This is a genomic window from Hymenobacter glacieicola, assembly GCF_014640315.1.
Lineage (GTDB): Bacteria > Bacteroidota > Bacteroidia > Cytophagales > Hymenobacteraceae > Hymenobacter > Hymenobacter glacieicola.
Genome location: NZ_BMGS01000005.1, coordinates 115,344 through 230,082, shown reverse-complemented (window position 1 = coordinate 230,082; position 114,739 = coordinate 115,344). Strand labels below are relative to the sequence as shown.

Here is a 114,739-nt window from a genome sequence, read left to right as displayed (position 1 = left end):
CCGTTCAGTTTTAATTAGAGGCTGGGGCCTTAGGAGCTTGGGGGTTGGTTGCTGTACTGGCAGGATTACGCCGGACAAAACCAAGGTTCCAAGGTCTTAAGGCCCTAAGACCCTATCATCTCATGACCAATCCTCTCACCCCCGAGCAGGAAGCCGCCCTGGTAGCTGCCATCCGGCAGGCGGAGCTGCGCACCTCCGGCGAAATCCGGGTGCACCTGGAAGACACCTGCCCTACCCCTGAGCCTCTGGACCGAGCCGCGCAGGTTTTTGCCGAACTGGGCATGCATCGCACGGCCCAACGCAATGGCGTGCTGTTTTACCTGGCCTGGCAGAGCCGGCAGTTTGCCATCATTGGCGACGCGGGCATTAACGCGGCCGTTCCCGACGACTTCTGGGAAATGGCCAAGGAAAATGTGTTGCAACACTTCCGATCCGAGAAATATGTGACGGGACTTGAGCAGGGCATTCAGCTGGTAGGAGAACAACTCCGCCGCTACTTTCCCTACAATGCCGCCACCGACCAAAATGAACTCGACGACTCCATCTCGTTTGGCGGCACTCCGCCCCCGCGCGCATGAGGTCGATGCTACCTTCTTTCTCTTACCCCATGCCTACGCTCCGCCTTTGGCTGCTTAGCCTGCTGCTGGCGCTGACACACCTAACCGGCCTGGCGCAAAACATTCCGCCCCGCCCTACCCCTCCCCGCCTTGTGAATGATTTGGCGGGTATGATGCGCCCCGAGGAAGTGCAACGCCTGGAGCAAAAGCTGGTAGCCTATAACGATTCTACCTCCTCGCAAATTGCCGTAGTCACGGTGCCTACCCTCGGCGACTACGACATCTTCGATTACGCCCAGCAGCTGTACCAAACCTGGGGCATTGGCCAGAAAAGCAACAACAACGGCATTCTGGTACTAATTGCCCAGCAGGAGCACAAGGCCCGCATTCATACCGGCTACGGGCTGGAAGGGGCCATTCCCGATGCCCTGGCCAAGCGCATCATCTCCAATACCATTGTCCCGGCCTTCAAGGAAGAGCAGTACTACGCGGGCCTGGACCGGGCCACCGATCAGCTGATTGCCCTGGCCAAAGGCGAATACAAAGCCGACCAAACCACCCAGCCGCGCCCGCGCCGCGCCGATGACTCCAGCGGCTCAGGCTGGACGTTCTGGTTGGTTATTGGCGCGCTTATCCTGTTTATCCTGCTTCGTAACCGCGGTGGCGGTAGCGGCGGACGCCGGAGTGGCGGCTTTGGCGGCGCCATGATTCCCCCCATTATCTTCGGTGACTTCAGCGGCGGCCGTGGCGTGTTTGGCGGCGGTGGCGGCTTCGGCGGCGGTGGGGGTGGTGGCGGTTTCGGCGGTTTCGGCGGCGGTAGCTCCGGCGGCGGCGGTGCCTCCGGCGACTGGTAAGCGGTGAAATGGCGAGTTGGTGAGGTGGTCGTGCTCAAGTCCCTACTCAGTTATCCTGGCGAGGAGGCATGATGACACCAGCCTTTCCCGAACTAACAAGCTACGCCTTCTCATATAACAAGCCCTTATTCTCAGCACGAGGATAAGGGCTTGTTATATTATTAAGCTTTAGAAAAAGAGAGAAAGGATGGCGGCTTGCCTTCTTGCCAGGACAGAACAACTCATCAAGGCACTCAATCATTGAATCATTTTGTACACTGGTAACTCATAGAATGGGCGTAGCAGCTGCACCACGTCCAGGGCGTCGGCCAAGGCCTCGTGGGCCACGGTGTCGTCCTCGAAGCCGGCGCGGGCTTTGCAGATTTGCATGGTGGGCAGGCGGGTATCCTTGCGCCAGTTGAGGTAGAAAGCGGCCGGGTCCAGCATGGCCGGCTCCGCCCGCACCAGGGTGACATAGCCGGGTAACTCGCGCAGAAAACCCAGGTCAAAGGAGGCAATGTTCTTGCCGGCCATGGTCACGGTGACGCAGTCCTGTTTATCTGGCTTGAAGCCTTGGGTCAGCAGAAACTCCCGCAGCTGGGGTAGTAGCTCCTCCGGGGTGCACAGCTCGGGGTTGGGTTCCTTGCGGGCTAGTTCTTCCAGCAAACGAGCATTCAGGGCCAGCGCCCCAGCCGTGCCTACGTACTCCGGGTGGCGCACTACCCGCCGGAAGGCCGGCAGTTCCGCCAAGGGTAGCAGCTTCTTACTATCTTCTACCACGGCCGCCAGCTCCAGAATCTGGTGGCGCTGGGGCTTGCCGCCGGTGGTTTCCAGGTCGAGGGAGAGGTAGCGCATAGGCTAGGGTGTACGCGGCCAAGCGGTAGGGCGTTGAATTACATACTGCCCAGGCACACCGGGAACTATGCTAACGGCCACCTTATGCACTGCAGAACCTTCCAGTTACCGACCTAGCGCCAACTCCACTACCGGCGTGAAGCAGCTGGTGGGGCAATAGGCCAAGCGTCAGACAGTTAATGGTCGCTCATGACGCCCGCCTGAACGGCTATCTGCAGACGATTTTCGGCGGGCGGTACAGGACAAGAGTATTGCCCTCCATACGCACAGTAGGGATTGTAGGCCTGGTTGAAGTCCAGCACAATTTTCCCCTGCCGAATCTGGCCCCGTCGCAGGTCCAGGTAGCGGCCACCGCCGTAGCTGCCGTGCCCATTGGTGCGGTCAGTGAAGGGCACGAACAGGTAGTCGCGGTACTCCGGGTTGCGCTGCAGGTCCAGGCTCTGGTACACCACCAGCTGCTGCGGTTTGCCCTCGAAAGCGAAGTGCAGCACGCCATATTTGCGGTACTGGGGCCGGCGGGCGGTGCTGGTCACCATCTGGAAAGGCGCCCCCAACGAATCGGCTTCAAACCGAGCTTCTACGCAGGCTGCGTAGTTGACGGGGTAAAATGGCAGTCCCGTGAAGCTTTTCTGCGCTTCCGCCGGTAGCGGCGACTCCGCGGGGTTCCGGTACTCGGCGTTCAGCTTCTGCTGGAAGGCAAAGACCTGCTGGCTGTGCTCCGCCACAGACGGCCGCCCGGCCGGGGTAGTCGATTGGGCTGCTCCCATAGCAGCGCCCAGAGCCAGCGGAAGAGCCAGCAGCCAATGGGTAGTGTTCATGCCCGAAGATAATGCCCGTTGGCTAACCATTGGGGCCTCCACCTGAACATGACGCGCCCCTGCCCGTTTACATACTTCGCCCTGCCTACCGCTCGTATCTTCGCCCCACTATGACTCCTGACACTGCCGCCGCCCAGCCCCACAAGCTTTTCCTGCTCGACGCCTTTGCCCTGATTTACCGCGCCCACTTTGCCTTCAGCAAAAACCCGCGCGTCAACTCCAAGGGCCTGAACACCGGCGCCATTCTGGGTTTTACCAACACCCTGGTGGAAGTGCTCCAGAAGGAGAAGCCCACCCACATTGGGGTAGCTTTTGATGCCCAGAAAAAAACTTTCCGCCACGAGCAGTTTGCCGAGTATAAGGCCCAGCGCCAGGCCATGCCCGAGGACATCGGGCTGGCCATTCCTTACATCAAGAAAATCATTCAGGCCTTCAACATTCCCATTCTGATGGTGGATGGTTTCGAGGCCGATGACGTAATTGGCACCCTGGCTCAGCGCGCCGAGCAGCAGGGCTTCGGGGAGGTGTTTATGATGACGCCCGACAAGGACTACTGCCAGCTCGTGACGGACTGCGTCAAAATCTACCGGCCCGCCTTCATGGGCAATGCCGCCGAGGTGCTCGACGTAAAGCACGTGCTGGAACGCTTCGAAATTGAGCGGCCCGAGCAGGTTATCGACATTCTGGGTTTGCAGGGCGACGCCTCCGACAATATTCCGGGCATTCCGGGTATCGGGGAGAAAACGGCTAAAGCCCTGATTCAGAAGTATGGCTCGGTGGAAAACCTGATTGCCAACGTGCATGAGCTCAAGGGCAAGCAGCAGGAAAACGTGCGCACCTATGCCGAGCAGGGCCTGCTGAGCAAGGAGCTGGCCACTATTCACCTGGATGTACCCATTGAGTTTCACGAGGAAAATTTGCGCCTGGAGCAGCCCAACGTGGAGCAGCTGCGCCAACTGTTCGAGGAGCTGGAGTTCCGGCAGCTGGCGGCCCGGGTGCTGGGCGGGGGTAGCGCCGCCGGCACCGCGGCCACACCCGACCGGGCCAACCCCCGCGCCGGTTCGCGCCGCCCGCGCGTGGCCGAAGGGCAGGGCAGCCTGTTTGCTTCCTCGGCCGATGCGGCTGTAGGCATTGCCGCCGAAGAAGGCGAAACCGGCTCCTTCGGGGCGCCGGCCGGGCCGCGCCTGACGTTGCAGGACGTGCCCCACCAGTACCACCTCATCGACACGCCCGAGCTGCGCCAGAGCCTGCTCAAGTTCCTGCTCCAGCAAACCGAAGTCAGCTTCGACACCGAAACCACCGGCCTCGACACCATGACGGCCCGGCTGGTAGGCCTCTCCTTCTGCTGGCTGCCCGGTGAGGCCTATTACGTGCCCGTGCCCCACGACGACCAAGCCGCGGCCCAGGCTTTGGTGGATGAGTTCCGGCCGTTTTTCGATGCCGAGCATATTGTGAAGGTGGGGCAGAATATCAAGTACGACCTTACTATTCTGCGGCACTATGGCGTGCGGATGCGCGGCCGGCTTTTCGATACTATGCTGGCCCACTACCTGCTGGAGCCCGACATGCGCCACAACATGGATGTGCTGGCCGAAACCTACCTGCACTACACGCCCGTGAGCATTCTGGAGCTGATCGGCCCCAAAGGCAAAAACCAGAAAACCATGGCCGACCTACCCCCCGCCGAGGTGTCGGACTATGCTTGTGAGGATGCCGACGTGACCCTGCAACTCAAGCACGTGTTCGAGCCCCTGCTGAAGGAAGTGGGTTTGCTGGACTTGCTCAACGAGGTAGAAAACCCCTTGGTGCCCGTGCTGGCCGACATTGAGTACGAGGGCGTAAAGATTGACTCCTCGGCTATGGGCGAATACTCGGCTGAGCTGCAGGGCTATATTCAGGACATTGAAAAGCAGATTTTCTCAGAAGCCGGGCAGGAGTTTAACATTGGCTCCCCGAAGCAGTTGGGCGAAGTCTTGTTTGACAAAATGGGCCTGGGCGGCGGCAAAATCAAGAAAACCAAAACCGGCCAGTACGCCACCGGCGAAGAAATCCTGAGCCAGCTCGCGGCCGATGCCCCCATTGCCGGCCTGATTCTGGAACACCGCCAGCTTACCAAGCTCCGCTCCACCTACGTTGAGGCCCTACCCCAGCTGGTGTGCGAAGCCGACGGCCGCGTGCATACCTCCTTCAACCAGGCCGTAACCGCCACCGGCCGCCTCAGCTCTACCAACCCCAACCTCCAGAACATCCCGATCCGGACGGAAAAAGGCCGGGAAATCCGCAAGGCCTTCGTGCCGCGCGACGAGCAGCACGTACTGCTGGCCGCCGACTACTCCCAGGTGGAGCTGCGCATCATGGCCGACTTTTCGGGCGACCAGACCATGATTGAGGCCTTCCGCCAGGGTCTCGACATTCATACCAGCACCGCCAGCAAGGTATTTCACGTGCCCCTGGACCAGGTGGATGGGGAGATGCGCCGCAAGGCCAAGACCGTCAATTTTGGCATCATCTACGGCATTTCGGCCTTTGGGCTGGCCCAGCGCATCGGCATTTCCCGCAAGGAAGCCACCGACATTATCGAGACCTACTTCCAGGAGTTTTCGTCGGTGAAGCAGTTCATGGACGACAGCATCAACAAAGCCCGGGAGCTGGAGTACGCCACCACCCTGCTGGGCCGCCGCCGCTACCTGCGCGACATCAACTCGCGCAACGCTACCCTGCGCGGCTACACCGAGCGCAACGCCATTAACGCCCCCATCCAGGGCACCGCTGCCGACATCATCAAGAAGGCCATGATCAACATTCATGAGTGGCTGGTGCAGGAAAAGCTCGGCACCAAGATGATTCTACAGGTACACGACGAACTGGTATTTGACGCCGTGCAGGAGGAGGTTGAATTCATCACGCCTAAAATCAAGGAACTAATGTCCAACGCTCTGCTTCTACCCCACGGCGTGCCGCTGGAAGTAGAGGTTGGCACTGGCCGCAATTGGCTGCAGGCCCACTAAGCTGTTCCTCAGCACCAACAGCAAAAAGCGCCGTTCCCAACCGGGAACGGCGCTTTTTGCTGTTAATTGGGTTTGATTACTGCGCTGTAAAAGTCTGGCGGGTAACGATAGTGGGCGTGCCGCTGGCATCCGTCATTTTTACCACCAGCTTGGTTTCCGTCAGCTCTTCAATATCGCCTTTCTGCGTGCTCGACAGCAAGCCCGTGCCGAAGAAGCCCGCCTGATATACTACTTTTTTGTCGTTGTCGGACAGGGCCCAGACGCCCGTGGTGCTGGCTGGGTCAGAGGAACTGTAGCGGGTAGCACCTTCTTCTGAAACGAAGACGTTGTTGGCCTGAAACTTATAAATATTGTCTTTCTCGTACGATTCGTAATCATCGTAGGTATTAACCGGGGCGGCGGTGCCAGTAGCTTCAGTTTCAGCCGTGAGCTTCCAACTTTTAGCCATCAGCAGTTGACTGGCCGATTTACTCGGCGAGGGATTGTTTTCCTTGTCATCACTGCCGCAGCTTGCGAAGAAAGTGCTGGCGGCCAGCGACAAAGCCAAAAGAGAAATACGCTTCATAAATAACAGTAAAACGAGAATGGATTAGTTGATGTGAAGCAAAGATATAGTTTACCCTTAGTATACCCAATCTATGATTTGTCTGTAAACCTTGCTTCCAGCGCAGCGTCGGACCGTAACCATCGTAAGCAGTTGACGCTCAACTACGTCTTAGGGCCATTTTTAGGTTACAATTTTTCTACTGGACTGCTTAAAACTGAAAGCCACCTTTCTTGGTACTACATACCATGTCTGAAACAACTGCTTTTGACGTCGTCGTTATTGGGGCCGGACCGGTGGGGCTGGCCTGCGCCATTGAGGTGCAGCGGCGCGGGCTCACGGCCGCCGTGCTCGATAAGGGCGCACTGGTAAATTCCATTATTGGGTACCCTACCAACATGGAGTTTTTCTCCACCCCGGAGCTACTGGAAATTGGGGGCCACCCCTTCCCAACCAGCCATTACAAGCCCCTGCGGGAAGATGGTCTCGACTACTACCGGCGGGTAGCATTTGCTGAAAATCTGCACTTGCGCCTCTATGAGCGAGTAGTAGGGCTGGAAGGCGAGCCGGGACGCTACGAGGTAGTCACGGAGAAAGGCCGCATCAACTGCCGCTACGTTATTATTGCTACCGGCTTCTACGACGTGCCCAACTACCTGCACGTGCCCGGCGAAGACCTGCCCCACGTGACTCATTACTACAAGGAACCCTACGCCCACACCGGCCAGGATGTGGTAATAATCGGGGCTAAAAACTCCTCGGCTAAAGCGGCCTTGCAGTTGCTGCGGGCCGGAGCCCGCCCGGTAATGGTCGTGCGCGGCGAGGCCATTAGCGAGTCGGTGAAATACTGGATTCGGCCCGACCTGCTTAACCGCATCAAGGAAGGCCGCATCAAGGTCTACTTCAACGCCAGCGTGCAGCGCATTACGCCCGAGACAGTAGAAATCCAGACGCCGGAGGGCCCCCAGACGCTGCCCGCGTCTTATGTGTACGCCCTGACGGGCTACCACCCCGACTTCCGTTTTCTGGCCGCGCTCGGCATTACTTGCCAAACCGACGCGGCTCTAACTCCCACCCACGACGCCGACACCCTGGAAACCAACCGGCCGGGCGTGTACCTGGCCGGCACCGTGTGCGGGGGCCTAAACACCAGTCGCTGGTTTATCGAGAATGGCCGCTACCACGCCCAGGTTATTGCTGCGCGCTTAGCTGGTGAGGCCGCGCCCGAGCTGCCGGAAGTACTGCAGCCCGTCCAGTTTTCCTGATCCAACCGACCAAACACAAAAAAGCCCTTTCCTGAAACAGAAAAGGGCTTTTTTAGTGTTCTATTTTTGGAAATTACTGCGGGAAACGGACGCCGCGGTAGTCATTGGGGTTAACAGTAGGCACGCTGGCGTTGTACTTCGAGTTGATAGCCCGAATCATTTCGTTGGCAATTACAGCATAACCCCGGGGCGTGGGATGCACACCATCCAGCGAGAACAGGTTGCCGGAGATGAAGGAGGCAGTGTTCGTCACGCCGTTGGTGGTAATACCCGAAGTTGCTACCCGCGCGAAGAAGGCATTGGAATCGAAAATGGCCAAGCCTTTTTCGTTTGCTTTGTTCGTAATGGCGGTATTGAAGGCAGTAGTAGCGGTTCGCACGTTCGTCTGCTCCGTAGCGTCCAGTACAAACTGATTAGGCACTGGGTTCGACTGTCCTACGCCGGTACCCACTCCGGCGCCTACTGGGAACGGACTGCCTGTAGTGGCAGTTCCGATAACGGCTGAGGAAGGTAGCGTCAACAGATCAGCATCCGTAGCCAAGCGCACTACCTGCGCCCCAGCCGTACCGGTGGTCTGAATGTACACGTCCAAGGCAGGGTTAGCGGCCTTGAAGCGGGCCCGAATATCAGCCACACGCACCGTCGTGAAGAACGGAATGTTGGTCACATCTGGAATGGTGGCCACAATACCCTTCGCACCGTTGGTCGTCAGCACGTTGACAATGCGGTTGTTCTTCAGCGTGAACGTATCGGTGCGGGTGATAATACCACCTACCCCACCGGTAGTAGCATATCCCAGGATATCGTTATTACCCAGCCAATTAGAAAAGAAGGTGGCCGTAGCGGCCTCCGCTTTCACGCGCTGGAAGTAGGTTTGGGTAGCTGTAGTAGCGGGCGTAATACGCTCAAAGTAGGCGTTACCCTGGGTGCTGCCGTAGCCGGCGGTATGGATGTCAGACAGCCGGATGCCTGGCACCCCTAAGTTGTCTACCCGGCCCTCATAGCGAGTATACAGGGTGGGGTTTAGGCTGCGGACTGCCAAGTTGGTAGTTACGTTGGCCGTGGTAGGCGTACCAGCCGATGTGAAGCCTGTTAGGCTCAGGTAGCCCGAACCGTTGCGCTGGGCTTCCGTGAACAAAGGCTGATTGAACTCGCCCCCGCCGGCAGTGCGGAATTGGGTAGCCAGAATGTTGGGGTAAGAATTCACTTGCCCTTCCAAGTACAGACCACCGTCGGAGAAGCCCGCCGTAAGTGAGTTGCCCACAGCAATGTAGCGGGAGAAATCAGCGGAGCCCTTGTTGGGCTTGAAGTCATCTTCTAAATCAGGCTGGCAAGCGGTGATGCCCAGCCCGAGTAGCGCTGCCAGGGGCGTAAACTTGCGAAACAGAAACGTATTCATGGGTCAGAGAGCGAGTCGCGGTTAGAAAGCGTAGTTCAGGCCAATGCCCGGAATGACGATGTTGGTTTTGTAGGTACCAGCAATGCGGTCCGTGGTGGCATTGTTGATCAACTCATTTTGCGTTTGGGTGCGCTTCTGAATTCCCACGTACTGGGCCGACAGATCCACCCCAAACTTGCCGAAAGAGTAGGAAGCGCCCACCGTACCACTGATTCGGTCGTTATCGGGCGTTTCGGGAGTCACGAATCCATCCTGCACAGGCGTCTGGTCATAAGCGCCACCGGCACGCACCGTCAGGCCCTCGGTTAGCTTGTACTGCCCACCCAGGCGGAAGGTGAGGGCGTCTTGGTAGGCGCGCTTCGACTCACTAACGGTTGAGCCATTGACCTGCTGGTCAAAGTCGAAGCGCAGCACGCGGTACTTGCTCCACTGGGCCAGGCTGGCGTCAAAGCCAATCGTTAGCTTTTCATTAGGCATAATGCCCAGGCCAACGCTGGTGGTAGCAATCAGGGGTAGCGTAGCGTTGAACTTGGTAGCCTGAAAGCGCGAGCTGAACGAAGCCGGAATACCCGAGAAGGTGACATCGCCATCCTTTACGACGGCATCAATTTTCGAGCGGTAGTTGATACCCAGCGACAGTTTATCGGAGGGCTTGAAGAAGATGCCAGCGTTGAAGCCAAACTTCGTATCGGCTTTGCCATCCAGTTCAACGTGCCCGTAGGAGTCCGGCAGTGCAATGTCGCGCTGCAGGTTTACGGCTCCGTAAGCCAGTACTACTAAGCCGGCGCCCACACTAAGCTGATCCGTAATGGCGTAGCTAACGGTGGGCTGCACGAATACAGATTTCAGGTCAATGTCCGTCAGTGAGGTGCGGCCTTCCCACCCGTTGGCGTACTGCAGCTTGCTACCAAACGGCGTGTACACGGCAATACCCGCCCGGAACTTACCCTCGGCCGGACCAAAGCCCGCGTAGAAATTCAAAGGAGTGGTGTAGCTGTTGCGCAGCTCGCGCTGCTGGTTGCTGCCTTCCGCCACGAAAGCGTTGCGGGCCAGGGTCAGGTTTACACCTACCTGCACGCCACGGTCCTTTACCATGGCCAGCGCGCCGGGGTTGTAGAACATAGCGGCCTGATCCAGCGACAAGCCCACGCCTACGCCGCCCATACCATTGTTCTTCTGGCCAGCCAAGGTTACCTGGTAGCCACCCGCCGAAGCCGCCGTACCCGAAAGCAGCGCCCCTCCCGCGAGGAGTAGAGATTTTAGATTCATACGAAGAGATGAGTGAGAATTTGGGGGTTTATGGCCTAAATGTAGCGAGAAAAACGAAGTTTAGTCGGCACGCCGACTAAGTTTAAACTAGTCTTTTCACGCCTGTGGCTGCTTTTTCGCTGGCGCGGTAGTTACTCCCCGGCTGGCCCAGGCTGCGGCCGACCGGTTTTCTGGCAGAGCCGGGCAGTAAGTAGTTACTTACGTCTTAGCCAGCTACTACTTCGCGCGAGGCCAAATCCAGGTGTTGACCCGCTACCAGCAGATGCACCCGGAGGTTTTGTCCGCTTACGGGCTCACCGCGCCTCACTTGGCTCAGGTTGCTACCCTGTAGGTCGCGGCCGTCGACCACGGTCACTACCCCATCTCCGAAAACCTCCGCGTAGCGTCCGCCCCGGATGATAACGCCGGTTTCCTCAGCCAAGCCGACGCCCAGGCAGGTAGGATGCGTGAGCAGCGCATGGGCCAGGCGGCCAAAACGGCCCCGTTCGACAAAGTGCTGGTCAATGATGAGGTGGGCTATCAGGCCCAGGCCGGCACTGGTTTGCGTACCGCCCTTGCGCAGGGCGCGCCAGCCGTAGCCCTGCACCACCATATACTCGGGCATAACGGCCGCGCCAGCACTGGTACCGGCAATAATAAAGGTGGCTTCCTGCTGGTACCGCTCGCGCAACACGCCCAAGAACTCCGTTTCCTGCAAGAAATCCGTAATACGTTCCTGGTCGCCGCCGGTGAAGAAAACAAGGCCGGCCCGGCGCAACCGGCGTAGCGTGTCGGGGGCATCGGCGGGGTGCTGCTCACTGATGCGCAGGTGACGGGCACCGGTGCAGCCTAGTTCGCGCAGGGCCCGCTCGTAGGCCCGCCCCGAGCGGGTATCGTCGCGGGAGGCCGCCGTAATAATTTCAACCGGGGAGCCCACCTCCGGCAGCAGGTCGCGGAGCAGGGCCAGCATGGCATCGTCGTCGCCGCCGCCGAGGGCAACGAGCGTACCGAGAGGCGGAGCAGCGGAGAGGTGAGCCATAGGAAAGCAGGGAGAAGTAGGCTAAAAAGTAGACGGAAACCCGCAGCAAGGAACTGCCTAACGCCGGGCAAGGTTACGGTCGGGCTTGGCGGGTGCCGCTTTTCCGGGGCTGGGTAGGCGGCATAGCCCCCGCCGGATGCGCTGCGTACACGGCTGCAACCGCCCGCAGAAATATCCCTACCCGGCTACCAAGCGGGCCCGGAAAAGGCTACTTTTGCGCGCCGGTTCGGCCTTGTTCACCAATTCCCTCCTGCCTAGCGAAAAACACCCCTCTTGCAGTTCATGAATCAGCACCCGACTACCGACCACATCACGTCCCTGATTCAGGAGGGCGAGTTTTTCAAACTCAAGGAAGTACTCAAGCGGTTTGAGCCGCATGAGGTAGTAGAGCTGCTTGAACAGGAAGAAGAACGGGAGCAGCTCATTATTTTCCGCCTGCTACCGCTGAGCTTGGCCACTGAGGTGTTTGAATACCTCGACCTGGATATTCAGAAGCACTTTCTGGCCAACCTCTCCCAGGATAAAATAGCCGACATTCTTAACGAAATGTCGCCCGACGACCGGACGGCCCTGCTGGAGTTCCTGCCCGACGAGCTGGTGCGGGAGCTGATTCAGACCCTCTCGGAGCCGGAGCGGCGCGTAACGCTGGAGCTGCTGGGCTACCCCGAGTACTCGGTGGGCCGCCTGATGACGCCCGACTACATTGCTATTCGGGAAAGCTGGACGGTGCAGCAGGTGCTGGACTACATCCGCCGCCACGGCGGGCAGTCGGAGACGCTGAGCGTGATGTACGTGACTGACGAGCGGGGCGTGCTCATTGATGACATCCGCATTCGGGAGTTTCTGCTTTCCCCGCCCGAGCGGCGCGTGAGCGAGCTGATGGACCACCGCTTCGTGAAGCTTAACACGATGCAGGACCAGGAAGAAGCCATTGAAGTATTCCGTAAAAACGACCGAGTAGCCTTGCCCGTCGTCAACGATGAGGGCGTGCTGTTCGGCATTGTGACCATCGACGACATTCTGGATATCCGGGAGGAAGAGGACACCGAGGACATCCAGAAGCTGGGCGGCTCGGAGGCCCTGGATGAGCCCTACCTGGCTACCTCCATCTGGAGCATGGTGAAAAAGCGGGCGGGCTGGCTCGTGATTCTGCTCATCGGCGAAATGCTGACCACTTCGGCCATGCACCACTTCGAGGACGACTTGCAGAAAGCGGCCGTGCTGGGCTTGTTCATTCCCCTGATTATTTCGGCGGGCGGCAATGCCGGTTCCCAGGCTACCTCGCTGATTATCCGAGCCATGAGCCTGGGCGAGTTTACCCTCTCCGACTGGTGGCTGGTGCTGCGGCGCGAAATTATATCGGGTCTGCTGCTGGGCGGTATTCTGGGGGTAGTGGGGTCGTTGCGCATTGTGCTGTGGGCTACCACCATCGACCCCGGCTACTTCGGGCCGTACTGGCAGCTGATTGCCGTGACGGTGGGTTTCTCCCTGCTGGGCATTGTGCTATGGGGGGCGCTTTCGGGGGCCATGCTGCCCATGCTGCTCAAGCGCCTGGGCCTGGACCCGGCCACGGCCTCGGCCCCGTTCGTGGCGACGCTGGTGGACGTGACGGGCCTGATTATTTACTTTTCCGTGGCTACGTTCGTACTGAGTGGCACGCTGCTGTAAGCGCGGCTTTAAGCTGTTCCTATGCGCCTTTCTGCCTTCTGTGCTCTTGCTGGAACCGGGCTGCTGACCGGGTGCGCGGCCGTGGGGCGCCTTCCCGACCTGGAGCCCGGCGACTACCAGCTGTTTCGCACCAACGACCCCGCCCTGACCGCGGCCGCCGGCCCGGAGCGCGCCTTTTACGTGGAGCAGGCCCATGATTCGCTGACGTTTGTCTCGCAGCCGACTGCCGATGGGGCGCCGCGCCGCTTTAGCTACGGCCTGCGCCGGGGCCACCACGTCATCCTGCTCGACCGTAAGTTCGACCTCGACGTTTTCACGATTCCCTTCAAGGCCCGGCCGCCCCAGGGCCCGGTGCCGGTGCAGCTCAACACCAACTTCAACGCGGCCCTGTACTTTGGCCGCCGGCTCGATTTTTACCACGTGAACAGCCGGGCGTTGCTGGCGGGCCGGCAGGAGCCGCAAATCCGGACGGTGGGGCTGGGCTACGGCCTGTTCACGGGCCTGGGCTCTACCTTCATCAACCCCGATGTGACGGGCCAGCGCAGCCAGGTAGCCGAGTACGAAGGCTTTGTGGTGCACGCCGGGGCCGCCGCCATCTACGACGCCCGCATCTTTAACCTGGGCCTGGCCATTGGGGCCGACCAGCTGCTGGGCCCCGACGGCCGCTACTGGATTTACCAGCGCAAGCCCTGGTTTGGGGTGCTGTTCGGGCTGGATTTGAACTGAGGAGTGGTTACCCCTGGCGGTTGTGCTGGTACCACCGCCGAAAGCCAACGCGGGCGAATAGCAGGGCTCCGAGCATAGATGGCAGCCACCAAAAGCAGCATACCAAACCATTTTCTACCAGGGCATCTACCACTTGATTTGCGCGTGGCCGTACTGCCAGACCCAGGCCGGTCATTTCCACTATCATCAATCCGTATGCCCCGGTCACCCACCAGTCCAGGGCAGTTCGGTAGGGCCCGGGCCGCAGATCAGCCAGCTTCACCAGCGCCCAACGCACAATCAGGGGCAAGAGTAAAAACACGGCGGCTAGCGCAACCACTGCTACCCCACGCGCCAGAAATAATCCACCATAAAAGAGCACGAGGGCTACCAAGTAGCCCAGAGAAGGAAATATAAAACACAGTGGTATCAGAGCCAGCACCAGCAGGCCTAGCATCCAGGCCACTTTATACACTAGTATTCTTACTACTTTATACATAAGCCTTACTGGGTAGAATTACTACCTAAGTATATCCTTAAAAATCAACCCGGCCGCGGTTGGCTTTCTTGTCGCCGTGCTTTTTCTTGGATTCCAGGCGCTGGCGTACGGCACCTTTGCTAGGCTTGGTGGCTTTGCGCGCTTTGGGCTTGTGCAGGGCCTTTTGTAGGGTTTCGTAAAACTTGCGGAGGGCAATTTCCTTGTTGCGCAGCTGGCTGCGGTCTTCCTGGGCGGCAATGAGTAGTTCGCCTTCAGTAGTGAGTTTGGAGGCCAGCTTCTGCAGGAGGGTTTGCTTTTGCTCCTCAGTGAGCAGCTCAGAATCTGCCAGGCGGAAGCGCAGCTCCACCCGTGATTCTACTTTGTTTACGTTCTGGCCACCTGGGCCACTGCTGCGGCTGGTTTGAAACTGCAGTTCGGGCAGGAAAGCGTCGGCGGGAGGAAGCATGATAACCTATCGAGAATAAAGAAAAGCGGGCAGACACAGGAAGCTGCATACGGCTTACCCGACTTTATCGGCCGCAAAATGCAGCATTTTCCAGAGCAGCCAGCCGAGTACGCCCGCCCGAACGGTCCAGGCCAGGGTGCGGGGCCAGTTGGTGCGCACCAGCCCATCAATGGCCACGTAGTCGTAGCCCTGAGCCAGGCGATTATGGAATGGCACGCTGATAAAGAAGGTGGCTACCCAAGCCAGCACCACCAAGACTAGCTGCCACCACCGGGCCGCCCCCAAGTCGTGGCCCTGCCAGGCCAGGGCCAGGGCCAGCAGCAGTTCCAGCACCATAGGGGCCATAACCACCCAGCTGATGCGGCGGGAATGCTGCTGGTGAAAAGCCGGAAAGGTTTCCTGGTTAGCCTGCGCGAAACAGGGGTAGTGCGCCAGCTGTACCGTCCAGATGACGCCCGTGAGGTAGGTGGCCAGCAGAAAATTCAGCAGCAGGAGTTGGGGCAGATTCATGGGCAGGCAACGCAAAAGACGAACGGCAGTCTTTCACGCCTACGTGAACCGCCGGGTTCGCGCTACATTCGCCTACCATATCGTTCATTTCTGCTCTTTATGAACCTCTCCCTTTCCCTGCGTCCCTGGCTGCTGGCCGCCCCCTTGCTGGGGCTGGCGGTAACCGCCTGCCAGCCCGGCAGTAACTCCGCCGGCAACCAGCCCGACCTAATCCGGGCCAACATTGACACGACCGTGCGGCCCGGCGACGACTTTTACAATTACGCCAACGGCACCTGGTTTAAGCAGCACCCCATTCCGGCGTCGGAAAGCAACTGGGGCATTGGCAAGGAAGTGCAGAACGAGGTGTACGCCCGCCTGCGCAAGCTCAACGAGGAAGCCGCCAAAACCAAGGCCGCGCCCGGCTCGGTACAGCAGAAAATCGGCGACTTTTGGGCCACGGGCATGGACAGCGTGACCATCAACAAGCAAGGCATTGCGCCGCTGAAAGGCGAGCTGGACCGCATCCAGGCCATAAAGTCGGTGGCCGATGTGCAGGCCGTTATGGCCCACTTGCAGCCCCTGGGCGTGAACACCATTGTGGGTGGCTACGTGGGCCAGGATGCTAAGAACAGCGAGAAAATGGCCTTGCAGCTGTGGCAGTCGGGCCTGGGCCTGCCCAACCGCGACTATTACTTCAACAAGGACGCCCGCACCAAGAACATCCGCCAGGAGTACACGAACCACTTGGTCAAGATGTTTAGCCTGCTGGGCCAGGATGCGGCTACTGCCCAGGTCAGTGCCAAGCGGGTAGTGGAGCTGGAAACCAAGTTGGCCGGGGCTTCGCGCAAACTCGAAGCCCTGCGCGACCCCTACGCCAACTACAACAAAATGGCCGTTTCGGGCCTGGATAAGCTCACGCCCGGCCTGAGCTGGAAGCCCTGGCTAGCCCAAATGGAGCTAGGCAAGGCCGACACCGTCATCGTGGGTCAGCCGGAGTTCTACCGCGAAGCCGGCCGCCTGCTCCAGTCGGCCCCGCTCGACGACTGGAAAGCCTACCTGCAGTGGCAGTTGGTGCACGCCTTCGCCCCTACCCTGAGCCAGGACTTCGACAATGAAAACTTCCGCTTCTACGGTACCGTGCTGCAGGGCGCCAAGGAGCAGCGGGCCCGCTGGAAGCGCGTGCTCGATGCCGAAGAAAATGCCATTGGTGAGGCCCTGGGTCAGCTGTTCGTGCAGGAGTACTTCCCGCCCGCTACCAAGAAGCGCTACGAGGAGCTGACGGCCAACGTGGTGGCGTCCTTCCGGGAGCATATCAACGCCCTGGACTGGATGAGCGACTCCACCAAGCAAAAGGCCCTGGTGAAGCTCACCAAAATCACCCGCAAAGTGGGCTACCCCGAGAAGTGGAAGGACTACTCCAGCCTGCAGATTGACCGCAGCTCCTACGCCCAGAACGTGATGCGGGCCAACCAGTGGGCCTACCGCTACAACATTAATAAGCTGGGCAAGCCCGTAGACCGCACCGAGTGGGGCATGACCCCGCAGACCTACAACGCCTACTACAACCCCAGCAACAACGAAATTGTGCTGCCGGCCGCCATCTTTGCCATTCCCGGCCTGATTGACGCCAACGCCGACGATGCCATCATTTACGGCTATGCCGGGGCCAGCACCATCGGCCACGAGCTCACCCACGGCTTCGATGACGAAGGCAGCCAGTTTGATGACAAAGGCAACCTGCGCAACTGGTGGACCAAAAAAGACCGGCAGCTGTTCCAGCAGCGCGTCAATGGCATCGTGCGCCAGTTCAACGGTTACACCGTGCTCGACTCCCTGCACATCAATGGCAAGGCCACGGCCGGTGAAAACATTGCCGATTTGGGCGGCATCGTCATTGCCCTGGATGCTTTCAAGAAGACAGAGCAGTACAAAAAAGGCGAGAAGATTAACGGCCTCACACCCGTGCAGCGCTACTTCCTGGGCTACGCCTTGGGTTGGCAAACCCACCAGCGCGACGAGCGCCTGGCCCAATCCATCCTTACCGATGTGCACTCGCCGGCCCAGTTCCGCATCAACGGCCCCTTCGCCGATGTGCCCGAGTTTTACGAGGCCTTCAACGTGAAGCCCGGCGACAAGCTTTACCTGCCCGATTCGGCGCGGGTGAAAATCTGGTAGGCGGCCCGTAACTGCCTTGTGAAGAAAACGCCTTCTTGTGCTTTGTGCAGGAAGGCGTTTCTGCGTCTGGCTGCAGCCAGTCTCTCATTTTTCAGGAAGCTGTCTAGCGGTTCGGGTTCAGGTCTATATAGCTCAGGCACAATTCTTTTACCCTGCAGGCAACGGTTTAGCAGCCAGTAACATCTATTTCCTAGACGTCCAACTTCAACCCTACCTTGTTATGAAAAGCCTCCGTACTCTATTGCCTGGCCTGCTGGTAGCCCTGCTGCTGTTTTCGGCTTTCCGCTGGGCCGATACCCGCGAAACGCGCCCCGTGGGCGCTTTTACTTCCGTCGGGCTGGGGGGCTCGATGAAGGTAATCCTGCGCCAGGGTAGCCCCCAAAAGGTGGAAGTAACCGGCGACGCGGAGGACCTGGCGCACCTGGAAACTGTGGTGAGCAACGGGCGGCTACGCATTGGCACCAAGAAGGAGGGCTACTTCAGCTCCTACAGTTACAAAGGCAACGTGACGGTCTACGTGACCATGCCGACCATCAGGGGGCTGGCTGTAAGTGGTTCGGGCAACATCCAGGCCGCTGACCCCATCAAAGCCGATAACCTGGACCTGGCCGTGAGTGGCTCGGGCGGCATGCAGCTCAGCAACGTAACGGCCAGCAAAATCAGCTCCTCGCTGTCAGGTTCCGGCACCATTGAGGCGGCCGGCGTTGCTCCTGACCATGATATTAGCGTGAGTGGCTCCGGGGGCGTGAAAGCGGGCAAGCTGCAAAGCAAAACCTGCAGCGTAAGCATCAGCGGCTCCGGCGACTGCCGGGTGCAGGCCAGCCAGACGCTGTCGGCCAGCATTGTAGGCTCCGGCGACGTGTACGTGACCGGCAACCCCCAAGTGAAAAGCTCCGTGGTGGGCAGCGGCCGGGTTCATCGGGAATAGCCTTCGGTACTACCTACAACGCACAAGGTCCCGGCTGCAGCAGCCGGGACCTTGTGCGTTATAAGCAGGCAAGTTACCTGCCCTGGCAAAAACTTACTGGACTTGTATCCGCTGGGTCACGGTGCCCTGGGCCGAGGTTACGCGCACCACATACACTCCGGCGCGCAGCTGACGGGTAGAGAAAGTATGCTCCGTGGCGCTGGTAGCGGGCAGCTGGTGGCTGTACACCGTACGGCCGGTCAGGTCCAGGACTTGCAGCTGGGTAGCGGCGGCCGTGGCTTGCTCCAGGCGCACGGTGCAGGTACCGGTGGCCGTGGGGTTAGGGAACAGAGTGAGCTGCAGGCCGCTTGCCGCCGCGTTCCACTGCGTGCTTACTACCCCCGAGAGGTGGGCCGTGCCGTCCTTGTCCAGCTGGCGCAGGCGGTAATAGTTCTGCCCGGCAAACGGGGCGCGGTCAGTGAAGCTATAGACTTGGCGCTGCTGGGTAGTGCCCGCCGCGGCCACCCGGCCAATCGACTCGAATACCTGGCCGTTGGCCGAGCGCTCCACTACAAACGTGGCGCTGTTGAGTTCCTGCGCCGTTTCCCAGCTGGCTACTACCCCCATTTTGTTGGGCTGTACCCCGAAGCGAAGCAAGGTAACGGGCAGCGGCGCGTTGGAGAGCGTGGTGCAGAGGCTGCCCGCCGACACGAGTTGGCGCGGCACGTTGGCATCGGCACTTTCGTACTCCAGGCGCAGCACGTTGGGCCCCACGGCCTCGCCGTACAGAATCAGAATGTCATGTAGGCCGGCCGTGAGATTTACTACCCCCGATTTGGTAATGGCCTCGTGGATGCCGCTATTGCTAATAAGGGCCGTGCCCGTGGTGGGCGACGAAGCCAGGGCCGCGTTATCCAGCCAGAGGTAGGCGGCATCATCGGAGGTCAGATGCAGGGTGTAGGTACCGGTGGTGGGCACCAAAATCCGCCCCCGGAACCGGGCACTGAACCCATCAGGGTCCTGCTGCCCCGTAATTTCGCTCCAGCTCGCGGCGCTGCTGAAATCAATGGCCTGCGTGCGGTTGGTGCGCGTGGCAGCCGTGGAAGAGAAGAAGGTCAGATCATCATTGAAGTAGCCCGGGAAATATTCCACAAACAGGCCGGAAGTAGCCACGGCGCTGTTAGCATCTATGCCGGCGCAGCCTACCGGGGCGGCAGCCACTACCTGTACGGTAAGTACCTGGGCAAACACGGCCGTTCCGCCGGAGTTGCGGGCGGCCACGCTCACGGCGTAGCTGCCTTCGGCTACCCCCGCACTAACTGAAAGCTGGCCCGTAGCTGCATTAATAGTAATTCCGGCCGGCAAATCGGCCGCGTTGCTTATCAGATACTCCACCACGGCCGAGGCACTGGTGGCCGTAGGCGCTACGGAGGTGCCGCTGCGGCCAGTAGCCACGCGCAACGTCGCGGGCGAATAGGTAAGCGCTACCGCCAGGGGTAGCAGAGGCTGCACCGACGTGCAGAACAAGTTGCTGGGCACTACCATCCGGGCCAGGCCCAGGTCGGCGCTTTCGTATTCCAGCTGCAAGGTGTTGCCCACGCCTTTGTCGCCGTAGAGCAGGGCAAGGTTGTGCAGGCCCGCGCTGAGCTTCAAGGTAACGGCTACGGTTTTAGCGGAGTGAATTCCGCCGTTGTTGATGGTGGCGTTTGCCAGCACCAGCGGCGAGGCCAGGGCCGCGTTGTCGAGCCAGAGGTAGGCGGCGTCATCGGCGGTTAGGTAAAAGGTATAGGTGCCGGTTGCGGCCAGGTAAAGGCTACCCCGCTGGCGCAGGCTGAAGTTGTCGGGAGCCGTTTGGGAGCCGGTGGCCACGGGCAGCAGGTTACCGAAGCTGTCTTCCAGGGGGAAGTTTATTTGCGCGTCGGTGCGCACCAGGCCGGGGGTATGACCCGTAAAGAAAGCTGGATCATCATCAAAGAAGCCGCTGAAATACTCGGAGTACAGGCCGGCTGCGGCGGTCTGCCCGCCGGGGTCAGTGCCACCACAGCCCGTGGGCAGGGGTGCCGTAACGGTAAAGCGGAATACGTTGCGGAAGGTGCTGGTGCCGTTGGCATTGGTAACGGCCACGGCCACATCGTAGCTACCCTGGGGCACGCTGCTGCTAGCCGTCAGCACACCGGTAGCGCTATTGATGCTGATGCCCGCGGGTAGTGAGGCCGCGTTGGCAATGGCAAAACCCGTTGGGGCCGCGCCTCCCGCCTGTACCACGGGGGCTCCGGAACTCAGGGTAGTACCCGCCGGAAAGGCCCGGGCTGCCGGACTATAGCTAATGCTCTGAGGCACGGGAGGCACCGGCACCAGGCCCGTGCAAAGCACTGAGGAAGGCACTACCTGGCGCGCGATGCCGGGGCCTTCGTATTCCCACACCAGCACGTTTTCGCAGCAGTCGTCGCCGTAGAGAATCTGCACGTTGTGGCGGCCCGCCGGCAGCGTTATGGTAGCGGTGCGCGTCAGGGCCGGGCGGCTGCCCCGAATAGCAATCAGGGCCGCATCCGGATTAGGCGGAATAACGGTTGCCTCGTTGTCGAGCCAGAGGTAGGCCGCATCGTCGGAGGTAAGGTAGAAGGTGTAGCTACCGGCCGTAGGCAGGTCAATGCTACCCCGCAGCCGCAGGCTGTAGCGGTCCGGATCCTGGGCCGTGCCATCCGAAATAGGTCGCAGGTCGCCGAAACTGGCTGCAGTCGGGAAATTCACTTGGGCCTCTACCCGGCTCAAACCGGCCGGATTGGCATTATCGGAGAAAAACCCTGTGTCATCGGCAAAGTACCGGCTAAAGTACTCCGCGTACAAACCGGTAGTTGCTGGCCGCCCAGCGGGGTCAGAGCCGGAACAACTGCCAGATTGGGCCTGCGCATCACTAGCAGGCAGCCACCACAAACCAAACAACAGCACCGCTAACCAATAGTGCCTGCAGGAAGAGGAGAAGTATTTCATCTTGTTATGATTTAGTATAACTAAGCCAGTATTTTTCTACTACTAAAAGTAGATATAAAATAATTTATTGCAACATTTTGATTTTATATTGTATTAATTAGACAAGACTGTTTACATTATTCCAAGGATGCTGTATTGACATCGAAAAACTAAACAGCCCCGTTGCCTCAGAATATCAACTTTTTATCTTTTTATAGAACAAAATTTTTTACCCCGATTAATACCTGATTTTTTTAGCCTTTATCTGAATGAACAGGGCGCAACAACGCGGGAACATGTCGCCCTGACCTTCCACCAGCCACTCCTAGCACTTACCTAGCGAAGCGGTAGAGCCACTTCGCGAGGGGGCCAGCCTTGACACGTTTTGCTAAGTCACCGGCTAGAGGCCTTGGAAAGGATGCTGCTCACGGCACCTGGTATCGTGCGTAGTATAAAAGCGCAGGTCTGTTGACGCTAGATTCAGCATCTAACCAAACCAAAACCCTACCCCACTAGCTTGAGCCATGGGGCCAGCAGGTGGGGTAGGGTTTTGGTTTGGTTAGCGTGCAGGCTGAAAGCTAGAGGTCGAATAGCCCGCGCCGGGAATTGCTTTTTTGTTTGGTCTTTACTTTTTTCTTGTCCTTGTCGCCGCCGAACAGGCCATTAAACAGACCGTTGTTCTTTTCCTTGACCAGAATGTAGCGCACGGATAAAGCCGTGGGAAAGCGCGCCCAATCGTCGGAGTTGAACTCTATGGTGGGTTTGAAATCGAGGCTGAGTACGAACGGGGTGAAAGCCACCTTGTACTCGATTCCCGCCAGGGCATCGAGGCCCCCGAAGCCGCCCGTGTCCTTGTTGTTGCCCAGGTGGCCGCCCGCCCCGAAGTAGTAGTTCAGGCTGGGCCCCAGAATGCCGAAGTGCTGCTCGGCTAACAGAGTAGCGCTTACCTCGCGCGAGCCGACCAGGGCTAGGCCCTCCAGGGTTGTTTTCTCCAGGATTTTTTGCTGTACGGTCAGACCGTAGTTGTTCTTGCTAAAGCGCAGGCCGGCGGCAGTGCGGTACTTTTGAGCAAAGGCAGAAGAGGCCAGCAAGGTGCCCGCCACCACGAAAGCGGCCGTCGTTGCCCGCCCCGGGTAAGGAGAAGAAAGGAACATCATAATCTTATAAGAGAGCCTACTGAACCTGAGCGGCTGGTGCGCGTTGAACGAGCAAGGCGTGCACAAAGTACGGGCCGCAGCCGGAAAAGACGGCAACTTGCTGCACAAGCGTGTACCTTGCCGCCTTATTCCTGCTTTGCCTCACCCCTGCTTTCCTACCCGTGTACATTCATCAGGTGGCGGCTTACCTGCCCGCCGAAGTCATTACAAACGACCATTTTACGCGGCTAAACGGCCTTTCACACGAGTGGATTACGGAGCGTACCGGCATTAGGGCCCGCCGCAAGGCCGCCGCGGGGGAAAACACCAACACCATGGCCCTAGAGGCTACCCGCCGGGTGCTCACCCAAACCACGGCCTTCCCGTCGGGGGCAGTTGACTTGATTGTGGCCGGCACCTACACGCCCCACGACACGATTTATACAGTGGCCCATGCCGTGCAGCGGGAGCTGAACGTCTCGGATATTCCGGTGGTCAGCATTTCCTCGGCCTGCTCTTCCTTGCTGAACGCCGTGGAAATTGTGGAAGGCTACTTTGCCCTGGGCAAAGCAAGCCGGGCCCTGGTGGTGGTAAGCGAGCATAACACGGCCTACAACAACGAGCAGGATACCGTAGCGGGCCACCTCTGGGGCGACGGCGCGGCGGCCCTGCTGCTCACCAAGGAGCGCCTGGCCCCCGCTGACCTGCACGTGCGTAGCGTACTAACCGGCGGGGCCGGCAACGTGGGCAAGGCCGACCATGCCGTAACCCTGAAGCCCGTGGAAAAAGGCATTGTGATGCCCCACGGCAAAGACGTGTTCCTGCACGCCTGCACCTACATGACGCGCGTTACCCAGCAGATAATGGAGCGCAGCAACTTGTCGGTCAGCGACATTACCTACCTTATTCCGCACCAGGCCAACCTGCGCATCACCAAAAACGTGCTGCAGCAGCTGGGCTTGTCGGAAGACCGGGCCGTTTCCAACATCGAAGAACTAGGTAACACAGGTTGCGCCGGAGCGGCCATTGCCCTGGCTGATACCTGGGCCCAGCTGCAGCCCGGCCACAAAGTAGTCGTGACAGTGTTTGGTGGGGGCTACTCCTACGGCGCCATGCTGCTGGAGCGGTAAGTAGCGGTTCCTTCTCACTGAGCCGCCCGGCCAACTGTGCTAGCCTTGCTGCTACAGTTGGCCGGGCGGCTTATTCACTTAGGATGCTGAGCGCTGATTACTCGATTTTTATCAGCGGAACCATACCTTTCGGGCCGTTGGAGTCGTTCCAGCGCACCAGGTAGTAGCCTTGGCGGATTGGTGGGGGTAGTACCCTTAGCCGGTTGAGCCCTGTTTGATAGTTAACCAACGACCCTCCCAGGTAGCGCCCCACGGCATCGTAGAAGCGGACGGTGAGCGTACCACCCGTGGCGCCGATGTACTGCAGGTTTAGCTCCGTGCCATTGCCGGTCAGGGGGTTGGGGAAAATCTGGAGGGTGTTGACGGCGGTTGCATCGTCGGTGACGCCAACGGGCACGGCAGTGTCTAGGCTGTTATCGGGGCGGCGCAGGCGGAGGCGGTAGTAGTTCAGGCCGGCCGGCGCCTGCGCATCAAGCAGGCGGTACTGACCCGTGGCCGAGCCCGCCGCTACGGTACCTACCTGTCGCCAGCCGGCGGTAGTGTCGGCCGAGGCCCGCTCCACCACAAAGCCAGTCAGGAAACATTCGTTCTCGGTCGACCATTGCACGGTGGTACCAATGCCCGCCACAAAGCTGGCGCTCTGGCGCGTTAGCGGGGCCGGCAGCATGGCGCCTACCTCACAAATTGGCGGCTGAAAGCTTCTAGTGCGCAGCACGTAACGTCCCCCGGCAATATCACTGGCCGCGGCCAGCACCCGGCTGCGCTGCCCGCGGGCAATGGCGTAGTGCATCACGGCGCTGGGCAGAATCAGGTGGGAAAGCTGCTGGGCGTGGCCCAACTCATGCACGGCCACCGACTCAAAGTCGATTTGTGAAGTGGCCGGATTCCCTGGTCCGAATTGCCAGTTCGTGGCGTCATCAAACTGCATATCTATCTCGTCCACGTAGAAAACTACGTTTCCATTGGTCAGGTAGCAGCCCCGGTAGTAGCTGGTAGTGCGGCCCAGCACGTTGGCGGGTAGCTCCGTGCCACTATCAAAGCCCACGGCGTTTTCGCCATCGTCAGTAGCGCCGCGGTTGGTGCGGGGGGCTCCTACTTCCCAGTTGATGCCGGTCTGGCAGCGCCAGGTAGCCAACGCCCGTTGCCAGGCGGCACTGGCCGCCGTATTGGCCGTGAAGGCGGTTTCAAACCGAAACGAGATGCCCCCGTTGTCGTTTTGGCCGCGGTGGGCGGGCACCACGCGCTGCCGGGTGCGGTTGTCCTGCACATTGGAGGCCGCGTACACAATCTGCACTGATTGCAGGCTGGTTACTACCAGCTGGTCGGCTGCCGTAACCCGCACCGGGCCGGTGCCCGCGGGGTTGCCCGTGGCGCTGGAGGAAGGCACGCGCACCTGAATCTGGGTGTCGGACCAGCTTACGTAATCGTCGTCGTTAACTCTGGTAAAAGTAGCCCCGCCGTCATCGGCATTGCGGAACTGCACGGAACCGCTACCCCGCGCGGCCCCAAAGCCCGTGCCGGTGATGGTGAGCACCGCGCCGGTACCGGCCGTCAGGCTGGTTGGCGACAGGCCCACCACTACGGGCGCCAGCACTTTGGCGGCTCCAGCCGGGGTAGCCCGGTGGGTTAGGGCAGCTTGCAGGGCCTTGTTGGGCGTAATTTCCCGGGGGGCGGCGCCGGCCACGGTTTGGTAGAAAGCCGGGGTGAGGGTCGGGTAGCGGCGAAAGGGCTCGGCGGCGGTGCCCGTGCGCAAATCGTACTCGATAAAGCCTTGCTCGCTGGCGTACACGGCCCACTCAGCCCCGGCCGGCACGCCCGGGAAAGATGCTGCTTCCAGGAAGAAGACGCCCTGCTGGCCCACGCTGAGCGCGAGGGTGTTGGTGAGCGCCTGCCGGTCGAGGCCGACGGTGCCGCCTTCGGTTACTACGGTGAGCTGAGCGGGCGCGGCGCCTTTCAGCTGCTTGTATACCCGCAGCTGATGGCGGGTGTAAATACGGCCGTTGGCGGCCCGGAAGCCTTGCGCATCGAGCACCTCCGCCTCTACAATCAGGGGCACGCGGGCCACGCGGGCGGCGGGGTCGAGGGGTACTAGCAGGCAGTGCGTTTCCGAATCGGGGGGAGTGGCGGCCGGGGCAGCGGCCGATTGTCCGGTTGCGGACAAGGTCAGCCAGCTTAGCCCCGAGGCGACACACAGGAAGGGTAGAAATTTCATATGGCAGGAAAGGCCCCGGCGGGGCATACTTGAAGGTACTGGTTTTGCCGGGCGAATGGTTGAGGTTTCGCCTTCTTTTTTACTTCATTCCCTGCTACGTGCAACTATTAACAACGGCTGAAACTCCTCCCGCTGATTCCCTCTCTACTTCTACCCTATGCGTAAGCCATCCTTCATAATGCGCAGCATTCTGGCTGCTAGTGTGTTCTGTTTATCTACGCAACTGGCTGCCGCCCAGGCGCCCGATACCGCGGCCAGAGCCACGTCGGCTACGGCACAAGGCAGTGGCATCTTGCTAAAGCTTGGCACCGGCGTTACCCGGGGCTTTTCGGTGGGTGGTTACTCAGGGCCTTCCGTTCCGTTGGTACTTGGGGCTGAGCATCACCTTAGCCCGGCCGTATCCGTGTACGGTAACGCCTTCAGCGGCTTTAACCTGGGCCGGCCCTCGCGCCGCTCCGATGGTTCCCGCGCCTCCGTGCTGGGCGATTTTGGCTTTGATGCCGGCCTACGCTATTACTACGGTCAGGAAAAGCGCCAGCGCCAGGGCCGGGTGGCGGGGTCGTTCGTAGGCAACTACGTGGCCCTGCAAAGTACTTCGCTGTTTAATTCCTACCTGGTCGGCTTGCCCTACCGCTACTCCACCCTAACCTTATTATGGGGCATGCAACGCCGCATTGGGAAATACGGCTTGTTTGATGCCTACGTGGGCGCCGGACTAGCCCGCGAGCGGCTGTATTATTACGCCGGAGGATTTAACCCGGCCTCTTCCCGAACCCGCACCAGCTTTGCCCCTGAAATCGGCATTAAGTTTAGCTTAGGGAGCCGGCTTACTTCTAATAAGTAGGACACCCCAGAAATTCATCCGCCCGTTCGCCGTGATTCCGAGCATTCTGTGCCTTAAGTGCCGACGAGACATCTGGATTAGCCTCTCGTGAGTAACCCAGCTTCTTCGTTCCCGCTCAAAATGACAAGCAAATCAAGCTTTGTAGGTAGGGCTTAAGAAGCAGGGCCTTCGACAGCAAGTAGTTGAAGGCCCTGCTTCTTTTTAGAACAAGCTGCCCTGCACGGGTTGCGGAATCACGCGGGGCGGCTGCACGGCCATGCCCGTCAGCTCGTGCAGGCGGCGCAAGAAGTGCTCGGCCCAAATAGGAGAGTGCATAATATCTTTCTGATGAACAAATACATAAGCCGTGTGCAGCCCGGCTTCCAACCACCCGGCAATGCGCGCGGCCCAGTCGTCGGCGCGGCGAAAGTCGGAGTCAACCAGCCCGTGCCCATTGAGCCGGACGAAGGCTACCGGCGTGGTCAGGCGCATGTGCAGGGCGTCGCGACGGCCAGCTACATCACTGATTACGAGTGGCTTGTTTAATGCCTCCAGCATGGCCGTAACCGAAGCCAGCAGCTCCTGATTGGCAAACCAGGCCGGATGGCGCAGCTCCACGGCCAGGGGCACGTAGTCGGGAAAGTCGAGGAGGTAGCGCTCCAGCCGCGGCAGGTGCTCCGGCCCGAAGGTGGGCGGCAGCTGCAGAAACGCGTGGCCGAGCGTGGACCCCAGACCTTCAATGGCCCGGCAGAAGCTCAACGTCAGCTCATCGGCATTATACAGCGCCCGGTCGTGGCTGATGATTTGGGGAAGCTTGGGGCAAAACCGGAAGGTAGCGGGCACGGCCTCCCGCCAGCGGCGCACGGTAGTTGCGTCGGGGATGCGGTAGTGGGTGGTATTCAGCTCTATACTGTTGAACTGCCGCCCGTAGTGGTGCAGGTAGTCGGCATCCCGGATGCCCAGGGGAAAGTAGCTCCCCAGCCAGGCCTTATTGGTCCAGATGGGGCAACCCACGTACACGGCCGGAGGCGCCGGCTGCCCGGCCAGCGCCCGGGCCAGTACCACCGGAGTTTCGGGGTGGTCGGGGGACAGGCGAAAATCAACGTAACGCAGGTCGGAAAGGCGGCCAAAATCCATTCCCGAAGGTACGGCGAAAGCGCCGTAAAAGCGTACCACTACCCTGGCCCCCAGGTTGTAATCCTAAACTAGTGCTTAGCATATTTCCGCGACTTTTGCAACCCCTCGCCAAGGCATCTGCCAGCCCGAAAGCCAAAATTTTTTAACCGGCAGATAGTCTTATTTCAAACCAGGCTCGGAAAACAACTAAAAAGAGTGCAAAACCCGACTTAGGTAAACACAATCAGGTATTTCGTACCGATATAATTGATTATTTAAATGCAAAATTTATTAGAAAAGGTCAATTCTTGATTACAGCCCACCTCTTATACGGGACCTATCGGGACCTTGGTTAAACTGACGCTTCTAGCTTTGTCTTACTCACCAACCAATGAGAATGGATGAAGTTGAATCTACGACTGCACATCTCGGGCTTGATGACGGCCATGCTCTTCGTGCTGCTGACGGCCTTCTCGGTCTCGGCCCGTTCGATGCGCGTATGTGAAGATGAAAAAGCCCCCGCGGCCGCTGCTAAAAAGGCGACCGTCCTCCGTGGCCGAGCCTCCTGGTACGGCCGCGAACATCAGGGTCACCGCACCAGCAACGGTGAGCGGTTCGACCGAAACAAGTACACCTGCGCCCACAAAACCTTGCCTTTTGGCACCAAGCTGCGCGTTTCTAATCCTACTACTGGCAAATCGGTAGTAGTACGCGTCACGGACCGCGGACCGTTCCGCCACCAGCGCATCCTTGACTTGTCGGAGGTAGCGGCCCGCCCCCTGGGCATTGTAACCCACGGCGCCGTTTCGGTGGTTGCGGAGGTAGTAGCTCCCGAAACGCCCCTGGGCCCCACGGATGCCCCCGCGGACCTGGCCACGCTGGCTTCCGACTCGACGGTAACCGTTGGCTTGCTCACTGATATTCGGGCGGGCTCCTCAGAGGCCCAGGACGTAGCCGTTACGCCCGAGCCCACCGCCACCTTTATTATTCAGGCCGGCACCTTTGGCGATGCCCGCAACGCCCGGGCCGTGCTGGAAAAAATCCAGGGCGCCGAGCCTCAACTGCTGGTTACAACCGTAGCCGCCAGCGCCCCCGATGGCCGCGCCCTGAACCGGGTGGTGGTCGGCCGCTTTGCTACCCAGGCCGAAGCCGACGTAGTGCGGCAGCGCCTGGCCCGCCTCGGCATTGCCGGGCTAGTCCGGCAGGGCGAGAACTTGTAAGCTATTCTTCCTTTTCCGACCTACGCAAAAAGCCGCTGGCCCCTCGGGTCAGCGGCTTTTTTGCGGGCAGCCGTTCTCATTACACCGCTTGTTCTTTAGATTTAGCAATTCTTATATATCCACTTTTTTCAATGAAAAAGATATTACTACTTGGGCTGAGCAGTATGCTAGTGGGCACGGCCTTCGCACAAACCGAAAAGAGCAGCACTTATTTAGGAGCTAACGTAGGTAATCTGAGCTACCGCAACGACGGTGGCAGCAACGAATTGGCTGTGAATGTGTATCCAACGGCTGGTATCTTTCTGGCCGATAATCTTTTGTTGGGTACTGGCGTGCAGGTGGGCTATGAGCGGCTGTCGTTCGACAACTCAACTCAAAAATATCGGGGCCATACCACCACGTTGGGCTTATTGCCGTTTGTGCGCTATTACCTGCCTGGTACCGGGTCTCACCGTTTCTTTGGGCAGGCACAAGGGGGCGTGGTTTGGACAAGTTCCCGGGTAACCATCGACTACAATACCGGCGAAGACGACGAGCGGAAAGCCAAAAGCCATGATTCTGCTTTTGGAGCAGCGCTGGGGTACAATTATTTTCTGACGCCCGGAGCTGCTCTAGAAATTACGGCGGGCTACCGGCGCGACACCAATGGTCCTGAGCGCACTATCGGGCTGCTGGACATACGGGCGGGCTTGGCCGTGTTCCTACGAGGTAAGCAAGCGACCATTCCGGCTCAGTAATCCGCTCAGCTTCGGGAAAGCCGGTGCGCAATGCACTCAGTAGTTGCGCGCCGGCTTTTTTCGTCGGATGTTGGGTAGGCTTTAGACTTCGTTATCTGCGTATGCTACGTTTCCTTGGGCCTGGTCTGGCCCTGCTCGTCACGCTTACCCTGACTTGGGTTCTGAACACCAAGCACGGCGACGTGCCGCCGGTAGCTCGCCTGCTCAGTCCGTACCAGGGCTTCTGGCAGAACGGTGAAACGGCCGACGATTTTCCGGCCCAGCAAACCCTTACGCTGCCCGGCCTGCACCAGCCCGTCCGGGTGCGGTTTGATGACCGGCGGGTGCCCCACATCTTTGCCCAGAACGACCACGACCTGTATTACGCCCAGGGCTACCTCACGGCCCGGGACCGGCTCTGGCAAATGGAGTTCATGACGCGGGTGGCCGCCGGACGCATTTCGGAGGTGGTAGGGCCCAAGGCCCTGGAGTACGACCGGTTTCAGCGGCGCATGGGCTTGCCGTACGGGGCCGAAAACTCCTTGCACTCCATGCTGCGCAACGACACTACCCGCGTGGTGCTGGAGTCATATTCTGAGGGCGTCAATGCGTACATCACCCGTCTGGCGCCCCAGGACTACCCCTTCGAGTACAAGCTGCTCGACTACGCCCCTGAACCCTGGCAGCCCCTGAAGTGTGCCCTGCTGCTTAAGCTAATGGCCTGGGACCTGAGCGGCCGCTCCGACGACCTGCGCATGAGCAATATTCTGCGCAAATACGGCCCGCAGGTGGTGCAGGATCTGTTTCCGGACTACCCAAACCGCGAAGATGCTATTGTGCCTACCGGTACGCCCCTGGAATACAAGCCTCTGCCCACACCGGCTACGCCGCCTTCCTTCACGGCGGCCCTGACGGGCCGCCTGCCCCAGCAGGAACCCGACCCGGAGCTGGGCTCCAACAACTTTGCCGTGGCCGGCAGCCGCTCGGCCTCGGGCCTGCCCCTGCTGGCCAACGACCCGCACCTGCAGCTGAACCTGCCCAGCATCTGGTACCAGGTGCAGCTGCACGCCCCCGGCCAGAACGTGTACGGCGTGACCATTCCGGGCGCGCCCGCCGTTATCATCGGCTTTAACCCGGACGTGGCTTGGGGCGTGACCAACGTGGGCGGCGACGTGCTGGACTGGTACCAACTCAAGTTTCGGGATGCCAGCCGCCGCCAGTACTGGCACGATGGCAAGTGGAAACCCGTGCGCCGGGTAGTGGAACGTATTGTTGTGCGCGGCCAGCCTGACCGACTCGATACCGTCCTGTACACCCACCACGGCCCGGTGGTGTACGACCAGAACGAGCCGGTTTTCAACAAGCAGACGCCCATCCAGCACGCCATGCGCTGGACGGCCCACGACGGGGCCAACGAGGTGCAGGCCTTCTACGGGCTCAATCACGCCCGCTCCTACCAGGATTACCGCCGCGCCCTGCGCACCTACGGCTCGCCGGCCCAGAACTTTATCTTCGCCGACAACCGCAATGAAATTGCCATTCAGCCCAACGGCCACTTCCCGCTGAAGTGGCCCGACCAAGGCAAGTTCATCCTCGACGGCACGGATGCGCGCTACGATTGGCAGGGCTGGATTCCGATGGAGCAGAACCCGCACGTGAAAGACCCGGCCCGGGGCTTCGTGTCGTCGGCCAACCAGCCCTCCGCGGGCCTCGACTACCCCTACTACCTTGGCTGGGACTATGCCCCCTCGGACCGGGGCCACCGCATCAATGAGCGGCTGGCCCGTATGCGGGGCGCTACCCCCGACAGCCTGCGCCTGCTGCAAAACGACAACCTGGGCATCACGGCGCGGCAGCTGCTGCCCCGGCTTTTGTCGTTGCTGGCGGGCGCGCAGCTTTCACCGGCCCAGCAACGGGCGTACGCCGAGCTACGCGGCTGGAACTACCACTACCAGGCCCAGGCTATCAGTCCCAGCATTTTTGAGCTGTGGTACACGAAATTGGTAGAGCGAGTGTGGGACGATGAATTTGGGAGCGAGGCAACGGGGCTGGAAATGCGCTACCCCTCCAGGGCTCGTACTCAGGAGCTGCTACTGCGCCAAGACACCAGCCGCTGGATAGATGACCACCGCACGCCCATTCGCGAAACCCTACCCCAGTTGGCCCTGGAATCTTTCCGCTTTGCCACCGACTCCCTGACGCGCAAGTTTGGCCCCCTGGGCCCAAAGTGGGGCTGGACCAACCAGAAAAGCACCGACATCAACCACCTGGCCAACCTCACTGGCTTCGGGCGCCAGGACATTGCCTGCGGCGGCAGCCCCGTGAGCGTGAATGCTACTGGCCCCCGCAACGGGCCTTCCTGGCGCATGGTGGTGGCCCTGGGGCCGCAGGTAAAGGCCTATGGCATCTTCCCCGGGGGCCAGAGCGGCAACCCCGCCTCGGCTTACTACGACGACATGATTGAAACCTGGCGGGTAGGCCAGCTCGATGAGCTGGTGTTTCTGCGGGCCGCCGATGAAAACCACCCGCGCCTGCGCGCCGCCTGGCGGCTAGAGTAGCTAGCAAGCACCAGCAATTTGCTTTCATCTTCCTTTTGACTTACCTCTTTCCCGCATGTCCCGCTTCTGGTTTTTAGTCCTTATGATTTTTGTGCTGTCCTCGCTGGCCCAGCTACTACTGCCGTGGTGGAGCGTGGTTCCGGTTTGCCTGCTACTGGCCGCGTGGCGCGGAATTAGCGGAGGCCGGGCGTTTCTGGCGGGCTTGCTGGGGGTAGGCCTGAGCTGGTGGCTTCCGGCGGCCTGGCTAAATACGCACGGCGCGGGCCTGCTGGCCACTAAGGTGGCTACGTTGCTGCCGCTGGGAGGCAGTGGCTGGGCGCTGGCCGCGGTAAGTGGATTGTTGGCCGGGCTGGTGGGTGGGCTGGCTGCTCTCAGCGGAGCCTGGGCCCGGCAAGCAGGAGCGCCCAGTTCCGAAAAACCAACGGCTATTCATTCTTAACTTCTTAGCGCATAAAAAAACGGACTGCTACTTCAGCAGGCCGTTTTTTTGATTTAAGACTAACGAGTGTTCTAGTACTGAGAGATAAAGGCGAAGGCTTGGAGCGTGTAGGTGCCCACCGAGGTAAAGTGGTTACCGCCCTGAATGGGTTTTAGCTGCACCTGAGTGGCGCCGCGGGCCCGCATGGCGTTGTAGGCATCCTGGGAGTTGAAGAAGGGCACGTAGTCGTCGGCGGTGCCGTGGAACAGAGCGAGGGGCGCTTTGGGCTGCCAGTCATGGAGGTCGTTGTCGCGGAAGGCGGCCGAGAGAGGCGCATCGGTGTTGTTGAGCACTGCCTGCTTAAAGGAATCGGCAAAAAGCTGGGACGGCAGGCTGGGCACGGCACTGAACGGATCGGCCTGCAGGCGTGTGGCGTAGGGCTCCTTAAAATACGCCGACAGCGGCCGGTTCAGGTTGTACACGCGGTTGTAGGTCGTCAGGACCCACACGTAGGTGCTGAGGAAATTCAGCGGCTGATTTGACATAAGAATATACTTAGCAAAGGCCGTTTTATGGTAGGCACCCGCGCCGGGGGCGCTGGCCGTTACCGGCAGCTCGGCGGCGTATTTTTCCTCCAGCAGCTTGTGCAGGGCCATGGTAGCGTAGCCGCCCTCCGAGTAACCCAGCAGGAAGTTCTTCTGATTCACGGCAATCTTCTGCTGCTTGCAGAACTCCCGGGCGGCCCGCAGCATATCGGCCGAGGCGGAGGCCAGGGAAGCGCCGTGCTCGTAGGGGTGAGGATGGGCCTTGGACGCGCCGTACCCGATGTAGTCGGGGGCCGACACCACGTAGCCCGTGGAAGCCAGCACCGACACCGCCGACCACAACTCGCTGCCGGAGCTGTAGTAAGAAGGGGCGCGGTCTTCGTCATCGGGCCGCAGCGTGCCGTGCTGGTAGCTGATTACGGGCAGGGCCTGGGTGGTAACCGGCACCAGAATGGCGCCCGAAGCGGTAATGGCTTTGCCGTCGGTGTTGCGGGTGGTATAGGTAAGGCGGTACACCTTAATGGGGAAGCGGGCTAGGGAGCCGACCAACGGAATGTCGCCTACCCGTCCGGCCAGGGTCGCAGTGCTGTATTCACCGATGAGGGTACTGCCAACCAGTACTGTGGCAGCCGGCTCCGGCGCGGTGGGTGGCGCAGTAGGGGTAGCCGTATCGGGCTCGGGCGAATTGCTTTTGCAGCTGGGAGCCACTAGCAGCAACATGCTCAGCCACAACAGCCAGTTGCCGGCCGGACGAGCCAGGGCGCGGCGCAAGGAAGGTATAGTCACGGAGAAAGATTTTGACAATGAAGGATCTGGGGGCTTAACACCGCTGCTAGTCAGGCTTGTTCCGGCTTCAGTACAATCGGCTACTATTTGTGCCACCAACCAGAACCGTAGCAAGCGCCCTACCAAGCCGGGCGAATACTACATATAACGAATGAGTACCCGGCAGTAACAACTATCCGGTTAAGCCGGGGCCCAAGTTGCTTGCCCGCATCAGAAAGGCAAGCAGCGTCAGAAACCTCGACAAGCAACACGTGTCATTCCATGTGCAGGGAGAAATCTGGGTTACTAACCAAGGGCTGGCCCAGATTCCGCGCGCCGTTCGGGATGACACCTGCTGCTTTTCGGACCCAGTACAACCTAGTAGCTCAACTCTTAGCCGCTGCGCTACGGCTACCCAACCACGCGGTGGTTGCCAAGCAACAGCACTCCGTTGAAGCCAGGCGCCGCTTATAAAACTATATACTCCGCCTACCCCAAAACTTATTTATCTAAATAATTAGTTGTAAAACTAAATATATAGTTATACATTAGAATCATACTAGCCCATCTTCCATGTCTGACTCTTCTTTTCCGGAGCTCACCCGCGCCGAGGAACAAGTGATGCAGGTGCTTTGGCTCCGCGGCCCTTCTTTCGTGAAGGACGTGGTGCCCGAGCTGCCCGCCCCTACCCCGGCTTACACTACCGTTTCCACCATCATCCGCATTCTGGAGCAAAAGGGCTTTGTGGGCCACGAGGCCTTTGGGCGCACCCACCGCTACTACCCCCTAATTGCCCAGGATGAGTACCGCCGCTTTTCCCTGCGCAAGCTGCTGGGCGGCTACTTCGGCGGGTCGTTCAGCCGATTGGTTTCCTTTTTTGCCAAAGAAGAAAACCTCGATACCCAGCAGCTCGATGAGCTGCTTCGTCATGCCCAGTCATCTTCTGCTACCCCGCCCCCCGATGCTGACGCTCCTACTCCCGACGACTCCAACCGCCCTGCTTAACTGGCTGCTGCAAAGCACCGTGCTTCTAGGCCTGGGGTGGGCCTTTTACTACCTCACGCTACGCCAGGAACGGTGCTTTCGGTACAACGGCTTGTTTTTGCTGCTGACGCCCTGGCTGGTGCTGGCGCTGCCCGGGCTGCTGGAGGTTGTGGCCCCAGCCCTGGCCGGGCTGCTCCCGCGCTGGGGCGGTGCGGCGGGCAATTCTCTGCTGGCGGGGGGCCTGCTGCCAACGGTGCGCATCACGGCCACGGGCATTCGGCCGGGGTTATCGGACGCGTATTTCCTGGCCTGGCTGCCCTTGCTGTACCTGCTGGTGGCCCTGGCGCTGTTAGCCCGGCTCGGCCTGCGGGTAGTGCAACTGTGGCTGGCTACCCGCCGCTGGCCCCGGGAAAAGCGCCCAGGCTATACCTTAATATTGACGGGTGGGCAGCGGCCGGTTAGCTCCTTCGGGCGCTGGATATTCTGGGATGAAACGGCTTTGCTCACGCCCGCGGAGGCCGGGGCCGTGCTGGCCCACGAGCTGGCCCACGTGCAGCAGCGCCACACCCGGCAGCGGCTGCTGCTGGAAGTGGCCCGGGCCCTGCTCTGGGCCTGCCCTTTCGTGCATTTGTACCCGCGGGCCCTGGAAACCACCCACGAATTTCTGGCCGACTCGGCCGCGCTAACTCCTGCCGCCGCCGCAGTAGCCCCTACGGCCGCCGCCGAGTTATACGCGGCGCTGCTGGCGCGCCTGGCCCTGCGCCAGCTCCACCCCGATTTACCGCTTACCCATTCTTTTACCCAATCCCTCACCCTTACCCGTATCCGTATGCTTACTTCCCATTCCCCTATTCGGCGCTGGAAGCAGTGGCTGGCCTTGCCCCTGGGGGCGGTGCTGCTGCTGACCGTTGCCTGTGAAAAAGCAGCTGAGCCAGCCAGTACGTCGGCCGCCCAGGATGCCCTGCTGGTGCCGCCTCCCCCGCCGCCTGCCTTGGCCCCCGATGCTCCCGCGCCGCCGCCCCCGCCGGCTGTGTATTTCTATGTTGACCACATGCCGGAGTACCCCGGCGGCCAAGTGCAGCTACTCACCGATTTAGGTAAGCGTATTAAGTATCCGGCCTCGGCCGTAGCGGCCAAGGTGGAAGGCAAAGTCTTTGTTCACATGATTATTCCGCCTTCCGGCAAGCCAGAGGGCGTAGCAGTAGTAAAAGGTCCGAATCTGGCGGCCGGTCAGCAGGCTATTGGCCGGGCTATGGAGCAAGCCGCCCTCGATGCCGTTGCGGCCTTGCCCGGCACCTGGACCCCTGGCATCCAGGACGGCAAGCCGGTAGCGGTGGAGTATACCGTGCCAATTACTTTTTCCCTGCGGTAATCAAGCCGCCTTGTTTAGCAAGATTAGCTTAGCCCAACGGCCATCCTGAGCGTTCAGGGTGGCCGTTGGCGTAACTGCCCGAGCCATTAAAACCTTAGGAAAACAAGGGCCACGGGTAATCTACCTGAACCCTGCATTCCACTTTTCAGTCGGAAACCCGCTACCTTAGAGCCTCCTTTCGCCTTCAATCCGTTTTCCTTCAGTGTCTTATTTCCGGACCTTCACCCGCCTGACGGCCCCCGCGCTGGCTTCCCTGGGCCTCGCCTTTACCCTCACCACCTTGTCTGGCTGCGGCTCCCGCTCCGGCACCGACGCGGAAAACCCCTCAGCCGCCGCTGACTCGGCCAAGCCCGTGGTGGTAGATACCGTAGCGCTGAAACGGGCCGCCATGCAGCGCGACTCGCTCAAGGCCGACTCCATTGCCAAGAAAAACGGCCAGCTGCCCGGCGCCATTCTGCCCGGTCACCGCATTGTGGCTTTCTATGGTAATATCCGCTCGAAGGGCATGGGTATTCTGGGCCGGGAGCCCAAGGAGCAGATGTTCCGCAAGTTTGCGGGCGTGCTGAAGGAATGGCAAGAGGCTGACCCCTCGATTCCGGTGCAGGCCGCCCTGCACAACGTGACCATCACGGCTCAGGGCACGCCCGGCAAGGATGGCAAGTGGCGCCTGATGAACTCCAAGGCCACCATTGAGGAAGTACTCAGCTGGGCCAAGGAGCACAACTGCATCCTGTTCCTGGACGTGCAGCCGGGCCACAGCACCCTGGAAGCCGAGCTGCCCAAGCTGGAGCAGTACCTGAAAGACCCTATCGTGCACCTGGGCATCGACCCGGAGTTTTCGCTTTCCACCATGCCCGGCGTGCGGCCCAACCAGAAAATTGGGACCCTCGACGCCAAGGATGTAAACTTTACGGTAAACTTCCTGGCCCGCATCGTGAGCGAAAACAAGCTGCCGCCCAAAGTCCTGACGGTGCACCGCTTCACCCGGAAGATGATTACCAACTACAAAAACATCAAACTGGACCCGCGCGTGCAGATTGTGATGCACATGGACGGCCACGGCGAGCCGACCCTGAAAAAGGACTCCTACCACGACTACATCCAGACGGAGCCGGTTCAGTACACGGGTTTCAAGCTGTTCTACGAGTACGATGCCCGGCCCAAGCCCCACCACATCATGACTCCCAAAGAGGTGTTGAGCGAGCTAACGCCCAAGCCCCTCTACATTCAGTATCAGTAGTTTAATAAGCAGTCAGCGCTTACTTGCCCACCAGCCCCAGGCCATGCTCGGTACAGCAGCGCCTGGGGCTGTTTGCTTGGTGCAGTGCGCGGGTGGCAACCCATCTACCTAAAGCTCTAGCCCGCGTCTGGTAGGGGGCTTTTTCATTTCTACTGTCTTCGGTATTGGTTTCACTCCTACCCTTTCCCGTTTCTTATGAACCTGTCTGCACCTACCCGCTGGAGTAGCCTTTTTGTTATGGCTTGTTTGCTGGCGGGTGGAGCGGCGGCTCAGTCGCCTGACAAGGCAGCGGGGGCCAAAAAGAACCTCATCAAGCTAGCCCCTCTGGGCTGGATACACGGTCAATTGCCCTTTTCCGTCGAGTCGCGGGTTGGGTATGAGCGGGTAGTCAGCGGCCGTAGCAGCATCATGGGCAGTTACTCTTACCTGAGTACCAACTACCCTTTCAACTTTATCGGCAGTGCGGCTCTGAGCGCCACCATTACCTCCGCCCTGCTCGCCAACGGGCACGGCCACGTGGCCTGGACCGACGTGGAAACGCGCACCCGAGGCCACCGATTCCAGCTCCAGTACAAGCGTTACCTCACCAAACGTAAGTCGGCGCCCGAGGGCTTTTACCTCTCGCCCCATTACTCGTACACAACGGCTACCTACCGCTCCGAGGTAAAAGATCTGGACATCCGCTTCAGCATTAACACCACCAATCACAACTACAACCTGTTGTTCGGCTTCCAGGAAATCCTGGGCCGGCACTTCGTGGTTGATGTGTTTACGGGGCTCGGCTACCGCAACAAAACGGAAAAAACCTACGACAAACACGGCGCTTACACCGGTACCCAGAACAAAGAGATTCCGCTGAAAGTATCCTCTGGCCTCAATATTGGCTGGGCTTTTTAGCAAAGTTTCAGGAACTTCCTTACCACGCAAACGGCCCTGGCAGGAGCTACCTGCCAGGGCCGTTTGCGTGGTGAAGCATGCGGTGGTTAAACACATTTCTCCGGTTTTGCCGCTAGTGGGCGGCGTTCAGGTCTACCTTTTCGCCGGGCTTGGGGCGTTGCACTAGTAGCATCAGGGGGAGGCAGAGCAGGAAAAAGGCGCCAATCATCAGGAAGGTTTGGGCATAGGTGATAATGGAGGTTTGCTTCATGATCATGCCGCCCAGGGCCGCGTAGGCCTGCTGCTGGGCATCGAGGAAGCTGGCGCCTTTGCTCATGAAGCTGGCCGTGAGGCCCTGCAGGCGCTGCTGGGTTTCGGGGTCGTAGAGGGAAACATTGGCGGAAATACCCTCCCGGTTCTGGGCAATGGAGCGCTCCAGGTAGGTTCCGACCAGCGCCACCCCGAACGAGCCACCCAACTGGCGAATCATGCCGGTAAGGCCGGCGGCCTGCCCGGCGTCCTTGCCACTAATGCCCGACAACGACATGGTGGTAATGGGCAGAAACAACAGGGCCAGCCCGAATCCGCGCAGAATAAGGGGCCAGAAGAAGTCACTCTCGCCGGCCGTGGGCGAAATCTGGGTGCTCATCCAGTAGGAGAAGATAAAGAAGATGGTAAAACCCACGGGCAGAATGTATTTCTGCGGCACGCCGCCCTGAATCATCTTGCCCACCACCGGCATCATAAAGCCCGAAAGCAGGGCGCCGGGTAGCAGTAGGTAGCCCGTTTGCTCCGCCGTGAAGCCCAGAATGCGCTGGCAGAAAATCGGGAATACGAACACCGATGCAAACAGCCCAAAGCCCAGAATAAACGACAGAAACGCGCCAATGGCCAGGTTGCGGCTGCGCGTGAGCACGCGCAAATCCACAATGGGTTGCTCGGCCGTCAGCTCACGCCAGATAAATCCTACCATTCCTACCACGGCCATCAGGGTGAAGAAGTTGATGTACAGGCTCTCAAACCAGTCTTCAGTTTCGCCCTGCTCCAGCACCAGTTGCAAGGAGCCTACCCCCAGAATCAGCAGGAAGATACCCGCCCAGTCGATTTCGCGCAGGGGCCGCGGTATAGCATTGCGGATGCGCTCCGGGTCGCGGATAAACAGCACGGTGAAAATGGAGGCCAGAATGCCCACTGGCACATTCACGTAGAAAATCCAGGGCCAGTCGTAGTTATCCACAATGTAGCCGCCCAGCGTGGGGCCGATGGTGGGGCCGATAATTACGCCCATCCCGAACAGGGCCTGGCCCAGGGCCAGCTGCTTGGGCGGGAAGGTGTCGATGAGGATGGCCTGGGAAGTAGCCATCAGGGCGCCCCCGCCAATGCCTTGGATAAAGCGAAAGGCCACCAGCTCCCAGATGTTGGTGCTCTGCCCGCAGAGCATGGAGGCCACCGTGAACAGAATCACGGAGAACAGGTAGTAGTTTTTGCGGCCGAACTGCTCGGCCAGGAAGCCCGTCATGGGAATGACAATCACGTTGGCAATGCCGTAGGAGGCCACTACCCAGCTGACTTCCTGCTGCGTGGCCGAGAGGTTGCCCATCATCTGGGTCAGGGCCACGTTTACGATGCTGGTATCAATGAGCTCCAGCAAGCAGCACATCACCACCGTAATGACGATGATCCACTTGGTAAATCCGGTTTCCATTAGGTAGGGTAAGAGGGTATGGGGGTAGGAGGGCGTGAGGGGATTAGCGGCGTTTAAGCTTTTTTAGCTCCACATAAACGCAATGACTATCGAGTTATGCCGAATACACAATCCAATTTTGACTTCGCGGAGGAGTTTAGACAGCGCATCAAAGCATTTGCGCTACGGGTAATGAAACTGACTGACAGGTTACCGGTAACTCCTTCCTGTCGGGCCGCTGGCGCACAACTAGTACGCGCCGGTATGTCAGTAGCGGCAAATTACCGGGCCGCCTGCCGAGCCCGCTCCCAACGAGAATTTGCCGCCAAGCTGCACATTGCCCTAGAAGAAGCTGATGAGTCCGTTTTGTGGCTTGAATTGCTAAATGAGGCTGGCACCTTGCCCGTAGGCAAACTCGATGAGTTACTCAGCGAGGCCAATGCTATTATGGCCATTCTTGGCAAAGCCGAAAAAACGGCGCGGGAAAGGATTAGAAGAGAAAAAGATGCCCCTTAATATAAAGAAGCTATTCCCTCCTAAACTCCTACCCCCACACCCTCCTACCCTAAAACTTATTTCACCGCAACTGTTGCGGTGACGCTCATGCCGGCGCGCAGGGGGTGTTCGGGGTCCACTTTGTCGAGCACGATTTTGACGGGCACGCGCTGGGTTACTTTCACGAAGTTGCCGCTGGCGTTATCGGGGGGCAGCAGGGCGAAGCGGGCACCGGTAGCAGCCGAGAGCGACTCGATTTTGCCCGAGAATTCCTCGTTCGGGTAGGCATCCACCTCCACGTTCACGGGCTGACCCACGCGCATGTTTTCCAGCTGGGTTTCCTTGAAGTTGGCAATTACCCAGGTGTTGCCGCTGGCTACCAGGCCCATGAGCTGCTGGTTAGGGCTCACCAACTGGCCAGGTTGCACGTTCTTCTTGCTTACGATGCCGTTGGCGGGCGCCGTGATGGTAGTATAGCTCAGCTGCAGACGCGCGTTATCCAAGTCGGCTTGGCGCTGCTTTACCACGGCTTCCGCTACGGCTACCTGCTGCCGCGCCGCTTCTACCTGCTGCTGAGCCACGCGCACCTGCTGCTGGGCCGTAGCCCGCTGCGCCGTCGTTGATTTCAGGTTGGCCTGCACGGCGTCGTACTCACTTTGCGGGATGATGTCTTCCTTGCGTAGGAACTCACTGCGCTTCAGATCCTTCTGTAAGCGGGCTCGGTTGGCTTCACTGACCCCAATGGTCGTTTGGGCGGTGCTAACGTTGGCGGTAGCCGTGCCTACGGCGGCGCGGGCGGCTACCACGTTGGCTTGGGCGGCGGCCAGGGCAGCTTCGGCAGCATTCACGCGCTGCTGATAGTCGGCCGGGTCCACGGTTACCAGCACGTCGCCTTTCTTAACGGGCTGGTTGTCTTCTACTTTCACTTCCAGCACCGGACCCGATACCCGGGGCAGAATGGGGTACACGTCGCCTTCTACCTGGGCGTCGTCGGTTTCTTCGTGGGTTTGGCCGAACTGATAACGCTGCCAGCCGAAGTAGCCGCCCACCAGCAGTACCAGGGCCAGAATGATAAAGATAATTGGGCGCTTGGAGCGGCCCTCGGGCTGCTCGTCCACTACCGGCGCGTGAGCCGCGGATGGGGTAGGCGCTACGGTCGAATCGTGTTGAACGGGAGTTGCCATATGGGTACTTGGTTGTTCGTTGTCAGATGGTGGAAAACAGGTCCTGTGTTCAGCGAACAAGGACCTTGGGGGAACTAGGCTGATTGACGGTAGGCCGAGGGGCAGCCGGGCTTTACCAGCAGGGTCACGCAGGCAGCCGTTCGCACGACGGTTTCGGCGGTGCTCCCCATCAGAAAGCGGGTAAGGCCCGTTTGGCCGTGCGCTCCAATCACAATAATGTCAGTGGGGTAGCGGCGTGCTTCCTCTACGATTTCGCGGGCAGCATCGCCGTGCCGAATAACGGTAGCCACCTGAGCGCCAGCGGCCTGAGCCGTTTCGCGGCACGCGGCCAGCTGCCGGGCCAGCGTTACATCATGCGCTAAGCCAACGGCAGGTGTAGGCTGCGGTTCCAGCACGTGCAGGAGCCGCAGCGCAGCCCCCGTACCCGCCGCCAGCGCCGCCGAGTACTTCACCACCGCAGCAGTAGCAGCAGAAAAATCAATCGGACACAGGATGGTCATATCAGTGAAGTGGTGAAATAGTGAAATGGTGAGTTTGATGTGCTAATGGCGCGAGCAGGAGAAGCTGAACGGCAACTCACTATTTCACCATCTCACCATTTCACCATTACCAGATCTGCTCGCCGGTGGCGCGGCGCAGCTGGTACTGGCCGAGGGTGTAGTTGTAAATGGCCTGCAGGCGTGAGAGGCGGGACTGCGCCAGTTGGGTTTCCGCGTCCAGCACGTCCAGGTTGCTGCCTACTCCGTAGCGGTAGCGGGCTTTGGCGCGGGTCAGGGCGTCGGTAGCCTGGCTGATCTGGACTTGCGAGTTATCGTAGCGGGCGGTGCTGGTTTGCAAGTTGTTCACGGCCTGCAACACGTCGGCGCGCACTTGCTCCTGAGTGTCCTGGGTGCGGGCCTGAGCCCCTTTAATAGCCGATTGCGCGGCCGCCCGCTGGTAGCGGTTCCGGTCGCCGTCGTAAATCGGAATGGAAAGCTGGGCGCCGGCTACCGTGTTGAAGCGCACGCGCTCCAGGTTAGGCACGATGTAGCCGTTCTTGCCCCCGGCCTGGGCCAGCACCGTCAGGCTGGGCTTGTTGCTGGTTTCGGCCACCCGCAGCTGGGCCGAGGCGGTTTGCTCGGCGTCCTTGGCCAGCTTTACCTCGGGCCGGTTCTCCGAGCCTTTGGCCAGGGCTTCCTCCACGTTCACCGGTTGCGGGTTGTACTCGAAGCGGCCGCGCACCGGCGTTACCGCCGACTCGGGGCGGTGCAGCAGGCGGGCCAGCTGAATTTCCTGGTTGCGCAGCTGGTTTTGCAAGTCAATCCGGCGGTCCAGAGCTTGGGCGATGCGCACTTGCGTGGTGGTCACGTCGAAGTTGGTGCTCACCCCGCCTTCTACCCGCTTTTCCATTTCGCGCTGGTGCTGGCGCAGGGAGGCAAGTTGGGCGTCCTGCACCCGGATGGCTTCGCGGGCGAATAGGATGCTGTAGTAGCTCTGGGCGGCGGCGAAGGCCAGGTCGCGGCGGGTAACGTTTATCTGGTCGGCGGCCGTAAGCGTGCGGCTGCGGGCGGCTTCAATGGCCGCATTAGCGCGCCCAAAGTCCAACACAGTATAGCGGGCCGTTACGTGCCCATCGTAGTTGTTGTTCGGAGCCAGCTGAAAACCAGGCTCATCGGGATTTAGCTGCAGCTTCACCTGCGGATCAACGCGGGTGTAGCTTACGGTGCCATCTACTACGGGTCGCAGGTAGGTGCGGCTTTCGTCGAGGCGGCTTTGGGCCTGGTTTACTTCTTCTTGCAGGGCATTGATGGCCGGGTTGGCATCCAGCACGGAGCGGACGGTAGTTTCCAGCGACAGGGAGTCGCCGGGGGTTGCTGCGGATAGCGGCACCTGAGCGTGCGCCGCACTTCCCACCAGCAACCCGAGGGTAGCTAAAAATGGGGCAGCGTCTTGTGGTCGGAAAAGCATATCTAAAACAGCTTATGGATATGCGCCTTTTACCTAACTACGTGCCAACCCGTTAAAATTATTTTAATCTGCCTCTAAAACTTCTATTCCAGCCTTCAGAGGGCTAAAATAATTTCTATACCCTCCCACTTTACCTTTTCCAATGGAGCTCGTTTTTCCCTATATATCAGGATATCCTATATTGTTTTCCTGAAATTTGAGGAATATCGTTTAGTATAAGCTCTATATCCAGCTCTGCCATGCCTGACCAAGATGACTCTTTGCTCCTCTACTTAAATGACGCCATTGCCACCACGCGCAACAAGGAGGACTTATTCAGGAGCGTGACCGAGAAGCTGCGGCTGATTTTCCCCTTTGATGCCATTACCATTCTGACCCTGGATGCGGAACACCAGTACCGCCGGGTTTTTCTGCGCGACTATTTGGGGGAGGTGTTGCTACCTGACGTGGATGCGCACAAACTAGCTCGCACTCCCATAGAAGGCACCCCGATTGAGTTTTTTTTGCGCCAACCCCGTCTACACCAGTACAACTTACAGGAATTCATGGCGGAGCACGGTGATTTTTTGCCCTTCCGCAACCTGTTGGAGCGGGGCATGCGCTACATTACGGTAGTGCCGCTGCGCACCAGCGGGCAGCTGATTGGGCTGCTGTCGTTAGTGGCCCGGCGGCGGCCCGAGCTGTCGGAGCTGGATGCGGACCTGCTCGAAAAAATCGGCAGTCTGGTGGCGGTAGCGGTGACCAACACGCTGGCCTTCGAGGATATTGCCCGTCGGGAGCAGGAAAAAACCATGCAGCTGGCCCTGAACAATGCCCTGCTGAGCATCAAGGAGCGCGAGGAGCTTTTTCGGACCATTGCCACCGAAATCAACCGGGTAGTGCCCCACGACTACTTCGGCGTGCGGGTGCGGGAGCCCCGCTCCCCGGTGCGCGCTTTTGCCGAGTTCAACAAGCAGCCCGATGGCAGCTTCCTGGCCCTGGACGAAAACCGCTACGACGATTTGCCTAAATCGGAGGCCAGCAAGCAGGCAGTGGTCGAGCTATTTTCGCGGCCCGGCGTGTACGTAGGCGCCGATTTTGAGGACCTGGCCCAGCGCTACGACATGCTCCGCTACATCCGGGAGCAGCGCGGCACCCGGTCTATTCTATGCGCTCCCCTGGATGTGGGCGACGAGCAAATGGCGGCTCTTATTCTGGCCAGCCACCAGCCCCTGGCCTTCACGGAGGAAACCCTGGAGCTGATTCAGACTTTGGTACCCCAGATTCGGCTGGCCGTGCAGAACGTGTTTGCCTTCGAGCAGATTGAGGCCTTGCGCACCCAGCTGGAGCGGGAGCGAACCTACCTCATCGACGAAATCAACACCACGGCCGCCGCCCGTCTCGACGATTTTGTGGGCGGCAGCGCCGTGATGCAGCAAGTATATACGCGCCTGGCCCAGGTTGCCCCCACCGATACGACCGTGCTCATCACCGGCGAAACCGGGACCGGCAAAGAACTGGTCGCGCGGGCCCTGCACAACCTGTCGCCGCGCAAGGAGCGGGCCCTCATCAAAATCAACTGCGCTGCCTTGCCGGCCCAGCTAATTGAAAGTGAGCTGTTTGGCCACGAAAAAGGCGCTTTCACTGGGGCGCACGACCGGCGCATCGGTAAGTTTGAGCTGGCGGACAAAGGCACGATTTTCCTGGATGAAGTCGGCGAGCTACCCCTCGATTTGCAGGCCAAGCTGCTGCGGGTGCTGCAGGAAAAGGAGTTTGAGCGCATTGGTGGGCGGCGCGTTATACCGACCGATGTGCGGGTTATTGCAGCCACGAACCGGGTACTGGAAGACGAGGTAGCCGCCGGCCGTTTCCGCGCCGACCTGTACTACCGGCTGAACGTGTTTCCCATCCGGCTGCCGGCCCTGCGCGAGCGGCCCGATGATATTGAGCCCCTGATGCGTCACTTTTTGGAGCGCTTCACCAAACGCATGGGCAAGCCCGTACGCGGCCTGCGCGAGCGGGACCTGAAAGCCCTGCGCCAGTACGGCTGGCCCGGTAACGTACGCGAGCTGGAGCACGTGCTGGAACAGGCCGTTATCGTCAGTCAGGGGCCATTTCTGGAGTTTGCCGGCTTTTCAGCGGCGGCGCAGGCGGCCCCAGCGGCCCCGGAGACGGGTGGCCCCCTCAAAACCCTCAAAGACCAGGAGCGCGACCATATCCTGGCGGCCCTGCACCGCACGGGCGGGCGGGTCAGCGGCCCCAACGGCGCAGCCCTTTTGCTCGATATCAACCCCAAAACCCTGGAAGCCCGCATGAAAAAGCTCGGCATTCAGCGGACGATTACGGCGGGGTAAGCCCAGTAATTAGCAGGTAAGCTGGAGAATAAAAACCGGGTTTTTTGCTCCTCCGTTGCGCGGGTGCCGTAAAAGAGCTAGCATCTCACCTCTTACTACCCCTTCTTATGGCCCAGCCCACCACCACGCCCCAGCACACGGACCCGGAAACCAAGCGCGACGAAAAGAAAAACCAGGAAACGGTGAAGGATAAGCCCGACGGCAAGAAAAAGACCACCCAGAAAAAGTAATGCCTTGAGCCCGGCCGCTACCAGCAGTCGGGCTTTTTTGCGCCCGACCGGTGCCAAAGGGAGCTAGTTGCAGCAAAAACGTGTTTTGCCCGTACTTTAGAACCGGATGCCCACGCCTACTCCCTCCCTGCCTTCCCTCACCCGCGACCAGGTACTGCGCGCCCTGCGACAAATGGACCTCGACGGCCCGCGCATGCCCCTGAGCACCGTTTACGACCTAGTGTACCAGGGCCGCCGCTACGCGCCGCGGGCCGTGGCCCAGCTGGCGTTTCGGTTGGCTACGGAGCAGCCCGAGGCCGCTTGGCCCCTACCGGCCGGGGCGCCTACCAACCGGGTGCTGGAGCAGCTCGACTTTACCATTGCCACCAAGCGTCCTACCCTCGAAAACTCCTCACTTGATGGCGACGTAGCGGCCCAGGAGCAGATGCAGGAGCTTTACACGGGCCAGCCATCGGACTCCGCGCCGGCCAAGCTGCGCAAGTTGCCGCCCACGCCCGCCGCCCCGCAGGCGGCCCCATCGGTAGCGCAGGAGCCGGCCCCGACCTATTCTCTACCGCCCGCTCAGCCTTACGACCGGGCAGCGGCGCTGGCTGAGCTGTTCATTTCGGCGGAAAAGCTGGATGCTGCCCTGGCCGCGCTGCGGCGGCGCCACAACCTGATTCTGCAGGGGCCGCCCGGTACGGGCAAAACGTTTCTGGCCCGGCGGCTGGCCTGGCTGGAGCTGGGCGCTACCGATGCGGCCCGCGTGGAGCTGGTGCAGTTTCACCCCAGCTACAGCTACGAGGATTTCGTGCAGGGTTTTCGCCCTGATGCTCAGGGTAAGTTTCAATTGCAGAACGGCATTTTGGTGGACTTCTGCCAGCGGGCAGCTCAGGACCCGGAACGACCTTATTTTCTGCTGATTGACGAGTTAAACCGGGGCAACTTGGCCCGCATTTTTGGGGAGCTGCTGCTCTTGCTGGAAGCCGATAAACGCGGCCCCGCCTACGCCGTACGCTTACCCTACGCCCCGGCTGGCAGCCCGCCGTTTTTCGTGCCGGCTAACGTGCACTTTATCGGCACCATGAACCTGGCCGACCGCAGCCTGGCCCCGCTGGACTACGCCCTGCGGCGGCGCTTTGCTTTCGTGAGCCTGGAGCCGGAGTTTGGCGCGCCCTTGCGGGAGCTGCTGGCAGCCCAGGGCGTACCTGCCCCCGTCAGCAACCAGCTCATCACTCGCCTGACTGCTCTGAACCAGGTGATTACCGACGACCCGGACCTGGGGCCGGATTTCTGCATTGGGCACAGCTACTTCTGCCAGCCCCCCGCCGAGCCGGCCGCCGCTTCAGCGTGGCTGCAACTAATTCTGGAACAGGAAATTGCCCCTCTTTTGGATGACTACTGGCTTGATCAGCCGGCCAAAGCCGCCCAGCAGAAGAAAAAGCTGCTGGCTTGAACCATGCCAAGCGGATGTCACCATTTGTCCTTCCAAGCGTTCTGCGTATCAAGCTAGTGGCGAGGAATTTGGGTTCACCATTCAACCGCTTAGCCCAGATTCCTCGCGCTGCTCGGAATGACAATCTAAGGTCTAAGAAGCTGTTTGAGTTAGCTGAAAATCACTCCGAAACGGTCCTGCTGAGTGCCGCCGAAGCATCTTTACCTCTGGCTAACCTAATGGTGAGGGCGAAGCGGTAGAGATGCTTCGACTGCGGCTACGCCTCTGCTCAGCACGACCGTTTCACTAACTCAAATAGCTTCTTAGCGTTTCCCTCCTCCTCTACTTTTCCTCGGATGATTCCCATCCAGAACCTGTACTACCTGCTTTGCTATGCCTGGAACCGACTGCCGGAGCAGCAGGAGTTGCTGGCAATCAACACGAGCACGTTTCACCGGCCCTTGGAGTTGCTGACTCACGTTTTGCTTACCGCTGCCCGTCGCCAGTTGCAGCGGGGGTTGCCGGTAGCCTACACCGAGCGCACCGAGGAACTAGCGGAGTTGCGCGGCCGGGTGCAGCTGGCCCCTACCCTGAGTCGAAACTTGCTGCCGCGCGGCCGGGCCATATGCACGGTGGATGAGCTAAACCAGAACACGGCCCTAGCCCGGCTGGTACTCGGCACCTTGCAGCAGCTCAGCCGCACGCGCAGTCTGCCGGCCTCGTTGCGCCAGCAAGTACGAACAACCATGCGCCGCTTTCCGGGCGGGGTGCTGCCCGAGCAACCCACAGCCGCCAGCTTGCGGAGCGTGTGCCGGCTGCGGCCCACCGGGCTAGCAGGCTTTCTGCTGAACGTGTGTGAGTTAATCCAGCAGAGCGCCCTGCCGGCCCCGGATACTGAAGGGCCAACCCGCTTCCGCGACTTCCGGCGCGATGAGCGGCTGATGGCCCTGCTGTTCGAGCAGTTTGTGCGCAATTTTTACCGTTTGGAGCAGCGCCGGTTTCGGGTGCTTTCCGAAACCATTCAGTGGCAGGCTGAAGCAGAAACAACCGAGGCCCTGCACCTGCTGCCGGCCATGGTCACGGACACGACCCTGGAAAACGAGCAGCGCAAGATTATCCTCGACACTAAGTACTACGCCGCGGCTCTTAAGCCCCGCTACGACCAGCAGAAGCTGATTTCGCCCCACCTCTACCAGCTGTACGCCTACCTGCAGAACCAGCCCGCGCGGCCGGAGCAGCACCTGGAAGGCGTCCTGCTCTACCCCGCCGCGGCCCAGACCCTGGATGTGCGCTACTCGCTGGGGGGCCACCCCGTCCGCATCGTTACGCTGGACTTGGCCCAGCCCTGGCAGCAGATTGCCCGCGACCTGCTGGCTTTACTTGATTAAGGATTTGGCAACGAATTCCGAGGTTCTTTGCCTATTATGCAGCCCCGCTACGGCAATTGCGTCGTTTGGTTGCAATTGGCCGGCTATCTGCCGTAACTTCCTCTGAATTTCCTTCCTCTATCACCCAAACCATTACCTTCTTGAAACGACGTGACTTTGTGGGGCTGACTGGCCTCGCTACCGGGGCCATGTTCCTGCCCTCTATTCCGGGTCTGGGCGGCGACCTGGTAGACCCCGCCCGCCTGCTGGAGCAAGTAGACCCCGCCATCAAAAAGCGCCTGGCCGACGCGGCCCTGAACGCGGCAAAATCGGCGGGCGCTACCTACGCCGATGTGCGCATTGGCCGCTACCTGAACCAGAGTATTTTCACCCGCGAAAAGCAGGTCCAGAACATTGCCAACGGCGAAAGCTACGGCGCGGGCGTGCGGGTGCTGGCTAACGGCACCTGGGGCTTTGCCGCTACGAATACCGTAACCGAGGCCGGCATGGCCAAGGCCGCCCAGCTAGCCGTACAGATTGCCAAGGCCAACTCCAAGGTGCAGAAGGAGCCCGTGAAGCTGGCTCCCCAGAAAGGCCAGGGCGAAGTAACCTGGAAAACCCCGATTCAGGTTAACGCTTTCGAGGTGCCCATCAAGGACAAAGTGGACCTGCTGCTGGCCGCCAACGCCAAGGCCCTCGACAACGGCGCTTCCTTCGTGAACTCGGCCCTGTTCCAAATCAACGAGCAGAAGTACTTTGCCTCCACCGATGGCTCCTACATTGACCAGGATGTGCACCGCATTTGGCCGAACTTCAGCGTGACGGCCATCGACCGGGCGTCGGGCAAGTTCCGCTCCCGCGAGGCGCTCAGCTCGCCCATGGGCATGGGCTACGAGTACATGCAGCCCAAAGCCCAGGACCAGATTGCCGGCCCTGCCGGCACGGGCCTGGTGGGCTACAAGTACAGCTACGACATGTTGGCCGACGCAACCCTGGCCGCCAAGCAGGCCAAGGAAAAGCTCACGGCCAAATCGGTGACGCCGGGCAAGTACGACCTGGTGCTGGACCCCAATCACCTGGGCCTGACCATTCACGAGTCGGTAGGTCACCCGCTGGAGCTGGACCGCGTGCTAGGCTACGAGGCTAACTACGCCGGTACCTCTTTCGCTACCCTCGACTGGAGAGCCAAGAATCAGCCCTACGGCTCGAAGCTGGTCAACATTGTGGCCGATAAGCGCCAGCCCGGCTCCCTGGGCGCGGTGGGCTTCGACGACGAAGGCGTGCCGGCCAAGGAGTGGAACCTCATCAAGGATGGCAAGCTGGTGGACTATCAGAAAATCCGGGACCAGGCCCACATTGTGGGTCAGAACGAATCGGATGGGTGCTGCTACGCCGACTCCTGGAGCACGGTGCAGTTCCAGCGCATGCCCAACGTCAGCCTCAAGCCCGGCACCGGGAAACTGAGCGTGGATCAGATGATTGCCGGCGTGGACAAGGGCATTTACATTGCCGGCCGCGGTTCCTTCTCCATCGACCAGCAGCGCTACAACTCCCAATTTGGCGGCACGGTGTTTTACGCCATCGAAAAGGGCAAGATTGCCGGCATGCTCGAGGACGTGGCCTACCAGACCAACACGCTGGAGTTCTGGAACTCCTGCGCCGCCATCTGCGACGAGTCGGACTACCGCCTGTTCGGCTCCTTCTTCGACGGCAAGGGCCAGCCCTCGCAGGTGTCGGCCGTGAGCCACGGCTCCAGCACGACCCGCTTCAACGCCGTGAACGTCATCAACACCGCCCGCAAAATCGGATAATCACCTGTCATTCCGAACAAAGTGAGGAATCTGAGTTAGCCTCTTCTATCTGGCTCAGATTCCTCGCTACGCTCGGAATGACAACTTGAAGTGAACCCTTCCCCTTAGAAATCCAGCACATCATCTCCCATATGGCAATTCTTTCCCAAACCGAAGCCCAGGGCATCCTCAAAAAGGTACTGAGCTTCAGCAAGGCCGACGAGTGTGAGGCCACACTTAACGGCCAGACGGGCGGCAACGTGCGCTCGGCCCGCAACGCCATCAGCACCAGCGGCGGCATTGATAACGTGGCCCTTACCGTGGAGTCGCGCTTCGGCAAGCGCTCCGGCGTGGCTACCTGCAACCAGTTCGACGATGCTACCCTGCGCAACTGCGTGCAGCGGGCCGAGGAAATTGCCCGCCTCGCTCCGGAAAGCCCCGAGTACATGCCCCTGCTCGGCCCCCAGAAATACCTGACCTCGGCTAACAGCTTCGCCAAAAGCACCGCCGACATTACGCCCGACTACCGCGCTACCCAGGTGGGCGCCAGCATGAAGCTCTGCGACGAAAAGAAGCTGACTTCGGCCGCCTTCCTCAACGACTCGGCCGGGTTTGTGGCCAAGCGCAACAGCAAGGGCCTCGAAGCCTACCAGCAGGTGTCAGGGCTGGAGTTTAGCATCACGGTGCGCACCCCGGATGGTACCGGCTCGGGCTACGCTACCGCTGATTACAACGATGCCAGCAAGTTTGACGCCCGCCGCCTGACCCAGATTGCGGCCGACAAAGCCGCTGGCTCGCGCAACGCCCAGGCCCTGGAGCCCGGCAAATACACCGTTATTCTGGAGCCCGCCGCCCTGGTTGCCAACACCGATGCCTCCCTGCTGCAGGCCCTGATGAGCGCCCTCGACGCCCGTAACGCCGACGAAGGCCGTTCCTTCCTGAGCAAGAAAGGCGGCGGCAACCGCAAAGGCGAAAAGCTGTTCGATGAGCGGGTAACCATCTACTCCGACCCTACCCACCCCGACATTGCCGACCTCACGTTCTCGGGCGACGGCCGGCCCCAGCAGAAAATGACCTGGATTGAGAAGGGGGTAGTGAAAAACCTTTACACCTCGCGCTATTGGGCGCAGAAGGCTGGTATTCCCGACATTCCGCGCCCCGGCGGCTGGATTATGGAAGGCGGCACCCAAAGCACCGCCGACCTTATCAAGGGCACCCAGCGCGGCATTCTGGTCACGCGCCTGTGGTACATCCGCCCCGTTGACCCCCAGACCCTGCTCTACACCGGCCTGACCCGCGACGGAACGTTCTACATTGAAAACGGCAAGATTAAGCACCCGGTGAAGAACTTCCGCTTCAACGAGTCGCCGATTATCATGCTCAACAACCTGGAGGCCATCGGCAAGCCCGTGCGGGTAGGCGGCAACCTGGTGCCCCCGCTGAAAATCCGCGACTTTACCTTCACCAGCCTCTCGGACGCGGTGTAATAACGCACTCGTATCGTTTTTCAGCGGCAGGGCTTTGTTCTCAAAAGGAATTCTGTCTTGCTGCTGAAAAACTTTAGCACTCACTATATCAAGCACCTACCCAAGCTCTACCTATCTACATATCCTCTACTATGGCGCGTCATTTCTACTACTGCACCGGTTTACTGATTCTGCTAGGGCCCAGTGCAGTTGCGCAACAATTAGCCGGTAGGGTAGTGGATACGGAAACAGGCAAGCCAGTTCCTTACGCCAGCGTGAGTGTTCTGGGGACTGCGCAGGGTACTACCAGCAACGCGGAGGGAGAGTTCGAATTAGCTGTGGCGAAGCTGCCGGGCCGGCTGGTAGCTTCGGAGTTAAGTCACCGCACCGATACCTTGACAGTAACGGGCGCGCAGCCGGTGCTGGTTCGCCTGCAACCCAGCGCCGTTGCGTTGCCGGAAGTGCAGTTGGGCAGCTACACGGCGGAACTGATTAAAAAAGCCTACCGCCAGCTACAGCGGGCCCACGATCAGAAAACGTACGGCCAGGCATTTTACCGGCAAATAACCCAGTTAGACGGTGAAGCGACGGAGGTACAGGAAATGGTGTGGCAAACCAAAACCGATAATGCCGGCCTGAATGGCATGGCGCTGGCGCAGGCCCGCTACGCCAAGAAGAAAGCGCTTATCAGCTTTACCGATTTCTCTAAATTCACGAAGAACTTCAGCATTTTTTCTCCGGCCGATAGCGCTACCTCCCGCCGGCTGCTAAGCCCCCATGTGGCGCAAAACTTTACGCTGACTCTGGTGGGGGTAACGCAGAATGGCCCGCAGCAACTCATAGAAATCGGTTTTGCCAGCAAGTCAGAAAGCAACGCTACCCAGGAAAAAGGCAGCATCACGATTGATGAGGCAACTCACCAGGTGTTGCGGCTTCACCTAGAAACTTCGGGTATTGGGAGCCGCTCGAACCATCCTCTGTTCAGCTTTAAAGAACCCCGTATGGTTTTCGATTGCGTGTTCCAGCCTACCCTGCATGGCAGTACTGATGTTCAGTACATTAAGACTTCTTACCAGGTAGCCCTCAACCGGCCGCTCAAGCCTGATGTCCGCGTGCAAGTCTTATCGTTCACTTCGTTTTACGGTGGACAACGAACCGCTCCATCAGGTATAGCTTACACCAGAGCGGTAGCTGGACAATCTGACCTAGCTACTATCAAGCAAACAACTTATAACCCCGCTTTCTGGCAGAATAACTCGGCCGTGAAGCGCACTCCGCTTGAAGAAGAAATCATTAAATCGTTTGAGCAGAAAGGAGCTTTCGGCACCATGCTCGCACCCTGATTTAAGCGCACAGCCGCGTAGGCGGCTTCACAGTTTTTCACTCCTAACTACCTACTCCTTTGAACAGACGTGATTTTGTGGGCGTAACCGGTCTGGCGGCCGGGGCGCTCTGGCTACCCTCGCTACCCAGCCTGGGCGGCAATCCGGTTGACCCGGCCCAACTCCTGGAAGGGGTAGATGTGGCAGTGAAAAAGCGTATGGCCGATGTAGCCCTGAACGCGGCGAAATCGGCGGGCGCTACCTACGCCGATGTGCGCATTGGCCGCTACCTCAATCAGGGCGTTTTCACCCGCGAAAAGCAGGTCCAGAACATCGTTAACTCGGAAAGCTACGGCGCCGGGGTGCGGGTTATTGCCAACGGTACCTGGGGTTTTGCCGCCACCAACACCGTGACGGAGGCCGGTATTGCCAAGGCCGCCCAGCTAGCCGTGCAGATTGCCAAGGCCAACTCCAAAGTACAGAAGGAGCAGGTGAAGCTGGCTCCGCAACGCGGCTACGGCGAGGTTTCCTGGAAGGCGCCCATCAAGCAGAATGCTTTTGAAGTGCCCATCAAGGACAAAGTAGACCTGCTGCTGGCGGCCAATGCCAAGGCCATGGAAAACGGCGCTTCCTTCGTGAATTCCGTGCTGTTTCAGGTGAATGAGCAGAAGTACTTTGCCTCCACCGACGGCTCTTACATCGACCAGGATATTCACCGCATCTACCCCACTTTCGGGGTAACGGTGGTGGACCGCACCTCGGGCAAGTTCCGGAGCCGGCAGGCCCTGAGCGCCCCCATGGGCATGGGCTACGAGTACCTCACGCCCAAGGCCGAAGACAAGGTAGCGGGCCCCCAGGGCTCGGGCGTCATCGGGTACAAGTACAGCTACGACATGCTGGAAGACGCCGCCCTGGCCGCCCGCCAAGCCAAGGAAAAGCTCACGGCCAAGAGCGTAACGCCGGGCAAGTACGACCTGGTGCTGGACCCTCACCACCTAGGCCTGACCATTCACGAGTCGGTGGGGCACCCGCTGGAGCTGGACCGCGTGCTGGGTTACGAGGCCAATTACGCCGGTACCTCTTTCGCTACCATGGAGTGGAAAGCCAAAGGCCAGCCCTACGGCTCCAAACAAGTGAACATCGTGGCCGACAAGCTGCAAACCGGCTCCCTAGGCGCGGTGGGCTACGACGACGAAGGCGTAAAAACCAAGGAGTGGAACCTCATCAAGGACGGTATTCTGGTGGATTACGAAAAGATTCGGGACCAGGCCCACATCGTGGGTCAGAACGAGTCGGATGGGTGCTGCTACTCCCAGTCGTGGCAGGATGTGCAGTTCCAGCGCATGCCCAACGTCAGCCTGAAGCCCGGCACCGCCAAGCTCAGCGTCGATGACATGGTACGCGGGGTGGACAAGGGCATTTACATTGCCGGCAACGGCTCCTTCTCCATCGACCAGCAGCGCTACAATTCGCAGTTCGGGGGGCAGGTGTTTTACGCCATTGAGAAAGGCAAAATCACGGGCATGCTCGAGGATGTGGCCTACCAGACCAACACGCTGGAGTTCTGGAACTCCTGCGCGGCCGTCTGCGACCAGTCAGACTACCGGTTTGCGGGCTTCTTCAACGACGGCAAGGGCCAGCCCAGCCAGAGCTCCGCGGTAAGCCACGGCTCCAGCACTACCCGCTTCAACGCCGTGAACGTCATCAACACCGCCCGCAAAATCGGCTAGCCTTTCTAGCTGTCATTTAGCTGTCATTCCGAGTGCAGCGAGGAATCTCGCGTGCTGACGTTGTAATGGTAATCAAACGGCAGCCCCCGAAATTCCTCGCTGCACTCGGAATGACGTTCTGGTTTTCTCCACATTCTGCCCATTCAATACCATGGCTATTCTTTCCAAAGACGAGTCGCAGGCTATCCTGAAAAAGGTGCTGAGCTTCAGCACAGCCGATGAGTGCCAGGCCAGCCTGCAGGGCCGCACCACCGGCAACGTGCGCTACGCCCGCAACTCGGTGAGTACGGCCGGCGGGGCCGATAACGTGTCGTTGGTGGTGGAATCGAGGTTTGGCAAGCGGGCCGGCGTGGCCACCTGCAACCAGTTCGACGATGCTACCCTGCGCCGGTGCGTGCAGCGGGCCGAGGAAATTGCCCGCCTCGCCCCCGAAGACCCCGAATACATGCCCCTGCTGGGTCCGCAGCAGTACCTGACTCCGGTAAGCTACGCCGCCAGCACCGCCGCCATTACCCCCGACTTCCGGGCCCAGGTAGCCGGCGACAGTATTGCCTTGTGCGCCGCCAAGCAGCTCACGGCCGCCGGCTACCTCGAAGATGGGGCAACCTTCCAGGCCCTGCGCAACAACAAAGGCCTGGAAGCCTACCAGCAGAACACCAACATCGACTTCTCGGTGACGGTGCGCACGCCCGACGGTACCGGCTCGGGTTACGCCGTGGCTGATTTTACCGACGCCGCCAAGTTCAATGCCAAGGCCCTAACGCAAATTGCGGCCGACAAAGCCGCCGGCTCGCGCAACGCCAAGGCCCTGGAGCCCGGCAAATACACCGTCATTCTGGAGCCGGCGGCCCTGGTTTCCGATGAAGGTCTGCTCAACAACCTGGTCTACAACTTCGGGGCCCGCGAAGCCGACGAAGGCCGTTCCTTCCTCAGCAAGAAAGGCGGCGGCAACCGCACCGGCGAAAAGCTCTTCGACTCGCGCATTACCATCTACTCTGACCCGCTGAACGCCCAGGCCCCCGGCTCGGTGTTCGATGGGGAAGGACTACCCGTAAAGCGCATGAACTGGGTGGAAAAGGGCGTGGTCAAGAACCTGTACTACACCCGCTACTGGGCCCAGAAAACCGGCAAACAGCCCACGGCTTTTTCCGGCAACTTCATCATGGAAGGCGGCACCCAGAGTGTGCAGGACCTGATTAAGAGCACGGCCAAGGGCATTCTGGTCACGCGCCTGTGGTATATCCGCGACGTGGACCCGCAAACCCTGCTGTTTACCGGCCTAACTCGGGACGGCACGTTCTACATCGAGAACGGCAAAATCAAGCACCCGGTGAAGAACTTCCGCTTTAACGAGAGCCCCGTGATTATGCTCAACAACATCGAGGCCATCGGCAAACCCGTGCGCCTCGGTGGCAACCTGGTGCCCCCACTCAAGATTCGGGATTTCACCTTCACCAGCCTCTCAGACGCGGTGTAGGACTGCTGATTAGGCGTAATTTAGTGGCTTTTCTCAAGTGCTGGGAGAAGCCACTTTCTTATTTACTGCTTTGCTGCATGAAGCAATTTCTACTTTTTGCTATTGTATCGGCTCCTATGATTGCCTCGGCGCAGGTAGCAGGGCCGGCATCAGAGCCCAGACAGGGTACTACCACAACCCCAGCTAGCCCAGACACGGCCGAGTACCGGGTGAACCGGTATATTTCGTTTATCCCCGGTACCCTGCAGCTAACCGACGGAAGAGTAGTTTCGGGCTACCTGCCGGTGCCGACGATGTACCCCGGCATAGACTATCCGTTCATTTATTACCTGGCTCATCCCAACAGCCAACCTAAGCCACCCAAACAGGACGTTCGGGTAGATGAGGTAGAGCGCATGACGGCGGGCAAACATTATTTCGAGCCAATGCGCCTAGCCGGCGACAAAAAGGTAAAGATCCTGGCCGAGAGGGTGGTTACGGGTCCGGTTGAGCTATTTCTGCAAGCCGAACAACAGAGCGTTCCTCTGCCAATACCGTTGCCTGGTGCCGTACTTCACTCTAGTATTCCGTACAAGAACAGCCACTTTTTTGTCCGCCGTAATGGCGTGCTCACGAAGGTTGACCGGGGCATGTTCTACATGCAAATGAGCCAGTATCTGGCCGATTATCCAGGCTTGGCCAAGATGGTAGCCCGCAATGAGAAAGGCTACCACTACCAAGACCTAATCAGGATAGTTACCAATTATAACCGCTACAAAAGCAACTTACCCAGCAGCGGCCACTAGCGGCTAGTCGTTGTCAAACTGCAGGGCCACGTAGGCCTGAATCACGCGGTTGCGCAGGCGCGGGTCGTTGGTGCCGCTGAGGTTTTTCACGTCGTTGATGTCGTTGACGCCGGCGTTGAAGCGCCCGCCCAGCAGCAGATTGCCCAGCTTCAGGCCCGCGCCGGCGCACAGGCTCAGGTCGCCGCGCTTGTAGCCGCTGTAGGGGCCATTGCCCGAAGAAGACACGTTCAGGTCGCCGCTGGCGTCCTTGCGCAGCAGTAGCCCAAACTGCGGGCCCGCCTCCACGAACACCGGCCCCAGCGTGACTTTGGCCAGCACCGGCAGGTTGAGGTAGTGCAGCTTGGCATCGTAATTCCCGACGGCATCCCGGAAGGAGCTCCCCTGCAGCGAGTACAGCAGCTCCGGCTGAATGGAAATGGGGCCAATCAGGTCGGCCTCGTAGAAGACCCCGGCGTGGTAGTAGGTGTTGTACTTAGTGGACGTGGAGCCCAGGTTGTCGCCATCGAGCACGGCGGCGTTGAGGCCGGCCTTAATGCCGAGTTGGGCGTGGGCGGAAAAAGTGAGCAGCAGGGCCACCAACAGGAGCAGTTTGTGTTTCATAATGCAGGAAGTGAGGAGTTTATACAAGAGCCACTTGCCTGGTCTAACGAAGCCAACGTCCCCAGGGGTATAGCCGCGCTGTACAAAATGCAAACCTCTGGGGGCCCGGGCTCAGAAAAATCTATCTTCGTTGCTACCCCGGTAAGCCACCTTCTGAGCGGCGCGGGGTCTTTCTGCCGTTTTCCTTCTTACCGCCCTTCATGCCCGCTCCCTTTACTTTCGTGCGTCTGCAATACCGCTCCGGCGACTGGGATGCGGTAGATGAGCGGATGCCGGCCAACTTGCTGCACTCCCTGGTGCAGTACACCAAAGTACCCGTAAATGCCAAGGAAAAGGTAGTGGCCCTCGACTCGCCGGAGCTGTTTCGCTACCCGTTCTGCTACCTCTCGGGGCACCGGCTGGTGCAGTTTTCGGCGCCGGAAAAGAAAAACTTTGAGCAGTACGTCCGGGGCGGTGGCTTCGTGTTCGTCGACGACTGCAACCACGACATCGACGGGCTGTTTGCGCGCTCCTTCGAGGAACAGATGCGGGTATGCTTTGGGGCGGGCGCCCTGAAGAAACTGCCCAAAACTCACCCCATCTACTCGCAGTTTTTCAAGTTTCCGGAAGGTCCGCCCAACACCGGCTTCGAGCTCAACGGCTGGGGCGACGACCTGGTGCACGACTACCTTAAAGGCATCGAAATCAACGGACGCCTGGCCGTGCTCTACTCCAACAAGGACTACGGCTGCGAGTGGGACTACGACTTCCGCAACAAACGCTTCCTGGCCGAGGACAACACCAAGTTCGGCGTCAACATCATCCTCTACGCCCTGACGGCCTAGCCGCCGCCGCGCGGGCCAGTGAGGCCAGCTCGGATGAGTTAAGCGGCCGAAGTTGCTAGTCCGCCCTGCCCAGCAACTTCGGCGTTTTCTACCTGGGGCGCGCCGGGCGAAGTTCAGATAAATCTGGGCTTGGCTTTGCTCGAAAGGCCGGGCGGCCGAGCCGGATACTAAGTGTCTCGTCTGAATCGTTGAGGTAGCAGAGCAGTAGCAGCACGCGTGATGCCTCGTTCCAGGCGCTGCTGGCCGTTTCTGTTTTCGGATTTTGGCTGACTGTCCTGATACCGTGCGTGATGGAAGTAAAGGCTGCCTTTCGGCACAATCAGGCTGGAGTGGAAGAATGATCTGATGGTCTAGCACTATTCGGTCATTGGGTTGCACAAAGCTGGCTAACAGTGTGTAGCTTTACTGAAACCGGCTAGTAGCTCTTTTCTGCAGTAACTGGTCATTACGCTCCGTTTCTGCAGGGCGGTGAGTGCCCCTTTTCTTGCTGCCTGTCTGCTTCCCGTCCGCCCACTTACCTGCCCCACTATGCGCGCAGAACTATCGCACCATACTTGTATTCCTGTTTGCTCTTTTTCCACCCGTAGCTGGCCGGCAGGTAGCACTACCCGCCGCCGGGGTAGGCAGGTGCGCCCCGCGGCGGCCTGGCTACTGACGCTGCTGCTTTTGCTGCTCAGCGGCGCAGCTACCCCAATTCTGGGCCAGACAGCCCCCCCGCCCCCACCGCCAGAATGCGCAGCGGACGAGAAGTTTGCCAACACGTGGTATTTCGGCTATAAGGCGGGCCTGGACTTCAATCAAGCCACTGATTCCGTTCAGCCCACAGTGCTCACCAACGGCCAAATGGACGCCCCGGCCGGCTCGGGGGTAATGTCGGATGGTACCGGAAAGATTCTCTTCTACAGCAACGGCGAAACCGTCTGGAACGGCGACGGCACCGTCATGACCAACGGCACGGGCCTGGCGGGCAACCGCTTCACCACCGACGGCCCCCTGCCCATCAAGATGCCGGGCATCCCTCCAGCGGGCCAACCGACGCGCTACCTGCTCTTCACTCTGAACAGCACCGTGGGCCTGAGCTATTCGGAAATAGTAATTCCGGCGGGTGGGGGGCCGGGCACCGTCGTAGCCGCCACCAAAAACACGCCCCTGGCCCGCGGCACGGCGGAAAAGCTAACGGGCGTATTCCATAAAAACGGCTGCGACATCTGGGTTATCACGCACGGCTGGGGCGATGCCAAGTCCGGCAATGACAACCGCGGCGACGCCTTTCTGGCCTACCGCGTGCGGCAAGCAGCCGGCTATGTAGGTCCGGTTCTCATCGACGCGCCGGTTCTCTCCACCATAGGCAGCCTGCACGCGCCAAGCGTGGCAGCCCTGGGCTACAAAGGCCAGATGAAGGTAACGCCTAATGGCCAGCAGCTGGCCCTGGCCCGCTACAGCGAAGCAGTGGGCGACAGCAGCAGTACCGTTGAGCTGTTTGGGTTTGATACCAGCACGGGCCAGGTAAGCGCCAACCCGCAGGTTCCCTTCATTGTCGATAGCGGCGAAGGGAAATACTACGGGGTGGGGTTTTCGCCCGGCAGCTACCTCTACGCCACGGTACGCAATCCGGCCAAGCTGCTGCAATTCGATATCAGCGGCCGCGGGCCGGTGACGGAGCAGGACATTCCGCTCAAGCAGAAAAGCCCGGCCGACCTGGGCTCGCTGCAGGCCGCGCCCGATGGCAAGATGTACGTGGCCCGCGACAACCAGCCCGCGCTCGGCGTCATCTACTACCCCGACTCGCTGGGGGCCAAGGTCCGCTACGCCGACGATACCCTGCAGCTAGGGGGCCGCCTCAGTGGCCTGGGCCTGGTCAACTTCAACCAAAGCTCCCTGCTGCGCGTGGGGCCCAGCGCGGAGATAACGGGTTGTCGGCAAATAACTTTTGCGGCCCCGCCCATTGACTTTGAGAACAAGAAGTATCTCTGGACGTTCGGCGACGGCACTACCTCAACCGACGAGAATCCCGTTCATACGTACGCTACGCCCGGCACCTACACCGTCACGCTCCGTATCACCACCGACTGCTTTTGCCGCGAAAGCTCGGGCCTTATCCAGGTGCCCGATTTGCCGGTACCGGGCAGCATTGCGGCGCCGCAGACCTTGTGCGCCGGCACCGCGCCGGCCACGCTTACCAGCAGCGCCGCTGCTTCCAGCGACGCCAGCCTGCCCATCACCTACCAGTGGGAATCGTCGCCGGATAACACCACTTTTACAGCCATTGGCGGAGCTAACGGCCCTACCTACACGCCCCCCAGCTCGCTGCCAACGGGCACCACTTATTTCCGGCGGCGCGTGCAGTTGCTGCTGCCCACCGGAGCAGGCCCTTACTGTGAATCCCGCACTACCGCTTCGGTAGCCATTACCGTGTTGCCCGCCCTGACGCCGGGCAGCATTGCCGCCAACCAGACCGTGTGCGCCGGCAGCCCGGTAGCCCCACTAACGAGCACGGCTCCCGCCACGGGCGGCACGGGCACGTTTGCCTACCAGTGGGAATCTTCCACGGACAACTCTACCTGGACACCGGTAGCCAGCGCCACCGGCGAGACGTTCACGCCGGGCCTGCTGACCGTTACTACCTACTTCCGGCGCCAGGTACTTTCCGGGGCGTGCACCACGACGCCTTCCAACGTAGTGACCATCACTGTGGTGCCCGCCATAACCGCCGGTACCATTGCCGCCAGCCAAACGGTGTGCGCCGGCGGTACGCCGGCTCCTCTTACCAGTGAGACGCCGGCAACGGGCGGCACGGGCACCATTGACTATCAGTGGGAATCGTCGGCGGATAACGTGAATTTCAGCGCCCTTGGCGGGGCCACCGGGCCGACCTTTACGCCCGGACCGCTCACGGCCACTACCTATTTCCGCCGCCGGGCAAGTTCGGGCACCGCCTGTGCGCCGGCCTTATCCAATGTCGTTACCATCACGGTGGCTCCGGCCCTGACGGCGGGTACCATCGGCTCAGATCAGACGCTCTGCCCCGGCGCTACCCCGGCCCCATTAACCAGCTCGACTTCGGCCTCGGGTGGCACCGGCACATTCGCCTACCAGTGGGAATCATCGACGGATAATACTACCTGGACGGCTATTGCCGGGGCCACCAACCCCACGTTTGCGCCGGGTGTGCTCACGGCTACTACCTACTTCCGACGGGGTGTCACCTCGGGGCCTTGCGGGCCGGTGTACTCGCCTGCCGTTACTCTAACGGTGCTACCCGCGCTTGTTGCCGGCAGCATTGCCGCTGACCAAACCGTGTGCGCGGGCGCGACGCCGGCTCCTCTGACCAGCGCGGTCGGGGCCAGCGGTGGCACGGGCACATTTGCGTATCAATGGGAATCTTCCGCGGATAACTCGACCTGGACAGCTGTTGCCGGGGCCACCAGCGCCGACTACGCGCCGGGTCCGCTCACGGCCACTACCTACTTCCGCCGCCGGGTTACCTCCGGGGCGTGCGGACCGGAGTTTTCGCCGTCCGTCCTGATTACCGTGTTGCCCGCTCTGACGGCGGGGAGCATTGGCAACAACCAGACGCTCTGCCCCGGCGCTACCCCGGCCCCGCTCACCAGCACGGCTCCGGCGGCCGGCGGCACGGGCATACTGGCGTATCAGTGGGAATCGTCGACGGATAACAGCAGCTGGACGGCCATTGGCGGGGCCACCGGGCCGACTTTTGCGCCGGGTCCGCTGACAGTTACCACCTATTTCCGGCGGCGCGTTACTACCGGGCCCTGCGGGCCGGTCTTTTCCAACGTTGTCACGCTCACGGTGCTACCCGCCCTGACTGCCGGCACCATTGGCAGTAACCAGACGGTGTGCCCCGGCGCTACGCCGGCCCCGCTGACGAGCACGGCTCCGGCCACGGGCGGTACGGGCGCGTTTGCCTACCAGTGGGAATCCTCGTTAGACAACACTACCTGGACGGCTGTAGCGGGTGCCACCGGCGAAACCTTCGCCCCCGGCCCGCTGACGGTTACTACCTATTTCCGCCGCCGGGTAACGTCGGGAGCATGCGGGCCGGAGTACTCGCCCTCGGTAGTGCTGACGGTGCTGCCGGAGCTGGTGGCAGGCACCATTAGCGCCGACCAGGATATTTGCGCGGGCACTGCGCCTAGTCCGCTTAATGGTGGCGGGGCCAGTGGTGGCACGGGCACGTTTGCGTATCAGTGGGAGTCTTCGGCGGATAACTCGACCTGGACCGCCATTGCTGGGGCCACGAACCCCACGTATGCCCCTGGTGCCCTGCAAGCCACTACCTATTTCCGGCGGCGCGTTACTTCCGGCACCGGTACCTGCGCCACGGCGGTTTCCAACGTCGTCACGATTCGGGTGACGCCTTTGGTGACGCCCACCGTAACCCTGGCCACGCCGCCCGTGCAGTGCCCCGGCACCCCGCTGACCTTCACGGCCGTGGCTACCAATGCGGGGCCGGCCCCCACGTTCCAGTGGTTTGTGAATAACGTGGCCGTAGCCAGCGGCCCTACCTTCACGAGCAGCACCCTGGTAACCGGCGACCAGGTGCGGGTACAGGTGACGCCCACGGCGGGCCTGTGCAGCACGGGTCCGGCGGTGGCTACCGTCACGGTTACGCGCACGCCCACCCCGCAGCCTACCCTTACCATTACGGTGCAGCCCGGCGGGCCCGTGTGTTTGGGCGCGCCGCTTACCTTCAGCATTGCCAACGTAACGGAGGCGGGCCCTACTCCTACTTACCAGTGGCAGGTGAATGGCTCTGATGTAGCCGGGGCGACGGGCCCGGTTTTCACCAGCACCACCCTGCGCGCGGGCCAGGTGGTAACCCTGCGCCTGCGCACTACCAACAACTGCGCCCAGCCGGTAACGGCCGTTTCCAACGGCATACCCGTCCGGATTCAGCCGCCGGTTGACGTGGATGCCGGCCCCGACAAGGAGATTCTGGCTGGTACTTCCGTAACGCTGGAAGGCCGCGCCGATGGCTCCTACCCCGTGCGCTGGACGCCCGCCGCGGGGCTAACCTTCCGGGGCGACTCATTGCGGCCCGTGGCCTCGCCCAGGGTAACTACTACCTATACCCTCTCGGCCGGGGCGGGCGGCTGCGCCGATTCTGACCAGGTGACCGTGACCGTGCGCCCGGCCATCCGCATTCCCAACGCCTTCACGCCCAACGGCGACGGCCGCGACGATACCTGGCAGATTGAGTTCATTGAGCAGTTCCCCGACAACACCGTGAGCGTGTTCAACCGCTGGGGCAACCGGGTTTTCTCGGCCAACAACTACGGCCGGGCCAATGAGTGGCGCGGCGACATCAACGGCCAACCCGCTCCGGTGGGCACTTACTACTACGTGGTCGTCACGAAGGGGCCGCTGGGCAAGTCCTACAGCGGGTCCATCACGATTCTGTATTAACGAAATGCCCGGCCGGGCGCAGGTCGTCTGGCCGGGTTCTTTCTTCGCTAAGACCTTACGGCAATTTCTACGATGAAAAAAGCCCTACTTCTCCTGCTGCTTCCGCTGCTGCTGGCGGCCTGGCCGGCGCTGGCCCAGCAACAAGCCCAGTACAGCCAGTACATGAACAACAACTACATCCTTAACCCGGGTACCACCGGCGTGGAGGATTACATCGACGTGAAAACCAGCTACCGTACCCAGTGGACGGGCCTGGAAGGAGCGCCCAAAACCTACTACCTCACGGCTAGCTCTTCGCTGGGCAAATGGCGCAGCACCAGCAAGCGCACCCTCCACGACCGGCGCCGGCCGTTTCACGCCGTGGGTGGCATGGTGTACCGCGACATGACCGGGCCTACCAGCCGGACCGGCGCCTACCTCTCCTACGCCTACAACCTGGTGCTAACCCCCAAAATCCGGGCGGCGCTGGGTGTGTCGGCGGGCATGCAGCAGTTTGCCGTTGATGGGCAGCAGCTGCGCTTCTACGACACAACCTCCTACGCCGGCAGCGCGGCCTCGCGGGTGCTCGATGGCTCCATCGGGCTGTGGGTGTACAGCTCCAACTTCTACGTGGGCATATCGGGGGCGCAATTGCTGGGCAACAAGCTCGATTTTTCCTACGAGCTTAACGGGGAAGGTGCCGGCACGGGCAACACCCTGAAGCGCCACTACTTTGCCACGGCCGGGGTGCGGGTGCCGCTCAGCGACGATTGGTCGTTGGTGCCCTCCGTGCTGGTGAAGGCCGTGAATCCGGCCCCGCTCTCCCTCGATATCAACGCCAAGCTCAAGTACCAGGATTTGCTGTGGGTTGGCTTGTCCTGGCGCGCCTTCGACTCAGTGGTGGGCATGGTAGGTCTGAGCTACGAGCAGCTGACGGTGGGCTATTCCTACGACGCCGGCCTCTCGGAGCTGGCCGGCTACCACGGCGGCAGCCACGAGGTGCTGGTAGGGCTGCGCCTCAAGAAAAAAGCCCAAGTGGTGTGCACCAACCGGTTCTGGTAGGACAGGTTTTCATGATTTAAGGCGCTGTTATTCTTTCGGTTGCAAACTCAGCTTAACAGCTATTTCCGCTAGAACAGACTGTGCGGGCAGTAAATCAGAAGACCCTCATGCCGAGCCGGAGGCGAAGCATCTTGCGTGGTGCTAATGAAACAGTAATTCGAACGTCAACCCGCGAGATGCCTCGCTGCGCTCGGCATGACGGCCTTTTTCGACTTAAAGGTTTCTACTGTCCACACAGACCGGTCATGCTGAGCGCCGCCGAAGCATTTCTACCACTGGCCTCTCTTAGGAGGGCGAAGCGGGAGAGATGCTTCGGCGGCGCTCAGCATGACGGTCTTTTTGTGTGGAAATGCCTACCTGCGGTAAACATGGCTTATTGCGTTGCAGCGCTTGCTTTCCGACAACTTACTTTCTGGCATGCTGCCTAGTGAAAGCAGGGGCGAAAATCAGCCGGAGTTAGCGAAAACGGCGGGAGCGGTTGCGTATTACGGTTCGAAGTGGATACTTGCGGCGCAGCAGGCTACTCGCACGGGTGGTTGAGCAGATGACGGCTACACAAAAAGGAGCTGTTAAGCTGCCCCTGACGCATCCTTGTCGCGCTATATCTGACTTTGTCCCAGCGCATCCTTCTTCTCTCCCGATTTTCAAGCCGTTTCCGTGACCGAACAAGAAGTTACTCGCCTCCTTCAGAAAATACCGCAACTCAAACAGGAAATCGGGAAGGTCATTGTAGGCCAGCAGCAAGTGCTGGACGAAGTGCTGGTAGCCTTGCTCGCGGGGGGCCACGCCCTACTGGAAGGCGTGCCGGGCCTGGCCAAAACCCTGCTGGTGCGTACCCTGGCCCAGGCCACCGACCTGCCCTTCCGCCGCATCCAGTTCACGCCAGACCTGATGCCGACCGACATTTTGGGCACCGAGATTCTGGAGGAAGACCACGGCACCGGCCACCGCTCCTTTAAGTTCAACGAAGGGCCCATTTTCGCCAGCCTCGTGCTGGCCGACGAAATCAACCGGACGCCGCCCAAAACCCAGGCGGCCCTGCTGGAAGCCATGCAGGAAGGCCACGTTACGTACGCCGGCCAGGAGCACGCCCTGCCCAAGCCCTTTTTCCTGCTGGCTACCCAAAACCCCATTGAGCAAAGCGGCACCTACCCCCTGCCCGAAGCCCAGCTCGACCGATTCCTGCTCTACATCCGCATTGGCTACCCTACGGAGCAGGAGGAGCTGGCCGTGCTCAGCGGCACCACCGGCACCGTGCGCCAGCAAGTGCAGCCCATACTGGGCGGCGAAGATGTGCGCCAGCTTCAGCAGCTCACCCGCCAGGTAAGCATCAGTCCGGAGCTGCTGAGCCTGGTAAACCGGCTCGTGCGCGCTACCCGCCCGGCTACCTCGGAAGTAAAATTTATTCGTGACTATGGCCGCTGGGGTGCGGGTCCGCGCGCCGGGCAGGCCCTGATTTTGTGCGCCAAAGCCCGGGCCCTGATTCACGGCCGCTTCGCCGCTACCCTCGAGGATTTGCAGACCCTGGCCCCGGCCGTACTGCGCCACCGGGTGCTGCTGAACTTCAACGCCGAAGCCGAAAACCTAACCACCGACGATGCCGTGCGGGAGTTGCTGAAAGCAGTTTCCTTGTAAGGGCAGAAAGGGCGAGGGTAAGAAGGTAGGGGTTCAGGTTTTCCCGTATTTGTTTCCCGCCCTCTCTTCTACCCTCTGACCCTCCTACCCTCCTATCCTCCTCAAACATGCTGACGCCGGAACATCTGCACGCCTTGCACAACCTGCCCCTGGCCGCCAAGCGGGCGGCGGAAGGGCTGCTGCACGGAGCCCACGCCAGCCGTCGGCGCGGGGCGGGGCTGGAGTTCAGCCAATACCGGCCCTACCAGCCCGGCGACGACCTGCGCCGCCTGGACTGGCGCTTGGCCGCCCGCTCCGACCGGTACTACCTGCGCGAGTCGGAAGTAGATACCAGCCTGGCAGTGCACCTGGTGCTGGACGCCACGGCCAGCATGAACCACCGCGACGATAACGGCCTGACCAAGCTCGACTACGGCCGCCTGCTGTGTGCGGCCCTGGCCTACGTAGCCAGCCAGCAGGGCGACGCCGTGGCCCTCACCATTCTGCACCCGGCTGGCCTGCGCCACCTGCCCCCCCGCGCCGACGCCCGCCAGCTCCCGCGCCTTTACCACGCCCTGGCCACGGCCGAGGCGGCCGGCAGCTTCCCCGATGCCGCTACCCTGGCCCCCCTAACGGCCCGCCGCCAGCCCGCCCTGACCATCTGCGTGAGTGATTTGTACGAGGAAGAAGGGGAGATTGAGCGGCTGCTGACCCGCCTGCGCGCGGCCTCCGGTGAGGTGCTGCTACTACACCTGCTGGCCCATAACGAGCTGGCCTTCACCTTTCGCGGGGCCGTTACCTTCGAGGACCTGGAAACCGGCCGCACCTTGCAGCTCGATGCCGATCAGCAGCGCCGGGGGTGGCAGCAGCACCTGCAGCAGTGGCTCCGCGACACGGCCCAGCGCGCCCGCACCCACGGCTTCGACTACTACCAGCTTACTACGGCCGAGCCGCTTACCAATGCCCTGCGTGAATTTCTGCGCCGGCGCAGCCTAGCGTAAGCCGCCGCGGACGAGTTCGGTCAAATATTTGCTTTGCCTGATATTTTATCTATTCACTCAGGTATATGAAGCAGTATTTCCTCGTCCTTACTTTCAGCTGTATCTTTCAAGTAACTCAGGCTCAGCGCGTGCGCCCTCTGCCGATAGTGCCCGTGGACAGCGCCAGCCAACGCATTTGCTACCGGGGTACCCTAGCCGCGCCAACCCTGCCTGCCACTGAACTCTTCGGTCGCACCCAGGAGTGGCTGGCCCGGCAATTCGAGGACTACGGAGCCGTGGTAAAGTTTTCCGACCCTGGCCGGGGCCTCCTGGTGGGTCAGGCTATTGTTCGGGCGCACGCGCCGGCCCAGAAAAACCAGTATGCGCGGGAGTTTAACCTGCTGTTCCGCTTTTACTTCCGGGTGCAGGCGGGCACTTTGCGCTACGAGCTGACGGATATCAGCTACCCCCGGTATACGACCACTTATGCCGCCGCCGATGCGGGCAACGGGCTGGCGGCGGATGGGCTGGTGGGCTGGCTGCGGCAGGACGAATTTGCCCGCATCAGCACCGGGGAAGCGCAAACGTACCGGCAGCCCGTGGAGCCTGAGTTGCGCGACTACGACCAGTACACGGAGAAGGGCGCGCCCCGGCCCCGCATGCTTCAGCAGTGTCAGGGCATTCAGGAGGCCATGACTACGCTGTTGGCTTCACTTAGCCAGGAGCTCGTCAGCCCCCGCCTCTAAAGCAAGTAGGCAGCCTGAATTTGTCTGGTAGGTGGCAGGGCCGCCGCAACGCCCGCGGCTAAAGTTGTGTCTGTGTTTCGGTTTGACCTACTTGTAGCCCCGTTCCCTTCTGCCGGATTCGGCGCCCGGCCGGGTGCCTGATCAGAAACTGCTTTTTCCCTTGCCCCACTTCTTCATTCAACATGCCACCGCCGGTTGGCTGGCCTTACTGGGGCTGGCCCTGCCGCTGGCTATTTACCTCTGGAACCGGCGGCCGGGACGAGTGGTGCAGGTAGGGAGCGTGCGGTGGCTGGAAGCAGCGGCCAACCGCCGCCTGCGCAGTATAAAACCCGAACAGCTGCTGCTCCTGCTACTCCGCGCCGGCATTGTGGGGCTGCTGGCCCTTGCGTTGGCGGGGCCCACCCAACGCCAGCCCCTACCCCCGCTGCGGGGCCAGGTACTGCTCAGTGCGGAAGCAACTACTACGCAGGTAGCCGCCGTGCGGCCGGTCCTGGATTCGCTGCGCCGACGCGGCTACGAGCTGCGGCGGCTAAGCGCCCGGCACCCCGTGGGCGACCCCGTTGCCTGGAGCACGGTGGGGCTGGGCGAGGTAAATGAAACTGCCGACGCGGCCTCCTCGCCTGCTTCTTCCGCGCCGGCGGCGGAACTCCCGCTTAATCTCTGGGGCGCCGCGCAGCAGGCGGCCGATTCCTTTCCCAACCGTCCGCTGGTAGTGGTAGCTCCGCTCACGCTGGCCTCCTTTGCTGGTACCCGCCCGGCCTTGCCCGCCGCCGTGCAGTGGCTGCCCCTTCCCCTCCCCGATTCCGTGACGTGGCCCGTAGCCGTTTGGCGCCCCCGCCCCGACAGCCTTGTGGTGCTCTTGGCCAGCGGCAGCGAAGCCGGCATTACGTTCCGGCGCCTGCGACGGCAGTGGCCCGCTACCAGCGGCCCCGTGGCCGGACTTGGCCCCGGGGTGCAGATGCACGTTGACACGGAGCGGCAACAGTTCACGACGACAACCGCCCAAAACCAGCGCCAGCCAGTACCCCTCCTGACCCGCCCCCTCCGGCTAGCCGTGAGCTACGATGCGGCCCATGCCCCTTCGGCCCGGGTGCTGGTGGCGGCCTTGCGGGCGGCCGGTTCCGTGCTGCCCCTCGCGCCACAGCTAGCCGCTACCACCTCCGCCCCGGCCGCTACCGATTCACTGGACTGGCTTTTCTGGCTGCGCGACGCGCCCATCCCGGCCAGCTGGTCGGCTAGGGTCAGCGCCGGGACGCGGGTCTGGCAGGAAGCCCGGGGCCGGGGGCAGACCATGGCCAGCAGTTTTTCGCCTTCCGGCAGTGCCGCTCCCATTCGGGTGCTGCGCCTGGATACTACCGGGGCCCGGCAACCAGCCGTCAGCGTGTGGCCCCTGGCTACGGGGCGGCCGCTGCTTTCCGGGCGGCGAGCTGGGGCGGGCAGCTGGTACCGGCTGCACACGCGCCTAGACCCCACCTGGAGCGAGCTGGCCGACAGCCCCGAGCTGCCGGCGCTTTTCCTCCCCTTGCTGCTGCCTGGCACTGCGGCCTCTCCTGATCCGCGGCCCATGCCCCTTTCCCAGCTTCAGCCCGACACCGCTGCCCGGCGCCTACCCGTGGCTGCAGCGCCCCCGCGAGCCCCTCAGCGTGACTTAACCCCGTGGGTGGTTGGCGCGGCCGGGGTGCTGTTTGGCCTGGAGCGCCTACTGGCATCCCGACGGCTCAGCCAGCAGTCCGCCTGAATTCATTTCTGAACCCGCTGCTCCTTTCGCATGAGTCCGCTCACCGCCACCGTTTCTGCTCCTGATGCCGCGCTGCGGGCTGCTCACCAGGCCTGGGCCACGCGCCGCACTCTGGTTTTGCTGGTGCCCAGCCTGGCGGTGGCTGCGTTGCTACTAGTGACCTACCTGGGCTGGCCACCTCTGCAACCGGCGGTGCTGGTAGCAGGTACCGTAGCCGCGGCAGGCCTGGGGTGGCTTCTGTGGCGCATCTGGCAGTGCCCGTTAGAGCAGGTGGCCCGCCGCCTAAACCGGTTGCACCCCGAGCTGGAGGATAGCGCGGGCTTGCTCCTGCGCCCTGGCACGAGCCTGAACTTGTTGGAGCAGCTGCAGCAGGAGCGGCTTTTGACTCGACTACCCCAGCTGTCCGCAGCAGGCCCCTTACTGCCGGTGCGGGTTAAAGGTCCCATGCTGATTGCGGCCACGGTGCTGGTGCTGGCGGCTCTGGCCTGGTGGCAACGGCCCAATGGTAGTGCTCCTGTGGGCGCGGCCCCTGGCAAGCCGGTACCCGTTCGATTTGAAAACCAGTCGGCTTTGCCGGCATCGGCAGCCCGCATTCTGGAAACCCGCCTGTGGGTAGTGCCGCCCGCCTACACCCGGCGGCCGGCGCTAGCGCCAACTGAAGCCTCGTTCCGCTGCATGCAAGGAAGCCGGGTACGCTGGACGGTGCGGGTAAGTCGAGTTGGCAAAACCCCGCCCCTGCTGGAGCTGGGCCGGCGGCAGGTGCGCCTGCGCCCGGTGCCGGGCCGCCCCACGGAGTTCGTGGCGGAAGCTACGCTAACGGCTTCCACCCTGTACCGCCTGCGCTTCGTGGGCCAGGTTTCCGAGGAATATGCCATTGAAGTGCAGCCCGATCAGGCCCCTACGATTCGGCTTATTACCCCGAAAGCCTACACCCTGGTAGAATTTGGGCGCCCGCCTCAGGTAGCGGTGCGCGCCCAGCTGCAGGACGATTTCGGCCTGACCCGCGCCCGCTTAGTAGCCACCATCGCCCAGGGCCAGGGCGAGGCTGTCAAGTTCAGGGAAGTAGCCACCGACCTGAGTGCGGCCCTGCGCGGGCAGCCCACTACCATCAGCGTGCAGCATCTGCTCCGCTTGCCGGCCCTGGGCCTCACCTACGGCGACGAGGTGTATTTCTACCTGCAGGCCTGGGACAACCACCAGCAGCTGACCCGCTCCGACACCTACCTGGTGCAGTGGGAGGACACAACCGTGCAGGAAAGCGCCCTGGATGTTTCCCTGGGCGTGAATGCCAAGCCCGCTTATTTCCGCAGTCAGCGCCAGATCATCATTGACACCGAAAAGCTGCTGGCCGAGCAAGCGGGCCTCCCGGCTCCGACCCTGCTGGAGCGCGCCAACGGCATCGGCTTCGACCAGAAGATTCTGCGCATGCGCTACGGCAAGTTTTTGGGCGAGGAGGCCGATGAAAGCATCGGGGGTGCGACGCGCCCCCCGGTAGCCGATGAACCCGCCGAGGAGCCGGGCCTGGGCTCCGTGGTGGCTGAGGACCACACCGAAGCCGAGTCAGCCACCACGCCTAAGCTCGCCGACGGGCACTCAGCCGATGATGGCCACGACCACGGCCACACGCCTCCATCACCTGATGCCCCGGCCGGCGCCGCCCTTACCGCCGAGTTAATGGAGCCTTACATGCACCGCCACGACGACTCGGAAACCGCAGACTTTCTGGAGCCGGCCGTGAAGGCCAAGCTGCAAGCCGTCCTGAGCCAGATGTGGGAAGCCGAGCTGCGCCTGCGCACCGGTCGGCCCCGCGAGGCCCTGCCCTTTGAGTACCGGGCCCTGCGCCTGCTCAAGCAAGTGCAGCAGCAAACCCGCGCCTACGTGAAAAAAGCGGGCTTCACGCCCCCACCCATGCCCGAGGCCACCACCCGCCTCACCGGCGACCTGGCCGGCACCGCGGCCCCACGGCTCCGGCGGCAGGTAGATGCTCCACCCCGGCAGCCCGTGGTGCGGGCCGCCCTGCGCGTACTGGCCCAGCTGCGCGAGCAGGATCGGCCAGCTGGCGCCGCCGCTGCGCTTGACCAGGCCGGGCAGGAGCTGGCCCGCGTAGCCCTGCAAAAGCCCGGCCGCTACCTCGGCGCCCTACGCGAACTACGCCGCCTGAGCACCGCCCTGCGGGCCGGACAGCCCATTGCGGAACCGGCCCTGCCGGGCATTGAGCGGGCCCTGACCGAGCTGCTGCCGTCCGCGCCCGTTACGCCGCCCCATCCGCCTGGCCCGGGCAACCGCCTGGCCCGGCGCTACCTCCAGGAGCTAAGCCGCTAAACTAGCGGCGCCTCTACGACCCGAGCCTTATCTACCCGTTTCCCGACTACGAGCCTGTTTTCTTGCTGATGCTGTACTTCCTTGCCTTCTGTCTGTTACTGGCGGTAGTCCTAACCGTAGCCGCTTGGCGCCGGCCCGACCATCGGCGCCGGGCGCTGCGAATGGGGGCCGGGCTGCTGGCAGTAGCGGGGCTCTGGTTGGCAGCCTATCCTCCCGTCCGCACCCAACAGCACCCGGCCACGCAGGCAGCCATTCTTCTTACCGACTCTTACTCGGCGGACACCTTGCGCTACTTGCTACGTCGCCTGGGCCCTGGTACTCCCGTGTGGCGCTACGCGGCGGCCGCCCCCGATACGCCCACCCTTGGCAGTGTGTCGGCTCTGCGCCAGCGCTTACCTCAGTTGCGGGCTGTGCACGTAGTAGGCCAAGGCTTGCCCGCCACCGACGTGCCGGCACTGCACGGCCTGCGGGTCGTCAGCCACTCGGTGCCGCTAACCCCGGCTTTTCATGCAGCGGCCTGGCCCCGGCAACCGGAGCTTGGGCAGCCGTGGACGATTGAGGGCTACTACCAAGGCCAGGCCGGGGAGCCCGCCTGGGTTAGCCTGGTGGCCGCCGGCACAAGCCGCGACTCGGTGCAACTGCCAACCGGGCGGGGCAGCTTCCGGCTTCGCTTCACCCCCAAAACCACCGGACGGGCAGTGTACACGTTGGTCGCGCGCCAGGATGGCCGCCGACGGGCCCAGGAGCCGGTACCGCTGGAAGTACGCCCCACCCGGCCCGTGCGGGTGCTGCTGCTGGCGGCAGCCCCATCCTTTGAGGTACGGTTTCTGAAGAACTACCTGGCCTCCCAGCAGCACGCGGTGGCCTTGCGCACGGGGCTAAGCCGGGGCCTCACGCAAACTGAATTTTTAAACTTCCCGACCCCTCCGGACCTCACGCGGGTTACCTCTTCCTTGCTAACCCGCGTGGAGGTTGTCATTACCGATGCCGCTTCCTTGGCTGCATTAAGCAGCTCCGAGGCAGCTACCCTCGCCCAAGCGGTGCGCTCCGGCGCCTGCGGAATGCTGCTGGTAGCAGATGCGCCCACCTTACCGCGGAGCTTACCAGGCGGGACCGGCCCGTTTCAGCTGCAGCCCCGGCCAGCCGCGGCTACCGCCTCCCCCCAGCTCCTGGCCTGGCCGGAAGCGCCGGCCCGCCTGGCTACGTTGCTGCCGGCTACGCTGCGCGCTACCACCGCTACGCGGGCACTTATTACTACCCCGCAACAGCAACCCGTAGCCGCCACCCGCCGCGTTGGGCTGGGCCAGGTGGTCGTCACGACGGCCACGGAAACCTTTCCCTGGTTGCTGCAGGGCCAGCAGCAGGCGTACGGGGCCTACTGGAGTCGTTTGCTGACGGCTGTAGTACCGGCTTCGCCATTAGCGTCGAGTATTCAGCTTGCTACCTCCTGGCCACGCGTGCATACGCCGGTGCTGGTTCGGGTTACGGGCTCGTCTACTCCTGCACTGCGTTTGCGAGCCGCTGCGCAACAAGCTCCGGTGCCAGTCGCTCTGCGCCAGGATGAACACGTGCCGGAGTGGGCCTCGGCGCCGTATTGGCCGGCCACCAGCGGCTGGCACGAGGCGCAGGCCGGAGCCGCCCGCGACTGGTTTTACGTGTTTGCCCCCACGCACTGGCGCGGCCTTGCCCAGCAAGAATGGCAACGTCAGCTGGCGCTACTGCCTCCTCCAGCACCTCAGCAGTCAATTGCGGCGGCCACAGTTACTACCCACACGGCATGGCCCCGCTGGTGGGGCTACCTGTTGTTTTTGGTATGCGCGGGCTTGTTGTGGGTAGAAGAAAAGCTCTAGGCCCGGCCTTCGGCTAACAGCGGATGCCAGGCTGCCTACTTAGCTGCCCTGCTAAGGGTTGCTAACCGGCTAGCCTCCTACCCGCAGCCGCCGCTAAATCTGGCAGTCTGGTACGGAGCAGAAGCAGCTCCCAGCGGCCGGCAGATAACGCTACGGATGAACGACACCTGCCTACCAAAAAGGCCCGAGCTCCGCTGTACGGAACTCGGGCCTCAAGAAAAACGTACCGGCCAAACCGGCAAGTAATTACTTCTGCTCGGTGGTAGTAGTCGTGGTGGTGCTAGCCTCCGTGGTAGTAGCCGCGGGAGCAGCAGTAGCGGCAGCCGTGGTGTCCATGGTAGCAGCCGCCGTAGAGTCGGTGGTAGCCGGAGCCGTAGCCTCTACCGAAGTAGCTTCAGTGGAAGTGGTGGTTTCTTCAGCTTTCTTCGACTCGCAAGAAACGAGGGTAGAAGCGAAAACAACGGCCAGGGCGGATACCTTCAGGAGGTTCTTCATTTTGGTAGTAGGTTTGGAAAATTTTGTCCGAAAAACGCCCTTCATACCCGTAAGTGCGAATGGTAACCCAACAGTAGAAATTATTTTTTTGCTGGGTTACCAAGCCGGGTTCAACGTATTAAGCAACAAAGCGAATGGGTAAGGGACAACCTGCCTACACTGATGAGGAATTCGTGGCCGCCATCCGGCGCGACGATGACCGGGCGCTGGCGCAGCTCTACCGGCTGCACTTCCCGATGATTTCGCACTACGTGCTGCAGAACAGCGGCACCGAAGACGAAGCTAAGGATGTGTACCAGGAAGGGGTGATGGTATTCTATGAGAAGGTACGGGAAGGCTCCCTGGAGCTCAGCTGCCAGATCAAAACCTACCTCTACGCCGTGTGCCGCCGCCTCTGGCTGAAACGGCTCACCGAGAAAACCCGCTTTGGCGGCCGCCTCGATGACCATGAGCCCTACCTCGAAACCGGCGCCGAAGCCGACCTGGAGGTAGCCGAGGAACGCGACCGGCAACTGGGCACCATGAGCCAGGCGCTGGAACGGATTGGGGAGCCCTGCCGCTCGCTTTTAGAAGGATTTTACCTGCTCGATAAGTCGATGCAGCAGCTTACAACTGAGTTTGGCTACACCAACGCGGACAACGCCAAAAATCAGAAATACAAGTGCCTAGTACGGCTTAAAAAATTGTTTTTCAGCCAGTATCAGGAACACGAGACCTAGCCACGGTGGTTAGCAACTTGGAAAGTAAGGGCCTAGCTCGCCCCCTGCTTTCCTTGCGCTGACTGCCACCCCCCGAAATGAAAACCGAAGCTGATTATTACGCTTTATTTGACGCTTACCGCGCAGGCACCCTTCCCGACGAGGAGCGCGTTGCCTTGGAGCGCCGCCTTAGCGCCGACTCTGAGCTGGCCCGCCGCCTCCAGGAGTTTGAGGAGCTGACTGGTACGCTCACGGCCTATGGTCGCCGGCTGGCGCTGCGCCGGAAGCTGCACGCCATCCACGCCGACATGGACGCCGAGCAGGCCGTGCGCTTAACCCCGCTGGCCAAGGTAGCCGAGGAAGATGAGCGCCACGAGCAGTTTGCTACCGGCCAAGCCCCCCGGCCCCTGCTGCGCATTTCGCGCACTGAGCAAAAGCTCCGCGCCTTCTGGAACGGCCACCGCGCTACCATGATGGTGGCGGCCTCGGTGGCCGTGATGGCCGTGTTTGCTACCCTGCTCGGGCTGGAATGGTGGCGTGCTTCCCAAAAGCCTTCCCTATACGGCTACACGGTACTGCGCCGCGAGGTGGAGCGCATCAAGCGCACCCAACGCTCCATGAACCGGACCCTCACTCAAATCGAGTCGCAGCCGGAGCGCAGCAACCCCGGCAAGTTCAGCGGCACGGGCTTCGCCCTTACGGCCGATGGTTACCTGGTAACCAGCTACCACGTCATTCAAGGGGCTGACTCCTTGTTAATAGAAGGCCACGACCGGCAGCGTTTCCGGGCCGAGCCAGTGTTTACCGATGTAGCCCACGACTTAGCCATTCTGCAGATCAAGGACAAGGGCTTCAAGGGATTCGGCCGTCTGCCCTACTCTTTCAAGCGGGGCCAGTCGGACCTGGGCGAGAAAGTGTATACCCTGGGCTACCCCCGCGAGGACCTGGTATTCAACGACGGCTCCTTGAGCGCCCGCTCCGGCTTCGAGGGTGACACGGGCTTCTATCAAATCAGCATTCCGGTGAACCCAGGCAACTCCGGCGGCCCGCTACTGGACGACAGGGGCAACCTAATTGGGGTTATCAGCGGCCGGCAGATGGACGCGCAGAGCGCCGCCTTTGCCACCAAATCCTCGTATCTGATGCGGTTGGTAGACTCCTTGGGCGCCGCCGGCGCAGGCGAGCCTTACAACATGCCCCGCACCAATCAACTCACAGGTACCTCGCGGCCCCAGCAAATCCGGAAGCTGCAAGATTACGTGTTTGTGGTTAAGGTATACGAATAAGTAATTGCCTTATTGCAGGCTGTTGTAGGCCCCGCCAACTTGGTGGGGCCTTTTTCGTGGCCCTAGTCGTATTACGTATTGTCACTATTGGGCACGGCTTCCTTGGGAAATTATCCACTGTAACTAGCTCACAGGCTACGTATTATTTCACTATACAAGCCGGAACATGCAGCTATTATTGACTCAGCTATATCAAAAATGCAGCGTCTTGCGTACAGATTTTTCGGTGGTCCCGCCACTGCTCCCTAAGCTTCTTCCTTAACCCGTTTCTTAATTGCCCGCTATGAGCACTCAACTCGCCAAAGACATCGAAAAAATTGCGCCTGAAGATATCATCAACACCCTGCAAAGCGCTTACAAAGTGTTTCAAGGGGAGCATGACCAGCTGGATGACCTGCTCAAGCACGGAGGACAACTGATGCGTAAAGTAACGCAGCGCTTTACCCCCACGCAGCTAATTGTGGGTATTGCCGTAATAGCCAGCATTGCCGTCGTTGCTGTTGCCAAAGCCACTGAATCGGACGACCACGCCGAATAGGTTCCCGTTCCTTTCTCTTAAAAGCTCCCTACCCGGTAGGGGGCTTTTTTTGTTTGATTGCTTTATATGGTTTTTTAAATAAATAATTTAACATATACTTGCAGCACGCCAACCAAACATTTCTTTCGTTATGAGAATCTCTACTTTCGCTGTGTTGGGAGCCATGTTGCTGCTGGGTACTGACGTGGTAGCTGCTACTGCCCCACTGGAAACCACCACACCTGTTACCATAATCCCTACCTTAAGCTCAAGCACAGATGCCGACTCGCACCGAGGCTGGCTGAAGCGTAAGAAGCGCCGCGTTACTCCCGCTTACCGACGGACTATGCGCCGGCGGTAGCACCTTGGTAGTCGCCTGATTAGCCTTAATAACTACAAAACCACTGAGCTGCCCGCTACTACCAGTAGCAGGTGGCTCAGTGGTTTTTGCATGTTCACGCTCATGTTCTCCTGTCAGAAGGTATGGACACGTTTTCCAGCTAAGGGGAAGACAACATAGTTCTATGCTTTCAACTTTTCAGATACTATTTAGGAGTAGTGTGCGCCATCATTACATTTTATATGGTATAAATAAAATATTTTATCTACCATTGCATATAAGTTCAACTTTATACCTGCAAAGTTCCATGGGAAACCTATTTACTTCGCTCGTCTTTATTATGGCTTTTACTGTTATTGCCCCTGACAACGCCCAGGCTGCACCTACTACGCCTACCCCGGGTGTTGGTCAACGCGCCAGAACTGGTTTGTTTGGTAAAGCTCTGAAAAAACGTCGTCCGCCAGTGTTACCCTACGAGCGGGCTTTGCGCCGGAAAGAGCTGTTTCGCTAGCAGCTACAGGCCGCCTCGTCAGCAGCACTACTGCCTTTAGGCGGCAGGCGCCAGCACAGCAGGCTCGTTATGGGCCGGCGAATTTACCAGCGTGCTTACTACGTATTCGCGCATGGCATCGGCGGCATACGGGCGCAGCAGTTCCTGATGCGCGGCTAGTCCTGCACCGTCATCGAGCCAAGCTAACTCCGCATGCCGGTCTGGCAGTAACACGGGCATGCGGTTATGAATGGGCTCCATTAGGCTGTTAGGCGCCGTGGTAATGATGGTGAAGGTAGGCCGTACCTCTCCCGTCTCCCGATCCAGCCACTCATCCCAGAGGCCAGCAAAAGCAAACGGCTCCTGCGAATTAAGCAGAATGCGGTGTGGCACTTTGCCGTGGTCGGTTACCTGCCACTCATAAAAGCTATCGGCTAGTACCAGAGCCCGCCGACGTTGCAGCAGCGTGCGGAAAGACGGCTTCTCCGTAAGCGTTTCGGCGCGGGCATTAATGGGTCGGGGTGCTTTCTGCACGTCCTTTACCCAGCCCGGCAGCAGCCCCCACTGCACCAGCTGGATGCGGCCAGGATCAGTATTTAGAATAACGGGAAGCTGCTGGGAGGGCGCCGCATTGTAGGTAGGCGCCGAAGGGCTGGCAAAAGTGGCTTCGAAACGGGCTTCCAGCGCCGCTGCGGGCGGGGTAACAGTATAACGGCCGCACATAGACTACGTGGGGATTGGTGAAACCTGTTTTACGCAGAATGTTTCGCAATAGCCATGAAAAAAGCTCCCGGCCAGAACAGACACAGGAGCTTTCAACAGAGTCGGGGTCAGGCTTTTTTGCCGAACAGGTGAGCAGCCAGCGGGGCACCCTAGGCTGACTCCTGTCGGGGCAAGCGGATGAAGAAGGTAGTTCCCTTGCCTTCCTCACTCTCAAACCAGATGCGGCCCTGGTGCAGCTCCACAATAACTTTGATGATGGACATGCCCAGGCCCGTGGTTTTCTCTCCGCGCAGGCCCGGGCGGCGGGCCGGCGTGAACCGCTCAAACAGCCGGTCCTGGAACTTCTGCGGAATCCCGATACCGGTGTCCGTTACTGTTAACAGCACCTCGTCGTCCTGGTCCTGAAGCCGGACGTGGATGTGGCCGCCATCGGGTGTGAATTTCAGGGAGTTGCTCAGCAGGTTATTTACAACCTGCATAAACTTGTTACGGTCGAGGTGGAGGTAGCACGTTTCCGTGCTTTCAAAGGAGACGTGCTTGTTAATCTCGGCCTCGGAATTCTGAAACTCCTGCACTATCTCTCTTATCTCGGCTGCCAGATCTACGCGCTCCAGCTTCATATTCACGCTGGAGGATTCCAGAAATTCGTTGTCCACGAAGTCGCGAATCAGGTTTACGCTGTCCTGGCAGGTAGTCTGCATAGTTAGCAACAACTCAGAGAGTTGCTCGTCGTGCAGGGTTTCAATTCGCTCACTGACGTAGCCCGCTACCTGCTTAATCATGATGAAGGGGCCAGCCAGGTCGTGGGAAAGAATTTCGAGGGTAGTGTTCTTTTTTTTGTTGAAGCGGTCGGCATTGTCCATGTACTCGCGGGTGCGGGTGGTCTCCTGCACCGTGCCGCTCAAATAGGTCTGGCCCGGGGCCTGTTCTACGCGCCCCACCGTGAGACAGAGCCACTGAGGGCGGCCCTCGGTGCCGGGTGGGGACAGCAGACGTATTTCCACGTCTTCCACAAACTTGCCATTGAGCAGGTGATTCAGCCGGGCCACCGCGTACTCCTGGTCCTCGGGGTGCAGGCGGGCTAGTAGCTCCGGCAACTCCTCATTAACAGCCTCGGGCTGGCGCCCCAGGATGGTTTCGTAGGCCGCACTCACGTATTCGACCTTTTTTGCCTCTACGTGGTAGACAAAGTATAGCTGCTGGCTACGCTCAACCAAGGGACGGAACAGGGCAACAAAATCAAGCATAGCTTTGTGGGAATATTTAATTGCACATACGTAGGCGGGAACAGGGCGTTATCGGCGGCTACCATTCTGGTTGGCTCCCGGCACGGAACCTGATGGGTCTACCACTGCCGGGCCTGCGCCCTAGGTTCCGGTTCCTCGTAGCCAACAGTTCTTGCCTTAGGAAGTTAACAGGCAGCCTTATGGGGTGCTGAGGAAACCTAAGCCTGAGTATGTGGCCGCGTAACGGGCTGAATGAAAAGGTGGCGAACGTCGGTGTGCTGCTGCTGGATGGTGGTTTGCAGCCGCTGGATAGCTTCGCTGACTTGAGTGGCCAACAGGTGAGGCTGAAATTCAACTGGCACTACCAGCAGCATATCGTGCGGACTTAGGTAGGACGACAGAGGGGCTGCGGTACCTACAACGGCGGGGTCAGCCTCCACCAGGGTTGTTATCTGGAGCAGCAGGGCCGACTCGGCGGGCTCCCCCAGCAGCAGACTTTTATTCTCGCGCAGCAGCAGGCCGGCCACTACCACCAGAATTACCCCGATTAGCAGGGAGGCTACCCCATCGAGGGCAGGGTTTTGGAACTGATGACTGAGAAACACCCCCAGAAAAGCCACGAACAGCCCCAGCAGGTCGGCCGCGTCCTCGAACAGCACTACGAAGATGGAAGGATCCTTGCTGCCGCGAAAGGCCGGCCAGAAGGGTTGGCGCCCGCGCTGGGCGTTGAACGTGCGCCGAGCCAGCAGAAACGATGCCCCGTCGAAGAGAAAGGCTACGCCCAGGACCACGTAGTTCCAAGTAGGCTCGCCGAGCGGGGCCGGGTGGCGCAAGTGCTCAATACCCTCGTAAATAGAGATACCACCGCCAATGGCAAAAATGCAGATCGAGACAATAAACGACCAGAAATACAGCTCCCGGCCGTAGCCAAACGGCCGCTTATCTGAGGCTGGACGCTGACTTTTGTGCAAGCCCAGCAGCAAGAGCCATTCATTGGCCGTATCAACCAGGGAGTGAATGCCTTCCGCTACCATAGCCGAGCTACCGGTAAACGAAGCCGCCACGAACTTGATTATGGCAATGGCCAGATTGGCCCCCAAAGCCGCCATTATAGCAAGCTTAGAGGAAGGCACTTCGGGGGTGACGGAGGCAGTAGAAGAAGTCGGCACAGGATCAGCAGCTTAGAACATGGGCGCGGTCCGGGGCGGGGCCCGTTATGGCGCGGCACGCTCTGGTAGTACGGGCGGCCGGGGCCCAGGGCTGTGGCTGAGCTAGCTTCTGGGGCTACTACCGCATCTTTCTCGGCGGCCAGGAGTACTATAGTAGCGTATCTGGGTAACGTGATTTGCTTCCTGGCTCACTTTTGTTGTCTTTCCTGAGATGAAAAATCGTTCCGTAGTTTTCCTGGCTGGCTTGACCCTGGTAGCTGTGGGTAGCGCCTATTTTCTGCCTCGGCTGATGGCGGGCCCGCGCCAAACTAACCCAGCCAGCGCCCTTATTGCCCCGCAGGCTACCCCCCAACTGGTAGCCAAACAGTTCAAGTTTACGGAGGGCCCCGCCGTGGATAAAGCCGGCAACGTATTTTTCACGGACCAGCCCAACAATAAAATCTGGAAGTACAGCACCGATGGGAAGCTGTCGGTTTTTCTGGAGCAGGCGGGGCGGGCCAATGGCCTTTATTTCGACCAGCAGGGCAACCTGCTGGCCTGCGCCGACGAGGACAACCAACTCTGGTCTATCAATGCGCAGGGCCAGGCCACGGTGCTGCTGCAAGATGTGCAGGGTCACCGCCTCAACGGTCCGAACGACTTGTGGATCAGCCCCAAAACCGAGGGCATCTACTTCACCGACCCCTATTACCAGCGCACTTACTGGACCCGCACTGCCCCCGATGCCGGCCTGGGCGGGCAGAAGGTGTATTATTTGGCCAAAGGCCAGCGCCAGCCCGTGGTTGTAGATGATCAGCTGCAGAAACCTAATGGCATCATTGGTACGCCCGACGGCAAACAGCTCTACGTGGCAGATATTGACGCCAACAAAACCTACCGCTACCAGATTGGACCCGAAGGGAAGCTGTCCAACCGCCAGCTGTTCGTGGAGCAGGGCTCCGATGGCATGACCATTGACAAGCAGGGCAATATCTACCTGACGGGCAAGGGTGTAACGGTGTATAGCCCGGCGGGGCAGCAACTCACGCACATTGCCATTCCGGCCGAATGGACCGGCAACGTGTGCTTCGGCGGCCAGGACCGCCGCACCCTCTTCATTACGGCTTCTGAGGCGGTGTACACCTTGGCGATGCGTGTGCAAGGTGTGCAGTAACCCAGCAAGCTAAAGCCGTTACGGATTCAGCAGCTGGCAGTGCCTAACGCCGCCGAGGTAGGCGCACGTGCTGCTGCTGCAGCCACAGGTAAGCGGAGGCTACATCATCAAAGGTGCCCACTACCGGCCGCTCGATAACCTGCAATATGGCCTCGGAGGCTTGGCGGGCGGCAAAGTCGCGGGGAAACACCCAGGCAATGTAGTGCAGGCCCGCCCGCATCATTTCTTCCAGCCACCAGGCGCCCCACGAGCTGAGTTGTACGGTAGTGCGGGTGATGCTGGAGTTATCGTTCAGAATTTTATGGTAGGGCCGGCTTCGCAAGGCCTCCAGCATGAGCATACACGCTGCCTGCGACGATTCCTGATCATGTTGCCCGCGCCAGTCAACGTACAGCCACTGATTGTCTAGGTCAGCCCCGATGGCTAGGCCGGGAGTATCAACAATGGAATCAATCTGCATGCAGCGGGAGAGGCAAGCGGGAAACAACAGAACGGGTAGTGCAATCTACCACAAGATCATGCGATGTGCAGCAGCTAGCTACGAGGAGCTATTTTTCAGGTAAATGCCGACCGATGCTCCCGCTGGTTTGGGCCCGGCGCCCAGACCTCATCTAGCAGTACGTAGCCCGACAGGCAACCAGCCACGCCATGGCGGGCTGCTCATCCGCAAAGCGGCGGATATGGTAGGGCAGGTTGTCGAAGTATGTGAGAGGCGGCACGGAAGCATCGGCTTCCAACTCTGCTAAATGGCTGGGCACGAACAGATAGGCCATAAACACCTGACCTCCCAGACGGGCCGTTACCAGGGGCAGAAATGTTTCCATCATCCAAGCCACGCCCTGTTGGTTGGCATTGGCCCGGCGACGCCCATCCACCAACCAGTAGCGGCAGCCCGGCTCCTGGGCTAAGGCCAGCGCAGCGCGGTATCCTTCGTGCAGTTCCTGGGAGGTTGGCTGCCGGAGCCAGCGCACAATAAGCACGTCCAGATCAGCACGATGCGTCACCTGCAGGTAGTCGGAAATAGCCGGAGACAACATAAGACAGAAGCAGTAGGACGCAGGCAAGATAGAGCATGAGCCGGCGGTTTGCAACCGCTCAGCCATGCGCCAGGACAGCCTGGGGTTGAGCACCTCGAACTGCTGTAGCCGGGGCACGCCGCAATTTAACGCGCAGGGGTAGCCCGCATCTATTAACTACCGCACCCGAAGATGCCCGCATGCAGTGCGGTGTGGGACAAGTTGGTAGCTCGGCATCTAGTAGTAACCTAACTCAAGAATGACACTGGCAAGGCAAAAGCGGGTAACTAAGCTATTCAGCCACGCACAACATCCTTATTATCAGCAATAAACTCGCTTAACTGAGTAAGTCTATCGAACGGGCCAGGCGCAGGGCAGCTTGACCAGCCTCATATTCCAGGGCATCGATGCGCAGCTCCAGCAGGGCCTGCGCGGCCGGCCCGCTCCGCTCAACTTCCTGCAACGATTCTTCTTCCCGCAGGGCCAGCCAAGCCAAGTCTTTTGGCGCGTCGCTGGCCTCCGCCAATGGACGTAGCAGCGGTAGGAGCTCCCGCAGCACTGCTTGGTGCCGAATCGCCCGGGCGCGCAGCTGTACTAACTCCTGCCGCAGCCGGGTTGCCTCGTGGGTACAGTCGCGCAGGCGGCCTTGCAGGGCCGCGCGACTAGGCGCGTCAAGGGCCGTGGCAGCCTCAGAGGTGGTAGTGGGGGTCTCGAGCACGGCCATAAGAGGCAGTAGTTTGGCCCACGTGGCGGGAGGTAGCACCCGGCGGCTTTGTTCGGCCATGGAAACTTGGGCACGGGAAACCGAAAGATATTCCGCTAATTGCGCCTGCGACAGGCCATAACGGGCCCGCAGTGTTTGTAGGGTGTGGGAAGTAAAATCAGCAGACATATTCTAGCTAACGAGAGCAAATCTTTTTTGTGTCAACTTAGCGAATAATTAATATAATTGACACATCAATTTGTGTCGTTTTTATTAATTATTGAACATACTGACACAAGGCTACAAACAAATCAAATTCAGCCTCTTTCAAGTTGCATTGTGGCTCATTTGAGCTACGCCCACTGTGCTGCTCATTCGCATGCCAGAATGTGTGAACAGCATCATATTGATTGTTGTGGCTAGTCGGTAGGGCGAGTTTTTTGTATTGAAAACGGCCTTTTAGGCGGCTGCATTGTTTAGCCAACTTGACTGAGGTAGGCACAAAAAAAGGCCGCTGCCTGGGGCAGCGGCCTTTTCCGTCGCATTGGCCGGCAAATATCATTCATCCACCCTACTCCTTTTGCCGGTGGTCAACACTACGCGGTACGAGCCTTCCTTTCCATAAACCCTACGCGCGCTGAATACTTAGTAAGTCAAAGGTATGGCTGCGCCCAGGGCCCGCGCTGGGTTATTGGACCAACGAAGCCTGCTCCCCAGCCAACGTATTGATCTACACGGTGAAAGCGAAACCGGCTGCCTTGGCAACACATGCTGTTTAGGGTCTATAAAGAGTGAATGAGAGAAAAACTCACCTGTTGCCCTGCCTGAAACCGCCCCACGCATTGCTTTCAATGCAATGCGTGGGGCGGTTTGCGAGAACTGCCTAACAGGCGTAGAGCGCAAAGCATGACGTCTGCTCTGCTTTGCCGTGCCCAACGCAGCGTTACCTACATGCTTCCACGCTGCGGCAGGGTTCTACCGAAACGATATAATTCTAATTACTAGGCAGATGCCGCTCTGCAGCCCTTGGGCTGTTCTGATTCTAGAAATTATACCGCTTAAAAAGGTTGTTTTCGCATTTGGCCTAACATTGCATTAATTCTATTTTTTTTTAACTATATTCAACTTTCCTCGTTTAACACCACGCGTTCTATCACGTGTCACTACCCATACCCACCGCTTATGCGTTCTACCTTACTCCTGAGTTCTTTTGCTACCCTGCTGACATTCTCCTTTACTGCGGCGGCCCAAAGCTCTGGCTCCACCGTGCACTCTGCTACGGAACGCCTTGCGCTGGCGACGACTCCCGCAGCCGCTCCGGCCGCCCGGCTTGAATGCACCCAATTTACCGGCCAAGTGCTTAACGACGATGGGAAACCCCTGATTGGCGCTACCGTGCAGTTGGTAGGCAGCCGCATTCCGCAGATTACAAACTCGGAAGGAAAATTTGTGATTAAGGAGCCGGTCTATCGGGGCCAGGTGCTGCACGTTGCTGCGGCCGGCTACGTCGACCGTGACTTCCCGCTGACTACCTGCGATGCTCCGGTAGTGGGCCTGGAACTGGCCGAAGGCACCCGCATCAAGCGTAACGGCAAAAACGCCGGCCAGATTATTCGTTCGGGCCAGGCCTATCGCCAGTAAATTTGCAGCCTAACAGTAGCGCTGGGGCTCCTTGTTGCACAGGTGCGCCAGGTACTATCTTGTATAGTTACGCTTACCTTCTAGCAGGACGCTACCCCGTTAATAAGCCTAGACGTGTCCGGAAAGTCGCAAAGCCGCCCCAATCCGGGCGGCTTTTTGCGTGCTACATCACACCTCGTGTTCTTTTCATAGGCTCGTCAGGTCTTAGCAAGTAATTGTCATTCCGAGCCAAGTGAGAAACCTGAGTTGATTATCACCTAGCACACCCAGATTCTTCGTGGCTGCTTGATGCGCAGCACGCTCCACGCTCAGGATGACAGCGGCAGAAGTATCAACAGCGTTGTCACAGCTACGAGCTGGGCGGCTTCGGCTTGGCCTGGCCTGGTTGCGGGCAGGTTGGCTTACGGGGTCGTTTCTTGGGTGTAGCACTGCGGTGGTGCGCATCCTTATATATAAGGATGTGATATTGCTGTTGCATCCTGTTCACTTACCTGCTCTCCCATGCCCGAAAACGCACTACACGGAAATATTCTGCTGGTTCTGGGGTTGCTGTTTGCCATGCTGTTGCTCGTGATGCTGGGCCAGAAGCTGCGCATCTCCTACCCCATTTTTCTGGTGCTGGCCGGGCTGGCGCTCAGTTTCGTGCCGGGCCTGCCGGTCATCGTCATCAACCCGGACCTGATTTTCCTGATTTTTCTGCCACCCCTGCTCTACCAGGCCGCCTGGGATACTTCCTGGCAGGATTTCTGGCGGTGGAAGCGCCCCATCGGGTTGCTGGCGTTCGGGCTGGTGTTTTTCACTTCTACCATCGTGGCCTATGTGTCCAGGGCCATGATTCCGGGTTTTACCCTGCCGCTGGGGTTCCTGCTGGGCGGCATCATCTCGCCCCCCGACGCGGTAGCGGCTACCTCCGTGCTCAAGGGCATTAAGGTGCCGCGCCGCGTAACCAGTATTCTGGAGGGAGAAAGCCTGATTAATGACGCCAGCAGCCTGATTGTGTTCCGGTTTGCCCTGGCCGCCGTGGTGTCGGGTACGTTTTCCTGGCACGAAGCCGCCGCTACTTTTGTGCTGGTTAGCGGCATGGGGCTGGTGGTGGGGCTGGCCGTGGCCTACGGCTTCTACCTGATTCACCGCTACCTGCCCACTACGCCCAGCATCAACACGCTGCTCACGTTTCTGGCGCCCTACGTGATGTACCTGCTGGCGGAGGAGTTTCACTTCTCGGGCGTGCTGGCTGTGGTCAGCGGCGGGCTGCTGCTTTCCCACCTTTCCCACCGCGTGTTCGATGCCGACACCCGCCTGCAGGCCACCAGCGTGTGGGCCAGCGTGGGTTTTGCCCTCAACGGGCTGGTGTTTATTCTCATTGGCCTGGAGCTGCCCGTGGCCGTGGAGGGCCTGGGCTCCTACTCGCTGCGGCAGGCCATTACCTACGGGCTGACTATCAGCGTCATGGTGATTGTGATTCGGCTGGTGTGGATGTACCCCGCGGCCTTTATTCCGCGCTGGCTCAGCCACCGCGTCCGCGCTACGCAAACCAGCCCGGGCTGGCAGGGCACGCTTATTCTGGGGTGGGCCGGCATGCGGGGGGTAGTGTCCCTGGCCTCGGCCTTGTCGGTGCCGCTGCTGCTGGATAACGGGCAGGCCTTTCCACAGCGCAACCTGATTCTGTTCATCACCTTCGTGGTTATTCTGGTGACGCTGGTGTTTCAGGGCCTCACGCTGCCGGCTCTCATCCGCTTTACGGGGGTAGCAGAGCAGGAGGAGCGCATGCCGCCCGAAGAGCAGGAAGCCGGCATCCGGCTGCGCCTGCGCCGAGTGGCCCTGGCTCACCTGGCCCAGCAGTACGCCGCCGACATCGAGAACAATGAGCTTATCAGCGCCCTGCAGCACCGCATGCAGGCCGAGGCCCAGCGCACCGGCACCCTATTGGAAGCCCTGGACTACGACGAGACGAAGCGCCGGGCCTTGCAGCGCTACCACCAGGTGCTGCTGGATGTGCTGCACGTGCAGCGGGAAGAGCTGTTTAAACTGCGCCGCGAGGATGTGTTCGAGGAAGAAATGCTGCGGCACCAGGAGGCCCAGCTAGACCTCGACGAGGCCAAAATCAGCCACATGCCGCATTAACTATTCAGGTGAAAGAAGAGAGGTACGACGCGCAGGCGCAGCGGCCGCACCTACCAACCCAGGTAGGTGAGCCTCAACTCAGACAATACGGTTGAGCTACTAAACCAGATGTAGCGCAAATACTTGCTAAACAGCTAACTACGCTACACACAACACGTATAGTTAAGCCTGTTTTTCTCGCCACTTTAACTACCCTTGCTATGGACCAAAACGAACACCGCCGTACCCAGGCCGATGTGGCCAATGACGGCTCCGCTACCTCTCGCCCCGAAAACACGCACGGAGTAGCCGGCCAGCAGCAGGGCGCCGCTAACCAGAACACTGACAAGCCCACCGATACCAGCGGCCGCCACGGTGGCAACCACGGCAACGACGGCGGCGAGCTGGTGCGCGACGCCAAAGGCAGCAGCCACCGCGGCGACGAGCCCAATGCCGAATCGGAAAACAGGGGCGGCGGCGACGACAACCAGGGCAAGCACCACACCCGGCATACCACCAAGGACCAAACCAGCTACGGCACCGGCAACGCCGCCCCCAGCACCGCCAACGACGGCGGCAAAATAGACGACGCGGCCAACCAGTAGCCTGGGTAACTCACGTTGTTACTTTTCACCTCTCCCGGCCCCGCAGGTACCTATCGGCGGGGCCGGGGTAGTTGTGGAAGTAGCCCATCGGCTCTGTCCTAGGGCCTACCCCGCGACGCTCGTTTCGCGGTGGTACTTGCTGCGGTACTGCTTGGGCGAGAGGCCGGTTACGCGCTTAAAGGTGAGACGGAAGGCTTTGGGGTCGGTGTAGCCCACGTTGTACATCACCTCATTCACGTTTTCCCTGGTCGATTCCAGGCTGTTCTTAGCAACTTCTATCTTCACCCGCTGAATGTACTCGACCACCGAATTAGAGGTAGCTTTTTTGAACCGGCGCTCCAGGTTGCGGCGGCCTAGCGCCAGCATGGACGCCAGCTGATCCACGGTAATTTTCTCGCGGTAGTTTTCCTCGATGTAGGTCTGGGCCTTTTTGATGGGCTCGTCCTCGTGCGCCTTCTGCCCATTGAACACCACGAAGGCCGATTGGCTAACCCGCTCAATATCAATCTGGAACACTTTGGCGCAGAACACGGCCATTTCCCGGCCGGCGTACTTCTCAATCAGGTACAGCACCAGGTTGAGGTAGGAAAAGGCCCCTCCGCTGGAGTAGATGCCGTGCTCGTCGGTAATCAGCCGGTCTTCCCGCAGCTCCACTTCCGGAAACATGCGCCGGAACTCATTGGCGGCGGCCCAGTGGGTAGTGCACTGCCGCCCCGCCAGCAGGCCGGTAGCGGCCAGCAGAAAGGCACCCATGCACAGGCTGGCCACTTCCGCGCCGCGTTGGTACTGCTGCACTATCCAGGGCAGAAACTCCTGGTTCATTTCCAGGGCCTGCGCTAGGTCGCCATCCACGGCCGGAACAATAACCAGATCCGTGCGGGAAACTTCCGACAGCAGCACATCAGCCGCCACGGTGTAGCGGCCGCCGCACACCCGCGTGGCGTGATGGAGCCCCACAAGCTGAATCTGGAACAGCGCCGGCCGGCCCATGCGCTGCAGCAGCGCATTCACCTCGGCAAATACCAGTCGGGGCCCTTCAATGCTGCCCAGAATGGCTCCCTGAGGAACCAGAATTGAGATGTGCTTCATGGTAGGGAAAGCTAAGAAAACGGGCTGTCGCAATCAACCCTGAATTAGTCGGAATTGGCCCTGCGAAAGCGTGAAAGGCTTTGCTAATTTTGTTGGCCAGCAAAGATAGGTAGCGGCCAATATTACTACATTTGTTAGTAGCGGCAGCTGTCTTCTTCCCACACTTTTTCTCACTTCCTTTCCACTTCTTGCCATGAGCACCTTCCAACTCACCCCCTACCTCACCTTTCCTGGCACCTGCCAGGCAGCCATGACCTTCTACCAGACCTGCCTGGGCGGCGAGCTGATGATTCAGCCGTTTGCCGGCTCGCCCGCCGCCGAGCACGTTGGCGAAGAGGCCCAACATGGCGTTCTGCACTCCAGCCTGATCCGGGAAGGCCTCACCCTGATGGCCTCCGATGAAGGCATGCACAAAGTGGTGAAAGGCACCATGGTATCGTTGTCCTTGAACTGCACCAGCGAGGAGGAAATCCGGCAGTACTTTGCTCGGCTTTCCGAAGGCGGCACCGTAACAATGCCCTTGCAAGACACTTTTTGGGGCGCCACCTTCGGCATGTTCACCGACCGTTTCGGCATCGATTGGTTGTTGAATTACGACAAGCAACCCCAGCAGTAGCACCTACTTTTCTACCCGAATAGCGCATGAGTAAGCTAACAGTTGCCATGTACCTGACCCTGGACGGCGTGATGGAAAACCCGGCCTGGACTAGCCCTTACTTTAACGAGGAAGTGGGGCAATTGCAGCAGGAACTGCTTTTCGCCAGCGACGCCCTGCTCCTAGGTCGCGTCACCTACCAAGGCTTTGCCGCGGCCTGGCCCAGTATGCAGGACGAGGACGGCTTTGCTGACCGCATGAACCGCCTGCCTAAGTTTGTGGCCTCTACCACCCTGGAAACGACGGAGTGGAACGCTACCCTGCTGCGGGGCGACGTGGTGCAGGCAGTAGCCAACCTGAAGCAGCAGCCCAACCAGAACCTGCTGGTTTACGGCAGCGCCGAGTTGGTGCGCACCCTGCTCCCCCACCACCTGATTGATGAGTTCCGGCTGATGGTGCACCCCGTGGTGCTGGGCCAGGGTAAAAAGCTGTTCACCGAGGAAAGCCAGGCCACCCTTACCCTTGTCGACAGCACGACTACCCGCTCCGGCGTGCTGCTGCTCACGTACCGGCCGGTGCATACCTGAGCCGGCCGCCGGGCTGGTGCCCGGGGCTTCCCTAGTTCGTTGCCAGCAAGTCTACCGCCTCTTTTAGCACGCCTGCGTCATGGTTGAAGTATTCAAAACCAACGTCAGAGCCCGGCGCCACGCCCGGCTGCTCCTGCACCAGATTCACCAGAACTTTCAGGAGTACCACGCCAATTTTGACCTGGAGGACTGCGACAAAATTCTGCGGGTAGAGTGCCAGAGCCGTTTTATCCAGCCCTCCCCCCTGATTCAGCTGCTGGCCGCTGCCGGTTTCCGGGCGGAAGTACTACCCGACGAAGACTAGCCAGGGCTCCACAACCTCTATCAAAAGAACCTTTGGAACTGATTCCGAAGGCTCTTTTGGCGGGAGCATTTGGTTACGGGTCTTTGGGTCAGCGGGTGGGATAGGTAAGGTAGACCTGCATTGCTTTTGCTGTGACAGGATGCGGGCTATTCGGCCAAGGTCAGGGGTAGCCTGATGAAAAAGGTCGTGCCTTCTCCTTCTGCGCTTTCAAACCAGATACGGCCCTGGTGCAGCTCCACAATTGTTTTGATGATGGACATGCCCAGACCGGTGCTTTTCTCCCCGCGCAGGCCCGGCCGGCGGGCCGGCGTAAACCGCTCGAACAGTTCCGGCTGCATGTCCCTGGGAATTCCGATGCCTGTATCGGCTACGGTTATTAATAGGTGCGTCGGGTGCTGGCTTAAGGTCACGCGCAGCAAACCGCCATCGGGCGTAAATTTCAGCGAGTTGCTGAGCAGGTTGTTAATAGCCTGTAGAAATTTGTTTTCATCAATTTCGGCGTAGATAGTTGGCTGGGAAGCTTCGAAGGAGAAGTGCCGGGCCGTGGCCTGCTCCCGCTCCTGGTAATTCGCAACCACAATGCGTAAGCGCTCCGCCAAATCAACGCGGCTCAGGTGCAAATCTATCTGGCTGGACTCCATGAATTCCTGATCCACAAAGTCCCGGATCAGGTTTACGCCCTGCCGGCAGATAAGGTGCATCTCCTCCAGCATGGCATTGAGCGGCTCGTCGTGCAGGCCCTCCACCTTTTCCTTGATGTACCCCGACATCTGCTGCACCAGCACCATAGGCGCGGCCAAATCGTGGGAGAGGATTTCGAGCATGGAGTTTTTCTTGGCCTGGTAGCGGTTGGCCATTTCGACGACAGCACGGGCGGCAGTAATATCGCGCAGGTGCCCACTGATGAGCAGCTCGCCCGTCGACCCGCCACCTTCCGGCAGGTAGCCAACGGCGGTCAGGCACAGCCACTGCGTTTTGTTATCGAAAGTACTCAGCCGCAGCTCTAGGTCCTGCACCAGCTGCCCCGTGGCCGCGTGGCACAAGCGCTCGGCCAGGTACGTCCGGTCATCGGGGTGCATGCGTGCCAGCCAGCCGGGCAGCTCTTCGTTAATGGCCGCTACGTGGCCGCCTAACTCTCGCTCATACGCTTCACTTACATACAGCACCCGCTGCTGGGTAGGGCAATAGCAAAAGTAGACCACAGAATCGTGCGCGGCCAGGGGCGCGAACAGATGGGCATAATCGGTCATGCGTGGGGTAGGGAAAGGCGTAATGTCGAGCTATACCACTGCTCCTTCTTTTTCGTTGCGAGATGATAGCGCGCTACTGAAAACAAGGCATATTCACGTAAAGCAAAAGCGCCGCCGGAAGTGTTTCCGGCGGCGCTTGCTGGCTGCACATACAGCCTACCCAGAAGTGCTTACCCCAGGCTGCGGTAGCGCACGCGCTTGGGCTCCACGTCGCCGAGGCGTTTGCGCTTGGCTTCCTCGTAGTCGGAGAAGTTGCCTTCAAACCACACCACCTGCGAGTCGCCCTCGAAGGCCAGGATGTGGGTAGCCAGGCGGTCGAGAAACCACCGGTCGTGGCTGATGATAACGGCGCACCCGGCGAAGTTTTCTAGGGCATCTTCCAGGGCCCGGATGGCATTCACGTCCAGGTCGTTGGTGGGTTCGTCGAGCAGCAGCAGGTTGGCGCCTTGCTTGAGGGTAGTGGCCAGGTGCACCCGGTTCCGCTCCCCCCCGGAAAGGGAACCGACTTTCTTTTCCTGGTCGCCGCCGCGGAAGTTGAAGTTGCTCACGAAGGCCCGGGAGTTCACCTGCCGGCCGGCCAGCAGCATGGTTTCCGTGCCGCCCGAAATGGTTTCGAACACCGTTTTGTTGGGGTCCAGGGTATCGTGCTGCTGGTCGACGTAGGCGGTTTGCACCGTGGGACCCACCACGAACGTACCCGCGTCGGGCTGTAGCTGGTCGGTGATGAGGCGGAACAAGGTGGTTTTGCCGGCGCCGTTCGGCCCGATGATGCCCACAATGCCGCCCTGGGGCAAGTTAAACGACAGGTTTTCGAACAGGAGCTTGTCGCCGAAGGCCTTGGTCAGCCCTTCGGCCTCAATTACCTGGGCGCCCAGGCGCGGCCCGTCCGGAATGAACAGTTCCAGCTTCTGCTCTTTCTCGCGGGAGTCTTCATTCACCATTTTATCGTAGCCGGCCAGGCGGGCCTTGCTCTTGGCCTGACGGGCTTTTGGGGCCATGCGCACCCATTCCAGCTCGCGCTGCAGGGTTTTCTGGCGCTTGCTCTCGGTTTTTTCTTCCTGGGCCAGGCGCGAAGCCTTCTGCTCCAGCCACGAGGAGTAGTTGCCTTTCCACGGAATACCCTCGCCCCGGTCCAGCTCCAGAATCCAGCCGGCCACGTTGTCGAGGAAGTACCGGTCGTGGGTTACGGCAATGACGGTGCCTTTGTACTGCTGCAGGTGCTGCTCCAGCCACAGCACGCTTTCGGCGTCGAGGTGGTTGGTGGGTTCGTCCAGGAGCAGCACGTCGGGCTCTTGCAGCAGCAGGCGGCACAGGGCCACGCGGCGCTTTTCCCCGCCCGAAAGGTTGCCGATGAGGGCATCGGCCGGGGGCGTGCGCAGGGCGTCCATGGCGCGCTCCAGCTTGCTGTCGAGGTTCCAGGCGTCGAGCTGGTCGAGGCGCTCCTGCACGGTGCCCTGGCGCTCCAGCAGCTTGTCGAAGTCGGCGTCCTCGGCCCCGAACGCCTCGTTGATTTCGTCGAATTCCTTGAGTAGGGCTACCGTTTCAGCGGTGCCTTCCTGTACTACCTCCAGTACGGTTTTGGTGGCATCGAGCTGGGGCTCCTGCTCCAGGTAGCCCACCGAGTAGCCCGGCGACCACACCACGTCGCCCTGAATCTGCTTGTCGACGCCGGCAATAATCTTGAGCAAGCTCGACTTACCCGAGCCGTTCAGGCCGAGCACGCCGATTTTGGCTCCGTAGAAAAACGAGAGGTAGATGTTCTTAAGAACCTGCTTCTGGGGAGGGTATACCTTGGTTACCCCCGCCATGGAGAAAATAATAGTGGGTTGGTCGCTCATGGTGGAGTTAGAGAAGTGCGGAATCGTGATGGGCCGGAGCCCGTGAGAAGAGCGCAGGCGCGAGGCCGCTTGCCAAGCCGCTTGCTAGTTCAGCAGAGGTTTCTATTTTGCGCAACAATACGGCAGCGGGCCGTATAGGCAGCTCGGGCCCGGTAGGGTCCTGCTCCCTATTGATTTTCACGCGTAATAACCACGCTGGCTGTCCGTTCGTAGCATCTCCCGGTGAGCTGCTACCGTTCGGTCCCGGCCAGTAACATGTGCGTTGCCGACCGGAATGTCAAAGGTAGGCAGCCTACGCAAACATTCCGCAGCCTGGGCCGGGCGGCGGAACTAGTCAGCAATCCGTAAACTTGTACAGCTTTTTGGCCTAAACCCCGACCTCTCCACCTATTCGCTCCCCCGCTATCTGATTATGGAACAACAAGACCACTTGCTGGCCGAAGCCCGCCGTTATGGCTACATTGAGGGCGACCAGGTGTGGCTTCGCCCGCTATTGGACCTGCCCGCCCGCCAAGTGGGGCAGGTCAAGGAATCTGCCGATGCTTCGCTGCTTTATTTCGCCCAACGCTTTAATCTATTCCGCACCAAAGTAGAAGACCTGCTCCAGAAAATTGAGGAGTCGGATAATAAAGGCTCTTTTCTGATGAAGGCCCTGCACCTCAAGGAGCAGGTGGGCAGCTACGACGCCCTCGGCGACTTCGAGAGCCTGTACCGCCGCCTGACGGAGGCCGAGGAATCCATCAAAGTAACCATCAACCGTAACCGCGAGAAGAATCTGGCCACCAAAATCAGCCTGATTCAGGAAGCGGAGGCCCTTCACGATACCATTGACTGGCAGGCCGGCAGCGAAAAGCTAAAGGACCTGCGTCAGGGCTGGATTAAAACCGGCCCGGTAGAAAAGCACCTCACCGACGAGCTGGAAGTGCGCTTTCAGGCCGCCGTGGATGCTTTCTTTGCCCGCAAGAAGGATTTCCTGGCCGAGAAAAAGGCCATGACCAATAGGGTGTACGACCAGTACAAGGACCTGATTCACAAGTCAGAAGCCCTGCAAAACTCCAACGAGTTCGAGGAAACGACCCGCAAGCTTAAACAGCTGCAGCAGGCCTGGAAGGAAATTGAGGGCACCCTACCCCGCAAGCAGGCCAACGACCTCTGGACGCGCTTCCGGGCCGCCCATAACCACTTCTTTGAGCGCCTGAAGGTGCACATTGAAAGCAAGCGTCAGGAGCCGACCCTCTCAACCGGCGGCGAAGACAACCTGAGCCGCAAACGCGCCCTAGTGGCCGAGGCCCAGGCCCTCCTCAACCAGCCCATTTCGCAGGCGGTGGCCCGGGCCAAGGAGCTGCAGGCTGCCTGGAAAAAGGTGGGCCCCGTACGCGGCGAAGAGTCGGATCGGGTGTGGGAGCAGTTTATCCTAGCCTGTGATAAAGTGTTCGAAATGAGCGCCTTGGAGCATTACGTGCGCAAGCGCCAGCCCGCCGGCCCTGATGCTACCTCTCCCCGCGACCAGGCCACGGTCCGGATTCAGGCCCTGCGCGACTTTATTAAGTATGACAAGCAGGAGCAGGAGGTGCTGGAAGAAAACCTGGGCAAGCTCAACGATTCACCCGGCAACGATGCCTTCCGCACCATGTTGCAGGGCAAAATCCGGGCGTTCGAGCGGAAAATCCGGACCAAGAACGAGCTGATTGCCATGTTTCAGCAGCGCGTAACGGGTTAGCCCAACTTTACTGCCTATTTTACGTTGTCGTCAGCAAAGTGCAACCCCGGGCCGGTAATGGTGTCATGCCTCCACCATCGGCCGGGTTTTTGCTGCCGCGAACTTACTTTTTGACCACCTTTTTTCAGTAGCACACACGACTATGTATTGGACCCTGGAACTTGCTTCGTACCTGGAAGATGCACCCTGGCCTGCCACCAAGGATGAGCTGATTGATTACTCTATCCGCTCGGGTGCCCCGATGGAGGTAGTAGAAAACCTGCAGGCTCTGGAGGATGATGGTCAGCCCTACGAAAACATCGAAGAAGTATGGCCGGACTACCCGACCAAAGAAGACTTCATGTTCAACGAAGACGAGTACTAATGGGTGAAGAAGTGACAAGGTGAAGAGGTAATGAGGTAATTGTTTTTCATTACCAGGCATCTGGCCTAAAGTAAGATGAACGATATACCAGAACGCGTTTTCTCTTCCTCACCTCATCACCCCATTACTGTTCACGATATGATTGCGGGGTATGGACAGCGCGTCCTGCTCCGCAATTTGCGTTTTACGGTACCTGAGCCCGCCTTTGTCGCCATTGTGGGCCACAACGGATGCGGCAAAACCACCCTGTTCCGGGCCCTGACCGGACAGCTCACGTACCAGGGCCGGGCCCACGTGCTGGGGCAGGATTTGCGTACCATCCGGCGGCCGGCCGCCAGCGGCCTGCTGGCTCACCTACCCCAGCGCGGCAGCGTAGAGTTTGCCATTCCCGTTCGGGAGCTAGTGGTGATGGGGCGCTTTCGACACCACCGCTTCTTAGGCGCCTATTCCGCGCAAGACTATGCCCTGGCCGATGCGGCCCTGGCCCGGGTGGGGGCAGCCCATTTGGCCCAGCAGGACTTCACGCTACTTTCTGGCGGCGAGCAGCAGCTAGTCTGGCTGGCCCAGCTTAGCCTGCAGGATGCGGCTCTCTACCTGCTTGATGAGCCTACCCAGCAACTGGATGTATACTACCGTCGGCGGGTGTTTGACCTGCTGCGCTCCTGGGTTACGGAGCAGCGCAAAACCATTCTCTGCATCACCCACGACCTCGATAACTTAGCGGCCCTACCCGGCTACCTACTCAACCTCTCCGCCCCTACCCCCGCGCTGGAGCCGTTAACAGCCGATACCGTGCGCAAGGCAAGGGAGTACTTGGAAAGTGAGGAAAGCCTAGCGGTGAAGTGGTGACTGAGTGATTGAGTGAAGTAAAACATGGCTGTCATTCTGAGCCGCGTGAAGGACCTTATCACGCCAAAACGAGTCGTTGCAACGATGTTCGTTCAGACGTAGTAAGGTTCTTTGTCGCCGCTTGAGGCGCGGAATGCTCCGGATGACAGCCGGGTTCTATTTCACTCAATCACCATTTCACCGCTGGCCTGGCCGGCCCCGCAGGACGTGCCCGATGGAACGCAGGAAGGGCCAGGGCGACACGGAGTTCATGATTTGCAGGTTTTCCCAGGGCGAAGTTCGCTCGTCCAGAAAATCAAAAATGCGCTCCACCGGATTGCGCCGAAACAGGTCCGTGAAAATGTCGCGGGTGATTTCGCCCTGGCGCTGCATAATGTCGAGCAGCAGCGTATCGAACAAGCCGAATTGCCACTGGTCGCCGGTAAGGTCCTGGGGCGGGTGGCCCGTAGCAGCCAAACCCTGAACCAGCCGGGCCGAGTGTGTCTGGATGCGCTTAAAGGCGTAGCCCGTGCTGGGCTTGGCCCGCCCCGCCCGGGTACCCAGGTTGATAATGTGCCGACCGGCGCGGCCGGGCAGCGGGTGGTCGGTCATGGGAATAGCCCCGACTTCTTCCGCCTTCACCTGAAACTCCCGCACTCCTAAATGCTGCGTTAGGTACTGCCTGATTTCAGTTTCGTACGCTTCCTTGGGTAGCACTTCAGTCGAAAAGAGTGTGTACTCTACCAGGGCGCGGCGGGAGCTGAATGGTAGCACGTATATAAAGCGCGCCTCCTGATGCTGCTCGCCCCAAAAATCCATGAACTCTACCGTCGAAGGGTCAAACACGTCCTGTTCCGTTTCCACCTCCCAGCCTACAAAGTGCTGTAAGAGGTAACGGTAGCGGTGCGGCTGTTTCAGCTTGGCCAAGTCGGGCGGGCGGCTGTCGAAGGCATAATGGGCACGAAACTCGCCCGCTGTAGTGCGCGCCCGTGCGCCATGTGCCACATTATCCAGGGTTTTTACCTGCGCTTGCACCCAGGTAAATTGCGGGTTTTGGCTAAGGGCCGCGCGTACGAACTGGTAGAAGTCCAGCCCCCGAATCATTTTGTAGCGGTGGCGGGCCAGCTTGAACACCCGCTCGAACTCCGGGCTGCGAAAAGCCAGCCGGTCCCACTCGTGGGCAACAATACTGTCGAACAACGAAGGCTCATCAGCCCAAAACGACCAGGTACGGTCGTTTTGATCTTTGGCGGCCGGCTCCAGCACCAGCACCCGCTTGCCAGCCAGGCGCGGCTCCTGGCTGATGTGGTAGGCCAGGCTTAGCCCCGCTGCCCCGCCGCCCGCAATGAGGTAGTCGAAATCGGGAAGTGTATCCATGCAAAGCGGCGGCCCGAGAGGAGCCGCCGCCACAAGATAGGACTGGAAGTCTGATTACTGCTTAGTAGCTGGCCATGGGCGAGAGGGCGCCGGCCAGGTCGCGCACGGCATCACGCACATCGGGGTCGAGCTGGGCGCTGAAGTGCTGACGGCCCGGCAGAATGCTCACGCGGGAGCGTAGGCGCTCTACCCACAACCGCTCGTTGTCTTGGTAGCCGGAGGTGTAGGGGTCATCATCGGAGAGCAGTACAATGAGCTTATCCTCCGGAATCAGGCGGCGGGCCGCTTCGTAGTTGATGGGCGCATCCATCCAGTTCAGGATGTCCTGCCAGGGGCTATCTACTGAGAACCAACCCGCTACGCATAACACACCGCCCACGGGCTGGGCCTCCGGGTGCTGCTCGGCCAGCCGGGCCAGGTAGTGCAGAATAGCCAGGCAGCCGACACTATGGCCCACCAGGTACACGTCGGGACCAATTTTTTCGGGCGGCAAGATGGTCATCAGGTAATCCACGGCCCGTTCAATAACCGGCAGGTCCCAGGCGGGCATGGCCAGCGTATGCACGTTGTAGGCGTGGCCATCTTCCTGGGCCACGGCGCGTAGTTGCTCCCCTAGCCAGGGGTACCAATCGTCGTGGGGGGCGCCGGCCCAACGGGGTACGATGAATATTTGCTTTTCCTGGGGGTGGGGTAGAGCTGCGGGCATACTTAGAAATTTACTTTGAACAGTATCCAATGTACAGCGCCGTTTTTGGATATATCAATGATTCTTTAACTCTTTTTCTAACCTCAACCATACAAAAAGCCCCCGGCTTCCTCTTTTGATTAAGGCAGCCAGGGGCCAAACAAATAATTATCAGCGCCTTAGAAGTTAGGCGAGAGCAGGTATTTGCTGTAGAAGTCGTCGATGATTTTCACGGCCGATTCCGCGTCATCTACCAGCTGCACCAGGTTCATATCCTCGGGCGAAATGTTCTTCTCATCCTCCAGCATCACCTGCTGAATCCAGTCGAACATGCCTTGCCAGTAGCGCGTGCCCACCAGCACAATGGGGAAGCGGCCGATTTTCTTGGTCTGAATCAGGGTAATAGCTTCAAACAGCTCATCGAGGGTGCCAAAGCCGCCGGGCATGCCAATGAAGCCCTGGGCGTACTTCACGAACATCACCTTCCGCACGAAGAAGTAGTCAAAGTTGATGATCTTATCGGGGTCGATGTAGATGTTGTTGAACTGCTCGAAGGGTAGCTCGATGTTGAGGCCCACGGAACGGCCGCCTTCGGAGTGGGCGCCTTTGTTGCCGGCCTCCATAATGCCGGGGCCGCCGCCCGTAATTACGCCGTAGCCGTGGCGCACCAGCTTAGCCGCAATTTCCTCGGCCATCTGGTAGTAGGGGTTGTCGGGCTTGGTGCGGGCCGAGCCGAAGATGGACACGCAGGGTCCAATCTTGCTCATCTTCTCGAAGCCCTCCACGAACTCGGCCATTACCTTGAAGATCTGCCAGGAGTCGGCAATCTTGATTTCGTTCCAGTCCTTATCCACAAAGGCCCGGCGGATGCGCTGCTCATCATCGAGCTGCACGGTCCGCTGGCCGTGGGTTTGCTCCCGGATATCACTGATGGTCTTGACCTTGTTATCGTTGATGTTGGGCTGAACGATGGTTTGGCCGCTGCCGGCGTTCAGGACTTCGTCCGCCACTTTGGTGCGGCTGGTTTTTTTGAGCTTTGACATAACAAGCTACGCTAGAAATGGGCGCGGATAGCCGGCTGACCCGCAAGCCGCCGACCAAGGTGGGAATGATCCGCACCCGGGTAAAAAATTAAGAAAAGGGCAAAAAGAAAGCCGCCCTCACGGAAGGAAGGGCGACCCAAGGTAGCGACCGGCAAGTTAACAATTTGTTAACATTACACTAAGAAACGAATGCGCTGAATGCGGAAGATGTGTGAAATGGAAAACCAGAGTCTACCCTTCGTCACACCTTCCACATTCAGACTTACTTGGCCCGGATGGCAATAACCGGGTCGAGGTTGGCGGCCAGCACGGCCGGGATGATACCGGCCAGCACCCCAATAACCACGGACACGGTAAGCCCCAGGGAAACGTTGCCCCAGGACAGGAACAGGGGCAAGGCATCCTGCGGAACAAGCGCAATCAGCCAGACCAGCAGAATACCCGCCGCCCCGCCCAACAGGCACAAAAACACGGCCTCGAACAGAAACTGGAACAGGATAAAGTAGTTTTTGGCCCCCAACGACTTTTGAATGCCGATGATGTTGGTGCGCTCTTTCACTGACACAAACATGATGTTGGCAATGCCAAAGCCGCCTACCAGCATGGCAAAGGAGCCAATAACCGCCCCGGCAATGCCAATAACGGAGAACAGCTGCGTAATGGCATTGGCCAGCATTTCGGGGCGGTTCAGGGCAAAGTTGTCTTCGTCGCGGGGTTTCAGCCCCCGGATATTGCGCATGGTGCCTTTCAGCTCATACTCTAAATCCAGCAGGCCGGGGTCTTCGTCGGTGCCTTTTATGGCAATAGTGGGCGAAACGCCCCCCATTCCGTTCGTGGTCAGGGCAAACATCTTGGTGAACATACCGAAGGGAATCAGGCAGTTGGTGTCGTTGCTGGGCGTATCCAGCAGCTTCTTGCCTTCTTTCTGCATCACCCCAATCACCACAAATTTCTGGCCGCGGGTTTTAAACTCTTGCCCAAGCGCCGAGCCGTTCGGGAACAGATTTTCGGCTATGTCGGCCCCAATAATGGCTACGTTGCGGGAGGCGTCTACTTCTTGGGAAGTGAAATAGCGCCCCTGCGCTATGGGCACATCCGACACCTGGCGAAAATCAAAGCTGACACCCTGCAGGTTGCAGCCTTCCATGCTGTTGTTAGCGGCCTGAAACAGGTTGCCGCTGGTGTTGGCGAAGATGGCAATGCCTTTGTTGTTGGGCCCTAAGTTGCGCTGTAGCCCCCGAAACTCGCGCACCGTAGGCACCGGCCGCTTAAAGTATTTCCACCAGGCAAAATCCCGCTCAAATACCCACGGCCACTTGTTTACGTAAATTACCTTGTCGCCCACAAAGCTCATGCTTTGGCGCACGTTGGCCTCTAACGAGTCAACCACCGTGAATACGGCAATGATGGCAAAGATGCCTACCGTCACGCCGAGCAGCGAGAGAATAGTACGGAGGAGGTTTGCTTTCAGGGCTTGCCACGCAAAGCGAAAACTCTCCAGGGTCAAACGCAGCGCTTTCATGCGGAAGGGGTTTCAGCGAGGGACGTAGCAGGGGCAATAAGCAGATTTCGGGCGAAAAGTAAGGATTAATCCGGCGGTAATACGTACTTTTGCGGTTCGATTTTTTACACTAGGTTACCCTCCTTCTGCCCTGTCTGGCCCATGAAACTGTCTGAGTTCAAATTTGACTTGCCCGAAAGCCTGCTGGCGCAGCACCCTGCCAAGAACCGCGACGAGTCGCGCCTGATGGTGCTGCACCGCGACAGCGGCAAGATTGAGCACCGCGTGTTCAAGGACATCATCGAGTATTTCAACGACGGCGACGTATTCGTAGTCAACGACACGAAAGTGTTTCCGGCCCGCCTGTACGGTAATAAGGAAAAGACCGGCGCTCAGATTGAGGTGTTCTTGCTGCGGGAGCTGAACAAGGAAATTCACCTGTGGGACGTACTCGTGGACCCCGCCCGGAAGATTCGGGTAGGCAACAAGCTGTACTTCGGCGAGTCGGATATGGTAGCGGAGGTTATTGACAACACGACCTCCCGGGGCCGTACCATCAAGTTCCTGTTCGATGGCTCCGATGAGGAGTTCTACAAGGCCCTGCACGATTTGGGCGAAACCCCAATTCCGAAGGAGTTCATCTCCCGCGAAACTGAAGCGGCTGACAAGGAGCGTTACCAGACGATTTACGCCAAGCACACGGGCGCCGTGGCGGCTCCTTCGGCTGGCCTGCACTTCACCCGTGAGGTAATGAAGCGTCTGGAAATCAAGGGAGTAGACGTAGTGCCGGTAACCCTGCACGTGGGCCTGGGCACCTTCCGCCCCGTTGACGTAGAGGACCTGACCAAGCACAAGATGGACTCGGAAAACTTCATCGTGCCGGCCGAGTCGGCGACGGTAGTAAACCGGGCCCTGGACGCTAAGAAGCGGGTTTGCGCCATTGGTACTACCTCCATGCGCGCCATGGAATCGTCGGTGTCGGCTCACGCCCGCCTGAAGCCTACCGAGGGCTGGACCGACAAGTTTATCTTCCCGCCCTACGAGTTCAAAATCTCCAACGCCCTGCTGACCAACTTCCACACCCCGGAAAGCACGCTGATGATGATGGCTTCTGCCTTCGCGGGTCACGAGCTACTGATTGAAGCGTATCAGTTGGCCATCAAGGAGAAATATAAGTTCTTCAGCTACGGCGACGCTATGCTGATTCTCTAGCTCAGGAGAGCTGGAGGCCGCCTAGTAAGTGACTAAACCCCGGTTTTAAAAGTCCGGCCGTTTAAGAACGGCCGGACTTTTATTTTTGTCCTGAATCTTTCTCTTCAGTCCATGTGCTTATGTCAGCTGCTGCATCGTCCTTGAGTCCTCGGTTTGTTATCCTCGTGGCCGGCGGTAGCGGCACGCGCATGGGCGCCGACCGACCCAAGCAGTTCCTGCCGCTAGCCGGCGAGCCGGTGCTGCTGCACACATTACGCCGCTTCGCTGACCCCACCCTGAAGGTGCAACAGTGCATTCTGGTGTTGCCCCAGGATCAGTTAGAAGCTTGGCAGCAGCTCTGCGCGGAGTATGCCATAGCGTTGCCTCACACGGTGGTAGTAGGGGGCGCTACTCGCTGGGCTTCCGTGCGTAATGGCCTGGCGGCCCTGGCCGCCCATTCCACCGGGGTGGTAGCCGTGCACGATGGCGTCCGGCCGCTTACCTCAGCCAACGTTATCGAGGCTACCTACCAGGCCGCCTACAACCACGGCGCAGCCGTGGCGGCGGTAGTACCCAAAGATTCCGTCCGGAACCTAAGTCAGCAGGGCTCCTACGCCCTGAACCGGGCGCGGCTCCGGCTGGTACAAACTCCGCAGTGCTTTGAAATTGGGTTGCTGCGCCGGGCCTACCAGCTGCCGGAGCTTTCTACTTTCACCGACGACGCCAGCGTGGTAGAGGACCTGCACCCTATTCACTTAGTAGAAGGCGACTACCGAAACCTGAAAATTACTACTCCCGAAGATCTGCTGGTCGCCGAGGCCATCCTGACTACCTTCCCTATTTAGCGAGAAGGTAGCCCGAACGGTTTACGCTGCAGGGCAATGCCTTGCGTATGACTACAGGCCGCGGCCCACGCGAATGGTACGGGTAGCTCCATTGATGGTAATGGAAGCGAGGTTGTCGCAGGCCTGGGTGCCGGTGGGGTCGTAATTCAGCAGTAGTTCTTTTTCCTTGGCGGTGCGAATCCGGACGGTGCCGGCCACGAAAGTGCGGGCGCAGCCGGCCTGAATCTTCTTGAGCAGGGGCTGCTCAATGATGGCGGTATAGCTCACGGCTTTGCGGTTGGTGCCGCTGGCCTGGCCCGTTACGGTGTACTCGTCGTCGAGGATGGTGCGGGTTCCGGCCCCGGCGGTGCGGGTATACTGGCGCTGGGCCACCCAGGAGTGCGTACCCGCGGCCGTCGTTACGCTGGCATTCTGAACCTCCAGCTTCCAGGAACCGCCGCCCAGGTTGGTGATGGTGCGGGTGCCGGTGTGCAGGTTATCGTTGCGGTGGTAGTTCACGAGCGTTATCGTGACGGTAGCGCCCGCCTGCCGGTACGGGCCACTGAAAACGGCTACAATTTTGCCCCGGCGCGCTACGCCGTTGGGGCCCACGCAATTGGTCGGCCCGAAGTCGAGGGTGAGTGTGCGGGTGGCCGCCTCGTAGGTGCGGGTAAAGCAGGCGCCGGCTATCCGCGTAAGGTCAGCGGCCTCGGCGGCGGGGCTACCCGTTAGGGCGGCATCCGTCGGGGAGCCGGCTTCCACCAGGTCGGCAACGGTAGCGTTTTCATCTTCGGCCAAGCTCTGGTCTTCGGCAGACACGACTACTTCGGTGGCAGCCTGCGGATCAGCGTTTTTGGTGCAGGCGGCAGAGAGCAGGGTAGCGCCGACAACGGCAGTGAGGCCCAAGGTGCGCAGTACGAGGGTTTTCATGAGAAGATGAAATAAGAGTGGGAAGAACTGGTTTCGGCCGTTGGAGCTCCGCAATAAAAGATAGTTTAATCAGACAGGGAACTTTTTTCCAAAATGGTAAACCAAACCTGAACCACTGGCGCGCGTATAGCCCAGCAACCCCTGCCAATTAACTGATCCTATGTTATTTTCTGCCCGGTTCTCTATGCCGTTGCTCCTGCTCCTGACGGCAGCCTGCTCCACGGGTGAAAGCAACAAAGACCCCATCTTTAGCGCCAAGTTCCAGAACGAGAAACGCATTGATGAAGAGGCCGTTACCAAACGTCAGCTGCGGGATGCGGAGTTTTTAGTGGATGCCGCTAGCCGCAAAATGCAGCTCCTGGAAATCAGCCAGATTGCCCAGCGCAAAGCTGCCTCAGCCGACACCCGCTTCGTGGCCCAAAATCTGGCCGCTACTACGGCTCCGCTGCTACGGGAACTGCAAACCTTGGCCCAACAGAAAAAGCTAGTGCTCCCCACCGGCTTGGGCGAAGAACAGGGCAAGCAAGTAGGCGAGCTAACTGCCCTGAACGGAGCAGCCTTCGACCAGAAATTCGTGGACTTGCTCGGCAGCATTACCAACGAAGATGCCGAGGCATATGATGACATGAGTGAGGAGGCGTACGATGGCGACATCCGGGCCCTAACCGCTCGTCAGCTACCCATTCTGAAAGACCAACACACCGCGGGAGAAACACTGCAAGACAAGCTTAAGCCGTAGCCTCCTCCCTGATTCTTTCCATTCTTTCCTACTACCAATGAAAACCCGATTCCTTCCTTTCCTGGCCCTGGGCGCCGCACTGCTCCTGGCCAGCTGCAACAACGCAGAAACGCGCACCGACGGCACCGCCGGTGAAGCAGTAAGTGACATGGATAAAGCTGCTGACGAAGGCGGTGTAAAAGCCGACGCGGTAGTTATTGATAATAACGCCGGTCCTACGGTAACAGCTGACGCTGATTCGGCCATGGCTGCTGATTCAGCTGGTACTACCCGCTAGTTGGGCGCTGAGGTCCGAGTGGCCTCGGCAATTTCTCTTTCCACTCTCACAACCCTTCTCCTATGAAACGCATCCTCTTATCGGTTTCCTGCCTGGGCTTACTCAGCTTGGCTTCCTGCGGTAACTCATCTACTGAATCTGCTGGTGCCTCGGCTGGCGCAGAAACCTCGGCCAACACTGCCGATACAGCTATGGCCTCCGCCTCAACTATGCCTTCATCCGATACGGCCGCTACAGCCATGGCCACGGACGGGCCTACCGCTCCACACTCCACGGACCCTGAGTTTATGATGTCGGCCGCGCACAGCGACCAGAACGAAATTCAGCTCAGCAAAATGGCCCTGGAAAAAGGCGTGACCGGCATGGTAAAAGACCACGCCAACAAAATGATTACCGACCATACCAAGTCGACGGCGGACCTGAAGCCAATTGCGCAGAAAAAAGGCGTAACGCTTCCTACCGACATGGACGCCGAGCACAAAGCCATTGCCGCCCAGATGAAAGATCTGTCGGGCAAGGAGTTTGAAACCAAGTACATGGCGCAAATGTTGCTAGACCACCAGAAAACGGTGAACACCATGGTAGCACACAAGCAGATGACCCAGGACGCCGACTTGCAAGGCTTCATCACCAAAACTACCCCCGTAGTACAGGCGCACTTGGCTATGTTCAAGCAGCACGCTGGCTCGGGTGCTAGCAATATGTAAGCAAAGTAGCTCCATCAACACAAAAGGCCGCTCCGGGTTTGGGGCGGCCTTTTGTGTTGATGGCGTGGTTGGTTTAGCCAAGTAGCACTGACTACTGTACTGGTTTAGCCGACCATTGCAGGGCATAGGTGTCACAGCCAACGGTATTGATGTTCATGCGGAACATGCCATTGGCGGCAGTTTTGCCCGCAAACCCGCCCTCAATGGCAAAACGCCACGCCGTGGCACTACCATGCGGGGACTTTACCGCAACTCCACTCACCTTACCTTCCTTGATAGCGAAGCTACCTTCTGGGCCTACTACCTGCCGCTCCAGCTTGCCACCGCACCGCCAATAGCCGTCGAAGGTGAAGTTTGCTATTTTCTTGCCATCGGGTGACACCGTAAAGCTGATTTTGTCACCCTTCATGCCGTTGCTGATAACGCCTGTCCAGCGCGTGCCGGTAGCAGCTTTGGGCGGGGCGGTAGCAATGGCGGCGGCCAGCAGTACCGGGAACAGAAGTACTTTCATATAATAAAAGATGTGAGAGAGCCGGTTAAAATAGTAAAAGCTCCATATTCCAGTCAAGCCGTTTTACGGTTGAGCTGAAATACAGAGCTTTTTCTGGCTCGCCTCAGGCCGCTATCAGGCGGCGTCCTTACTACCAGGCTTTTCCTCGGCGTACTTGCTGGTACGCAGTTCCTCGGCCAGGAAGCGGCTGGTGTGGCCCTTGCCGGATTTAGCGACCTGCTCGGGCGTACCCTGGGCCACAATAGTGCCCCCGCCAGCGCCGCCCTCCGGCCCAATGTCAATGAGGTGGTCGGCTACCTTAATCAGGTCAAGGTTGTGCTCAATGATGAGCACAGTATTGCCCTTGTCGGCGAGCTTGTGCAGGACTACGGCCAGGTGGTTGATGTCCTCGAAGTGCAGGCCAGTAGTGGGCTCGTCGAGGATGTAGAACGTCTTGCCGGTGTCCTTTTTGCTGAGCTCGGTCGCCAGCTTCACGCGCTGGGCCTCACCGCCGGAAAGCGTGGTGGCTTGCTGGCCCAAGGTGAGGTAGCCCAGGCCTACTTCGTTCAGGGTCTGAATCTTGCGCAGGATGCGGGGCTGAAACTCGAAGAACTCCACGGCCTTTTCCACCGTCATGTCGAGCACGTCGGTGATGGACTTGCCTTTGAAGCGCACCTCCAGGGTTTCGCGGTTGTAGCGGCGGCCTTTGCAGGTTTCGCAGGGCACGTGCACGTCGGGCAGGAAGTTCATTTCGATGGTGCGCATGCCGGCCCCCTCGCAGGTTTCGCAGCGCCCGCCCTTCACGTTGAAGGAGAAGCGCCCCGGTCCGTACCCCCGAATCTTGGCTTCCGGCAACGACGAGAACAACTGCCGAACCTCGGTGAATACCCCCGTATACGTAGCTGGGTTAGAGCGCGGCGTACGGCCAATCGGCGACTGGTCCACTTCAATCACCTTGTCAATGAACTCCAGCCCTTCGATGGTCCCGTAGGGTAGCGGCTCGCGCTTGGCGTTAAAGAAATGCTGATTGAGAATGGGGTACAACGTGTCGTGGATGAGCGACGACTTGCCCGAGCCCGACACGCCCGTTACGGCAATGAGCTTGCCCAGCGGGAACTTGGCCGTGACGTTCTTGAGGTTATGACCCTTGGCCCCTTTCAGCACCAGCTCGTTGCCTTCGCCAGCGCGCTTTTTCTTGCGCAGTTCAATGTGCTTCTGCCCGCTGAGGTACTGGGAGGTGAGGGAGCCCGAGTTGAAGATTTCCGTAGGCGTACCCTCGGCCACAATCTGCCCGCCGTGGATGCCAGCGCCGGGACCAATGTCCAGCACGTGGTCGGCATGCATGATCATGTCCTTGTCATGCTCCACCACAATCACGGAGTTACCCAGGTCGCGCAGGTGCTGTAAGGCCTTGATTAGCCGCTCGTTGTCGCGCTGGTGCAGGCCAATGCTGGGCTCATCCATGATGTAGAGTACGCCTACCAGCTGGGTGCCAATCTGGGTAGCCAGGCGGATACGCTGGGACTCGCCGCCCGAGAGCGTACGCACGGAGCGGTGCAGGTTCAGGTAGTCGAGGCCCACTTCCAGCAGGAAACCGATGCGCTTGCGGATTTCCTTGAGCAGCTCCCGGGCAATCAGGTTTTGGCGCTCCGAGAGGCGCGTTTCCACGCCCTCAAACCAGCCGGCCAGCTCGTTCAAATCCATCACCGACAGCTCGCCGATGTGCTTGTTGTCGAGCTTGAAATGCAGGCTCTCCTTTTTGAGGCGGTAGCCGTGGCACTCCGGGCACTCCTGGGCCTGGGTGTACTGCTGAATCCACTCTCGGATGTTTTCCGAATCGGACTCCATCTGCCGACGCAGGAAGGGAATGATGCCTTCAAACGGCTCGGTGTAGTTGGCCTTTTTCGGGTCGGCATCCTCGTCCTCGGGCACGCCGTGCAGCAGGCGCTCTACCAACTCGGCGGGCAATTTCTCAAGGGGTGTACTCAGACTGGCTTTGTGCTTTTTCACGATAAGGCTCAGCTGCTGGAAAATCCAGATGTCGCGGTACTCGCCCAGGGGCGCAATACCGCCCCGGCTGATGCTCAGCTTCTTATCCGGCATCACTGAGTCTTCAGTGATTTCCTGCACTTCGCCCAGGCCATTGCAAGTGGGGCAGGCGCCGTAGGGCGAGTTGAAGGAGAAGGTGTTGGGCGCCGGGTCGTCGTAGGCAATGCCGGTGGCCGGGTCCATCAGAAAGCGGGAGAAGAACTGAGTGTTGTCCTTCTTCTTGTCGGGGTCCAGTACCAGCATGGTGCCCTTGCCCTGGGTCAGGGCGTTCTGCACCGAGCCCGAGAGGCGGAACCGGTCTTCTTCCTTCACCACCAGCCGGTCGATGACGATTTCGATGTCATGGATTTTGTAGCGGTCCACCTGCATCTTGGGGGTGATGTCGAGCAGCTCCCCGTCCACGCGCACTTTGGTGAAGCCCAGCTTGGCAATCTGCTGGAACAGCTCCCTGTAGTGGCCCTTGCGGCCCTTCACCACCGGGGCCAGCACAATGAGCTTGCGGCCATCGTACTCCTTTAGAATGTAATTGATGATCTGGTCGTCCGATTGCCGGATCATTTTCTGGCCCGTGGCGTAGCTGAACGCCTCGGCGGTACGGGCGTAAAGCAGGCGCAGAAAGTCGTAAATCTCGGTGATGGTGCCGACGGTGGAGCGGGGGTTGCGCGAGGTGGTTTTCTGCTCAATGCTGATAACCGGCGACAATCCCTCAATCTTATCCACGTCGGGCCGCTCCAGGCCGCCCATGAACGAGCGGGCGTAGGCCGAAAACGTTTCCATGTAGCGGCGCTGCCCCTCGGCGTAAATCGTGTCGAAGGCCAACGACGACTTGCCCGAGCCGGAAATGCCCGTAAATACCACCAGCCGCCCCCGCGGAATCCGGATGGATACGTTTTTCAGGTTGTGCTCCCGGGCTCCGTACACTTCAATGTAAGGCGCCTCCAGGTCGGCCGGGCCGGTAAGCTGACCAGTTATCCGGCTTTCTACCACAGCTTCCGCTACCTCTCCCAGGCGCGGTATGGCCTGCACGGCGGCGGTAGCGTGATGGTTGGCATTATCGGCAACGGCCGCGGCGGTTGCGCGCGGAGCCTTCTTCGGTTTGGCCGGGGTAGCGGCCGGCGCTTCCGGCGCGGGGGCGGCGGCCGTTTTCGCCGCTTTGGCCGGGCGGGCAGCTTTAGAAGCCGCAGGTTTACTGGCAGCGGAGGGAGAAACGGAAGCGGCAGTTGTTTTTTTAGCCATGCAGCAGCGGAGCGAATAAGTCTGCAAAGGTACGCAAATCAAGCCCCAACGGCTACCCCGAATAGCTTATTTGCCAAGCATATTGGCCGGGGCCGCTGGCGCTGGAAAGCGGGCAGATGGGCTGTAACACGCACTGCTGGGGAAATGTCCCGGCCCTGCCTAAACTTCTTTTTAAACCGTGGCGCGCATTTCCCTCTAACCCACAAATTATGGTGCGGCTTTTGCCTTGAGTTCGGCCTCTCCCTTTTGCTTTTCTTCCGTATGAAAATGTTATTTAAATCAGGGCTGGTGCTAGCCCTTGGACTGCTGCTCTACAGCAGCCGCGCGCAGGCACAGGTGCAGATCAATGTGCAAGTGCCGGCCTGGGGCCCCGCCGTTGGGCCGAACGTGCAGTACTACTACCTGCCGGAAATCGACGGTTACTACGATTTGTACTCGCAGTCGTATCTGTTTTTCGATCCGGTGTACGGGGCCTGGATTAGCTCGCCGGTGTTGCCGCGCGCCTACGCCGGCTACGACCCGCGCTTCTTCCACCCCGTGGTGGTGCAGTACGTGGGCCGGCAGCCCTGGGGCTACCTGCGTGACCACCGCGCCTACTGCGACCGGTGGGGTGTGCAGCCCGGCCGCTACTACGGCGCCAACTGGCCCGGCCGCGGCTACGTGGTAGCCCCGCGCCCAAACTATGGCCCCGGCGGCTACTACGACAACCGCTCCTATAACCAAGGCGGTTATGCCCGCGGCGACTACCGGGACAATCGGGATTACCGCGGTAATTATCCTGGCGGCTACGACGGCCGCTACGATGGCCGCCGCGACGACAACCGTTCTAACCCAAACCCGGGCAGCTACAACGGCCGCCCTGACAACCGCGGCAACTACGACCGGAACGACCGGGGTAGCATCAGTGGCCCCGGCAACCCAGGCAATCAGCCAGGTAGCGCCCAGCAAAGCTCAGGCAGCTACAGCGGGGGCCGGGGTAGAGGCCGCGGGATGTAATAAGCTGTGTGTTCTAAGAGTATACAAAAGGCCTTCTGCTGCTAGTAGAAGGCCTTTTTCAGCTCAGAAGCTTGCTGTTTTAACTCCGGCTTGCTTCCTGCCGTAAGCTCGACACTGTGCGGACCGGCTCAGACCGCACTTGTTGCGTTTGGCCCCGTTCTTGCCACTAGCCTTTTATTCCCGTCCTTTCACTTACCTACCCAACCATGAAACTGCTCCCCAAATTAGCTTTATCGGGCCTGCTGGCTTTTGCACTGTCAGGGCTTACTCATACGGCTCAGGCTCAGGTAACCATCAACGTTAACCCTCCTTCCTGGGGCCCGGCTGCTCCAGCGGGCACCCAGTATTACTACATTCCGGAAGTAGGCGGTTACTATGACTTGCGCGACCACCATTACATTGTGCAGCGGGACGGCCGTTGGGCGCGGGTAGCCACTGTCAGCGGCTACTCGCCCAATTCCTTCCATCCCGTGGTTATTGATTACGTAGGGGCCCAGCCCTGGGTCCTGATCGGCCGGCACCGGCAGCAGTATCCAGCCAGCCTACCCCCAGGCCAGGTGAAGCGCCTGGAAAGCGGCAAGGGCCTACCCCCCGGCCAAGCCAAGAAGCTGGGCTACGGCGGCCACGGTGGTAATGGCAAGGGCCACGGCAAAGGCAAACACTAAGCGCTTTTACTTTAAATACGAACTGCCCCAGCTTACTCTGGTAGGAAGCCGGGGGCAGTTCGTGTTACGTAAGCCGGAAATGCAGGGTGTTTTTTCTTAACACACTATTACGGTCCGGCCGCATCTTTTTGTAGATCAATCCGTTCAGGTCGCTATGCCCACGACCCAACATCTGTTTCACCGCGTTCTACCCCTTGAGCTGCAAGCCTTGGTTGGAGAGGGCCGACGGTGCCTGCTGGTGTACCGTACTCCGGGCACCTCCGCCGAGTTTTGCGTGCGGGGAGTGCTGCTGGGGGTGTTGCGGCGCGGGCAGATCGATTACCTGTGCCTAGCCAACGGGTGCGAGCTGCGCCTTGATTGGCTTATATCAGTAAACGGGCACCGGCTGGCCACCTAGCGGCCCATCCTCTGACAGCGGTTTGTCGTACGTGAGGGAGGTACTTTTTCTATACTCCATGTCCGACTCCACTTACCACCCCATTAACTGCTCGTTCTACGACGAGCTGGAAGCCCGGGCTACCACCGGTCAAGCCTGTAGCCTTACTTACCGCACCCAGCCCGATACGCCCCCCAGCACCTACCACGGTACCATTCAGGATTTGTTCATCCGCGACAAAGTGGAATACCTGCGGCTGGCCGATGGCTTTGAGCTGCGGCTGGACGCGCTGGTAGCCGTAGACGATAAGGAATTGCGCAGCTACTGCTAGCCTAGCTACCTCTCACGGTTCTTTCGCCCCAACACGTTGTCTTCGGATGGCCTGGGGGGTAGCATATCTGACGCCTACGAGAATACTAGCCGGCTTACTACCTTGTGCTGAATTCTTACGTTGCCGCGCATGGTCTTTAGCAGTACGCTGTTTCTATTTTATTTTTTACCCGGTTTTCTACTTCTCTACTTCTTGGCCCCTACCCGGTTCAAGAACGTAGTATCGCTGGTAGCCAGCCTGTTATTTTATGCCTGGGGCGGGCTCAACTTCCTGGCCCTGTTTCTGGCTTCTGTGGTCGTCAACTTTGTGCTGATCCGGTTTATGGACCAGGCCCAGAACTGGCAAAAGCGCATTTATTTGATCCTGAGCATTGTCTTGAACGTGGCAATGCTTTTTTACTTTAAGTACGCCAACTTCTTTCTCGAAAATGTCAGTGCCCTAGGCGAAGTGGCCGGCGCCTCCCCGCTCACGTGGGAGAAGGTAGTCTTGCCCATCGGCATTTCATTTTTCACCTTCGAAAAGCTCACCTACACCATCGACGTGTACCGCGGCGTGAACAAGCCGCTGCGGAGTTTCTGGGACTTCATGCTCTATATCATGCTGTTTCCCAAGATGATAGCAGGTCCCATTGTTCGCTTTCACGAAATAGCCGATCAGCTGACGGACCGCACCGCTTTCGATACGGTAGACCAGAAGCTGGCGGGCCTATTCCGGTTTATGATTGGTTTGGCCAAGAAGGTACTGATAGCCAACGTGCTGGGCGAGCAGGCAGATGCCATTTTCGGCCTGCCGCCCGCCCAGCTGCCCGTGGCTCAGGCCTGGCTAGGAGCCGTAGCGTACACCTTCCAGATTTACTTCGACTTTTCGGGCTACTCCGATATGGCCATTGGGCTGGGCCGGCTGATGGGATTTCAGTTCCCGGAAAACTTCAATAACCCTTATATATCGCTCAGCATCACCGAGTTCTGGCAGCGGTGGCACATCACGCTGGGCCGCTGGATGCGCGACTACCTTTACATTCCGCTGGGCGGCAACCGCGTAAAGCCGGGCCGGCTCTACGTGAACCTCTGGACGGTGTTTATCCTGTCGGGTTTCTGGCACGGGGCAGCCTGGAATTTTATTGCCTGGGGAGCCTACCACGGCCTGTTTCTCATTCTGGACCGGCTCTTTTTGCTGCGGCTGTACCGTAAGCTGGGCGCCCTGAGCATCCTGCCTACTTTCCTTATCACGGTAGTTGGCTGGGTGCTGTTCCGGGCCGAAACCCTGGCGGGCGCGCTGGCCTATGTCAGCCGCATGCTGGGCCTGGGGGCTGAGGCTACCGCAGCCCTACCCTACTACACCCGGGAGTTCTGGTTTACGCTGGCCCTGGCTGCCCTATTCTCCTTTATGGCGGCGCTGCCGCGTATTGAGCGCTGGGAAATACGCACGCTGGCGGCGTCTCATTTCTCCGTGCGGGCGGCGGCGGGTATTACGGCGGTAACGGCCCTGCTCCTGCTGCTGAGCATGGGCTACATTGTGGGCAGCTCGTTTAACCCCTTTATCTACTTCCGCTTTTAGTTCTATTTCACTGGCCTTCCCTTGGACAGAGCTATTCTTTTTCTGTGACGACGTTGTTCAAAAGACTTTTGCTCGGGCTGCTGGTGCTGCTGCTGGTGTTGCCGGCCTTGCAGGCGCGGCT

The 114,739-nt window shown here is 59.9% G+C and carries 101 protein-coding genes (2 of these 101 only partly in view); 65 read left to right on the top strand and 36 right to left on the bottom strand.

Features of this window, described 5'->3' with window-relative positions; genetic code table 11:
* From IEW18_RS10980 to IEW18_RS10970, 3 genes are all read left to right on the top strand, one after another.
* Positions 1-14 carry the 3' portion of a LemA family protein gene (locus IEW18_RS10980; RefSeq protein WP_188557895.1) on the top strand. The gene continues 565 nt to the left of window position 1, outside the view, so the window shows 14 of its 579 coding nt (coding positions 566-579); its start codon lies off the left edge, out of view; it ends in the stop codon at positions 12-14.
* Between the two features lie 108 nt (positions 15-122).
* Entirely contained in the window at positions 123-578 is a 456-nt protein-coding gene (locus tag IEW18_RS10975; protein WP_188557894.1) for a TPM domain-containing protein, read from the top strand.
* A 29-nt stretch (positions 579-607) separates the two neighbouring features.
* Positions 608-1,411, top strand: coding sequence for a TPM domain-containing protein (locus tag IEW18_RS10970; RefSeq protein ID WP_188557893.1), 804 nt, complete (start codon positions 608-610; stop codon positions 1,409-1,411).
* 237 nt (positions 1,412-1,648) lie between these two features.
* On the opposite strand, the gene IEW18_RS10965 is transcribed toward IEW18_RS10970, so the two are convergent.
* Positions 1,649-2,245, bottom strand: a complete 597-nt coding sequence (locus IEW18_RS10965) for a 3'-5' exonuclease (RefSeq protein WP_188557892.1) — start codon at positions 2,243-2,245, stop codon at positions 1,649-1,651.
* 176 nt (positions 2,246-2,421) lie between these two features.
* A complete protein-coding gene (locus tag IEW18_RS10960; protein ID WP_188557891.1) occupies positions 2,422-3,063 on the bottom strand; it encodes a DUF1684 domain-containing protein in 642 nt (213 codons plus the stop codon).
* Between the two features lie 110 nt (positions 3,064-3,173).
* On the opposite strand from IEW18_RS10960, the gene polA reads away from it, so the two are divergent.
* Positions 3,174-6,071 carry a DNA polymerase I gene (polA, locus tag IEW18_RS10955; protein WP_188557890.1) on the top strand — a complete coding sequence of 966 codons (2,898 nt, stop codon included), beginning with the start codon at positions 3,174-3,176 and terminating at the stop codon, positions 6,069-6,071.
* A gap of 76 nt (positions 6,072-6,147) precedes the next feature.
* Here polA and IEW18_RS10950 read toward each other — a convergent pair whose 3' ends face one another.
* Positions 6,148-6,636, bottom strand: coding sequence for a lipocalin family protein (locus IEW18_RS10950; RefSeq protein WP_188557889.1), 489 nt, complete (start codon positions 6,634-6,636; stop codon positions 6,148-6,150).
* A 227-nt stretch (positions 6,637-6,863) separates the two neighbouring features.
* On the opposite strand from IEW18_RS10950, the gene IEW18_RS10945 reads away from it, so the two are divergent.
* Complete coding sequence (locus IEW18_RS10945) at positions 6,864-7,880, top strand: YpdA family putative bacillithiol disulfide reductase (RefSeq protein ID WP_188557888.1); 1,017 nt, start codon at positions 6,864-6,866, stop codon at positions 7,878-7,880.
* Between the two features lie 73 nt (positions 7,881-7,953).
* Here the strand turns inward: IEW18_RS10945 and IEW18_RS10940 are convergent, their stop codons facing one another.
* The 3 genes from IEW18_RS10940 to IEW18_RS10930 form a co-directional block, all read right to left on the bottom strand.
* Positions 7,954-9,279, bottom strand: a complete 1,326-nt coding sequence (locus tag IEW18_RS10940) for an SGNH/GDSL hydrolase family protein (RefSeq protein WP_188557887.1) — start codon at positions 9,277-9,279, stop codon at positions 7,954-7,956.
* Positions 9,280-9,300: 21 nt separating this feature from the next.
* Complete coding sequence (locus IEW18_RS10935; protein ID WP_188557886.1) at positions 9,301-10,548, bottom strand: OmpP1/FadL family transporter; 1,248 nt, start codon at positions 10,546-10,548, stop codon at positions 9,301-9,303.
* Positions 10,549-10,753: 205 nt separating this feature from the next.
* Positions 10,754-11,566: a cyanophycinase gene (locus IEW18_RS10930; protein ID WP_188557885.1), complete on the bottom strand. Its 813-nt coding sequence runs from the start codon at positions 11,564-11,566 to the stop codon at positions 10,754-10,756.
* Between the two features lie 282 nt (positions 11,567-11,848).
* Here IEW18_RS10930 and mgtE point away from each other — a divergent pair, with 282 nt between their 5' ends.
* Together mgtE and IEW18_RS10920 are read left to right on the top strand one after the other, a co-directional pair.
* Positions 11,849-13,234: a magnesium transporter gene (mgtE, locus tag IEW18_RS10925; protein ID WP_188557884.1), complete on the top strand. Its 1,386-nt coding sequence runs from the start codon at positions 11,849-11,851 to the stop codon at positions 13,232-13,234.
* Between the two features lie 21 nt (positions 13,235-13,255).
* Entirely contained in the window at positions 13,256-13,960 is a 705-nt protein-coding gene (locus tag IEW18_RS10920; RefSeq protein ID WP_188557883.1) for a hypothetical protein, read from the top strand.
* Between the two features lie 7 nt (positions 13,961-13,967).
* On the opposite strand, the gene IEW18_RS10915 is transcribed toward IEW18_RS10920, so the two are convergent.
* The 3 genes from IEW18_RS10915 to IEW18_RS10905 are packed head-to-tail and all read right to left on the bottom strand — an operon-like array spanning position 13,968 to position 15,393.
* Entirely contained in the window at positions 13,968-14,438 is a 471-nt protein-coding gene (locus IEW18_RS10915) for a hypothetical protein (protein ID WP_188557882.1), read from the bottom strand.
* A 37-nt stretch (positions 14,439-14,475) separates the two neighbouring features.
* The gene (gene arfB / locus IEW18_RS10910; RefSeq protein WP_188557881.1) at positions 14,476-14,883 is read right to left on the bottom strand and encodes an alternative ribosome rescue aminoacyl-tRNA hydrolase ArfB; all 408 of its coding nucleotides are present in this window, start codon (positions 14,881-14,883) and stop codon (positions 14,476-14,478) included.
* 54 nt (positions 14,884-14,937) lie between these two features.
* Positions 14,938-15,393, bottom strand: a complete 456-nt coding sequence (locus IEW18_RS10905) for a hypothetical protein (protein WP_188557880.1) — start codon at positions 15,391-15,393, stop codon at positions 14,938-14,940.
* Positions 15,394-15,492: 99 nt separating this feature from the next.
* Between IEW18_RS10905 and IEW18_RS10900 the strand changes: the two genes are divergently transcribed.
* Complete coding sequence (locus tag IEW18_RS10900) at positions 15,493-17,550, top strand: M13 family metallopeptidase (protein ID WP_188557879.1); 2,058 nt, start codon at positions 15,493-15,495, stop codon at positions 17,548-17,550.
* Positions 17,551-17,770: 220 nt separating this feature from the next.
* Positions 17,771-18,478: a head GIN domain-containing protein gene (locus tag IEW18_RS10895; RefSeq protein WP_188557878.1), complete on the top strand. Its 708-nt coding sequence runs from the start codon at positions 17,771-17,773 to the stop codon at positions 18,476-18,478.
* A gap of 93 nt (positions 18,479-18,571) precedes the next feature.
* Here IEW18_RS10895 and IEW18_RS10890 read toward each other — a convergent pair whose 3' ends face one another.
* Together IEW18_RS10890 and IEW18_RS10885 are read right to left on the bottom strand one after the other, a co-directional pair.
* The gene (locus IEW18_RS10890; protein WP_188557877.1) at positions 18,572-21,448 is read right to left on the bottom strand and encodes a PA14 domain-containing protein; all 2,877 of its coding nucleotides are present in this window, start codon (positions 21,446-21,448) and stop codon (positions 18,572-18,574) included.
* A 557-nt stretch (positions 21,449-22,005) separates the two neighbouring features.
* Complete coding sequence (locus tag IEW18_RS10885; RefSeq protein ID WP_188557876.1) at positions 22,006-22,584, bottom strand: hypothetical protein; 579 nt, start codon at positions 22,582-22,584, stop codon at positions 22,006-22,008.
* Between the two features lie 161 nt (positions 22,585-22,745).
* Between IEW18_RS10885 and IEW18_RS10880 the strand changes: the two genes are divergently transcribed.
* A complete protein-coding gene (locus IEW18_RS10880; RefSeq protein WP_188557875.1) occupies positions 22,746-23,693 on the top strand; it encodes a 3-oxoacyl-ACP synthase III family protein in 948 nt (315 codons plus the stop codon).
* 97 nt (positions 23,694-23,790) lie between these two features.
* On the opposite strand, the gene IEW18_RS10875 is transcribed toward IEW18_RS10880, so the two are convergent.
* The gene (locus IEW18_RS10875; protein ID WP_188557874.1) at positions 23,791-25,905 is read right to left on the bottom strand and encodes a matrixin family metalloprotease; all 2,115 of its coding nucleotides are present in this window, start codon (positions 25,903-25,905) and stop codon (positions 23,791-23,793) included.
* Positions 25,906-26,062: 157 nt separating this feature from the next.
* Between IEW18_RS10875 and IEW18_RS10870 the strand changes: the two genes are divergently transcribed.
* Positions 26,063-26,749 (top strand): hypothetical protein, encoded by a 687-nt coding sequence (locus IEW18_RS10870; protein WP_188557873.1) that lies wholly within the window; start codon positions 26,063-26,065, stop codon positions 26,747-26,749.
* A 201-nt stretch (positions 26,750-26,950) separates the two neighbouring features.
* Here the strand turns inward: IEW18_RS10870 and IEW18_RS10865 are convergent, their stop codons facing one another.
* Complete coding sequence (locus tag IEW18_RS10865) at positions 26,951-27,865, bottom strand: DUF72 domain-containing protein (RefSeq protein WP_188557872.1); 915 nt, start codon at positions 27,863-27,865, stop codon at positions 26,951-26,953.
* 380 nt (positions 27,866-28,245) lie between these two features.
* On the opposite strand from IEW18_RS10865, the gene IEW18_RS10860 reads away from it, so the two are divergent.
* The 4 genes from IEW18_RS10860 (at position 28,246) to IEW18_RS10845 (ending at position 32,777) form a co-directional block, all read left to right on the top strand.
* Positions 28,246-29,064 carry a septal ring lytic transglycosylase RlpA family protein gene (locus IEW18_RS10860; RefSeq protein ID WP_188557871.1) on the top strand — a complete coding sequence of 273 codons (819 nt, stop codon included), beginning with the start codon at positions 28,246-28,248 and terminating at the stop codon, positions 29,062-29,064.
* 131 nt (positions 29,065-29,195) lie between these two features.
* Entirely contained in the window at positions 29,196-29,801 is a 606-nt protein-coding gene (locus IEW18_RS10855) for an outer membrane beta-barrel protein (RefSeq protein ID WP_188557870.1), read from the top strand.
* A 101-nt stretch (positions 29,802-29,902) separates the two neighbouring features.
* Positions 29,903-32,338, top strand: a complete 2,436-nt coding sequence (locus IEW18_RS10850) for a penicillin acylase family protein (protein WP_188557869.1) — start codon at positions 29,903-29,905, stop codon at positions 32,336-32,338.
* A gap of 55 nt (positions 32,339-32,393) precedes the next feature.
* A complete protein-coding gene (locus tag IEW18_RS10845) occupies positions 32,394-32,777 on the top strand; it encodes a hypothetical protein (RefSeq protein WP_188557868.1) in 384 nt (127 codons plus the stop codon).
* Between the two features lie 71 nt (positions 32,778-32,848).
* On the opposite strand, the gene IEW18_RS10840 is transcribed toward IEW18_RS10845, so the two are convergent.
* On the bottom strand, positions 32,849-34,087 hold the full coding sequence (locus IEW18_RS10840; RefSeq protein ID WP_229728698.1) for an alpha/beta hydrolase family protein: 1,239 nt from the start codon (positions 34,085-34,087) through the stop codon (positions 32,849-32,851).
* Positions 34,088-34,639: 552 nt separating this feature from the next.
* On the opposite strand from IEW18_RS10840, the gene IEW18_RS10835 reads away from it, so the two are divergent.
* From IEW18_RS10835 to IEW18_RS10820, 4 genes are all read left to right on the top strand, one after another.
* Complete coding sequence (locus tag IEW18_RS10835; protein ID WP_188557867.1) at positions 34,640-35,071, top strand: BlaI/MecI/CopY family transcriptional regulator; 432 nt, start codon at positions 34,640-34,642, stop codon at positions 35,069-35,071.
* Positions 35,028-36,422, top strand: coding sequence for an energy transducer TonB (locus IEW18_RS10830; protein ID WP_188557866.1), 1,395 nt, complete (start codon positions 35,028-35,030; stop codon positions 36,420-36,422). Before IEW18_RS10835 ends, IEW18_RS10830 begins: the two co-directional genes overlap by 44 nt.
* Before the next feature lie 202 nt (positions 36,423-36,624).
* Entirely contained in the window at positions 36,625-37,662 is a 1,038-nt protein-coding gene (locus IEW18_RS10825) for a hypothetical protein (RefSeq protein ID WP_188557865.1), read from the top strand.
* Positions 37,663-37,857: 195 nt separating this feature from the next.
* Positions 37,858-38,559 carry a hypothetical protein gene (locus IEW18_RS10820; RefSeq protein ID WP_188557864.1) on the top strand — a complete coding sequence of 234 codons (702 nt, stop codon included), beginning with the start codon at positions 37,858-37,860 and terminating at the stop codon, positions 38,557-38,559.
* Between the two features lie 112 nt (positions 38,560-38,671).
* Here IEW18_RS10820 and IEW18_RS10815 read toward each other — a convergent pair whose 3' ends face one another.
* Positions 38,672-40,243, bottom strand: a complete 1,572-nt coding sequence (locus tag IEW18_RS10815) for a DHA2 family efflux MFS transporter permease subunit (protein WP_188557863.1) — start codon at positions 40,241-40,243, stop codon at positions 38,672-38,674.
* A 96-nt stretch (positions 40,244-40,339) separates the two neighbouring features.
* Here IEW18_RS10815 and IEW18_RS10810 point away from each other — a divergent pair, with 96 nt between their 5' ends.
* Positions 40,340-40,738, top strand: a complete 399-nt coding sequence (locus IEW18_RS10810; RefSeq protein WP_188557862.1) for a four helix bundle protein — start codon at positions 40,340-40,342, stop codon at positions 40,736-40,738.
* 56 nt (positions 40,739-40,794) lie between these two features.
* On the opposite strand, the gene IEW18_RS10805 is transcribed toward IEW18_RS10810, so the two are convergent.
* From IEW18_RS10805 to IEW18_RS10795, 3 genes are all read right to left on the bottom strand, one after another.
* Positions 40,795-41,901 carry an HlyD family secretion protein gene (locus IEW18_RS10805; protein ID WP_188557861.1) on the bottom strand — a complete coding sequence of 369 codons (1,107 nt, stop codon included), beginning with the start codon at positions 41,899-41,901 and terminating at the stop codon, positions 40,795-40,797.
* A gap of 74 nt (positions 41,902-41,975) precedes the next feature.
* Entirely contained in the window at positions 41,976-42,401 is a 426-nt protein-coding gene (locus tag IEW18_RS10800; RefSeq protein WP_188557860.1) for a universal stress protein, read from the bottom strand.
* 106 nt (positions 42,402-42,507) lie between these two features.
* Positions 42,508-43,848, bottom strand: coding sequence for a TolC family protein (locus IEW18_RS10795; RefSeq protein ID WP_188557859.1), 1,341 nt, complete (start codon positions 43,846-43,848; stop codon positions 42,508-42,510).
* A 239-nt stretch (positions 43,849-44,087) separates the two neighbouring features.
* Between IEW18_RS10795 and IEW18_RS10790 the strand changes: the two genes are divergently transcribed.
* The 10 genes from IEW18_RS10790 (at position 44,088) to IEW18_RS10750 (ending at position 57,762) form a co-directional block, all read left to right on the top strand.
* Positions 44,088-46,181 carry a sigma 54-interacting transcriptional regulator gene (locus tag IEW18_RS10790; RefSeq protein WP_188557858.1) on the top strand — a complete coding sequence of 698 codons (2,094 nt, stop codon included), beginning with the start codon at positions 44,088-44,090 and terminating at the stop codon, positions 46,179-46,181.
* A gap of 107 nt (positions 46,182-46,288) precedes the next feature.
* Positions 46,289-46,411 carry a hypothetical protein gene (locus IEW18_RS21865; protein ID WP_262891891.1) on the top strand — a complete coding sequence of 41 codons (123 nt, stop codon included), beginning with the start codon at positions 46,289-46,291 and terminating at the stop codon, positions 46,409-46,411.
* A 106-nt stretch (positions 46,412-46,517) separates the two neighbouring features.
* Entirely contained in the window at positions 46,518-47,846 is a 1,329-nt protein-coding gene (locus tag IEW18_RS10785) for an McrB family protein (protein ID WP_188557857.1), read from the top strand.
* Between the two features lie 335 nt (positions 47,847-48,181).
* Positions 48,182-49,213 (top strand): 5-methylcytosine restriction system specificity protein McrC, encoded by a 1,032-nt coding sequence (locus IEW18_RS10780; RefSeq protein WP_188557856.1) that lies wholly within the window; start codon positions 48,182-48,184, stop codon positions 49,211-49,213.
* Between the two features lie 140 nt (positions 49,214-49,353).
* Complete coding sequence (locus IEW18_RS10775; RefSeq protein ID WP_188557855.1) at positions 49,354-51,003, top strand: TldD/PmbA family protein; 1,650 nt, start codon at positions 49,354-49,356, stop codon at positions 51,001-51,003.
* A 131-nt stretch (positions 51,004-51,134) separates the two neighbouring features.
* Positions 51,135-52,469 (top strand): TldD/PmbA family protein, encoded by a 1,335-nt coding sequence (locus IEW18_RS10770; protein ID WP_188557854.1) that lies wholly within the window; start codon positions 51,135-51,137, stop codon positions 52,467-52,469.
* 131 nt (positions 52,470-52,600) lie between these two features.
* Positions 52,601-53,791: a carboxypeptidase-like regulatory domain-containing protein gene (locus IEW18_RS10765; RefSeq protein WP_188557853.1), complete on the top strand. Its 1,191-nt coding sequence runs from the start codon at positions 52,601-52,603 to the stop codon at positions 53,789-53,791.
* 59 nt (positions 53,792-53,850) lie between these two features.
* The gene (locus IEW18_RS10760; protein ID WP_188557852.1) at positions 53,851-55,500 is read left to right on the top strand and encodes a TldD/PmbA family protein; all 1,650 of its coding nucleotides are present in this window, start codon (positions 53,851-53,853) and stop codon (positions 55,498-55,500) included.
* 151 nt (positions 55,501-55,651) lie between these two features.
* Positions 55,652-56,977, top strand: coding sequence for a TldD/PmbA family protein (locus IEW18_RS10755; protein WP_188557851.1), 1,326 nt, complete (start codon positions 55,652-55,654; stop codon positions 56,975-56,977).
* Positions 56,978-57,054: 77 nt separating this feature from the next.
* On the top strand, positions 57,055-57,762 hold the full coding sequence (locus IEW18_RS10750; protein ID WP_188557850.1) for a hypothetical protein: 708 nt from the start codon (positions 57,055-57,057) through the stop codon (positions 57,760-57,762).
* Positions 57,763-57,765: 3 nt separating this feature from the next.
* Here the strand turns inward: IEW18_RS10750 and IEW18_RS10745 are convergent, their stop codons facing one another.
* Positions 57,766-58,362 carry a porin family protein gene (locus IEW18_RS10745; protein ID WP_188557849.1) on the bottom strand — a complete coding sequence of 199 codons (597 nt, stop codon included), beginning with the start codon at positions 58,360-58,362 and terminating at the stop codon, positions 57,766-57,768.
* Positions 58,363-58,562: 200 nt separating this feature from the next.
* Between IEW18_RS10745 and IEW18_RS10740 the strand changes: the two genes are divergently transcribed.
* The 9 genes from IEW18_RS10740 to IEW18_RS10700 all read left to right on the top strand — a co-directional run bounded on the left by IEW18_RS10740 (position 58,563) and on the right by IEW18_RS10700 (position 74,904).
* Positions 58,563-59,186, top strand: coding sequence for a DUF4159 domain-containing protein (locus IEW18_RS10740; protein WP_110978861.1), 624 nt, complete (start codon positions 58,563-58,565; stop codon positions 59,184-59,186).
* A 528-nt stretch (positions 59,187-59,714) separates the two neighbouring features.
* Positions 59,715-64,613 (top strand): DUF8696 domain-containing protein, encoded by a 4,899-nt coding sequence (locus tag IEW18_RS10735; protein WP_188557848.1) that lies wholly within the window; start codon positions 59,715-59,717, stop codon positions 64,611-64,613.
* A gap of 72 nt (positions 64,614-64,685) precedes the next feature.
* On the top strand, positions 64,686-65,654 hold the full coding sequence (locus IEW18_RS10730; protein WP_188557847.1) for a PorP/SprF family type IX secretion system membrane protein: 969 nt from the start codon (positions 64,686-64,688) through the stop codon (positions 65,652-65,654).
* Positions 65,655-66,311: 657 nt separating this feature from the next.
* A complete protein-coding gene (locus IEW18_RS10725; RefSeq protein WP_188557846.1) occupies positions 66,312-67,289 on the top strand; it encodes an AAA family ATPase in 978 nt (325 codons plus the stop codon).
* A gap of 107 nt (positions 67,290-67,396) precedes the next feature.
* On the top strand, positions 67,397-68,269 hold the full coding sequence (locus IEW18_RS10720; RefSeq protein WP_188557845.1) for a DUF58 domain-containing protein: 873 nt from the start codon (positions 67,397-67,399) through the stop codon (positions 68,267-68,269).
* 65 nt (positions 68,270-68,334) lie between these two features.
* Positions 68,335-68,994, top strand: coding sequence for a DUF4468 domain-containing protein (locus tag IEW18_RS10715; RefSeq protein WP_188557844.1), 660 nt, complete (start codon positions 68,335-68,337; stop codon positions 68,992-68,994).
* A 160-nt stretch (positions 68,995-69,154) separates the two neighbouring features.
* Complete coding sequence (locus tag IEW18_RS10710; RefSeq protein WP_188557843.1) at positions 69,155-70,732, top strand: BatA domain-containing protein; 1,578 nt, start codon at positions 69,155-69,157, stop codon at positions 70,730-70,732.
* A gap of 30 nt (positions 70,733-70,762) precedes the next feature.
* Entirely contained in the window at positions 70,763-73,054 is a 2,292-nt protein-coding gene (locus IEW18_RS10705; protein ID WP_188557842.1) for a DUF4175 family protein, read from the top strand.
* Between the two features lie 68 nt (positions 73,055-73,122).
* Positions 73,123-74,904 (top strand): hypothetical protein, encoded by a 1,782-nt coding sequence (locus IEW18_RS10700; RefSeq protein WP_188557841.1) that lies wholly within the window; start codon positions 73,123-73,125, stop codon positions 74,902-74,904.
* A gap of 246 nt (positions 74,905-75,150) precedes the next feature.
* Here the strand turns inward: IEW18_RS10700 and IEW18_RS10695 are convergent, their stop codons facing one another.
* Positions 75,151-75,399 carry a hypothetical protein gene (locus IEW18_RS10695; protein WP_188557840.1) on the bottom strand — a complete coding sequence of 83 codons (249 nt, stop codon included), beginning with the start codon at positions 75,397-75,399 and terminating at the stop codon, positions 75,151-75,153.
* Between the two features lie 134 nt (positions 75,400-75,533).
* On the opposite strand from IEW18_RS10695, the gene IEW18_RS10690 reads away from it, so the two are divergent.
* The 5 genes from IEW18_RS10690 (at position 75,534) to IEW18_RS21720 (ending at position 78,751) form a co-directional block, all read left to right on the top strand.
* Positions 75,534-76,118 carry an RNA polymerase sigma factor gene (locus IEW18_RS10690; RefSeq protein ID WP_188557839.1) on the top strand — a complete coding sequence of 195 codons (585 nt, stop codon included), beginning with the start codon at positions 75,534-75,536 and terminating at the stop codon, positions 76,116-76,118.
* Between the two features lie 77 nt (positions 76,119-76,195).
* Positions 76,196-77,383 carry a trypsin-like peptidase domain-containing protein gene (locus IEW18_RS10685; protein ID WP_188557838.1) on the top strand — a complete coding sequence of 396 codons (1,188 nt, stop codon included), beginning with the start codon at positions 76,196-76,198 and terminating at the stop codon, positions 77,381-77,383.
* A gap of 283 nt (positions 77,384-77,666) precedes the next feature.
* Positions 77,667-77,921 (top strand): hypothetical protein, encoded by a 255-nt coding sequence (locus IEW18_RS10680; RefSeq protein WP_188557837.1) that lies wholly within the window; start codon positions 77,667-77,669, stop codon positions 77,919-77,921.
* A 130-nt stretch (positions 77,922-78,051) separates the two neighbouring features.
* Positions 78,052-78,261: a hypothetical protein gene (locus IEW18_RS10675; protein WP_188557836.1), complete on the top strand. Its 210-nt coding sequence runs from the start codon at positions 78,052-78,054 to the stop codon at positions 78,259-78,261.
* Between the two features lie 199 nt (positions 78,262-78,460).
* Complete coding sequence (locus IEW18_RS21720) at positions 78,461-78,751, top strand: hypothetical protein (RefSeq protein ID WP_229728697.1); 291 nt, start codon at positions 78,461-78,463, stop codon at positions 78,749-78,751.
* Positions 78,752-78,787: 36 nt separating this feature from the next.
* Here the strand turns inward: IEW18_RS21720 and IEW18_RS10670 are convergent, their stop codons facing one another.
* The 3 genes from IEW18_RS10670 to IEW18_RS10660 all read right to left on the bottom strand — a co-directional run bounded on the left by IEW18_RS10670 (position 78,788) and on the right by IEW18_RS10660 (position 81,848).
* On the bottom strand, positions 78,788-79,453 hold the full coding sequence (locus IEW18_RS10670) for an SOS response-associated peptidase (RefSeq protein WP_188557835.1): 666 nt from the start codon (positions 79,451-79,453) through the stop codon (positions 78,788-78,790).
* Positions 79,454-79,602: 149 nt separating this feature from the next.
* Positions 79,603-80,700 carry a PAS domain-containing sensor histidine kinase gene (locus IEW18_RS10665; RefSeq protein WP_188557834.1) on the bottom strand — a complete coding sequence of 366 codons (1,098 nt, stop codon included), beginning with the start codon at positions 80,698-80,700 and terminating at the stop codon, positions 79,603-79,605.
* A gap of 197 nt (positions 80,701-80,897) precedes the next feature.
* On the bottom strand, positions 80,898-81,848 hold the full coding sequence (locus IEW18_RS10660) for a cation diffusion facilitator family transporter (RefSeq protein WP_229728696.1): 951 nt from the start codon (positions 81,846-81,848) through the stop codon (positions 80,898-80,900).
* 289 nt (positions 81,849-82,137) lie between these two features.
* On the opposite strand from IEW18_RS10660, the gene IEW18_RS10655 reads away from it, so the two are divergent.
* On the top strand, positions 82,138-83,001 hold the full coding sequence (locus IEW18_RS10655; RefSeq protein ID WP_229728716.1) for an SMP-30/gluconolactonase/LRE family protein: 864 nt from the start codon (positions 82,138-82,140) through the stop codon (positions 82,999-83,001).
* A 43-nt stretch (positions 83,002-83,044) separates the two neighbouring features.
* Here the strand turns inward: IEW18_RS10655 and IEW18_RS10650 are convergent, their stop codons facing one another.
* The 3 genes from IEW18_RS10650 to IEW18_RS10640 all read right to left on the bottom strand — a co-directional run bounded on the left by IEW18_RS10650 (position 83,045) and on the right by IEW18_RS10640 (position 84,909).
* A complete protein-coding gene (locus IEW18_RS10650) occupies positions 83,045-83,461 on the bottom strand; it encodes a hypothetical protein (RefSeq protein ID WP_188557832.1) in 417 nt (138 codons plus the stop codon).
* Positions 83,462-83,612: 151 nt separating this feature from the next.
* Positions 83,613-84,038: a hypothetical protein gene (locus tag IEW18_RS10645; protein ID WP_188557831.1), complete on the bottom strand. Its 426-nt coding sequence runs from the start codon at positions 84,036-84,038 to the stop codon at positions 83,613-83,615.
* Positions 84,039-84,354: 316 nt separating this feature from the next.
* Positions 84,355-84,909, bottom strand: a complete 555-nt coding sequence (locus IEW18_RS10640) for a helix-turn-helix domain-containing protein (protein WP_188557830.1) — start codon at positions 84,907-84,909, stop codon at positions 84,355-84,357.
* A 993-nt stretch (positions 84,910-85,902) separates the two neighbouring features.
* Here IEW18_RS10640 and IEW18_RS10635 point away from each other — a divergent pair.
* From IEW18_RS10635 to IEW18_RS10625, 3 genes are all read left to right on the top strand, one after another.
* On the top strand, positions 85,903-86,361 hold the full coding sequence (locus IEW18_RS10635) for a carboxypeptidase-like regulatory domain-containing protein (RefSeq protein WP_188557829.1): 459 nt from the start codon (positions 85,903-85,905) through the stop codon (positions 86,359-86,361).
* Between the two features lie 501 nt (positions 86,362-86,862).
* Entirely contained in the window at positions 86,863-88,485 is a 1,623-nt protein-coding gene (locus IEW18_RS10630; RefSeq protein ID WP_188557828.1) for a Na+/H+ antiporter, read from the top strand.
* 200 nt (positions 88,486-88,685) lie between these two features.
* Entirely contained in the window at positions 88,686-89,069 is a 384-nt protein-coding gene (locus tag IEW18_RS10625; protein ID WP_188557827.1) for a hypothetical protein, read from the top strand.
* A gap of 105 nt (positions 89,070-89,174) precedes the next feature.
* Here IEW18_RS10625 and IEW18_RS10620 read toward each other — a convergent pair whose 3' ends face one another.
* Positions 89,175-90,158: a GlxA family transcriptional regulator gene (locus IEW18_RS10620; RefSeq protein ID WP_188557826.1), complete on the bottom strand. Its 984-nt coding sequence runs from the start codon at positions 90,156-90,158 to the stop codon at positions 89,175-89,177.
* Between the two features lie 193 nt (positions 90,159-90,351).
* Between IEW18_RS10620 and IEW18_RS10615 the strand changes: the two genes are divergently transcribed.
* The 3 genes from IEW18_RS10615 to IEW18_RS10605 all read left to right on the top strand — a co-directional run bounded on the left by IEW18_RS10615 (position 90,352) and on the right by IEW18_RS10605 (position 91,644).
* Positions 90,352-90,774, top strand: coding sequence for a VOC family protein (locus IEW18_RS10615; RefSeq protein ID WP_188557825.1), 423 nt, complete (start codon positions 90,352-90,354; stop codon positions 90,772-90,774).
* A 26-nt stretch (positions 90,775-90,800) separates the two neighbouring features.
* Entirely contained in the window at positions 90,801-91,340 is a 540-nt protein-coding gene (locus IEW18_RS10610; protein WP_188557824.1) for a dihydrofolate reductase family protein, read from the top strand.
* 79 nt (positions 91,341-91,419) lie between these two features.
* The gene (locus IEW18_RS10605) at positions 91,420-91,644 is read left to right on the top strand and encodes a hypothetical protein (protein WP_188557823.1); all 225 of its coding nucleotides are present in this window, start codon (positions 91,420-91,422) and stop codon (positions 91,642-91,644) included.
* A gap of 146 nt (positions 91,645-91,790) precedes the next feature.
* Here the strand turns inward: IEW18_RS10605 and IEW18_RS10600 are convergent, their stop codons facing one another.
* Positions 91,791-92,894: a PAS domain-containing sensor histidine kinase gene (locus IEW18_RS10600; protein WP_188557822.1), complete on the bottom strand. Its 1,104-nt coding sequence runs from the start codon at positions 92,892-92,894 to the stop codon at positions 91,791-91,793.
* 170 nt (positions 92,895-93,064) lie between these two features.
* Positions 93,065-94,732 carry an energy-dependent translational throttle protein EttA gene (gene ettA / locus IEW18_RS10595; RefSeq protein ID WP_188557821.1) on the bottom strand — a complete coding sequence of 556 codons (1,668 nt, stop codon included), beginning with the start codon at positions 94,730-94,732 and terminating at the stop codon, positions 93,065-93,067.
* Between the two features lie 412 nt (positions 94,733-95,144).
* Here ettA and IEW18_RS10590 point away from each other — a divergent pair, with 412 nt between their 5' ends.
* The 3 genes from IEW18_RS10590 (at position 95,145) to IEW18_RS10580 (ending at position 97,665) form a co-directional block, all read left to right on the top strand.
* On the top strand, positions 95,145-96,452 hold the full coding sequence (locus IEW18_RS10590; protein WP_188557820.1) for a DUF349 domain-containing protein: 1,308 nt from the start codon (positions 95,145-95,147) through the stop codon (positions 96,450-96,452).
* Between the two features lie 142 nt (positions 96,453-96,594).
* Positions 96,595-96,816: a DUF2795 domain-containing protein gene (locus tag IEW18_RS10585; protein WP_019948259.1), complete on the top strand. Its 222-nt coding sequence runs from the start codon at positions 96,595-96,597 to the stop codon at positions 96,814-96,816.
* Positions 96,817-96,954: 138 nt separating this feature from the next.
* Positions 96,955-97,665: an ABC transporter ATP-binding protein gene (locus IEW18_RS10580; protein ID WP_229728695.1), complete on the top strand. Its 711-nt coding sequence runs from the start codon at positions 96,955-96,957 to the stop codon at positions 97,663-97,665.
* A 177-nt stretch (positions 97,666-97,842) separates the two neighbouring features.
* On the opposite strand, the gene IEW18_RS10575 is transcribed toward IEW18_RS10580, so the two are convergent.
* From IEW18_RS10575 to IEW18_RS10560, 4 genes are all read right to left on the bottom strand, one after another.
* On the bottom strand, positions 97,843-99,021 hold the full coding sequence (locus IEW18_RS10575) for a lycopene cyclase family protein (RefSeq protein WP_188557819.1): 1,179 nt from the start codon (positions 99,019-99,021) through the stop codon (positions 97,843-97,845).
* A gap of 61 nt (positions 99,022-99,082) precedes the next feature.
* Positions 99,083-99,727, bottom strand: coding sequence for an RBBP9/YdeN family alpha/beta hydrolase (locus IEW18_RS10570; RefSeq protein ID WP_188557818.1), 645 nt, complete (start codon positions 99,725-99,727; stop codon positions 99,083-99,085).
* Between the two features lie 158 nt (positions 99,728-99,885).
* Positions 99,886-100,749, bottom strand: coding sequence for an LOG family protein (locus IEW18_RS10565; RefSeq protein WP_188557817.1), 864 nt, complete (start codon positions 100,747-100,749; stop codon positions 99,886-99,888).
* Between the two features lie 262 nt (positions 100,750-101,011).
* Positions 101,012-102,271, bottom strand: a complete 1,260-nt coding sequence (locus tag IEW18_RS10560) for an ABC transporter permease (protein ID WP_188557816.1) — start codon at positions 102,269-102,271, stop codon at positions 101,012-101,014.
* Positions 102,272-102,412: 141 nt separating this feature from the next.
* Between IEW18_RS10560 and queA the strand changes: the two genes are divergently transcribed.
* Both queA and IEW18_RS10550 read left to right on the top strand, forming a co-directional pair.
* Positions 102,413-103,462 carry a tRNA preQ1(34) S-adenosylmethionine ribosyltransferase-isomerase QueA gene (gene queA / locus IEW18_RS10555; protein WP_188557815.1) on the top strand — a complete coding sequence of 350 codons (1,050 nt, stop codon included), beginning with the start codon at positions 102,413-102,415 and terminating at the stop codon, positions 103,460-103,462.
* 119 nt (positions 103,463-103,581) lie between these two features.
* Positions 103,582-104,286, top strand: a complete 705-nt coding sequence (locus IEW18_RS10550; protein ID WP_188557814.1) for a 2-C-methyl-D-erythritol 4-phosphate cytidylyltransferase — start codon at positions 103,582-103,584, stop codon at positions 104,284-104,286.
* A 51-nt stretch (positions 104,287-104,337) separates the two neighbouring features.
* On the opposite strand, the gene IEW18_RS10545 is transcribed toward IEW18_RS10550, so the two are convergent.
* Complete coding sequence (locus IEW18_RS10545; RefSeq protein WP_188557813.1) at positions 104,338-105,195, bottom strand: hypothetical protein; 858 nt, start codon at positions 105,193-105,195, stop codon at positions 104,338-104,340.
* Positions 105,196-105,379: 184 nt separating this feature from the next.
* Here IEW18_RS10545 and IEW18_RS10540 point away from each other — a divergent pair, with 184 nt between their 5' ends.
* From IEW18_RS10540 to IEW18_RS10530, 3 genes are all read left to right on the top strand, one after another.
* Positions 105,380-105,934, top strand: coding sequence for a DUF4142 domain-containing protein (locus tag IEW18_RS10540; protein ID WP_188557812.1), 555 nt, complete (start codon positions 105,380-105,382; stop codon positions 105,932-105,934).
* Positions 105,935-105,971: 37 nt separating this feature from the next.
* The gene (locus IEW18_RS10535; protein WP_188557811.1) at positions 105,972-106,211 is read left to right on the top strand and encodes a hypothetical protein; all 240 of its coding nucleotides are present in this window, start codon (positions 105,972-105,974) and stop codon (positions 106,209-106,211) included.
* A 62-nt stretch (positions 106,212-106,273) separates the two neighbouring features.
* Entirely contained in the window at positions 106,274-106,918 is a 645-nt protein-coding gene (locus IEW18_RS10530; protein ID WP_188557810.1) for a DUF4142 domain-containing protein, read from the top strand.
* Between the two features lie 91 nt (positions 106,919-107,009).
* Here the strand turns inward: IEW18_RS10530 and IEW18_RS10525 are convergent, their stop codons facing one another.
* Entirely contained in the window at positions 107,010-107,429 is a 420-nt protein-coding gene (locus tag IEW18_RS10525; protein ID WP_188557809.1) for a hypothetical protein, read from the bottom strand.
* A gap of 114 nt (positions 107,430-107,543) precedes the next feature.
* Positions 107,544-110,693, bottom strand: coding sequence for an excinuclease ABC subunit UvrA (gene uvrA, locus IEW18_RS10520; RefSeq protein WP_229728694.1), 3,150 nt, complete (start codon positions 110,691-110,693; stop codon positions 107,544-107,546).
* 261 nt (positions 110,694-110,954) lie between these two features.
* On the opposite strand from uvrA, the gene IEW18_RS10515 reads away from it, so the two are divergent.
* The 6 genes from IEW18_RS10515 to IEW18_RS10490 all read left to right on the top strand — a co-directional run.
* Positions 110,955-111,689: a hypothetical protein gene (locus IEW18_RS10515; RefSeq protein WP_188557808.1), complete on the top strand. Its 735-nt coding sequence runs from the start codon at positions 110,955-110,957 to the stop codon at positions 111,687-111,689.
* Between the two features lie 206 nt (positions 111,690-111,895).
* The gene (locus IEW18_RS10510; protein WP_188557807.1) at positions 111,896-112,354 is read left to right on the top strand and encodes a hypothetical protein; all 459 of its coding nucleotides are present in this window, start codon (positions 111,896-111,898) and stop codon (positions 112,352-112,354) included.
* A 154-nt stretch (positions 112,355-112,508) separates the two neighbouring features.
* A complete protein-coding gene (locus IEW18_RS10505; RefSeq protein ID WP_188557806.1) occupies positions 112,509-112,751 on the top strand; it encodes a hypothetical protein in 243 nt (80 codons plus the stop codon).
* 58 nt (positions 112,752-112,809) lie between these two features.
* Positions 112,810-113,061, top strand: coding sequence for a hypothetical protein (locus tag IEW18_RS10500; RefSeq protein ID WP_188557805.1), 252 nt, complete (start codon positions 112,810-112,812; stop codon positions 113,059-113,061).
* Positions 113,062-113,253: 192 nt separating this feature from the next.
* Complete coding sequence (locus IEW18_RS10495; RefSeq protein WP_229728692.1) at positions 113,254-114,618, top strand: MBOAT family O-acyltransferase; 1,365 nt, start codon at positions 113,254-113,256, stop codon at positions 114,616-114,618.
* Positions 114,619-114,671: 53 nt separating this feature from the next.
* Positions 114,672-114,739: the 5' portion of an alginate O-acetyltransferase AlgX-related protein gene (locus IEW18_RS10490; RefSeq protein WP_188557803.1), read on the top strand. It continues 1,234 nt past the right edge of the window; the window shows 68 of its 1,302 coding nt (coding positions 1-68); it begins with the start codon at positions 114,672-114,674; the stop codon falls past the right edge of the window.

Bases quoted from the DNA above. Each gene is read 5' to 3' on its own strand.
- IEW18_RS10975 (WP_188557894.1), top strand. From the start codon at position 123: ATGACCAATCCTCTCACCCCCGAGCAGGAAGCCGCCCTGGTAGCTGCC.
- IEW18_RS10970 (WP_188557893.1), top strand. From the start codon at position 608: ATGCCTACGCTCCGCCTTTGGCTGCTTAGCCTGCTGCTGGCGCTGACA.
- IEW18_RS10965 (WP_188557892.1), bottom strand. From the start codon at position 2,245: ATGCGCTACCTCTCCCTCGACCTGGAAACCACCGGCGGCAAGCCCCAG.
- IEW18_RS10960 (WP_188557891.1), bottom strand. From the start codon at position 3,063: ATGAACACTACCCATTGGCTGCTGGCTCTTCCGCTGGCTCTGGGCGCT.
- polA (WP_188557890.1), top strand. From the start codon at position 3,174: ATGACTCCTGACACTGCCGCCGCCCAGCCCCACAAGCTTTTCCTGCTC.
- IEW18_RS10950 (WP_188557889.1), bottom strand. From the start codon at position 6,636: ATGAAGCGTATTTCTCTTTTGGCTTTGTCGCTGGCCGCCAGCACTTTC.
- IEW18_RS10945 (WP_188557888.1), top strand. From the start codon at position 6,864: ATGTCTGAAACAACTGCTTTTGACGTCGTCGTTATTGGGGCCGGACCG.
- IEW18_RS10940 (WP_188557887.1), bottom strand. From the start codon at position 9,279: ATGAATACGTTTCTGTTTCGCAAGTTTACGCCCCTGGCAGCGCTACTC.
- IEW18_RS10935 (WP_188557886.1), bottom strand. From the start codon at position 10,548: ATGAATCTAAAATCTCTACTCCTCGCGGGAGGGGCGCTGCTTTCGGGT.
- IEW18_RS10930 (WP_188557885.1), bottom strand. From the start codon at position 11,566: ATGGCTCACCTCTCCGCTGCTCCGCCTCTCGGTACGCTCGTTGCCCTC.
- mgtE (WP_188557884.1), top strand. From the start codon at position 11,849: ATGAATCAGCACCCGACTACCGACCACATCACGTCCCTGATTCAGGAG.
- IEW18_RS10920 (WP_188557883.1), top strand. From the start codon at position 13,256: ATGCGCCTTTCTGCCTTCTGTGCTCTTGCTGGAACCGGGCTGCTGACC.
- IEW18_RS10915 (WP_188557882.1), bottom strand. From the start codon at position 14,438: ATGTATAAAGTAGTAAGAATACTAGTGTATAAAGTGGCCTGGATGCTA.
- arfB (WP_188557881.1), bottom strand. From the start codon at position 14,883: ATGCTTCCTCCCGCCGACGCTTTCCTGCCCGAACTGCAGTTTCAAACC.
- IEW18_RS10905 (WP_188557880.1), bottom strand. From the start codon at position 15,393: ATGAATCTGCCCCAACTCCTGCTGCTGAATTTTCTGCTGGCCACCTAC.
- IEW18_RS10900 (WP_188557879.1), top strand. From the start codon at position 15,493: ATGAACCTCTCCCTTTCCCTGCGTCCCTGGCTGCTGGCCGCCCCCTTG.
- IEW18_RS10895 (WP_188557878.1), top strand. From the start codon at position 17,771: ATGAAAAGCCTCCGTACTCTATTGCCTGGCCTGCTGGTAGCCCTGCTG.
- IEW18_RS10890 (WP_188557877.1), bottom strand. From the start codon at position 21,448: ATGAAATACTTCTCCTCTTCCTGCAGGCACTATTGGTTAGCGGTGCTG.
- IEW18_RS10885 (WP_188557876.1), bottom strand. From the start codon at position 22,584: ATGATGTTCCTTTCTTCTCCTTACCCGGGGCGGGCAACGACGGCCGCT.
- IEW18_RS10875 (WP_188557874.1), bottom strand. From the start codon at position 25,905: ATGAAATTTCTACCCTTCCTGTGTGTCGCCTCGGGGCTAAGCTGGCTG.
- IEW18_RS10870 (WP_188557873.1), top strand. From the start codon at position 26,063: ATGCGTAAGCCATCCTTCATAATGCGCAGCATTCTGGCTGCTAGTGTG.
- IEW18_RS10865 (WP_188557872.1), bottom strand. From the start codon at position 27,865: ATGGATTTTGGCCGCCTTTCCGACCTGCGTTACGTTGATTTTCGCCTG.
- IEW18_RS10860 (WP_188557871.1), top strand. From the start codon at position 28,246: ATGAAGTTGAATCTACGACTGCACATCTCGGGCTTGATGACGGCCATG.
- IEW18_RS10855 (WP_188557870.1), top strand. From the start codon at position 29,196: ATGAAAAAGATATTACTACTTGGGCTGAGCAGTATGCTAGTGGGCACG.
- IEW18_RS10850 (WP_188557869.1), top strand. From the start codon at position 29,903: ATGCTACGTTTCCTTGGGCCTGGTCTGGCCCTGCTCGTCACGCTTACC.
- IEW18_RS10845 (WP_188557868.1), top strand. From the start codon at position 32,394: ATGTCCCGCTTCTGGTTTTTAGTCCTTATGATTTTTGTGCTGTCCTCG.
- IEW18_RS10835 (WP_188557867.1), top strand. From the start codon at position 34,640: ATGTCTGACTCTTCTTTTCCGGAGCTCACCCGCGCCGAGGAACAAGTG.
- IEW18_RS10830 (WP_188557866.1), top strand. From the start codon at position 35,028: ATGCTGACGCTCCTACTCCCGACGACTCCAACCGCCCTGCTTAACTGG.
- IEW18_RS10820 (WP_188557864.1), top strand. From the start codon at position 37,858: ATGAACCTGTCTGCACCTACCCGCTGGAGTAGCCTTTTTGTTATGGCT.
- IEW18_RS10815 (WP_188557863.1), bottom strand. From the start codon at position 40,243: ATGGAAACCGGATTTACCAAGTGGATCATCGTCATTACGGTGGTGATG.
- IEW18_RS10810 (WP_188557862.1), top strand. From the start codon at position 40,340: ATGCCGAATACACAATCCAATTTTGACTTCGCGGAGGAGTTTAGACAG.
- IEW18_RS10805 (WP_188557861.1), bottom strand. From the start codon at position 41,901: ATGGCAACTCCCGTTCAACACGATTCGACCGTAGCGCCTACCCCATCC.
- IEW18_RS10800 (WP_188557860.1), bottom strand. From the start codon at position 42,401: ATGACCATCCTGTGTCCGATTGATTTTTCTGCTGCTACTGCTGCGGTG.
- IEW18_RS10795 (WP_188557859.1), bottom strand. From the start codon at position 43,848: ATGCTTTTCCGACCACAAGACGCTGCCCCATTTTTAGCTACCCTCGGG.
- IEW18_RS10790 (WP_188557858.1), top strand. From the start codon at position 44,088: ATGCCTGACCAAGATGACTCTTTGCTCCTCTACTTAAATGACGCCATT.
- IEW18_RS21865 (WP_262891891.1), top strand. From the start codon at position 46,289: ATGGCCCAGCCCACCACCACGCCCCAGCACACGGACCCGGAAACCAAG.
- IEW18_RS10785 (WP_188557857.1), top strand. From the start codon at position 46,518: ATGCCCACGCCTACTCCCTCCCTGCCTTCCCTCACCCGCGACCAGGTA.
- IEW18_RS10780 (WP_188557856.1), top strand. From the start codon at position 48,182: ATGATTCCCATCCAGAACCTGTACTACCTGCTTTGCTATGCCTGGAAC.
- IEW18_RS10770 (WP_188557854.1), top strand. From the start codon at position 51,135: ATGGCAATTCTTTCCCAAACCGAAGCCCAGGGCATCCTCAAAAAGGTA.
- IEW18_RS10765 (WP_188557853.1), top strand. From the start codon at position 52,601: ATGGCGCGTCATTTCTACTACTGCACCGGTTTACTGATTCTGCTAGGG.
- IEW18_RS10755 (WP_188557851.1), top strand. From the start codon at position 55,652: ATGGCTATTCTTTCCAAAGACGAGTCGCAGGCTATCCTGAAAAAGGTG.
- IEW18_RS10750 (WP_188557850.1), top strand. From the start codon at position 57,055: ATGAAGCAATTTCTACTTTTTGCTATTGTATCGGCTCCTATGATTGCC.
- IEW18_RS10745 (WP_188557849.1), bottom strand. From the start codon at position 58,362: ATGAAACACAAACTGCTCCTGTTGGTGGCCCTGCTGCTCACTTTTTCC.
- IEW18_RS10740 (WP_110978861.1), top strand. From the start codon at position 58,563: ATGCCCGCTCCCTTTACTTTCGTGCGTCTGCAATACCGCTCCGGCGAC.
- IEW18_RS10735 (WP_188557848.1), top strand. From the start codon at position 59,715: ATGCGCGCAGAACTATCGCACCATACTTGTATTCCTGTTTGCTCTTTT.
- IEW18_RS10730 (WP_188557847.1), top strand. From the start codon at position 64,686: ATGAAAAAAGCCCTACTTCTCCTGCTGCTTCCGCTGCTGCTGGCGGCC.
- IEW18_RS10720 (WP_188557845.1), top strand. From the start codon at position 67,397: ATGCTGACGCCGGAACATCTGCACGCCTTGCACAACCTGCCCCTGGCC.
- IEW18_RS10715 (WP_188557844.1), top strand. From the start codon at position 68,335: ATGAAGCAGTATTTCCTCGTCCTTACTTTCAGCTGTATCTTTCAAGTA.
- IEW18_RS10705 (WP_188557842.1), top strand. From the start codon at position 70,763: ATGAGTCCGCTCACCGCCACCGTTTCTGCTCCTGATGCCGCGCTGCGG.
- IEW18_RS10700 (WP_188557841.1), top strand. From the start codon at position 73,123: ATGCTGTACTTCCTTGCCTTCTGTCTGTTACTGGCGGTAGTCCTAACC.
- IEW18_RS10695 (WP_188557840.1), bottom strand. From the start codon at position 75,399: ATGAAGAACCTCCTGAAGGTATCCGCCCTGGCCGTTGTTTTCGCTTCT.
- IEW18_RS10690 (WP_188557839.1), top strand. From the start codon at position 75,534: ATGGGTAAGGGACAACCTGCCTACACTGATGAGGAATTCGTGGCCGCC.
- IEW18_RS10685 (WP_188557838.1), top strand. From the start codon at position 76,196: ATGAAAACCGAAGCTGATTATTACGCTTTATTTGACGCTTACCGCGCA.
- IEW18_RS10680 (WP_188557837.1), top strand. From the start codon at position 77,667: ATGAGCACTCAACTCGCCAAAGACATCGAAAAAATTGCGCCTGAAGAT.
- IEW18_RS10675 (WP_188557836.1), top strand. From the start codon at position 78,052: ATGAGAATCTCTACTTTCGCTGTGTTGGGAGCCATGTTGCTGCTGGGT.
- IEW18_RS10670 (WP_188557835.1), bottom strand. From the start codon at position 79,453: ATGTGCGGCCGTTATACTGTTACCCCGCCCGCAGCGGCGCTGGAAGCC.
- IEW18_RS10665 (WP_188557834.1), bottom strand. From the start codon at position 80,700: ATGCTTGATTTTGTTGCCCTGTTCCGTCCCTTGGTTGAGCGTAGCCAG.
- IEW18_RS10655 (WP_229728716.1), top strand. From the start codon at position 82,138: ATGGCGGGCCCGCGCCAAACTAACCCAGCCAGCGCCCTTATTGCCCCG.
- IEW18_RS10650 (WP_188557832.1), bottom strand. From the start codon at position 83,461: ATGCAGATTGATTCCATTGTTGATACTCCCGGCCTAGCCATCGGGGCT.
- IEW18_RS10645 (WP_188557831.1), bottom strand. From the start codon at position 84,038: ATGTTGTCTCCGGCTATTTCCGACTACCTGCAGGTGACGCATCGTGCT.
- IEW18_RS10640 (WP_188557830.1), bottom strand. From the start codon at position 84,909: ATGTCTGCTGATTTTACTTCCCACACCCTACAAACACTGCGGGCCCGT.
- IEW18_RS10635 (WP_188557829.1), top strand. From the start codon at position 85,903: ATGCGTTCTACCTTACTCCTGAGTTCTTTTGCTACCCTGCTGACATTC.
- IEW18_RS10630 (WP_188557828.1), top strand. From the start codon at position 86,863: ATGCCCGAAAACGCACTACACGGAAATATTCTGCTGGTTCTGGGGTTG.
- IEW18_RS10625 (WP_188557827.1), top strand. From the start codon at position 88,686: ATGGACCAAAACGAACACCGCCGTACCCAGGCCGATGTGGCCAATGAC.
- IEW18_RS10620 (WP_188557826.1), bottom strand. From the start codon at position 90,158: ATGAAGCACATCTCAATTCTGGTTCCTCAGGGAGCCATTCTGGGCAGC.
- IEW18_RS10615 (WP_188557825.1), top strand. From the start codon at position 90,352: ATGAGCACCTTCCAACTCACCCCCTACCTCACCTTTCCTGGCACCTGC.
- IEW18_RS10610 (WP_188557824.1), top strand. From the start codon at position 90,801: ATGAGTAAGCTAACAGTTGCCATGTACCTGACCCTGGACGGCGTGATG.
- IEW18_RS10605 (WP_188557823.1), top strand. From the start codon at position 91,420: ATGGTTGAAGTATTCAAAACCAACGTCAGAGCCCGGCGCCACGCCCGG.
- IEW18_RS10600 (WP_188557822.1), bottom strand. From the start codon at position 92,894: ATGACCGATTATGCCCATCTGTTCGCGCCCCTGGCCGCGCACGATTCT.
- ettA (WP_188557821.1), bottom strand. From the start codon at position 94,732: ATGAGCGACCAACCCACTATTATTTTCTCCATGGCGGGGGTAACCAAG.
- IEW18_RS10590 (WP_188557820.1), top strand. From the start codon at position 95,145: ATGGAACAACAAGACCACTTGCTGGCCGAAGCCCGCCGTTATGGCTAC.
- IEW18_RS10585 (WP_019948259.1), top strand. From the start codon at position 96,595: ATGTATTGGACCCTGGAACTTGCTTCGTACCTGGAAGATGCACCCTGG.
- IEW18_RS10580 (WP_229728695.1), top strand. From the start codon at position 96,955: ATGATTGCGGGGTATGGACAGCGCGTCCTGCTCCGCAATTTGCGTTTT.
- IEW18_RS10575 (WP_188557819.1), bottom strand. From the start codon at position 99,021: ATGGATACACTTCCCGATTTCGACTACCTCATTGCGGGCGGCGGGGCA.
- IEW18_RS10570 (WP_188557818.1), bottom strand. From the start codon at position 99,727: ATGCCCGCAGCTCTACCCCACCCCCAGGAAAAGCAAATATTCATCGTA.
- IEW18_RS10565 (WP_188557817.1), bottom strand. From the start codon at position 100,749: ATGTCAAAGCTCAAAAAAACCAGCCGCACCAAAGTGGCGGACGAAGTC.
- IEW18_RS10560 (WP_188557816.1), bottom strand. From the start codon at position 102,271: ATGAAAGCGCTGCGTTTGACCCTGGAGAGTTTTCGCTTTGCGTGGCAA.
- queA (WP_188557815.1), top strand. From the start codon at position 102,413: ATGAAACTGTCTGAGTTCAAATTTGACTTGCCCGAAAGCCTGCTGGCG.
- IEW18_RS10550 (WP_188557814.1), top strand. From the start codon at position 103,582: ATGTCAGCTGCTGCATCGTCCTTGAGTCCTCGGTTTGTTATCCTCGTG.
- IEW18_RS10545 (WP_188557813.1), bottom strand. From the start codon at position 105,195: ATGAAAACCCTCGTACTGCGCACCTTGGGCCTCACTGCCGTTGTCGGC.
- IEW18_RS10540 (WP_188557812.1), top strand. From the start codon at position 105,380: ATGCCGTTGCTCCTGCTCCTGACGGCAGCCTGCTCCACGGGTGAAAGC.
- IEW18_RS10535 (WP_188557811.1), top strand. From the start codon at position 105,972: ATGAAAACCCGATTCCTTCCTTTCCTGGCCCTGGGCGCCGCACTGCTC.
- IEW18_RS10530 (WP_188557810.1), top strand. From the start codon at position 106,274: ATGAAACGCATCCTCTTATCGGTTTCCTGCCTGGGCTTACTCAGCTTG.
- IEW18_RS10525 (WP_188557809.1), bottom strand. From the start codon at position 107,429: ATGAAAGTACTTCTGTTCCCGGTACTGCTGGCCGCCGCCATTGCTACC.
- uvrA (WP_229728694.1), bottom strand. From the start codon at position 110,693: ATGGCTAAAAAAACAACTGCCGCTTCCGTTTCTCCCTCCGCTGCCAGT.
- IEW18_RS10515 (WP_188557808.1), top strand. From the start codon at position 110,955: ATGAAAATGTTATTTAAATCAGGGCTGGTGCTAGCCCTTGGACTGCTG.
- IEW18_RS10510 (WP_188557807.1), top strand. From the start codon at position 111,896: ATGAAACTGCTCCCCAAATTAGCTTTATCGGGCCTGCTGGCTTTTGCA.
- IEW18_RS10505 (WP_188557806.1), top strand. From the start codon at position 112,509: ATGCCCACGACCCAACATCTGTTTCACCGCGTTCTACCCCTTGAGCTG.
- IEW18_RS10500 (WP_188557805.1), top strand. From the start codon at position 112,810: ATGTCCGACTCCACTTACCACCCCATTAACTGCTCGTTCTACGACGAG.